Below are 115,343 nucleotides of genomic sequence, written 5' to 3' on the forward strand. Positions count from 1 at the left end.
TTCGTGTTCGAGACTCTGCCGAGGCTTGGCGAAGATGACGACCTCGACACGCTGCTGCCGTGGCACTGGAAAGACACTCTACCGGGCTGACTCACATCGCAACAGGTGGGGTTACTGGATCGTTTACGGCTATTACGATATACATACGGAACGTTCAGCTCTAGCTCTAGTCTATCCGTGACGCCATAACGAGTACTGATATCAAAGGTAGTAGTATGGCTCTCCACGGTATCTATGCTAATATCGCCAAGAAATATTGCTTCAAAGACAAGAAAACCATCCAACAATAACTGGCTCCTGTCTGAGTAAGAATAGCTGATCCCCGGCTCGATGGTCAGACGGTCGGAGAACAGCGCATGCTCCTCGCGAAGCACGTCGCGAACGCTCTGGCTGGGCTGCGCTTCACGAACGACGCCGTCGTCATTCGATTGTGCCATAACAGCGCTAGAAACACCCATGGCGACTGGCAATAGCAGCCAAGAGGCAATTGGAATGGTGCAAGCGTGTACCTGGTTTTTCAACTTGTTGTCCAGCATCTTGAACTCCCCTGAACGTATGGGCTCTCTACGAGCATTTCGCCCTCCCCCCCAACGGACGAAAAGGCCAAATTTTGGGCTACGCCTAGCTAGACTAGCAGGCCCTAGCGTTGGCAACACGATCCAATAAAAAAGGCCGATCACGGTCGGCCCGAGAATGAAACTCACTGAAACTCTTAGCGCAAACGATCCAGTGCCCGAGTCGCATCGAGCATCTGCTTCATGTCCAGGCCATTACCATTCATCTGGCCGATCTTCACGCGCAGCCGGGTAACGTTCTGAATATTTTGGTGGTCGCTGCCCAGCTGTACGCTCTGGCGAAGACCGTACTTGGACAGAATCTCCTGCTTCACCTGGTCTCCACCCGGCATGGACATCGACATCCCCAGACCTGACGCATTCCGGGAAATATCGATCTTGCTTCCGCCGTCCGTGGTCAGTTGACTGACACCATTGCCGGTGGCGACGTTACGGTCCACATCGTGGCCGACATCGATCCAGAATTCATTGTTGGCACTGTTGAAATCCCCTCCTGCCTGAACCACCTGCACGATGCCCCGTGCATTGCCGCTGCCGGCATCGTTCACCGGCATCGAACCAGCGCCGGCAGCCTGCTGAGCGGCATAGGCTTGCTGGGTCGTCGCCGTGATATTGGTCGAGAACTGGGTGACCGGCCGCGCACCATCCAGATCGATACCCAGATCCGCCTGGGCATGCAGCGTTTCTCCGGCCGCCGTCATCCATTTCGTGGACATCTCGACGCCGAAGAAGAGTACCTCGCGGCTATTCACGAACTTGCCACGCACTCCCGCCAACTCTTCGTCCGGCAGCATTCGCGCATCATGATAGACCGGATCTTCGAAATCGGTAGCCTCCACCGCTGCAAGACCCATCGATGGTACCGTCATCGTCAGCGATGCCGAGGCAAGCGCGACGCTCAGCACACCAAGCCGTTGATGCCTTCCAGCAAAGCCTTTCATGATTGCACCCTCATGATTTTCGACTGCTATGGTTGTCAAAATACCTCGGCATGGCGAAAGCCGAAGTCGAGAAGTTGCTGCTTGGGTACCGGAGAGAAGACATCCGTCAGACGGCGCGCCGTCAGCGGCTGAGCCGGGTCCAGCAACACGGTATGCGTATCGAAGTTTTCGCCGATCACCGCGAAGATGATGTTGTTCCACGCCTCGACGAACTTCGAACGCTCCATGACCTTGTTGCCCAGTGCAGGATCGCCGATGTAGACCCTGTCACCCGAAACCTTCTTCAGCACCACGAAGTGCTGATAGCCGGCAAGATCCAGCAGCACGATGACGGGAATCGATACGGCATCCAGGGCATCCTGCTCGATCTCGTAGCCGCGGGCCCGCAGGCCGATCGAATCGACGTAGTTGCGCAAGTCGAGCAGAGAGAAGCCCATTCGCTCGGCCACTTCCTGATCGGCCACTTCGAACATCCCTTCGAGAACCTCCACCTCGGTGATATCCGACCGCCCGTACGCATACTTGAGAATGGTAGCCAGGGAAGCCGCACCGCAGGAAAAGTCCGTCTCCTGGGGAATGAGGTTCTCGAAGCGACGCTCGCGAATCGACTGCACCTCCTTGGTGACGGAGGTGCCGGGCACCACATTGCCCAGACGTATCGGTGCCGCCTCTGCAGGATTGGCTCCCACCAGAAAACTCACGGCCAGGCTCATCATTCCCAGCATTGAAACCGCCAAGGTCTTCATGCTTGCCTCCGCCACGGCTTGGAAATTCGAAAACCCGGCCCGCTAGGCGGGCCGGGACGAATCACCCGATGCCACTCACTGAGCGCGAGCGATGGACAGGGTGTTGCTCTGCATGTTGCCGTTGCCGGAAGCCACGTTGGCCCCGATGTTGCCGGTAGCGCCGGCCAGCGCACCGCCGGTCAGGTTGGCTTCGTTCTTGTTGTTCTGAACGAAGATAGTGAACGGCCCTACACTAGCCTCATAGAGGTCATTGTCGGCGAGGTTATCGTAGGACACCTGCACACCGCCGCTGGTGGCGTCGGCGGAGCTGTTGCTGCCCACGGCCAGTGCCAGGCCATTGCTCTGGCTGTTGCCGGCGCCGGCCGCCACGTTCACGCCGATATTGCCAGAAGCGCCTTGCAGCGAATTATCCAGCACTGCCTTGTTCTGGGTGCCATCGTTGTAGTAACGGTTGTCGGAAGACGACTGCACCGAGAAGGTCGCTGCCTTGGCAAAGACCATGGCGGCATCATTTTCATCATCGTTTCCACCCCAATCACCACCGCCAAAGAAACTGGCAGTCGACATATCATCATCGCCATTCGATGAACCGCTGTCGGTTCCCTTGGCAATGGAGGTATCGTTGGCCTGCTTGTTGAGATCCCCGGCTGCCACGTTGATACCAATATTGCCGCTGGCACCGTTGCCGGAATCGCCACCCACCACGGCATCGTTGTCATTCTTCTCAGCCTTGACGACGTTGTCATGGTCGAGCTGCTTGCGATCCACGGTGGCGGCCGCATAGTTGTCCGGATCCTTGATGCCGAACTCGTCCTCGATCTCGATCTTGGCTTCGAATTCGACCTCATGCTCGATCTCGACCTCGATTTCGTTCTCCCACTTGGAGTCGACGTAGCTATCGGTATCGAAGACGTTGTTGTCGGTGGCCATCGCATAGGAAGATGCGAACAGGGCAGCGATAGCCAGAGCGAGCGGGGCTTTTGCGAACGTTTTCATGATCTTTCTCCTGAATGAACCTGAGAGTTCTGCTCTTGATGTTGTAAGGCACGACTACCGCTATCTACGAGCACCGGATGTCATGCGGACACCGACATGGTTCCCGGTAGCGTTGCCCTTTCCTGCCGACTGATTCACCTGGATGACGCCGCGCGACCCGGCAAAGGCCGAATCCTCGATGGCGACTCGCCGTGACGACGTGCCGTCATCCGACTCCTCGGTCGACTCCTGCGTACGGGACAGCACCTGACTCAGCGACTCGCTGTTCAACGAACTGCCCCGAATGCCCAGAGCCACACTCAAGGTGTTGCTCTGCACATTCTCCTGTCCCGCGGCCTGGTTGACCGAAATCCAGCCAACCGACTGGCTCAGCGCCTGATCCTTGATCACGGCGGTGGCCTGCTCTGGCGCGAGACGATTGTTCGATGTCACCACCTGCACCACGATGTTGTTGGCCAAGGCGTTTTCGCCCATGGCAATGACACCGGAGTTGCTCTGCAGATTGGTATGACCGGCCGCCATGTTGACGTTGATGGCCCCCTGCACGCCCCTCAGGGAGTGGCCGTCGATGACGGAAGCAGCGCGGTAAGTGGTGAAGACTCGGTAGTAGCTATCATCGGAAAGGCTCTCCTGCCCCCAGGCTTCACCGATGGAACCCACCATGACGAGCGCCGACACTCCTGCAGCCAGCAAGGCGGAAGCCGCCCAGCGGCTTTGTTGCCAGCCGGCCAGACGTGGACAGGCAACCCTTGTGTGTTGCCCTGCGGGGCCGCTTTGCTGGCACTGTCCGGTTGTCATGCGGTCTTCGATCGTCATTGGATTCACCTGCGGCTGCTCGTCGTCACCGTCTGGCTTTGATGGTTGTCGTATCCCTTGGCCTGATGGCGGCTTCCGCCGCTGCCCCTGCTCTTGCCCACCGAACGGCTTTCATCCCACAAAATGACGCCGAGCCCTTCATCGATGGCGATAGCCTGACTCTGCGCATATCTCCCGCGGACTTCATCGAGGCGTTCATGGGAGAGCGCTTCACCGTCGAATGCCCGACTTGCCAGCGTGCCAAGTGCTTCAACTTCAGATCCTTGAGCCCAGGCAGCAGAAGACAGACTGGCGAGCCCGGCCCCCACCAACATGACCGCGATACACCGGCTGGCAGACAGCAACCTTCTATGGCGCTGAACGTCGATCTGTAACCTTTGCGTGACTCGCGATCTGGTTGGCATCACCGCGGCTCCATTTGTTTCAATATGTATATAGCAATAGCCGTGCCAACTATTTAAACCATTGATTATCTTATGTTTTATGAAGAATTGGAAACGAGACAAGTGTTAGCTTAATGTAACGTTGCTTCGCTTTCGTGACTCTCGATCCGCTTCGGGGGCCTACCCAAGGCCCACACGACAGCGCCGAAAGGCCCCTATCCAGTCACTGCAACGCTGATGAAACAACGCCGTACGAAACTTCTCGGTCAGCATCGACAAGCCATTGTTTCAATGGGAAAAATACACCTTTTCCAGACATGACCACCGCTACGTTTCCTTGCGGTAAGCCTCTAAAGTCAGCCGACTCGGTTATCATTAACTAGCTGATTTAGTGAACAAAACGAAACGACCCAATCGCAGGTTCATATCACTAGTAAAGCCTGGCATGAGTTTTCTAGCTCGCTAATTAGCCAACCCGATAGCACCGTATTAAGAGTTTATTTCGTACCATTTCTACAAAAAAACATAACTTTACAAAAATATGAACCGAGCCCTACCTTATAGGTCACCAGGGAAAAATCGATACGCTTCTGCACATGGCGTCAACCGACAAGGCAATAACAATCTGAATAAAAAATCATGCCTTGCATGTTGTACCGGGAGCCAGCCGATGGACGTGATACCGAACCTGTTACTGGTATACCGTTCCGATAGCCTAAAAATGGAAATCAAAAACAACTTGTCCGAATATCAGAACCATTTGAAAATTACCGATGACATGAATTCAGCCATCGACATGGCTCAACAATATTCATTTTCCGTTGCCATCTTGGATCTGGACCTGATCTATAAAAACAGCTCTTTATTCAATCAGTTACTCGAGCCTCTGCAAGAGACCCATTTAATTGCGATAATCGACGAAAAGCAGAAAAACAATCTCATGATAGGAAAGTTAATACAGGACCATTTCTTTACGTATTTCTCAAAACCATTACCCAACCGGGGCCTTCTGGAAGTCATCGAAGCTATACAATGGATGAGACGTTTCGACGGCAGGGATAACTTTGATCAAAGCATTGTCGTCAACGGGCGAAAACTGGAAAGTAATAACCCCCGAGTCAAGACTCTAATCAATGCCATCCAAAAAACCGCCAAAGTAGATGCTCCCGTTCTCATTCATGGTGAAACGGGTGCGGGGAAGGAGCTGGTTGCAAGGGCGATTCATCACTATTCGCGCCGGGCCAAGGGTCCCTTCATCACCGTCAACTGCGGTGCCATTCCCCGTGAACTGATGCAATCCGCTTTTTTCGGTTATGAAAAAGGGGCATTCACGGACGCCTACCAACGTCACATCGGTCATATCGAGTCAGCATCGAGTGGAACGCTTTTCCTAGACGAAATCGGTGATCTTCCGTTCGACATGCAGGTTTGTCTACTGCGGTTTCTCGAAAATCATCGTATCCAGCGCCTAGGTAGTCATGAGGATATCGAAGTCGATGTACGTATCGTATCGGCAACCCATGTGGACATGGGAAAAGCCATTTCCGAAGGCGAATTCCGTGAGGACCTATACTATCGGATCAATGTATTGAGTCTTTTCGTGCCCCCTCTTCGCGAGCGTCTCGAGGACATAGAAAGTCTCGCCCAGTCAATTCTCTTGACCCATAGCGATGACCGACCAGCCAATTTCCATGGCATCAGCGAAGCGGCCATGGCCTGCATGAAGCAATACCACTGGCCTGGTAATATCCGGGAGCTTTCCAATCGACTTCGCCGTGCCATGATCATGTGCCGCTCCGGATGGATCGAGCCCGAAGATTTGGCCCTACCACTCTTGGCTGAGTCACTACCGACGGTGCACATCGATAAAGTGCGGGAGCAGGCAGAAAAGCGAACCATTCAATCTGCGCTGGTTCGCTGCTATAACAATATTTCTTCCGCAGCCAAGGAATTGAACGTCTCCCGCGTCACGCTCTACCGGCTCATGGAAAAACACGGTATCGATCGTGACATTTCCCACTGGCACCGCGGGCGAGGCCCGCCCCCTCGTAGCCGCAAGAAAACCGAGCCCGACATAGGAGAGAACGACGAGACAAGCCATGACGATAACAGCACGGATCACTGAAACGACGCATACACCCAAGTCAATACCAAGGGATCAAGGCCATGAAACCGATAAAGTCACTCTACATCTTGGCTGCCGGCACCCTGTGCCTATCGCTGTCCAATAGTCTTCTCGCCCAAGCGACGAGCGATACGGCAAACGTTCCCGATAGCGGCTCGCCGGTCGGTCAGGCCCCTGTACGACAGGAAGCGCAGCCCGAAGTGCAGGCCATTTCCGATATCGGGGGCGTGCTAACGCCGCGCGGCAAGTTGGTTCTGGAGCCTTCGCTGCAGTACTCCCATGCCAGCGTGAACCGCTTGACTTTTCGTGGCATAGAGATACTCAGTACCCTGCTGATCGGCGTGTTCGAAGCCGAGGATGCCGACCGCGACACCTGGACCGCCGCCATGACCGGCCGCCTCGGCGTCACCGACCGGCTGGAGCTGGAGCTGAAGGTGCCTTACGTCTATCGTGACGACGCGTTGTTTGCCACGGTCGCTACCACGGAAGGGCAGCAGGAATTCGATATATCGCGTGACATCAGCAGTAATGGACTCGGTGATATCGAAGCTGCAATACACTATCAGCTGAATAGCGGGCAAAACGGCTGGCCCTACTTCGTGGGAAATCTGCGCTACAAATCGACGACTGGCGAGGGACCCTTCGACATTCGCCGCGACTCCGATGGCATCGAAAGAGAGCTCGCCACCGGCTCGGGTTTTCATTCCGTAGAGCCTAGCATCACCATGCTATTCCCGTCGGATCCTGCCGTCTACTTTGCCAATCTTGGCTATCTGTACAATATCAAGGATGACGTGAACAAGCAGATAACCGACGAAATCCGCATTGGTGAAGTCGACCCAGGGGATGCTATACGACTGAGTTTCGGAATGGCCTATGCCATCAATGAACGCTCTTCCTTCACATTGGGCTTCAAGAACGATTTCATCGACGATACCAAGACCGAGTTCATCGGAAGTAACGGAAACTCAACGACGCAAAGCTCCCGTTCATTGAACATTGCCTCTCTACTGCTGGGTTGGTCCTACCAGCTCAGCCCCAAGACGTCCGTCAACCTTGGCCTGGAACTGGGCATTTCCGATGATGCGCCGGATACCGTGCTGACACTGAGAGTGCCCTTTGGCGTCAATTGACGATCATGAACGAGAGCGCCCCGCATGGGTTGCCATGCGGGGCGGAAGCGCACGGAGTGACATTCAACGCAACAGCGAGTTGATGACACGAGTATGCGCACTCAGACTGCGCAGTGCTTCCATATTATTGATGGCGATATCGACATCGATCTGGTTGCTGATACTTCTGTCACTGGCATTGCTAACTACGCTACCGATGATGGCCTGATTGGTAATCTGATGCAATACTGCCGTGAAACCTTTCGCATCATTCAGTGCCATACCGGAGAAATTGCTCATACCCGGCAACGAGATGCCATCGGGACTCACATTGACCAAACTGTTCGTGGAGGGATTGATATCATGAGCATTGCCGGTCGGGTCGGTCAGTGTCTGTGAGATGACACGTGGCCCCGTATTGCGAAACTCGACCATGGTCTGCTGCATCACGTCATCGATCATCGACCGTACTCTGGCGCCAAAGGCGATATCGAGTCCATTGATCGAGAAGCCGCCTCTCAACTCGGCCATTTCCGCGGTATCGATGACTTCCAGAACCGGGCTTGCAAATCCATTGGAATCGTTTGGTTGCCCATACGCACGACTCTCCAATTCATCGAGGAAACCGGCTGCCTGCACCCCAGCGGCCATTCCCGGTCCCATGGTCATCATCAGCATGGTTCCTAGCAAACGCCGATAACCATTCATCACATGCCTCCTGGCAGTTCGCGATTTCATTTCCCCAGTTCATTGGGCCCCGGCATCAACAACATCGCCGTGCCGATGTCAGCACGCCGACGTCCCTGATCGATAGGAGAACTCGGGCGAATGGCCCAGTCTCGCTCATGGTTGAAGTTCTGCTTGGCAACGGCCATTTCCGCTCTGGCCCCGAGCACCGTTCCCTCCCAGAGGGTTTTGAAATGCTCCTTGGATACGACCACACTGCCTACTGCCGGATCACCGATCAGCACCCGATCCTCGTCCATTCCCTTGATGACAACGAAGTGCTTGTAACCGCCGGTATCGATCAAGGTGATGGAAGGTGCACCAATGCTGAGATAGTCATCCAGATCGACCTTGAACCCATCGGAATCGAGCCCCTGGCTATCGAGATAGTTCTTCATGTCGAGCATCGAGAATCCCTCGGTTTCGATCTGTTCTCGATCTCCGACGGATATCATGCTCTCGAATACCTCGGCTTCGGTCGTTTCGCGTCCGTAGTGATAGGTCAGCAGTGTCGCCACGGCCGCAGCGCCGCAACTGTAGTCGTACTGCTGCGGTACTACCTGGTCCCAACGCATTTCGTTGAGGCTGCGCGCCTGGACGGTGAAGGAGCCGAAAGCGCCGGCGACCGTAACGGGACCGGCCACGGCAGGTAAGGCAACCAGCGACCACGCAGTCACGACCAACGCAGTCTTTTTCATGGCCATTCTCCCGTTCAGGGATTCTGCACTGGCGCGTAGATGCTGATGGTGACGCCGGTATTCACGGCGTTTCCATTGCCCGTCAGCATGTTGAACTGGCCAATGCCCGAGAAGCGTTCCATCGCTCCCGCTTCGACACGAATGCCGCCGGTGACAATGGTTCCCGCGGTAAAAGAGGCATCGCTGACGGCCGCTTCCATGTTCTGAACGCTCTGTACCGACACGAGATCCCTGAAACCTTCACGACCGCGCAGTCGTTCCAATTCGCCGCCTTCCACTTCCTGAAGCGCTGCAAATCCCTCGCCGACGCTCGCAGGCACTCTCTCCTCGGCCAGGCTGATCCCCGAAAGGCTCAGGAAGCACACCAATCCAGTGGCCACTGCCGGATATCGCATCCAACCCATCTTCAGTGCACGGTTCATGACATCGACTCCCCAGAGTGACGTGACGACGACTCGGTATCGGCCGAAGGCGAGCTGGCGATCTACGCCGACCCGCCCCCGACTCGTCACCTCGATCGTCGATCAGTTACCGATATTCACGTTGCTGTGCGCGGCCACGTTGGTCGCTGCCAGCTGGGAGTTGTAGATACCGGTGGACAGGTTCATGTTGGCAATCCCGCCGAAGGTACCGGCACCGGCTGCCATGGTGGCCGCTCCAGTGGCCAGGGTGGCATTCCCTCCGGCACCACCATTGCCACCGTTGCCGCCATTGCCGGCCTGAGCGAGGGTGTCGCCGTTGGTGGCCGTACCGCCGCCGCCGCCGCCGCCGTTACCGGCGCCGCCATTGCCACCCGCTGCCGTGGCTGCACCGCCGTCGCCGCCTGCGCCGCCGGTGCCCGTGCCGGTACCCGTACCCGTGGAGGTCGCCGTGCCGGAGCCTGCACCGCCCGTACCACCGGACGAAGTCTGGTTGGAGGTGGCGGCGCCGCTGGTAGCAGCTCCGCTGCTGGCGGCATTGGTGTTGGCGTTGTTGTCGTCGTTCTTGAAGTCGTCGACCTTGGCGTAAGCCTTGCCACTGTCGGAGTAGCTGCCGGCATAACCGTCGTCGTTCTCGGAATCGGCATCGCCGCCGTCGCCCGCCCCTACGCTGTGGCCGAAGCCCATGCCCTTGCCGACGCCTTTGCCGCCGTCGTCACCGTCACCGGCCTTGGCATAACCCTTGCCGCCTTCACCACCGTCGCCTTCTCCACCGTTGCCGCCGATGCCAATAGAGACGGGAACGGCAGCTGCGTCACCACCTCGACCTCCATCGGCCCCTCTGGCACCGTCACCCGCTGAGATGTAGATCTTCGCACCAGAGACTTTGGACTTGAGATCCTGAAGGGCAATCACGCTGGTGGAAGTGTTATAGGATTCGCTCATGGCCCAGGCATCGCCGCCACTGCTCGTACCGCCACCACCGCCTGTGCCAGATGGGCCCGTGCTGCCATTCGCCCAACTGTTGCCGCCATAGGCTTTCGCGGTCGATTCGACCTTTTGCTTGACCTCATCAGCCACACCAGCGCTCGGGTTGGCATGGGCCGTGGAAATGGCCATCACCAATGCCAGGACGGACGTACCCGCTAGGACGTACTTGTTCATGGTCTTTCTCCGTTTCTTCATGCATGAATCGTTTTCCGTAGACGCCAGTCAGAGCGGACTCGACCCGGCCTGAAGACATCGACAACCGCCGCTTCATCGTTCCCGTCGATGGGATGATGGAGGAGTCGAGCGGCGCTGCCGTGCACTTCAGTTACTCTGGCTTACCGTCCATTTACACAAAGCACGATACATGCCACCCATTCGGAAACGGAGGGCAAACAATGAAAATCATAGGGTTGCCAAGCGCAGCCAGGTTAGAGGCAACGACTGAACCGACCGCAATCGCAGTGATTCCGGCCAGCCACCTTTCAGGAAGTTAACACTTCCCTTAGCAGGGTAATCGATTCTCCCGAGAGTGGGAGAGAAGACAAGCGGTTAGCGAGATTTCCCCCGGTTCCGCATTTGAAACAGGCCGGGGTATCCTCGTGACACGACCGCGCCTTTCCGATACACGGAAGACGCGGTCGTCCAGAAGGCGGGCGGTGAGATCGACGCCTTCAGGTTAGAGCGGCAAATGCCTTCTCCGAGGCATCCAGCGTCTTCTGGATGTCTTCCGGCAGGTGAGCGCTGGACATGAAGCCCGCTTCGAAGGCCGAGGGCGCCAGGTAGACGCCTTCGTCGAGCATCGCCGAGAAGAAACGGCGAAAAGCGTCGGCGTCGCAGGCGGTGGCCTGGGCGAAGTTCTCCACACGGCTCTGACCGGTGAAGAAGAGCCCGAACATGCCACCGGCACGCTGAGTGATCATGGCCACCCCGGCAGCATCGGCACGCTCCTGCAAGCCCTGACACAGGGTCTCCACACGCTGAGCCAGAGCGTCGTGGAAGCCGGGTTCGCGCAGCTTGGTTAGCAGGGCGATACCCGCTGCCATGGCCAGCGGATTGCCGGAGAGAGTGCCGGCCTGGTAGACGGGCCCCAGCGGCGAGATGCATTCCATGATCTCGCGCTTGCCGCCAAAGGCGCCCACCGGCATACCGCCACCCACGATCTTGCCTAGGCAGGTCAGATCGGGAAGCACCCCGTAGTGTGCCTGGGCCCCGCCCAGGGCGACGCGGAAGCCGGTCATCACCTCATCGAAGATCAGCACGCTACCGTGTTCGTTGCACACCCGCCGCAGCGTCTCGAGAAAGCCGGGCACTGGGGGGATGCAGTTCATGTTACCCGCAACCGGCTCGACGATGATGCAGGCGATCTCGCTGCCGATCTCCTCGAAGCAGGCTTCCACCGCATCGGCATCGTTGTAGGAGAGCGTTACCGTATGCTCGGCCAGAGAAGCCGGAATACCCGGCGAACTCGGCTCGCCATGGGTGAGCGCTCCGGAGCCCGCCTTGACCAGCAGCGAATCGGTATGGCCGTGGTAGTTGCCCTCGAACTTGACGATCTTGTCGCGTCCGGTATAGCCGCGTGCCAGACGGATGGCCGACATGGTCGCTTCGGTACCCGAATTGACCATGCGCACCATCTCGATGGTGGGGATCATCTCGCAGATGAGATCGGCCATTGTGGTCTCGATCGCCGTGGGCGTGCCAAAGGAGAGGCCGCTGTCGAGACGCTCACGCACCGCGCCCAGCACGTCGGGATCGGCATGGCCGGTGATCATCGGCCCCCAGGAGCCCACGTAGTCGACGTACCGCTTGCCTTCCACGTCGTACAAATAGGCGCCCTGGGCACGCTCCATGAAGAGCGGCGGACGATGCAGCCCCTTGAAGGCACGAACCGGCGAATTGACGCCACCGGGAATGTGCCGGCAGGCCTGTTCGAAGAGCTGTGCGGATGTGGTCATGGCAGCCTCATTGCAGTCACTGGTTGGAAATCGGTAATGGTGTCGCCCGAAACCGTCGGGCTGTGGATAAATTATTGGATAACTTCTGAACCCGTGGTGAAAATCTCGTGAACTCCACGCTCGATGGCGTTCCGTTCCCGATTTTCGACAACGGCCTCGACCATTCTGGTCATACTGGCAGCGCCTGGCCAGACCCCAGCCCGGCAAGCCCTCATCCGCTTGTCGCCGATCAAGGGAACCGGTGGAATACGTCTTCGGGCTCGATCCGCTGCGGCAGCCACTGTGCTGCTCCTGGCTGCCAACCTCGCGACAGGGCATGCCAGGCATGCGATTGAGCCCGTTCGCAGGCCACCGTCAATGCATCCCCTGCTGCCAGACGCGCTGCCAGAGCGGCTGCCAGGGTGCAGCCCGAGCCATGGTAGCGATGCGGTAAGCGCAGCCAACGCCAGCGTCGCTCGCCTTCGCCCGTGAACAATACCTGCTCGACGATATCCGGGGCCGTCTCGGCAGCAGGCGTATCGGTACCGGTTACCAGCACCCCCCGGCAGCCCTTGTCCATCAGCGCCGCCGCTCTTTCGCTATCGTCTTTCCCCTGTCCAGCCAGGTGCATCAGCTCGAGCCGGTTGGGCGTCAAGATATCCACATGCGGCAGCAAGTGATCGCGGCACGCTGCGATCAAACCGTCTGTGGATAACGTGGTTCCCCCCCCGGCTTTCAGCACTGGATCGAACACCACGGGCACGCCTGGAAAACGCTGGATCACATCGACCACCGCCTCGAGCGTGTCGCGGCTCGCCAGCAGACCCACCTTGATGGCTGCGATGGCAAATTCGTCCAGATCCGCCACCATCTCGCCGATCAAGGCGGCCTCGACGGGCACCACGCGATGCACATCGCGGCAGCTCTGCACCGTCAGCGCGGTGGGCACCGTCACGGCCCAGCCGCCGCAGGCAGCCACCGCCTCGCGGTCGGCAATCAACCCCGCTCCGCCGGTGGGATCGTGCCCGGCCAATACCAGTACCACGGGCGGCGTTTGGGAACATGGCATGTCATGCGCCTCAGAACGGCTTGAGCACGGCGAGGAACAGGATAGCCAGCAAGACGAGCACCGGCAGCTCGTTGAACACCCGGAAGAAGACATGTGAACGGGTACAACGCGACTCGGCGAACTGGCGAAGGAATCGCCGACACAGGTGGTGGTAGCCGATCAGCACCACCACCAGCAATAGCTTGACGTGCAGCCAACCCTGGCTCAGCCAGGCCGGCGACAGGAACAGCAGCGCGACGCCCAGAACCACCACCGCGATCATCGAGGGCGTCATGATCCCGCGATAGAGTTTGCGCTCCATCACCGTGAAGTAGTCGATGGCCTGGGTCTCTCCCTTGTCACGCGCCATGGCGTGATAGACGTAGAGGCGTGGCAGATAGAACAGCGCGGCGAACCAGGTCACCACCGCAGCCAGGTGCAACGCCTTGATCCACAAGTACATGGAGACTCCTCGTCGAAAACGATCCATTAATTAGTGCACGATATTTTATTCGGCCAGAAAAAAGCTCCCTATTCACTGGCTCGCAAATCATTCAACCGGTAATGACGCTCGATGGCGCCGCGAGTGATGATACCCGAAATCCGCTTCTGCCTCGGTCGATGCCCATGCTCGACGTAGAGTGCATCCACCGCCTGGTCGTTGAGACGCTCGAACGCCTCGGAGAGCGTTGCCTGCAGATGGATGGGAGCCATTTCCAAGCGCTGCCCGGGTATTTCCAGCAGATCGATCAACTCGCTCTGGGCATCGGCGGCTTCGTGCGTTGCCTCCCCCATCATCGCTCGCGCCAGGTCGGCCGCCTTGAGCGCCAGCGTCGGCTTGTCGTCGGATGAGCGCATGATCAGTATCCACACCGGCCCCCGCTCGAGCAGCGCCCGGGCTTGATCGCGGGTCACCATGCGCGGGGTACGTACGAAATTGCGCTCCATGACCGCCGGCACGGAGACGCGCGACAAGGCCTGCATCAGCGGCTGCTGCAACGGATGCAGACCATGCCGGGTCACGCTGATGAAAAAGCCATCGCAGCGACACAACTGCCGTGCCGTCAGCCCGGCCACCACGACGGCCAACATGCCCGGCATGATGATGGACGGGTTGTGCGTGAGTTCGAGCAGCGCCATCAGCGCGGCCAGCGGTGCTTGCAGCACCGCTCCCATCATCGCCGCCATTCCCAACATGGCATAGAGCGCCGGATCGGACGCCTCCATGGGCAGCAACGCCTGGCCAGCCAGGCCGCACAGGGCGCCGGCCGCCCCACCGATCACCAGGATCGGGCCGATGATGCTCACCGGAATGCCGCACGCCACGGTGCCGGCAGTCAGCAGCAGCTTGCCGATGGCCACGGCCAGCAGCACGTCGACGGTCACCGAACCGCTCAGTGTGGCCTGCAGGGTGTCGTAGCCCATCCCTTGAACCTGGGGATACCACCAGGCAACGGCTGCCACGACACCACCGGCCAGGGCAAAACGCAGCGCCATGGGCACCGACTCGAAGCGCCGGCCCAACCGCGAGACACGCACGAACAAACCGGCCAGCAGGCCGATCGCCAACGCACTCACCAAAATCCACGGCAAATCGAGCAACGAGCGAAGGTGCAGGTCGGGAACCCCGATCGCCGGATCCGGACCATAGACCAGCTGCGCCACCACCGCTCCCATACTGGAGGCCAGGATCACCGGCATGAAGCCCACGATGGTGTACTCCATCATCACCACTTCCATGGCGAAGATGACCCCAGCGATGGGGGTGTTGAACGAGGCCGAAATGCCGGCAGCCGTGCCGCAGGCCACCAGCACGCGCAAGCTGTTGTGAGGCAGGCGCAGGCGCTGACCAAGCCCGCTGGCCGCTGCAGCACCGAGATGGATCGCCGGACCTTCGCGCCCCGCCGATAGGCCGCCGAGCACCGACACCAGCCCCACCCACCACTGGGTGAACCAGTTACGGATGGGAAAGCGTCCCTGTTGATAGGTCAGTCGATCGATCACGTGCAGCACACCGATCTGGCGGCCGGCAGGCGGTATTCGCCACATCCATATGCCGATGAGCAGCACGGCAAGCAACGGCAGCATGGAACGCAACAGCGGCGAGAGCGCTTCGAAGGCCTCGGGATCGTTGCCGGGAAACAGCAGCCAGCCACCCAGAGCCAGCAGGCTCCGGAACACCACCATCAAGGCGCCGGTGACCAGGCCCGATACCACGCCGAGCACGCACAGCTGCGGCAAGGCATCGACGTTGGCGAGCTGGCGACGAAAGCGTTCCAGACTCTGGCTGGCACTGAAGCGCGGTGAACGCGACACGGCAGTTTTCCCGTACGATCCGTGGCAGGGGACAGGGCTATCGCAGTTAGCCAGTTAAATACGGCGACTGCCCTATGGCAGGGGACGGCTGGGTAGTCTCCCTGCCACTTGTGTATCATATTCCTACGCAACGATCCCAGCGCATGGCTACGGGCCCTCGGCAATCCCCGGTTACCACGCATGGGGCCCCGCTTCCCAGGCCAACCAACGAGGAGTGCAACGTGATCAAGGTCGGAATCGTCGGCGGCACCGGTTACACCGGCGTCGAGCTGCTCAGGCTGCTGGCCCAACATCCCGAAGTCGAGATCGAGGCGATCACCTCGCGCTCCGAAACGGGCATTGGCGTCAGCGAACTCTACCCCAACCTGCGCGGCCACTACGACGACCTGGCGTTCAGCGCACCCGACCCGGATCGACTGGGCAAGTGCGACGCGGTGTTCTTCGCCACCCCACACGGCGTGGCCCACGCCCTGGCCGGCGAGTTGCTCGAACGCGGCACGCGGGTGATCGACCTTTCCGCGGATTTTCGTCTGCGCGACGCCGACGAGTGGGCACACTGGTATGGCCAGCCACACGGCGCACCCGCGCTGCTCGAGCAAGCGGTTTACGGCCTTCCCGAAGTCAATCGCGAGCGCATCCGCCAGGCCAGGCTGATCGCCGTGCCCGGCTGCTACCCCACGGCCGTGCAGCTCGGCCTGATGCCACTGCTGGAAAGCGGGCTCATCGACGCCGACCGCATCATCGCCGACTGCAAGTCCGGAGTGACCGGCGCTGGGCGTGGTGCCAAGGTTCCCTCACTGCTCGCCGAGGCGAGCGAATCGATGAAAGCCTACGGCGCTTCGGGGCATCGCCATCTACCGGAAATCCGCCAGGGGTTGAGTGACGCTGCCGATGGCCAGGTTGGACTCACCTTCGTGCCCCACCTCACGCCGATGATCCGCGGCATCCATGCCACCCTCTACGGCCGGCTGACCACCGAACCGGGCGATCTGCAAGCATTGTTCGAGTCACGCTTCGCAGACGAACCCTTCGTCGATGTGATGCCGTCGGGCAGCCACCCCGAGACGCGCAGCGTCAAGGGGGCCAACCTGTGCCGAATCGCCGTGCATCGCCCCGGCGATGGCGATACCGTGGTGGTACTGGCGGTGATCGACAACCTGGTCAAGGGTGCCTCGGGCCAGGCGATTCACAACCTCAACCTGATGTTCGGCTGCGACGAGACGGCCGGGCTCGCCGCGCCGGCACTGATGCCCTGACCCTTGATAGTTGACCCTGCCGCTCGGGATTGCGGATAATTCACTGTTAGCCATTCATTCCGGCGCAGAGGAGTTCGCCCATGAGCGGCGCTGAATCATTCGTGCCCACGCCCTTGATGCTCTCCGATGCCGCCCGTGCACGACTGCGGACGCTGATCGAGGAAGAGGGCAACCCCGCACTGAAGCTGCGCGTCTACGTAACCGGCGGCGGTTGCTCGGGTTTCCAGTACGGCTTCGACTTCGCTGACGAGGTCGGCGAGGACGACGCCGTCATCGAATTCGGTGACGTGGCCATGGTCGTCGACGCCCTATCCTACCAGTATCTCGTCGGCTCCACCGTGGACTTCGAAGAGGGCCTGGCGGGAACCCGTTTTCTGGTCCAGAACCCCAACGCCACCACCACCTGCGGCTGCGGCGCCTCCTTCATGGTATGACGGCCTGCGTTGGCCGCGCGCTGGTAGGCCGGCAGCCCGCCGACTTGACGCTTCCCCGGGAACTCGCCATGGTTTATGGCGTCATTCACAACAATGTCTTCCACGGGGAATACCATGCAACATCACCTGAAATCAGCCGCCCTCGCCTCCAGCGTCGCCATCGCCGTGGGCCTGTCTAGCCTAGCCAGCGCCGACGATCACGTGCTCGAAGTGGTCACCGACCCTAGCTTCGTACCGTTCGAGATGATGGACCAGGACACCGGCGAGATGGTCGGTTTCGACATGGACATCCTGGCCGAAATCGCCGAACGCGCCGGCTTCGAATACAACCTACAGACGATGGACTTCAACGGCATCATCCCCGCCGTGCAGACCGGTAACGTCGACATCGCCATCGCCGGCATCACCATCACCGAAGAGCGCGAGGAGATCGTCGACTTCTCCGACCCCTACTACGACAGCGGCCTCAAGATCCTGATCCGTGCCAACAACGACGATGTCGAGGAGCTCGAGGATCTCAAGGGACTGAAAATCGGTACCAAGGTCGGTTCCACCAGCTACGACTTCCTCGAAGCGAACCTCGGCGATGACGCCGACATCACTCCCTATCCGGGGTCCAGCGACATGTACATGGCGCTGCTCGGCGGCAGCGTCGACGCCGTCTTCTACGATGCGCCCAACGTCGGCTACTTTTCCCAGACCCGCGGCGAAGGCCGCGTGAAAGTCGTCGGCCCGCTCTATGAAGGTCAGCAGTACGGCATTGCCCTCGCCGATGGCAGCGAGTGGGTCGAACCCGTCAACGAGGCACTGGCCGAAATGAAGGAAGACGGCACCTACGACGAGATCCACGCCGAGTGGTTCGGTAGCAGCGACGAATAACGCCTCTGCCGCCTGATCGCGGGGTCGGGTCCAAGGACCCGACCCCGTTGCGTTGAAAACCCACGCAACCGATACCCGCCATTCCACGACGCCTCTTGACGGGAGAACCCTTGTGGACGTCACCTTTCAATTCGACTGGCAGGCCGCCTTCGCCTCAATCCCTCACCTGCTGCCAGGCATTCCCTACACCCTGCTGATTTCCTTCGGTGGCCTGGCCATCGGCTTTCTGATCGGCATCATTTTCGGGCTGCTGCGCATCAGCACTATCGTCTGGCTGCGCGTACCCGCCGTTGCCTACATCGAAGTCTTCCGCGGCACGCCGGTGCTGGTGCAGGTCCTGTTCATATTCTATGGCCTGCCGCAACTGCTCGGCGGCCCCATCAACGCCCTGGTGGCCGGCATTGCCGCCATCGCGGTGAACTCCGGCGCCTACATCTCGGAAATCGTCCGCGGTGGCGTGCAGTCCATCGAACGCGGCCAGCGCGAGGCCGGGCTGTCGCTGGGCCTGTCGCGCCGCCAGACCTTCCGCTACATCATCTGGCCCCAGGCCTTCCGGCGCATGATTCCGCCGCTCGGCAACCAGGGCATCATCAGCATCAAGGACACGTCGCTGTTCTCGGTCATCGGGGTGGGTGAGCTGGTTCGCCAGGGCCAGGTCTACATCGCCACGACCTTCACTGCCCTGGAAGTCTATCTGATGGTCGCCCTACTCTACCTGGCGATCACCCTGAGCCTATCGTTTGCGCTGCGCCAGCTGGAGCGCAAGGGCCTGGTCGGACAATAAGGAACGCGCGACATGAATCACGACAAGTCTCCGTCCACTGCCGCTCCCATGGTGAAGCTGGAGAAGGTGAACAAGCACTTCGGAAGCCTGCACGTGCTCAAGGACATCGATCTCGAGGTCACTGCGGGGGAAGTCGTGGTCGTCATCGGTGCCAGCGGCTCCGGAAAATCGACCCTGATACGCTGCATCAACGGCCTCGAGGAGTTCCAGCAGGGACACATTCAGGTCGACGGCAACGACCTGGTTCCCCACGGCAAGGCCTCCAAGGCGCTACAGAAGATCCGCACCGAGGTGGGCATGGTCTTCCAGCAGTTCAACCTCTTTCCCCACCTCAGCGTGCTGGACAACGTTACCCTGGCCCCCATGAAAGTGCGTGGCTGGACCCGCAAGGACGCGACGGAAACGGCCGAACGTCTCCTCGAACGCGTCGATATCGCCGACCAGTCAGGCAAGTATCCCAACCAGCTATCCGGCGGACAACAGCAGCGCGTCGCTCTGGCGCGAGCGCTGGCCATGGAGCCCCGCTTGATGCTGTTCGACGAACCCACCTCGGCGCTCGACCCCGAGATGATCGGCGAGGTACTGGATGCCATGCGCGAATTGGCCCGCGAAGGCATGACCATGATGATCGTCACCCACGAAATGGGCTTCGCCCGCGAGGTCGCCGATCGCGTCATCTATATCCATCAGGGGGCAATCGCCGAGGAAGGTCCACCGGAGCAGATCTTCGATTCACCGGAGAACGAACCGACCCGCAACTTCCTCGCGCGCGTACTCAAGCACTGATCGGCATCGCTTTCCGCGAACCGCAAGAGGCCCTGTCGGCATCGACAGGGCCTTTTTCCTGTCTGTGGATAAGATTTTTCGCCCTATGGCCATCAACCCCGTCATGGCGGGACCCGATCCGCTTCCATCGAATTGTTCACAGCCACGGTGACAACCGCGGTACCCATCGGTGGAAAACGCTTTGATGCGTCAGGCTGTGGACGACTGACGGTTTCATCCACAGCGTCCACACCGTTCGCACCCAGGGCGTCAGCCGTCTTTCCGCCCTTTTGTCAACAATGTAGTAGTCTGTTTAAAAAGGAAAATGTATAGTTATCCACAGGAAATGTCCACACCAATAATTACAACCATAACAGAACTTCTCTTTATTTCTTATATATTGTTATTGATAGAGACTGATCCTTGCCGACGACTGGCTAGGTGGTGTGGAAAACCCCTGACGATTACCCACAGGCAAGTTATACTGGCGGGCTGATTTCTCCCTGATTCCAGGACAGGCGCAACGGCGCCAGCGAGGTGCACCTTGGATTATCCCGACCGCTTCGACGTCATCGTCATCGGCGGCGGCCATGCGGGAACCGAAGCCGCCCTGGCCGCTGCCCGCACGGGCTGTCGGACCCTGCTGCTGACCCACAACATCGAGACGCTGGGACAGATGTCCTGTAACCCCGCCATCGGCGGTATTGGCAAGAGTCATCTGGTCAAGGAAATCGATGCGCTGGGTGGGGCCATGGCCCTGGCCACGGATCGGGGCGGAATCCAGTTTCGCGTGCTCAATGCCCGCAAGGGGCCAGCCGTGCGTGCCACCCGTGCCCAGGCCGATCGCATCCGCTACAAGGCCGCCATTCGCGGCCTGCTGGAAAACCAACCCAACCTGACGCTCTTCCAGCAGGCTGCCGGAGATCTAGTGGTGGAGAACGACACCGTTCGCGGCGTGGTCACCGAGACCGGCATTCGCTTCCATGCCGAAACGGTAGTGCTGTGCACCGGCACCTTTCTCGGCGGTGTCATGCACATCGGTCTCGACAACAGCCGCGGCGGTCGCGCCGGTGACCCACCGTCGAATCGGCTGGCCGAACGGCTACGTGCCCTGCCCTTCCGCGTGGATCGCCTCAAGACCGGCACACCGCCGCGGCTCGACGCCAAGAGCGTGGATTTCTCGACCCTCGAAGAGCAGCCCGGCGACTCGCCCACTCCGGTGATGTCTTATCTGGGCCATCGCGACATGCATCCGCGCCAGGTCAGCTGCCACATCGCCCACACCAATGCGCGCACCCATGAGCTCATCCTCGCCAACCTCGAGCGCTCACCGATGTACTCCGGAGTGATCGAAGGCGTGGGACCGCGTTACTGCCCCTCCATCGAGGACAAGGTGCACCGTTTCGCCGACAAGGCGAGCCATCAGGTGTTCATCGAGCCCGAAGGTCTCGATACCCACGAGCTTTACCCCAACGGCATTTCCACTTCACTGCCCTTCGACGTGCAGCTCCAGGTGGTACGCTCGATCCAGGGCCTGGAGAATGCCCATATCACCCGGCCCGGCTATGCCATCGAATACGATTTCTTCGATCCGCGCGACCTGAAGCATTCGCTGGAGACGAAATTCGTCCACAACCTGTTCTTCGCCGGGCAGATCAACGGCACCACCGGCTACGAAGAAGCCGCAGCCCAGGGGCTACTGGCCGGCCTCAATGCCGCCCGGCGCGCCCGGGAACTCGAGGCCTGGTGGCCGCGTCGCGACGAGGCCTATCTGGGCGTGCTGGTCGACGACCTGATCACCATGGGCACCCGTGAGCCCTACCGCATGTTCACCTCGCGGGCCGAGTATCGGCTGCTGCTGCGCGAGGACAACGCCGACCTGCGTCTCACCGAGACCGGCCGAGCGCTGGGCCTGATCGACGACTCCCGCTGGGCCACGTTCAATGACAAGCGCGAAGCGATCGAGCGCGAGCATGCCCGGCTCGGGGCCACCTGGGTGCAGCCCGGCACGCCCGCAGCCGACAGCGTGGCGGCCAAGACCGGTAAGCCGCTCGCCCGTGAGTACAGCCTGCTCGACCTGCTCAAGCGGCCCGAGCTCGGCTACGCCGACGTGGCAACGCTTGCCGGCGAGCCGGTGAGCGATCCCGCCGTCGCCGAACAAGTGCAGATCCAGACCAAGTATCAGGGTTACATCGATCGCCAGCAGGATGAGATCGACAAGCTCAAGCGCCACGAAGCCACCGCGCTGCCCCGCGATCTCGATTACGAGCAGGTCGACGGCCTCTCCCACGAGATTCGTCAGAAGCTCGGCGAAGCGCGTCCCGAGACGTTGGCCCAGGCTGCGCGGATTGCCGGCGTCACGCCGGCCGCCGTTTCCATCCTGCTGATTCATCTGAAGAAGCGGCGGCTTCTCGACGACAGTCGAGTGGTCAACGGATGAGCGGGCCTCTCTCCGCAACCGGCCGCCGGCGTCTCGACGAAGGCCTTGCTCAGCTCGATATCGCCGTCGATAGCCGACAGCACGAACGGCTGCTTGCCCTGGTCGGCTTGTTGCACAAGTGGAATCGCGCCTATAACCTCACCGCGATACGCTCACCTGATGAGATGGTGGCCAGGCATCTGCTCGACAGCGCTGCCGTCGCGACCTACGTCACAGACGAACCGTTGCTCGACGTGGGTGCCGGTCCCGGCTTGCCGGGCTTGGTTCTGGCCATTCTGGCCCCGCAGCGGTCGGTGACCCTGCTCGACAGCAATGGCAAGAAAGTGCGTTTTCAGCGGCAGGCCGTGATGGAGCTGGGACTCGACAACGTAACGCCGGTGCAGACGCGGGTCGAAGCGTTCGAGCCTGACGAGGCACGTTATCCACAGGTGATCTCCCGGGCCTTTGCCAGCCTGAGCGACTTCATCCGGTTGACGGCCCCGCTGGTCGCTCCGGGGGGGCGCTGGCTCGCCATGAAGGGGCCGGCAGCCGATGACGAACTGGCCGAACTGCCTGATGGGGTGGCGTTGCGAGATCGCCGAACGCTGTCGGTACCGTTCACCGAGGCAGGCCGCCAGCTGTTGATCGTCGAGCGAATCGACAACCCCGGCCGCCGGTGAGCGCGCCGCCAGACGCAAGGATGTCGCCCGTGACTCGAATCATTGCGCTAACCAACCAGAAAGGGGGCGTGGGCAAGACCACCACGGCCGTCAACCTGGCCGCGAGTCTTGCCGCCCTGGATCGCCGCGTGCTGCTCGTCGACCTCGACCCCCAGGGCCATGCCACCATGGGCAGCGGGATCGACAAGCATGCGCTCGAGGCCAGCGTGCTCGATCTGCTGCTGTCGGAGACGCGTGCCACCGAGGTGATTCTCGACTGTCCGGCTGCCGGCTATGCGCTGATGCCGGGAAACGGTGATCTCACCGCGGCCGAGGTCGAACTGCTCGATCGCTCCGAGGGGCGCGAGCGCTGCCTGGGCGAGGCATTGAATCCGGTGGCCAGCGAATATGACGTCGTGCTGATCGACTGTCCGCCATCGCTCAACATGCTCACCGTCAATGCCCTGACTGCCGCCGACGGCGTGCTGATCCCGCTACAGTGCGAGTTCTACGCACTGGAAGGGCTTTCGGCATTGCTGGATACCGTCGAGCAAATCAAGGACAGTGTGAATCCGGCGCTGGCCATCGACGGCATCCTGCGTACCATGTTCGATTCGCGTAACAGCCTGACGAGGGACGTGAGCAAACAGCTTCGTGACTATTTCGGCGATGCGTTGCTCAAGACCACCATTCCACGCAACGTACGGGTCGCCGAAGCGCCCAGCCATGGTCTGCCGGTCACCCGATACGCGCGCTTTTCGCGCGGCAGCCAGGCCCATCGGGTGCTGGCCAAAGAACTGATCCGTCGCCTGTCGCTGTAACCGCTGTGATGAGGGAAAGTCGATGACGCGCAAACAACGCGGTCTGGGCCGTGGCCTGGATGCCCTGATCGGCGCCGGTGCTCGCCGCCGCGAGAGTCTTGATCTGCCCGATGGCGATCCGGATAGCGTCGACATGGCCACGTCGGCACCCGTAGCCGAGCCGACTGCCGAGGAGCGCTTGGAGCGTTTGCCGCTGGGTCAACTGACCCGCGGTCGCTATCAGCCGCGCCGCGACATCCAGCCCGAGGCGCTGGAGGAACTGGCCGACTCGATTCGCGCACAGGGGGTCATGCAGCCGATCGTGGTGCGTCCGGTCGGCGAGGCGCGCTACGAGATCGTCGCTGGCGAGCGCCGCTGGCGTGCCGCCCAGCTCGCCGAACTCGATACCATCCCGGCGGTGATTCGTGAGGTCAGCGACGAAGTCGCGCTGGCGCTGGCGCTGATCGAGAACATCCAGCGCGAGAACCTCAATCCCGTCGAAGAATCCATGGCGCTGAAGCGGCTGCTGGATGAGTTCGAGCTCACCCAGCAGCAGGTGGCCGATGCGGTGGGCAAGTCGCGTGCCCAGGTGGCCAATCTGCTGCGCCTGCTGTCGCTCGACCCGGAGGTGCTCACGCTACTCGAGCGCGGCGATCTCGACATGGGGCATGCCCGTGCGCTGCTGTCGCTTTCCGGTGCCAAGCAGCGCCAGGCGGCCCACGAAGTGGTCAACCGGGATCTCACCGTTCGCGATACCGAAGCGCTGGTCAAGCGTTTGCTCAACGGCGAGCCCAAGCGGGCCGAATCCCCGGCACCGAGTCCTGACGTGGCGCGTCTCGAGACGCGCCTCGGCGAACTGCTCGGTGCCCCGGTGAAGATCCAGCACGGCCGCAGTGGCAAGGGCCGCGTGACGATCCGCTATTCGAGTCTCGACGAGTTGGACGGCATTCTCGAGCACATTCGCTGAGAGGTAAGGGCTATCTTTCGGCTTGTCGCCAGCGTCCTCATCATGTTCGACTGCCATCGGCCTTGCTGAAACGGGCGGGTTGTTTTTAGCACGCTAATCGATTTTCCCGTCATGAACTCGCCATTTGGTCGTAAGCTTGCGTGATATCGTGGCAAAACGCTGCCGCTCAGGTTGAAGGTGCCAAGGGGCTTCCCTATAATCCGCCGTTGTTTGCCTGAGGGGCACGAGTAGCGTATCGGCCCTGCGCTTCCGCCCAGGCGCGCGACATCGTCGACAGGATGTGCATGCCTAGAACAGCTGTCATGAAGCGCCGGCGACTGGATACCACTCGCTTGCTGCTGGCCCAGTGCATCAGCACGCTATTGGTGACGGGGCTGGGTGGCTTGCTGGCCGCGCGGTCGGGTGCCGCTTCTGCATTGCTCGGCGGGCTCACGTGCCTGATCCCTTCACTGTATTTCGCGTGGCGTGTCGGATCGGTGGGCGGTGGCAGGCAGGCAGGACGCTTCGTCGCGAATGTCTATCGGGCCGAAGCGGGAAAGTTCGGTTTGACGGTGGCACTGTTCGCAGTGGTGTTTGTAGCCGTGCCCCCCTCAAACCCGATTTTCTTTTTTGTCGCATATGTGGCGGTACTCTTCACGCACTGGCTGGCTCCCTGGCTGGTGCGCGGCGGACCGGCTCCCTGAATCGAGGTAACCACGGTATGGCAGCAGGCAGCGAAAACACGGCAGCGTATTACATCCAGCACCACCTTCAGAATCTCACCTTCGGTTACCATCCCGAGAATGGCTGGTCGCTGGCCCACTCCGCCGTGGAGGCCCGCGAGATGGGGTTCTGGGCGCTCCACCTCGACACCATGGGCTGGTCCGTCGCCATGGGCGCGCTGTTCATCTGGCTGTTCCGCAAGGCCGGGCGGCTGGCCACCACCGGGGTTCCCGGCGGCCTGCAGAACGCCATCGAGATGGTCGTCGAGTTCATCGAGAACCTGCTGCGCTCCACCTTCCACGGCAAGAACCCCATCATCGCGCCGTTGGCGCTGACGCTGTTCGTGTGGATCCTGTTCATGAACACGCTCAAGATCATCCCGGTGGATTACTTCCCGCAGCTGTTTTCCCGCCTCGGCGTCGAGTACATGAAGATCGTGCCCACCACCGATCCCAATGCCACGCTGGGCATGGCGCTGGGCGTCTTCTGTCTGATCATCTACTACAGCATCAAGGTCAAGGGAGCCGGTGGCTTCGCCAAGGAGCTCTCGCTGACGCCGTTCAACCACTGGGCGCTGATTCCCTTCAACCTGGTGCTGGAAATCATCGGTCTGCTGGTCAAGCCGCTGGGCCTCGGCCTGCGTCTTTTCGGCAACATGTTCGCCGGTGAGGTGATCTTCATCCTGATCGCCCTGCTGCCGTTCTGGGCCATCTGGCTGCTGGACGTACCGTGGGCGATCTTCCACATTCTGGTGGTGACGCTGCAGGCCTTCATCTTCACGGTGCTGTCCATCGTGTACCTGAGCGCCGCTCACGAGCATCACTGAATCGAGCAACGCTTACCATCCCCTCAACCCTAACCCGCTGAACCTCAACTCAACGTCAGGAGTAACATCATGGAAATGGTCTACATTGCTGCAGCCATCATCATCGGTCTGGGCGCTCTGGCCACCGGTATTGGCTTCGCTCTGCTGGGTGGCAAGCTGCTCGAGTCCACCGCTCGCCAACCCGAGCTGGGCGACCAGCTGCAGACCAAGACCTTCATCATGGCCGGCCTGCTCGACGCCGTGCCGATGATCGGTGTGGGTATCGCGATGTACCTGATCTTCGTTGTCGCCGGTTAACGTCCTTGCCGAGCGCTGAGGCGCTCGGTTTGCTCGTTTCCGGTCGCCACGAACCTGTCAGAGGTACATTCCCGTGAATATCAACATGACGCTAATCGGACAGACGCTCGCGTTCGCGATCTTTGTCTGGTTCTGTATCAAGTACGTGTGGCCGCCGATCAGCACGGCGCTCCATGAGCGCCAGAAGAAGATCGCTGATGGTCTCGATGCGGCCAGCCGGGCGTCACGTGACCTCGAGCTCGCCCAGGAGCAGGCGGCCGAGACGCTGCGCGAGAGCAAGGAGCAGGCGGCTGCGATTCTGGAACAAGCCAACAAGCGCTCTTCCCAGATCGTCGAGGAGGCCCGTGAGCAGGCTCGCGCCGAAGGCGAGCGCCTGGTGGCTGGTGCACGTGCCGAGATCGATCAGGAAATCCAACGTGCCAAGGACGAGCTGCGCGCCCAGGTGTCGCACCTCGCGGTGACCGGTGCCGAACGCGTCCTGGAAGCCTCCGTCGACGAGAAGGCCCATCGCAAGCTGCTCGACAAGCTTGCCGCCGAACTGTGAGGAGGTGACCCATGGCGGAACTGTCTACCGTCGCACGGCCCTACGCCAGGGCAGCGTTCGAGTATGCTCGCGATCACAAGGCGCTGGAACGTTGGTCCGAATGGCTGAATCAGCTGGGCCGGGTGGTCGCCGTCCGTGACGTTCAGAAGCTTCTGTCGAGTCCTAGCCTCACCACTGAACGCAAGGTGGCCCTGGTCGTCGAGCTGGCCGAAGTCAAGGTCGACGACAATGCCCAGCGTTTTTTGGGCACCTTGGGTGAAAAGGGTCGGCTGACCACGCTGACGTCGATCGCCGAGCAGTTCGAACGCCTGCGCGCCGAGCACGATAAGCGCATCGACGTCACCGTCGTTTCGGCCTACGACCTCGACGACAAGCAGCAGCAGAAGCTCGCCGGCGCGCTCAAGAAGCGCCTGAATCGCGAAATCTCCATTACCACTCAGGTGGAACCGAAGCTGATCGGGGGCGTCATCCTGCGCGCCGGCGACACCGTCATCGACGGGTCGGTGCGCGGTCGACTGAACCGCCTCTCCGAAGCTCTCACCGCTTGAGTCTGAGGGACATGGCATGCAGCAACTGAATCCATCAGAGATCAGCGACATCATCAAACAGCGTATCGAAAAGCTGGATGTCGCTTCCGAAGCCCGCAATCAGGGCACCATCGTCAGCGTCTCCGACGGCATCGTGAAGATTCACGGCCTCGAGGATGCGATGTTCGGTGAGATGATCGAATTCCCCGGCGGCATCTACGGCATGGTGCTCAACCTCGAGCGCGACTCCGTGGGTGCCGTGGTGCTGGGCGACTACCTGCAGCTCGAAGAGGGGATGACCGCCCAGTGTACCGGTCGCATCCTCGAGGTGCCGGTGGGCCCCGAACTGATCGGCCGCGTGGTCGATCCGCTGGGCACGCCCATCGACGGCAAGGGCGAGATCGACGCCAAGCTCACCGACGCGGTGGAGAAGGTCGCCCCGGGCGTCATCACCCGCCAGTCGGTGGATCAGCCGATCCAGACCGGCCTCAAGTCCATCGATGCCATGGTGCCGATCGGCCGTGGCCAGCGTGAGCTGATCATCGGCGACCGCCAGATCGGCAAGTCGGCCATCGCCGTCGACACCATCATCAACCAGAAGGGCAAGGACGTCACCTGCGTCTACGTGGCCATCGGCCAGAAGCAGTCGACCATTGCCCAGGTGGTGCGCAAGCTCGAAGAGCACGGTGCCATGGAGCACACCATCGTGGTGGCCGCCGGCGCCGCCGACCCGGCCCCGATGCAGTTCCTGGCGGCCTACTCCGGCTGCACCATGGGGGAGTATTTCCGTGACCGTGGCGAAGATGCGCTGATCGTCTACGATGACCTGTCCAAGCAGGCCGTGGCCTATCGTCAGGTGTCGTTGCTGTTGCGTCGCCCGCCCGGCCGCGAAGCCTACCCGGGTGACGTCTTCTATCTCCACTCGCGTTTGCTCGAGCGTGCCGCGCGGGTCAATGCCGAATACGTCGAGAAGTTCACGGACGGCAAGGTCAAGGGCAAGACCGGCTCGCTGACGGCCCTGCCGATCATCGAGACTCAGGGCGGCGACGTCTCGGCGTTCGTTCCGACCAACGTGATCTCGATCACCGACGGTCAGATCTTCCTCGAGACCAACCTCTTCAACTCGGGCATCCGTCCGGCCATCAACGCCGGCCTTTCGGTGTCGCGCGTGGGGGGGTCGGCGCAGACCAAGATCATCAAGAAGCTCGGCGGCGGCGTGCGTCTGGCCCTTGCCCAGTATCGTGAGCTGGCGGCTTTCTCCCAGTTCGCTTCCGATCTGGACGAAGCCACGCGCAAGCAGCTGGAGCACGGTCAGCGCGTCACCGAGCTGATGAAGCAGAACCAGTACTCGCCGATGTCCGTGGCCGAGATGGCGCTGTCCCTGTATGCCGCCAACGAAGGCTTCCTGGACGACGTCGAGGTCAACAAGGTGCTGGACTTCGAGCGTGCCCTGCGCGACTACATGAAGGCCGAGCACAGCGATCTGTTGGACAAGATCAACCAGACCGGCGACTACGACGACGAGATCCAGAAAGGACTGAAAGAGGGTCTCGAGAAGTTCAAGGCCACTCAGAGCTGGTAATGCCGCCGGCCCGCCCATACGGGCGGGCCCAGGACATTTTCTGAGGGTCACGAACGGAGTAGATCGCTATGGCAGCTGCAAAAGAGATACGCACCCAGATTGGGAGCATCAAGAATACGCAGAAGATCACCAGTGCCATGGAAATGGTCGCTGCGTCAAAGATGCGTAAAGTGCAAGACCTGATGAAGGCCAGCCAGCCTTACGCCAAGCAGATCCGCAACGTGGCAGCCCACATCGCCGACGCCAATCCCGAGTATCGTCACGACTACATGATCGAGCGCGACGAGGTGAAGCGAGTCGGTTTCATCGTGGTGTCCACCGACCGCGGCCTGTGTGGCGGTCTGAACCATAACCTGTTCAAGGCGGTGGTGAAGGATGCCAAGGCGTGGCACGACAAGGGAGCGGAGCTCGACTTCTGCGCCCTGGGCTCCAAGGCCGGTGCCTTCTTCCGCAACTACGGCGGCAATCTTGTCGCGGCGAAAAGCGGCCTGGGCGAAGCCCCCGAGGTCGAGGACCTGATCGGCAGCGTCAAGGTGATGCTCGACGCCTACGATGAAGGTCGTATCGATCGGCTTTACGTGGTGTACAACGAGTTCATCAACACCATGACGCAGAAGCCGGTGGTTCGTCAGCTGTTGCCGCTCACGCCCGGCATGGGCGTGGAGGAGGATCAGGACAATCAGCGTCCCGGTAGCTGGGACTACCTGTATGAGCCGGATGCCAAGGCGCTGCTGGATAGTCTGCTGGTTCGTTTCATCGAATCGCAGGTGTATCAGGCGGTGGTCGAGAACGGGGCCTGCGAACAGGCTGCCCGCATGATCGCCATGAAGAGTGCCACCGACAACGCCGGCGGTCTGATCGACGATCTGGAGATGGTGTACAACAAGGCCCGTCAGGCCGCCATCACCCAGGAAATTTCCGAGATCGTCGGGGGCGCCGCCGCCGTATAGCGCCAGGGGAGGGCTCGGTCCTCCCGGCAGGCAGGTTTCATTTGCAGGTACTTTGAGAGGAACCAAGATGAGCGGACGTATCGTACAAATCATCGGCGCGGTGATTGACGTAGAGTTTCCGCGGGACAATGTGCCCAAGGTCTACGACGCGTTGAAGGTCTCGACTGTCGAGACCATTCTCGAGACTCAGCAGCAGCTGGGTGACGGCGTGGTGCGTACCATCGCCATGGGCTCCACCGAGGGCCTCAAGCGGGGGATGGAGGTCGCCAACACCGGCGCTGCCATCTCCGTGCCGGTGGGCAAGGAGACCCTGGGCCGCATCATGAACGTGCTCGGCGAGCCCATCGACGAGGCCGGCGAGATCGGTGAAGCCGAGCGCATGCCGATCCACCGCAAGGCGCCGAGCTATGCCGATCAGGCGGCATCCAACGAACTGCTCGAGACCGGCATCAAGGTCATCGACCTGGTCTGCCCATTCGCCAAGGGCGGCAAGGTCGGCCTGTTCGGCGGCGCCGGCGTGGGCAAGACCGTCAACATGATGGAACTGATCCGCAACATCGCCACCGAGCACAGCGGTTATTCCGTGTTCGCCGGGGTCGGCGAGCGGACCCGTGAAGGTAACGACTTCTATCATGAGATGACCGAGTCCAACGTCATCGACAAAGTGTCGCTGGTCTACGGTCAGATGAACGAGCCGCCTGGCAACCGCCTGCGCGTGGCGCTGACGGGCCTGACCATCGCCGAGAAGTTCCGCGATGAAGGCCGTGACGTGCTGCTGTTCGTCGACAACATCTACCGCTACACACTGGCCGGGACCGAGGTATCGGCACTGCTGGGCCGGATGCCCTCGGCGGTGGGTTATCAGCCGACGCTGGCGGAAGAGATGGGCGTGCTTCAGGAGCGTATCACCTCGACCAAGACCGGCTCGATCACCTCCGTGCAGGCCGTCTACGTGCCCGCGGACGACCTGACCGACCCCTCGCCGGCCACGACGTTCTCGCACCTGGATGCCACCGTGGTACTGGCGCGCTCCATTGCGGAGCTGGGTATCTACCCGGCCATCGACCCGCTGGATTCCACGTCGCGCCAGCTCGATCCGCTGGTGGTCGGCGAAGAGCACTACAACACCGCACGCGGTGTGCAGAACGTGCTGCAGCGTTACAAGGAGCTCAAGGACATCATCGCCATCCTGGGCATGGACGAGCTGTCCGACGAGGACAAGCAGGCCGTGGCTCGGGCGCGCAAGATCCAGCGCTTCCTGTCGCAGCCGTTCTTCGTGGCGGAAGTCTTCACCGGCGCACCCGGCAAGTACGTGTCGCTGAAGGACACTATCCGCGGTTTCCAGGGTATTCTCGACGGCGAGTACGACGAGCTGCCCGAGCAGGCCTTCTACATGGTCGGCACCATCGACGAGGCCGTCGAGAAAGCCAACCAGATGAAGTAATCCCGTCCATCAGGGGGACTTCGCCATGGCGAACAGCTTCAAGTGCGAAATCGTCAGCGCCGAAGCGTCGATCTACTCGGGAGAAATCGAGCAGCTCATCGCTTCCGGGGTCATGGGCGATCTCGGCATCCTGCCCGGTCACGCCCCGCTGTTGACCCAGCTGCAGCCGGGACCGATCCGAGTGATCCACGATGACGGCAAAGAAGAGAACTACTACGTTTCGGGAGGCTTTCTGGAAGTCCAGCCCGACGTGGTGACCGTGCTCGCCGATTCGGCGGCGCGTGCCAATGATCTCGACGAGGCGTCGGCCGAAGAAGCGCGTCAGCATGCGCTGAAGGCATTCAACGACAAGTCGGCCGAGCTGGACTACAGCCGTGCCGCAGCCGAACTCGCCGAGGCGGTGGCTCAACTGCGCACCATTCAGCAGCTGCGCAAGAAGGCTGGCAAAGGCTAGACGCCAGATCGTCGCGAGCGCGCGGCCGGTCCGTGATGGCGCCCTCCGAACACTGTTCGGGGGGCGTTTTCTCGTCTGCTATGATGGCGGAACTGGACCGGACGTTCCCGGCTCCCAGCCGTCTTACCGCCTGGATGCGGTGCACCCCGCGGTGGCAGGAGGAAGCCCATGTCGTTGAGCGAAACGCTTCAGGAACACCGGGAGGCTCTGCTTTCCGCCCTGGAAGAAGGGCGTCATGAGTCTCTCGACGAGCAGCTGCCGGAGCTGCGCGCCGCGGACCTGGCCGAAATCCTCGAGGAACTGCTCGAAGAGGATGAGGGCCTGGGGAGGGTGCTCGCGCTGTTCGATTGCCTGCCTATCGAGCGGCGAGCCAACGTGCTCGGCTATCTGCCGGGGGACGAGCAGTTGGTCATTGCCGAGGCGATGTCCGACGAAACGCTGCTCAAGGTACTCGAAGAGATGGGCTCGGACGAGCGAGCCGACCTTTTCAATCTGCTCGACGAGGATCGACGCGAGGGATTGTTGCGACGCATGGCGCGTCAGGAGCGCGAGGATCTCAAGCGTCTGGCCAGCTACGAGGAAGGCACTGCCGGGGCCATCATGACCTCGGATTACGTGGCGATTCCCTGCGGCATGACGGTTTCCCAGGCGATGATGCGGGTACGCCAGACCGCACCGGATGCGGAAACGGTCTATCAGCTTTACATCGTCGATGCGGATGGGCGACTGGCCGGCACGCTGTCGTTGCGTCAGTTGATGGTGGCACGCCCCGGAGCCCAGGTCGACGATCTGATGATCAAGGACGTGATCAGCGTGCCGGTGGATGAAGCCCAGGAAGAGGTGGCGCGTCTGGTCGCCCGCTACGATCTGCTGGCGGTACCGGTGGTCGATGCCGACGAGCGGCTAATCGGCATCGTCACCCATGACGATGCCATGGACGTGGCCGAGTCGGAGGCCACCGAAGACATCCACAAGGGGATGTCGATCGGCCAGCTCGAGGATGGCGTGAGCCGGGTCCCGTTATGGAGCCTCTATCGTAAGCGGGTGACCTGGCTGGTTCTGCTGGTGTTCGCCAACCTCTTTTCCGGGGCCGGGATTGCCTATTTCGAAGAGACCATCGCTGCCCAGGTCGCACTGGTGTTCTTCCTGCCGCTGTTGATCGGTAGCGGCGGCAACGCTGGCGCCCAGGCGGCCACCCTGATGGTGCGCGGCATGGCCACCGGCGACGTGGGTGTTAAGGATTGGGGCAAGCTGCTCGGGCGCGAGCTGCTGGTGGCGGGGTCGCTGGGGCTGACCATGGCGTTGGCGGTAGCTCCCATCGGTGTCATGCGGGGCGGTGAGGCCGTGGCGATGATCGTGGCCTTGAGCATGGTGGTCATCGTGCTGTTCGGCAGCCTGATCGGCATGTGTCTACCCTTCGTGCTCGATCGCTTGGGCTGGGATCCGGCTACCGCCTCGGCGCCGCTGGTGACGACGCTGATTGATGCTACTGGCGTGCTGATCTATTTCACCATCGCGACCGCTTTGCTCACCTAGCACGCCATGAGTGAGGCGTCGTCGGGTCACTGGCGGCGCGGGTGACGAACAGCACCTCGACGTTGCCCAGCCACTCGATGTCGCTGGCTAGCGCCTTGAGTTGACTGGCCAGGCATTGCGGCGGCTGATGGATATCATCGCCGACCACCAGCGAGACGGAGACCTTGCCGTTCAGGTAGTGCAGCTGCAGATCGGTCAGGGTGCGCCAGACCGGATGTTTGTACCAGCGTTCGTCCAGGGCGGCCTCGACCTCCGGACGCAGCGGTAGGCCGGGGAAGCGGCTGGGATCGCCTTCGCCAGCGTCGTCCTCAGGGTCGATGTGGAAGATCACGTCGGTCAGAGCGGGAAAGGCGCGGCGAAGCCGCCGGCTCACCTCGTTGCCGATCTCGTGGGCTTCGGAGACGCTCACCTTGGGGCCGACGACGATATGCAGATCGACCATCACCCAGCCCGCGGACTGGCGGGTACGCAGATCGTGGACGCTGTCGACGCCCGGTACGCTGCAGGCTACCTCGTGCATGCGCTGCTGGGCGTCCTCCGGCAGAGCGGTGTCGACCAGCTCGCGGGCCGATTCCCAGAGCAGATCCCAACCCACCTTGCCCACCAGCAGGCCCACCACCACCGCGGCGATGGCGTCGAGCCAGCCGGCGCCAAGCTGGGCGCCGATCAAGGCGACTAACACCACGGCGGTGGAAAGCGCATCGGAACGCGAGTGCCAAGCATTGGCCTCGAGCAGTCGCGAGCTGACACGCTTGGCCACCCGCAGGGTATATTGGAAAATCCACTCCTTGGCGAGCAGTGCCGCGACGGCCAGCAGCATTGCCCAAATGCCCGGTGCGGGAATGCTGGTGCCGACGAGAAGGCGCTGCAGGCTGGACCAGGCGATGGCCCCGGCCACGAAGATCAGCACGCTGCCCAGCAGCAGCGTGGCCAGCGTCTCGATGCGCCCATGGCCGTAGTGATGGTCCTGGTCGGGATCCTGGCGACCGTAGTGGGTGGCCGCCAGGACGAAACCGTCGGTGACCAGGTCGGAGAAGGAGTGAATGCCGTCGGCGATCAGAGCCGCCGACCCGACCAGCAAGCCGACGATGACCTTGGCCAGCCCCAGGGTGCCATCGATCCAGGCGCCGATTAGGGTGACACGCTTGGCATCGCGAATCTGCTCGTTTCGGTCGGTCAAGGAGTGATCGCTCGCACTCATGGTGGCTACCGGTGGGTCGCGTCCTGGTCGATAGGGCGGACAATGTGGACTCATTTGGTCGGAATTTTCGCATTACCGCAAGCTGAATTGAAGGGGAAAGGGCTCCGCCACGCTGCATGGCGGACAGCGTGGCGCCGGACGTGTATCCTCTTGCGCGTCACATGGGTCTGCGCTCACACGGGTAGGGAAGTGCCACATGGATTGGCTACAGGTCGTCATTCTCGCTGTCTTTCAAGGGCTGACCGAGTTCCTCCCGATCTCCAGTTCCGCCCATCTGATTCTGGTGCCCAGGCTGACCGGCTGGGAAGATCAGGGACTGGCCTTCGACGTGGCTCTGCACCTGGGCAGCCTGGCTGCGGTGGTGGCTTACTTTCGCGAGGAGCTCATGCGCATGGCCCGCGCCTGGTGGGCTTCGTTTTCCGCTGCCGACGTCGATCGGGATGCCCGGCTGGCCTGGTGGGTGGTGCTGGCCACCGTGCCGGTATGCATCGTTGGCCTGCTGTTTCGCGATGACATCGCTCTAGGCATGCGCTCTCCGCTGCTGATCGCTGCCACGCTGATCGGTTTCGGTCTATTGCTGGCCTATGCGGACTGGGGGCATCGCGGCGAGCGCAGCGAATACCAGCTTTCCCTGAGGGATGCTCTGTTCATCGGTTTTGCCCAGGCGCTGGCGTTGATTCCCGGGACCTCTCGCTCGGGCATCACTATCACTGCAGCGCTGCTGCTCGGGCTGAGCCGCGAAGCGTCGGCGCGCTTCTCCTTTCTGCTGTCGATTCCGGTGATCCTGCTGGCCGGCGGCTTGGAAACCGTGGGCCTGATCCAGCAACCCCAGTACATCGACTGGCTGTCGTTGACGCTTGGCACGCTGCTCTCCGGCATCAGCGCTTACCTGTGCATTCACTATTTTCTGGCTTTCATTCGGCGTATCGGCATGCAGCCCTTCGTGGTCTATCGCCTGGCGCTTGGTGGTTGGCTACTGTGGCTCTATTGGGTCTGATACTCGTCTCCTGTCCATTCGTGAGGAATCGTCATGCTTGCGTTCAATCGTTTCGCTCTGATGGTGGGAATGCTGGCATTGCTGGCCGGCTGTTCGGAAAGCGACCGGCCATTGGAGTCGCCGGTGCGCCTGGAGGGTGCCATCTTCGGGACGTTCTACCAGGTAACCATGGCCGATTCGCTGACGGTGGGTGAGGTACGGGACCTGGAAGAGGGCATCGAAGCGGTGTTGAAAGACGTCGATGCCAGCATGTCCACTTATCGTGACGATTCCGAGCTTTCTGACTTCAACTCGGCTCCGGTCGGCGAGTGGCAACCGCTGTCCAGCGAATTGATTGAGGTGCTCGCCATCAGTGAGTCGGTGGCCGAGGCCAGCGGCGGCGCTTTCGACGTCACCATCGGCGGACTGGTCAACCTGTGGAGCTTCGGGCCCGAGGCGCGTCCCCGCGAAGTGCCGGACGAGACGACATTGCGCGAACGCTTGGCCGAGATCGGGCCCGACAGCCTGGAAGTCGAGCCCGAACGGCAGCGTGCCAGGCGAGTGCGCGACGTCTTCGTCGATCTCTCCGCGGTCGCCAAGGGGCATGCCACCGACCGGGTGGCGGAGTATCTGGCCAGCGAGGGCATCGAGCACTACCTGGTCAATCTGGGCGGCGATCTTAGGGTGGCCGGATGGCGCGACGGCGAGGCCGAACCCTGGCGCATCGGCATCGAGGCGCCCCTCGACGACCGCCAGGAGGCGACCCATGTCGTTCCGCTGCACGATATCTCGGTGGCGACCTCGGGCGACTATCGCAACTTCTTCGAAGAAGAGGGGCAGCGCTACTCGCATACCCTCGATCCTCGCAACGGCCGTCCCATCGCCCATGGTCTGGCTTCCGTCACCGTGGCGCATCCCTCCAATGCCTGGGCGGATGCCTGGGCCACGGCATTGAGCGTGCTCGGCGAAGAGGAAGGCATGGCGCTGGCCCGCCGGGAAGGGCTGGCGGTACTGATGCTGGTGCGCCGTAGCGACGCCTGGGAGAGCTGGGTGAGCCCGGCCTTCGTCGAGACGTTCGGCGAGGAACGGGTCGATGAACTGGGTGTGGAGGTGCGGCGCTGATGGGCGGGTGTAAACTGACAGCCGATGAACGCGATCCGATCAATGAACCGACGAGGAGTCCCGATGAGCCTTGACGTGGTGATTCTGGCGGCCGGACAGGGCACACGCATGCGCTCCAGCCGGCCCAAGGTGCTGCACCGCCTGGCCGGCAAGCCGATGGTGCGCCATGTGCTCGATACCGCAGGCCAGCTGGCTGCCGACCGACTGCACGTGGTGGTGGGGCATGGCGCCGAGGCCGTGCGCGAGGCGCTGGCCGACACGCCCGTGCACTTCGCGCTGCAGGCCGAACAGAAGGGCACCGGGCATGCCGTGGCCCAGACGCTGGAGGCGCTGGGGCAGGGCAAGGTGCTGGTGCTGTATGGCGATGTACCGTTGATTCGCCGTGACACCCTGGCCGCGTTGCTCGCCGAGGTCAGCGACTCGCGCCTGGCGCTGTTGACCGTGACGCTGGACGATCCGACGGGGTATGGACGCGTGCTGCGCAATGCGGACGGTGAGGCGGTGGCTATCGTCGAGCACAAGGACGCCAGCGAACGCGAACGTGCCGTGCGCGAGTGCAATACTGGCATCATGGCCATGACCGCTGCCCAGCTGCGTCGCTGGCTGCCGCGACTCTCCGCCGACAACGCCCAGGGCGAGTACTACCTCACCGACATCATCGCCATGGCGGCGGCCGAAGGGGTGGGCATCGCCACCGCTCGGCCCAGCGATGCGCTGGAGGTGGAGGGCGTCAACGACCGACTGCAGATGGCGCGTCTCGAGCGTGCCCACCAGGCGCGGCTCGCCGAGGGGCTGATGCGCGACGGGGTGGCCCTGGCCGATCCGGCACGGCTCGATGTGCGCGGGCAGCTGCGCTGCGGCCATGATGTGGAGATCGACGTGGGCTGCATCTTCGAAGGCGAAGTCGAGCTCGGCGAGGGGGTGCGCATCGGTGCCCACTGCGTGATCCGCGATAGCCACATCGGTGCCGAGACGCAGATCGAGCCGCATAGCGTCATCGACGGAGCGGTGATTGCCGGCCATGCGCGCATCGGCCCCTTCGCCCGGCTGCGGCCCGGCTCGCGCCTGGCGGTGGGCGCCAAGGTGGGCAACTTCGTCGAAACCAAGAACGTTGAGGTGGGCGAGGGCAGCAAGATCAATCACCTGAGCTATGTGGGCGACGCCCGCCTGGGGCGCGGGGTCAACGTGGGCGCCGGCACCATCACCTGCAACTACGACGGTGCCCACAAGCACCGTACCGTGATCGGCGACGACGCCTTCATCGGTTCCAACACCGCCTTGGTGGCGCCGGTCAGCGTCGGTCAGGGAGCCACCGTGGGCGCCGGGTCGACGATCAGCAAGGACGTCGCGGACAATGCCCTGGCCGTCTCTAGGGCCCGCCAGGTGAGCAAGGCCGACTGGCCGCGACCCAGCAACGCCAAACAGCAATAGGAGAGGCACCATGTGTGGCATCGTCGGGGCAGTGGCCCAGCGCAACGTGGAAGGCATTCTGCTCGAGGGGCTCAAGCGACTGGAGTATCGTGGCTACGATTCGGCCGGCATGGCAGTGCTGTCCGGCGAGGGCCGACTGCAGCGCAGCCGGGCGGTGGGCAAGGTAGCGGCTCTGGAAGCGTGCCTCGATAGCGAGCCCATGGCGGGGCGCTGCGGTATCGCACACACGCGCTGGGCGACCCATGGTAGGCCCACCGAGGATAACGCCCATCCGCACCTCTCGGGCGAGCGGCTCGCCGTGGTGCACAACGGCATCATCGAGAACCACGAGACCCTGCGTGAAGAACTCCTCGCGGCGGGGTATCGCTTCACCTCGCAGACCGATACCGAAGTGGTGGCCCACCTGATCGACCGCGATTACTGCCAGACCCATGATCTGCTGACCGCGGTGCAGCGCAGCCTGGCGCGCCTCGAAGGTGCCTACGCACTGGCGGTCATGCATGCCGACGAACCCGGCGTGGTGATCGGCGCTCGTCAGGGCAGCCCGCTAGTCGTCGGGGTGGGCATCGACGAGGCCTTTCTCGGCTCCGATCCGCTGGCGCTGCTGCAGGTCACCGATCGCTTCGTTTATCTGCAAGAGGGCGATGTGGTGCGCCTCGCCGATGGCGGCCACATCGACGTCTACGATACGGCCGGCCACGCGGTCGAACGCGAGGTGGATACCTTCGAGCATGGCGACGGTGCCGCCAGCAAGGGCGAGTATCGTCATTTCATGCTCAAGGAGATTCACGAGCAGCCGGCGGTGATTGCCTCGGCCCTGGAAGGGCGTCTGGGCGACCGCGCCGTACTGGTGGAAAGCTTCGGGCCCGAAGCGCGGGCACTGTTCGAGCGCGTCAAGCAGATCCATATCGTCGCCTGCGGTACCAGCTATCATGCCGGTCTGGTGGCGCGTTACTGGCTGGAGCGCTATGCCGGCCTGCCGGTGCAGGTGGAGGTCGCCTCCGAGTATCGCTATCGGCAGGTGGTCGTTCCCGAAGACACCCTGTTCGTGACGCTATCCCAGTCCGGCGAAACCGCCGACACCTTGGCAGCGTTGCGCTTCGCCCGCGAGAAGGGCTATCTGGCCAGTCTGGCGATCTGCAACGTGCCGGGCAGTTCCCTGGTGCGAGAATCCGACCTGACGCTGATGACCCAGGCGGGACCGGAGATCGGCGTGGCCTCCACCAAGGCGTTCACCACCCAGTTGGCGGCCTTGATGCTGCTGACTCTGGCGCTGGGCCGCAGTCATGGGCTCGACGAGGGGATCCAAAGCGAACTGGTCAATGCCCTGCGCGGCTTGCCTCGACTGGTGGAGCGGGTTCTGGCGCTCGACGAACGCATCGAGGCGCTGTCGACGGCCTTCGCCGAAAAGCACCATGCGCTTTTCCTGGGACGTGGAGCGCACTTCCCGATCGCCCTGGAAGGGGCGCTGAAGCTCAAGGAAATCTCCTACATCCACGCCGAAGCCTATCCTGCCGGGGAGCTCAAGCACGGCCCTCTGGCCCTGGTCGACAGCGAGATGCCGGTGATCGCGGTGGCGCCCAACGATGAGCTGCTCGACAAGCTCAAGTCCAACCTTCAGGAAGTGCGGGCGCGTGGCGGTGAGCTGTACGTGTTCGCCGACGAGCAGGTGAGCCTGGCCGAGGAACCGGGCATTCGCGTGCTCCATCTGCCCCACGTGCACGAGGCGCTGGCACCGCTGCTCTACACCTTGCCGCTGCAGCTGCTCAGCTATCATGTGGCGGTGCTCAAGGGCACCGACGTCGATCAGCCGCGAAACCTGGCCAAATCCGTCACCGTGGAGTGACGCGTGGCCACCTGCCAGCCCCAAGCGTGTCTCCGACTGGGGCTGCCCATGTGGGCCAATGCCGACTGGCGAGGCACGCTCTACCCGCCCCACGCAGGCAGCGACGGCCACCTGGCGGATTATGCCCGGGTCTTTTCCGCCGTGGAGGGCAATACCACCTTCTATAGCGGAGCTCCGCGACCGGAGACGGTCGCGGCCTGGGCCCGCCAGACGCCGCCGCACTTCCGCTTCTGCTTCAAATTGCCGGCGTTGCTGACCCATCGGCGGCGTCTGGTCGGTGTCGGCAGCGCGGTCGACGCTTTCCTGGAGGCCCTCGCTCCCCTGCACGATCGATTGGGTCCGGTGATGGTGCAGCTGCCGAGGGATTTCGGCGCCGACGAACTGCCGCAGCTGGAATCGCTGCTCTCCCGCTGGCCTGCGGCCATTCCCTGTGGCGTGGAAGGGCGTCACCGGGATTTTTTCCACAAGGGGATGGCCGAGCAGGCATTCAACCGATTGTTGATAACTCATGGCGTCAACCGCGTGATGCTTGACGTTCGCCCGCTCTTCGCGCCACCGCATGAAGATCGTTCAGGGTTGGCCAAGGCCCGACAAGAGAAGCCAAAATGCCCATTACACGTGCTTTCCACGGCAACTGAGCCGGTGGTGCGCTTCATCGGGCATAGTGAAGAGGCAACCAATCTGGCGCGATTCCAGCCGTGGATCGACCAGTTCGCCCTGTGGATAAAACAGGGGAAAACCCCTTTTCTCTTTGTGCACACCCCGGATAACCGTCAGGCCCCGCAGCTTGCCAGAGCGCTGTACTCCCAGCTGTCCGGCGCTCTCGACCTGCCAGCGTTGGCGGACTTCGCTGGCGAAAAACAGCCCCCGCTTTTCTAAGCGACTGTCGGACCCGACACGGGCGGCCGCGAAATCCGAACGACTCATCACGATCGGCTAAATCCGGCAGTCCCTGGGTTTTCCTCAATCCCGAATCGGGAGACCCCCTTTTGGTGGAATGCCTCGATCCAATGCCTGGCCATCGAGCGTATGATCGGATAGATTTGCCGTCATTCGGGCGATATTCCATCGAATCTTGCTGTAATCATCGCCTTGAGACACATCAACGACCATATTCACAACAATAGGTGATTCATGTCGAAGCTCGCTCATGCGCAGTGGTCATCGAAGATGGCTTTCATTCTGGCTGCCACCGGTTCGGCGGTGGGGCTAGGCAATATCTGGCGCTTTTCCTATATGGTGGGTGACAGCGGGGGCGCGGCCTTCGTATTGGTCTACCTTGCTTGCGTGGCACTGGTGGGCCTGCCGGTATTGGTTGCGGAATGGCTGATCGGTCGCCGTGGACAGGAGAACCCGATCAATGCCATGGCGGATCTCGCCAAGCGGGGCGGCCATTTCCCGGCCTGGGTGCTGGTGGGCATCAGCGGCGTGCTGGCGGCCTTCCTGATTCTCTCTTTCTATAGCGTGATTGGCGGCTGGTCGCTTTCTTATACGCTCAATACCGTGCTGGGTACCTTCGACGGGCAGGATGCCGATAGCGTTGGCGAGTACTTTGGCGCGCTACTGGGTAACCCCGGTATCTTGTTGATGTGGCACTCCGCTTTCATGGTGCTGGTGATCGGCATCGTGGCCCGCGGTGTCACCAAGGGGTTGGAAGGGGCCGTGCGCACTTTGATGCCGGCGCTGGTCGTGCTGTTGCTGATCCTGGTGGGCTATGGCATCACTACCGGTCACTTCGGCGAGGCCATGGCGTTCATGTTCCAGCCCGACTGGAGCGCGCTCTCCGGTGATGTCGTTCTCGCTGCCATGGGGCAGGCCTTCTTCACCCTGTCGCTGGGCATGGGCATCATGATGGCCTATGGCTCCTACCTGGGCGAGGAGGTCAACCTGCTGGGCACGGCGCGCACGGTCATCATCCTGGATACCGTCATCGCGCTGCTGGCCGGCCTGGCGATCTTTCCTATCGTTTTTGCCAACGGCCTGAGCCCGGGCGAAGGGCCGGGGCTGATCTTCGTCACTCTGCCGCTAGCCTTCGGTAGCATGACTGGTGGCACCATTCTGGGCTTGATGTTCTTCCTGCTGCTGACCTTCGCCGCACTCACCTCGGCCATCTCGCTGCTTGAGCCGGTGGTCGAGTTCGTGGAAGAGCGCACGCCGCTGTCGCGTCTGACTGCGACGCTGGCCAGTGGGGTGGCCGTCTGGGTACTGGGTATCGCTGCGCTGATGTCGTTCAACGTCTGGGACGATTTCCTGATCCTGGGGCTGAACGTCTTCGACCTACTCGACACCTTCACCAGCAAGATCCTGCTGCCGCTGACCGGTCTTGGCGCCATCGTGTTCGCCGCCTGGTGCCTGGATCGTCAGGGCGTGGCGCAGGAGCTCGAGCTTTCCGGCGGCACCGAGTCGCTGTGGGTCGTGGTGGCCCGCTACGTGGCCCCGCTGGGAGTGATCGCGGTGTTCGTCAACTCGCTGCTGGGGTGAGCCGCCCCTCCCGCTCCGTTGTACGGAGCGGGTACGCTTCACCGAGCCCGGCCGCCCCAGGGCGGCCGGCTCAGTGTTTTTCGTCGTCCACCAGGTCGGCGATATCGCGCTCGAGTCGTTTGAATTCGCGGTGCAATTCGATGCCGCGACGGGCGCGCAGGTTGCGCTGGGCAGCGCTGCGCGACCGCTGCTCGTGTGCCGCGACTTCCATGCTCATGTAGATGTCGAGAAGTTGGCTCTTGACGGAGGTGACGCGTTCGGCATTGTGCATGTTTGACTCTCCCTACTTTGTTGCGCTTCTCGTGGCGAGTTGAGGTCGCCTGCAAAGGTGCGGTGCAACACGCCAATTCTTACTATACCCTACTTGACAGAATGATGACGCTCTGGGCCATTCCACGTTCGGAGGACCCGGTTCCCCGGTCGGCGCTTGGATGGGGCATACTGTGAACACATCGGCATCGCGGCCGACCCATCCACTGTCATTACCAGTAAGGAGTTTCGCGTGAGCCGCGCCCTCTTCGATGACATGCGACGCCGTATGGAGCATTTTCGCCGCTCCGAACAGAAAGTGGCGCGCTATGTGCTGCGCAATCCCGAGGAAGTCATCCACATGCGCATCGTCGACCTGGCGACCGAAGCCAAGGTCAGCGAGCCTACGGTGGTGCGCTTCTGTCGGGCGTTGGGCTGCAATGGCTTTCAGGATTTCAAGCTCAAACTGGCTCAGATGCTGGCCTCGGGCAGCCAGTTCGCCCAGTTCTCGATGAACGACGACGACTCGGTGGCGGAGTTCTCCCAGAGCATCTTCGACTCCACTGTGGGTACCTTGCTGTCGGTGCGTGATCGCCTCGACAACGAGGCGCTGAGTCGGGCGATCCAGGCGTTGGCCATGGCCAACCGGGTGGAGTTCTACGGTTTCGGTGCCTCCGGAGCGGTGGCCTTCGATGCCCAGCACAAGTTCTTCCGCCTGCAGATATCCACCGCCGCCTATGCCGACCCGCACATGCAGAACATGTCGGCAGTGACTCTCAAGGAGGGCGACGTGGTGGTGGCCATCTCGCAGACCGGCCGTACCCGCGCGCTGGTGGCCAGCGTGCGTCTGGCGCGTGAGGCCGGGGCCACGGTGATCGGCCTGTGCCCCAGCGGTTCGCCGCTCGCCGAGGAAGTGACTCTGCCGCTCTACATCGACGTCCACGAAGACACCGAGATCTACACGCCGATGAGTTCGCGCATCGCCCACCTGGTGCTGGTCGACGTGCTCGCCGTGGGCGTGGCCAAGACCCGTGGCCCCAAGCTCGCCGAGCAGCTCAAGGCGGTGAAGAAGAGCCTGACGCCGCTGCGCTTTCCGGAACAGGAAGGCAAACCGTAGCCACCTGAAGACGCGGCTTACCCGGCGACAGGTCTACGCGGAGGCGCTGTGAACCCATCCTTGGGCGCTACATTCGTCATCCCTGACGAATGACCTTCGCTTCGACCTGTCCCCGGCGCCGCTCGCCTCGATGATTGGGCTGGCCGATATGCTAAGCTGAGCGTCCATTTTTCTACCCGCAGTAGCCCCCGATATGGACGACGTCACGGCGATCCTCGACCACCTGAATGCCGCCCAGCGCGAGGCGGTGAGCGCCCCTCAGGGCAATTTGCTGGTGCTGGCCGGCGCCGGCTCCGGCAAGACCCGTGTGCTGGTGCACCGCATCGCCTGGTTGATGCAGGCCGAAGGGCTCTCGCCCTATGCCGTGCTCGCCGTGACCTTCACCAACAAGGCGGCGCGCGAGATGCGCACCCGCCTGGAGGCGCTGCTGGGCCTCTCGCTGCGTAACGTGTGGGTCGGCACCTTTCACGCCATCGCTCATCGCCTGTTGCGTACCCACTGGCAGGATGCCCGCCTGCCGCAGCACTTCCAGATCATCGATACCGACGACCAGCTGCGCCTGATCAAGCGCCTGCTCAAGGAGCACCGGATCGACGACGAGCGTTTTCCGCCGCGTCAGGTGCAATCCTTCATCAGCGGCTGCAAGGAGGAGGGGTTGCGCCCGCATCAGGTCGACGCCCATGGGGATGCCTACCTCGGACAGATGGTCGAGCTCTACGAGCGCTATCAGCTCACCTGCGAACGCGGCGGGCTGGTCGATTTCGGTGAACTGCTGCTCAGGAGCCTGGAACTGTTGCGCGACAACCCGGCGCTGCTCGCCCACTACCGCGAGCGTTTCGCCCATGTGCTGGTCGACGAGTTTCAGGACACCAATACCCTGCAGTACGCCTGGCTGAAGCTGCTCACCGGCATGACCACGCCCATGACCGTGGTCGGCGATGACGACCAGTCGATCTATGGGTGGCGTGGGGCGCGGGTCGAGAACCTGCGTCGCTTCGAGCAGGAGTTCCCGCAGACTCATACGGTTCGCCTGGAGCAGAACTACCGCTCCACCAGCGTCATCCTCGATGCCGCCAATGCGTTGATTCGCCACAACGCCGACCGCCTGGGCAAGGCGTTGTGGACCGAAGGCGCCCATGGCGAGCCGATTTCCGTGTATTCGGGGTTCAATGATCTCGATGAGGCGCGTTTCATCGTCGATACCATCAAGGAGAAGGTCGACGCCGGTTTCAATCGCCGTGAAGTGGCCATCCTCTACCGCTCCAACGCTCAGTCGCGAGTCATCGAGGAGACGCTGATCCGCCAGGGCATGCCCTATCGGATCTACGGCGGCCAGCGCTTCTACGAGCGCCTCGAGATCAAGAACGCCCTGGCCTACCTGCGCCTGCTGCTCAACCGCGACGACGATGCTTCGCTCGAGCGCATCGTCAATGTGCCGGCTCGCGGTATCGGCACGCGCACCGTGGAGCAGGTGCGCAGCCTCGCCCGCGAGAGCGGCATCTCGCTGTGGCAGGCATTGCACGATGGCCTTGTCCAAGGAACCTTCAAGGGCCGCGCCGGTTCGGCGCTCACCGCCTTCGCCGACCTCATCGAAGGGCTCGACAACGAGACCGCCGGCATGGCCTTGAGCGAGATCGTTTCTCACGTCGTCGAGCGCAGCGGACTGATCGCCCATCATCAGAGCGAAAAGGGCGAAAAGGGCCAGGCCCGCGTCGAGAACCTCGAGGAACTGGTCAATGCCGCACGCGCTTTCACCCAGGGTGAAGCGCTCGATCCGCCCGAGGTGGGCGAGGGCAGCGTGGCGTTGGAGAGCTTCCTGGCCGAAGCCGCCCTCAACGCCGGCGACCACGAGGCCGATGATTTCGAGGATGGCGTGCAATTGATGACCCTGCACTCGGCCAAGGGACTGGAATTTCCGGTGGTGTTCATCGCCGGGGTCGAGGAGGGGCTCTTCCCGCATCGCATGTCGCTGGAGGAGGCGGGGCGCCTCGAGGAAGAGCGCCGGCTCTGTTACGTGGGCCTGACCCGTGCCATGCGTAAACTCTATCTCACCCATGCCGAGATTCGTCGCCTTCACGGCAAGGAAACCTACCAGCGCCCGTCGCGCTTCTTGCGCGAGATTCCCGAGGAATTCCTCGAAGAAGTGCGTCTGCGCGGCCAGGTCTCCCGGCCGGTGACCGCCACCCGCCCGGCCGTGGGGTTGTCGCGTCAGACCTCGGTGGATGGCGGCGACGATCTGCCTAGCCTGAGCCTGGGGCAGCGCGTCAGTCACCCGGTGTTCGGTGAGGGCGTGATCCTCAATGCCGAGGGCGAGGGACAGCGTGCCCGGGTGCAGGTGAGCTTCGAGGGCGAGGGGGACAAGTGGCTGGTGCTAGGCTTCGCCAAGCTGACACCTCTGTAGGGAAGCGTCGAGTCATGGCTGCGCTCCATATCCTGGCCGCCCACGGTACCGAAGCGCCGCACCGTCGAAGCGTCGGGCCGCACAAGCTTCAGCGAGCGTGGCCAGTCTCCGTTCGCTCGCGACATGAGACGGCGCTTTCCCGGGGGATAAAGCGGTGCGTTAATTGCCCGGTCAATTGGTCGGCTTGCCGGTTAAATTGACCTTGCCGCATACTCTGGTGTGGACACGCCGCGTGATAGCACGCGGGACAGAATAATTCACCCCGGAGTCATGCCTGCCATGCAACGCCGTCACTTTCTCAAGAACACGCTCAAGACCGCTGGCTTGGGTGCCGCCGGTATCGCTGCCGCGCCTTTCGTTTCGACCGCCAAGGCCCAGGAAACCATCACCTGGGACATGGTCACGTCGTGGCCGAAGAACTTCCCTGCGCTGGGCACTGGCGCCAACGATTTCGCTGCGCGCATCGAGCGGCTCTCGGCCGGACGCATGCGAGTCCGCGTGCACGGCGCTGGCGAGATGGTGCCGCCGCTGGAGGTTTTCGATGCCGTGGCCGCCGGCACTGCCGAGATGGGCCACTCCGCCTCCTACTATTGGCGCGGCAAGCTGGCTGCCTCCCAGTTCTTCACCGCCGTGCCCTTCGGCATGAACACCACCGAAACCAACGCCTGGCTCTATCATGGCGGCGGTCAGGAGCTGTGGGACGAAGTTTACGCCAAGCACAACCTCAAGCCGTTCCCGGTAGGCAATACCGGCACCCAGATGGCCGGTTGGTTCAAGAAGGAGATCAACTCACTGGAAGACATGCAGGGCCTCAAGCTGCGCTTGCCCGGGCTGGCCGGCGAGGCGATGAATCGCATCGGCGTCACCACCGTCAACATGCCGGGCTCGGAGATATTCACCTCCCTGCAGACCGGCGTGCTGGATGCTGCCGACTGGGTGGGGCCCTACAACGACCTGGCGTTCGGTCTGCACGAAGTCGCCGACTACTACTACACGTCGGCCTGGAACGAGCCATCGGCGATCCTCGAGGGTACCGTCAATCTGGATGCCTGGAACGAACTGCCCGATGACCTCAAGGCGGTGGTCACCGAAGCGGCGCGTGCCTCCAATCTGGCGATGATCAGCGAGTTCGCCTTCCGCAATGCCCAGGCACTGGATACGCTGGTCGACGAGCATGGCGTACAGTTGAGGAGTTTCCCCGAGGACGTCATGGCGGCACTCCATGAGGCTTCGAAGGAGGTCATCCAAGAGCAGGTGGACGACGATGCCGACTCGGCCAAGGTCTACGAGTCCTACATCGCCTTCCAGAAGCTGGTGCGCCGCTTCAGTGATGTCGGCGAATTTGCTTACCTCAAGGCCCGCGAACAGGTCGGTGCCTGAAGGGAGCCGTCAGCGGCCACGTGATCAGGGGGCGCCGTAAGGCGCCCCTGTCATTGGTGGGCGTTGCGGTGCACGGAGCGGATGCGGCCGTTGTCGTCGAGGGCAACCATCACGAAGTGTGCCTCGGTGACCTTGTTCAGTTCGTCCGGATCGCGTTCGTGGGGCGAGCGAATCCAGACTTCCACGTCGATCTTGATCGAGCTGTGGCCGATATCGCGGACGCGGGTGAAAATGTTGACCGTGGATCCGACCTTGACCGGACATAGAAAGTCCATGCCCTCGATGGCCACGGTCGCCGTGCGGCCCATGGCTTCTCGACCAGCGGCCAGTTCGGCGGCCTGGTCCATGTGGCGCACCAGCCAGCCACCGGGTATGTCGCCATAGAGGTTGGTGTCCTGGCGGCTGGCCAGCAGTTTCAGTGTCAGTTGCCCCTGTGGGGCGGGTATATCATCGAGGTCTGTCATGAGGTGTCGCAAGCTCGGCTTGTTGTTGTGGATGACGGCGCTATGTCGCGACGGTGTTGCGATGCAGCGCCGACGCCTGGTGCGCCATCTTATACGTCTTGGGCGTTCGAGCTCCAGCCTGGCAGGGCTGCTGGTCGTCGGTCTGCTGCTGGCCGCACCGCTGCGTGCCGAGCCGGTAGGTACGCTGGGGACCATGGGCTCCGATACCCTGGCGGGACTGATGCTGCGCTGGGGCGAGCAGCTCACCGCGCGCCATCCTGGCATTCGCCTGCAGCTGCAGGCCAGCGGCTCGGCCAGTGCGCCCCCGGCCCTCACCGCGGGCACCACTCGGCTGGGGCCCATGTCGAGGCCCATGCGTGAGGTCGAACGGGAGGCGTTCATCGCCCGCCACGGCTATCCGCCGGTAGACATCGAGATCGCTCGCGACGCCCTGGCGGTAGTGGTGCATCGCCACCATCCCTTGGCGGCGCTCGACCGGCAAACCCTGGATGCCATCTTCTCGCGCACGCGCCACTGCGGCGGCGAGCGAGCCATCACCCGCTGGTCTCAGCTGGGGCTGGAGGCACCCCCGGGGCGTATCGAACTGCATGGCCGCAACCTGGCTTCCGGCACTTACGGGCTGTTTCGCGAGCGGGCCTTGTGCGGCGGTGAGTATCGCCATGGGCTGAGCGAGCATCCCGGCTCGGCGGCCGTGGTGGCAGCCGTGGGCGAAACGCGCAGCGCCATCGGCTATGCTGGCCTCAACCATCTCACGGCGTCGGTCAAGGCCCTGGCGCTCGTGGACGATAAGGGCGTTCACCACCGGCCCACCGTCGAGGCGGTACGCCGTGGCGACTATCCGTTGAGCCGTTCGCTCTATCTCTATCTCAACCTGCCGCCGGACGGTGCCTTGCCTGCCGTGGAGCGAGCCTTCCTGGATCTGGTGCTGTCGCCGGCAGGCCAGGCCAGCGTGAGGTCACTGGGCTTCGTGGCGCTGCCCGAGGCGCAGCTGGCCAGCCAACGTCGTCGTCTGGGATTGGCTCCGCTGGGCGACGACTGAGCCTGTCACTCATCTGTCATCAAGGTGTCTTACGCTGCAGCGCATGATCGACCGCTTACCCCTCTCGTTGCCACGTACCCGTCGGCGTCACCTGCGTGACCGCCTCGCCACCGGCTTGATTGCCGCCGGTGGTATCGGCGTGATCCTGGCCGTGCTGGCCATCGGGCTTTTCCTGGCAGTGGAGGCCGTGCCGGCCGTGCTGGGGGGAGGGCTGGAAATCGACAGAATTCGGACGACCTTGACGCCGATCGCCTGGGGCACCCTCAAAGCGGCATTCTGGGCACTGCTCTTCGCCATACCGCTGGCGCTGGGCGCGGCGATGCATTCGGCGCTGTTCATGTCGCCCCGACTGCGGGCCCGGCTCAAGCCGACCCTGGAGCTGATGGAGGCGCTGCCGGGCGTGGTCATCGGCTTCGTCGCCGGCCTGGTGCTGGCGCCCTGGGTGGAGCGCCATCTGGCCGAAACCCTGGCCCTGCTGCTGATGGTGTTGCCGGCCGTACTTCTGGCGGGTGCGCTATGGCGTTGGTTGCCGGCTGGCGTGCGTCGCGGCTTGCCATTGAGCTGGGCGGGGCTGTGGTTGGCGCCATGGCTCATTGCACTGGGCTGGGCAGCGGTGGCTGTTGCACCGGTGATGGAATCCCTGCTTTTCGGTGGCGACCTGCGCGGCTGGCTGGATGCCGAGCTGGGGCTGCACTATGCGGCACGCAATGCGCTGATCGTCGGGTTCGCCATGGGGTTCGCCGTGCTGCCCAGCGTCTATGCCCTGGCGGAAGAGGCGCTAGCTGGCGTGCCGGGCAACCTCGCCGAAGGCGCCCAGGCGCTGGGTGCGACACGCTGGCAGGCGCTGTGGCGAGTGGTATTGCCGGCGGCGTTGCCGGGGATCTTCGCGGCGGTGATGATCGGCGCCGGCCGCGCCGTGGGCGAGACCATGATCGTGCTGCTGGCCAGCGGCAATAGCGCTCTGATGAGCGCCAGCCCCCTGGAAGGCATGCGGACCATGGCGGCGAGCATCGCCATCGAGCTGCCAGAAGCCACCCCGGGCAGCGCTGACTATCGTCTGCTGCTGCTGGCCGCGCTGGCGCTGTTCGTTTTCACCTTTCTCGTCAATACGCTGGCCGAGGTGGTTCGCACGCGGCTGGATCGTCGCTATCGTCGTTTGGGTGGATCGGCATGAGTCTGGTTGAACGGCTCCGCCGCCGTCGGCCGGTCAACGAAGGCGCTGGCGCCTGGCTGGCTGCCGGCAGCGTGGCGCTGTCGCTGCTGCTGCTCGGCGGTTTGTTGCTGCTGATCGCCGTACGTGGCCTGGGGCACTTCTGGCCGGCTTCCGTGGCGCTGGTGGAGCTCGACGACGGCCGCCAACTGGCCGGTCGAGCCGTGCGTGAGCTACCGCTGCCCGAGAGTGGTGGGCGCGAACGCCTTTATTTTACTGGCAACCGCGATCTGGATGGTGGAGTCTGGGAGTGGCTGCCGGTGGCGGAGATCGCCGCGCAGCGCTACCCCGGCGACCTGGTGGTACTCGAGCGGCAGCGCTGGGGCGATTTCATCGGCCGACTGGTGGCCGTCGAGCCGCGCGAAGCCGAGGAGACGCCCAGGCAGTCCGATCCGGAGGCCGCATGGGTGCAGTTGCAGGCACGGCTGGCGGAGCTGGAAACGCTACGGGAAGCGCGAGAGGCTCTGGAGCGCGAAACGATCCGTCCCTTGGCACGCCGCCTCGAGGCCGACCCCGATGACGGTGAAGCACGCGCGGCCCTGGCCGCCGCGACGGCAAGCATCGCCCGCCAGACTGCGGCGATGAGCAAGACCACGCTGGTGCTGGAAAGCGTTTCCGGCGATCGGTTTCGCCAGCCGCTCGATGCGGTGCTGGGGGCTTCCCGACCCAACGCCATGTCGCCGGGCGAGAAGCTGGTCGCCTGGACGCAGGGAGTGTGGCGCTTTCTTTCCGAAGGCCCGCGTGCTGCCAACAGCGCCGGCGGCGTGTGGCCGGCGATCTTCGGCACCGTGCTGATGGTGATGTTGATGTCGCTGCTGGTGACGCCCTTCGGGGTGCTGGCGGCTTTCTACCTCAACGAGGTGGCCCATCAGGGGCGCTTGACGCGGCTGGTGCGCATCGCTGTGCGCAACCTCGCTGGCGTACCGTCCATCGTCTATGGGGTATTCGGGCTCGGGGTGTTCGTCTACGGCATAGGCGGCACACTGGATGAATGGTTCTTCGGCGATAGCCTGCCTTCTCCCACCTTCGGTACCGGCGGTCTGCTGTGGGCCTCGCTGACGCTGGCCCTGCTCACCCTGCCGGTGGTGATCGTGGCCACCGAGGAAGGGCTGGCGCGCATTCCCGACCACCAGCGGGAAGGTGCCCTGGCACTGGGCGCCACGCGCCTGGAGATGCTCACCCGTGTGGTACTGCCCATGGCAGTGCCGGCCATGCTCACCGGGGTGATCCTCGCCGTCGCTCGGGCCGCCGGCGAAGTGGCGCCGCTGATGCTGGTCGGCGTGGCCAAGCTGGCCCCACAGATACCGGTGGACGGCGACTTCCCCTTCCTGCATCTTGACCGCAAGTTCATGCACCTCGGCTATCACGTCTACGACACCGCCTTCCACGGCGATGACGTCCAGGCGGCGATGCCGCTGGTGTTCGCTACGGCATTGCTACTGGTGCTGGTGATCCTGGTGCTTAACCTGACTGCAATATTTCTGCGCCATCATGTTGGATCGCGCCATGCCAAAACGGCGCATTGATGGGAAAGGGGGGATGGTGAATCCGCCAGTCATCGACTTTCCGCTCGAAGCGAGTTGCTTCGACATTGCGGGACTGAGCCTCGCCTACGGTGATACGCAGGCGCTCGAGGCATTGACCTTGCGCGTTCCGCGGCACCGCGTGACCGCTTTCATCGGGCCGTCCGGTTGCGGCAAGTCGACGCTGTTGCGTGCGCTCAACCGTCTGCACGATCTCGACGAGACGGTGACGCAACGTGGCACGATTCGCTTCGAGGGGCAGGACATTCATGCCCGCGCGGTGGCGGTGAATGAGTTGCGACGCCAGGTCGGCATGGTCTTCCAGGCGCCCAATCCCTTTCCGATGTCGATCTACGACAACGTGGCCTTCGGGTTGCGGTTGCAGGGAGGGCTCACTCGGCGGCAACGCGACGATGTCGTCGAATGGGCGCTGGGCGCCGCGGCTCTGTGGGATGAAGTGAAGGATCGCCTGAGCGATTCGGCTTGGTCGCTCTCCGGCGGTCAGCAGCAGCGTCTGGTGATCGCCCGTACCCTGGCCGTGAAGCCATCGGTGCTGCTGCTCGACGAACCGGCTTCGGCGCTCGATCCGATCTCGACGCTGAAGATCGAAGATCTGATCCGTAGCCTCAAGGGCCAGCTCACCCTGGTGCTGGTCACCCACAACATGCAGCAGGCGGCGCGGGTTTCCGACTATACCGCCTTCCTGCAGCAGGGCCGGCTGGTGGAGTATGCGCCCACCGACACCCTGTTCACCAACCCGCGCCTGGCGCGCACCGAGAACTACATCACCGGCCGCATTGCCTGACGTTCTACAGAATCGGTCGACGGCACCCCGAGGAGGTTCCGATGGACATCACCAGTGAAACCCATAGCCAGCACATCTCTCGCCAGTTCAACCAGGAGCTGGAGGAGCTCAAGACCCACCTGATGACCATGGGAGGCCTGGTCGAACAGCAGGTCCAGCAGGCCATCCAGGCGCTGCTCGACGGCGATAGTCGCCTGGCCGAGGAGGTCAGCGAGGGCGATCATCAGGTCAATGAGATGCAGCTCAAGATCGATGACGAGTGCACCCGCGTGCTGGCCCGGCGTCAGCCGGCGGCTTCCGACCTGCGCCTGGTGCTGGCGGTGATCCGCGCCACCGCCGACCTGGAGCGCATCGGCGACGAGGCGAGCAAGATCGCCCGCAATGCCTTGACCCTGATCGAGAGCGGCAACGGCGTGCGCGGTCTGGTGGAAGTTCGCCACATCAGCGAACACGTGCGCAAGATGTTGCGCGATGCGCTGACCGCCTTCGCCCGCTTCGATACCGAACTGGCATTGCAGGTGGTGCACGAGGACGATGCCGTGGACGACGAGTACGGCAGCGCCATGCGCTCGCTGATGACCTTCATGATGGAGGACAGTCGCGCCATCGGCCCGGTGCTCAGCGTGATGTGGATCCTGCGGGCCCTGGAGCGGGTGGGCGACCATGCCGACAACCTGGCCGAGTATGTCATCTATCTGGTCAAGGGCCTGGACATTCGCCACATGGACCCGGAACAGCTCGACGAGAGCGCGCTGAAGCGCAAAGGTTGAAACGGCGCTCGACTTAGTGGTCAATACGGACCGTTGCCGAGTGCGACGGTTCGTTCCCTGACCTCGAGGAAGCGCCATGCTCGACGCCTTCACGGCCCTGACCCGCGGGACGCGGCTGGTCTACACCCGCGGCCTGCGGCGCTATGTCTTCGCGCCGATACTGGTCAATCTGCTGGTCTACTCCACCATGCTCGGCTACGTGGTGACGAATTTCGGCGGTTGGCTGGATGCCTGGATGGCCATGGTGCCCGGCTGGCTGGGCTGGCTCGAGTGGTTGATCTGGCCGCTGTTCGTGATCAGCCTGCTGGTGATCGTCTTGTTCACCTTCACCCTGGTGACCCACCTCATCGCCGCCCCCTTCTACGGCTTTCTGGCGGCCAAGGTGGAGATCGTCGCCACCGGACGGCCGCCCCTCGATGACCGTGGCCTGGCCAGGGCCGCCGTGGACGCCCTGGGCCGCGAGTTGGTCAAGCTCGCCTACATCCTGCCGCGGGCGCTGCTGCTGTTCATCGTCAGTTGGATCCCCGGCCTCAACCTGGTGGCACCGCTGCTGTGGGCGCTGTTCTCCGCCTGGGTGATGGCCATCACCTACCTCGACTACCCCATGGACAACAACCAGGTGAGTTTCGCCGACATGCGCCGCCGCCTTGCCCGTCGCTGGTGGCCGACGCTCACCTATGGTGGCTGGGTGACCTTGATCACCTGGGTTCCGCTGGCCAATCTCTTTCTGTTGCCCGGTGCCGTGGCGGCGGCCGTGCTGATGTGGGAGCGACACTACGCCTGCGACATCGCGACGCCGTGAAGGCGGTTGGCGGCTGCTATCATGGCTCGAGCCCGGAAGCGTTATCCAAGGTCGGCACGGCTTGTCGACCGCGTACCATCATGAGGAGAGTCCATGCGTTCCATCCTGCCCCTATTGCTGGCCAGCGCGCTGCTGGCAACCCTGCCCGCCCAGGCCCACGAAAGCCATCTGGACGACGTACGCATCGCCCATCCGTTCGCCACTCCGGCACCGCCGGGCGTCCCCCATGGTGCGGCCTACCTGGACATCGGCGTGGAGGGCGACTCACCGGCATTGCTGGTGGGGGCGAGTTCACCAGCCAGCGAGAGCGTGGAAATTCACGACATGGCCATGGACGATGGGGTGATGCGCATGCGCCGTGTCCCGCAACTCGAGATCGAGCCCGGCACCACGCAACGCATGCGTCCTGGCGGCGGCTACCATCTGATGCTGATGAACCTCGTGGCCCCGCTCAGCGAAGGCGACCGCTTTCCGCTGACCCTGGAGTTCGCCGAACGTGGCGACGTTCAGGTGGAGGTGTGGGTGGAGAGCGCCCAGGAGGGCAGCGAGGCCGCCGACGGGCATCATGAGCACTGAGGCGCCAGGGCCGCCGGCGAGTGACAGGCTTAGGCGGCTTGGATTGACCGCAGGTGCGGCTGCGGTCAATCCCCTCTCCCTGTACCTGTAGCATTAACCGGCATTAATGTTTCTTTAAGTAATTGAAAGTATTAAAAAGTATCAGACGATTTGATCGTCATCATATGTGAGTGTCATTCCATTCATCCTAATGTCCTAGTGTTACTTAGTGAGGTAGACTTGGCCGCCCAGGCTAGGATTGCCACGTCTCACCGCTAGGGCTATCGTCATGAAACCCACGACCCACGACCCACGCAAGCTGATTGAACCCTCGCTCGTCTTTCCGCTCTTCGTCGTCATTCCAGGCTTTTCCCTGCTGTATCTGAAGAAGTGGAAGGCTGCCTTCGCCTTCTTGTTCACCTGCACCATCATCGTCGCTGCCATTTTCTGGCTGTCACTGGAAGAACGAACGGTGGTCGCTGCCACCGTCATCGTCGCTCTTCATGGCGTGGTCAATTCGGCTCTCCTCGTCATCCAAGGGGAGAAGACATGAATGCCCGTGTCGAATATACGGATGCGTCTACCGACGAAATCGACCTGCGGGACATCGCCGTTGCCCTCGTGGAGGGTTGGCGCTGGATAGTCGGTGCCGTCGTGGCTGCAGTGGCCCTGGCCCTGGTCCATTTGTTCATGACGACGCCGGTTTACAATAGCGAACTGGAAACCTCCCCTTTCCCCGATGGACTCAGGGAAATCAATGCCATCGAGGGCTACAGCTATTCCGAGGAGAGGGCTTTCAAGGAGTTCGTGCAGCGGACCTCTTCCTACCAGCTCTTTCAGCGGTTCATCGAAGATTCCGACAGGCCGGCATCCGAGTGGGGCATCCCCGCAGCTGGAGAGCCCGGTGACGCGAGTTTCGACACTGCGCTGCGCCGTTTTTTCAATGACCGCTTCTCCGTCAGCCGGCCCGACGACGGGGGCGCCGTGCTGCAGCTCTCCTACCCTCAAGGCGTGCAGGGCCACGAATTGCTGAACGCCTATGTCTCCTGGGCGAGCTCCGATTTTTCCGGCGTTCTCGTCAACCGTGCGCAGCGGGCCGTCGACTCGTCGATCTCCCGCAATGAAGCGAGAATGGAAGCGCATTTGACAGCGTATGAAGACGAAGTGAGCGCTCGCATCGACAGGCTATCCGAGGATGACCAGATTCGCTTGGAACGGCTTCGCGATCGGCTGGAGGCCGAGAAGCGGGCAGTGGTCGCGGCGCGTGAAGAGCGAATCAGGCTTCTGACCCAAGCCGAGCACATTGCCGAGCAGTTGGGCATCGAGAGGCCCACCACACCGCGCGACCTCGGCCGGCAAAGCGGCGAGCGCGATATCGTCTATGCCGAAATCAACTCCCAGGATGGCCTCCCCTTGTATTTCATGGGAACGCGCGCCCTGCAGGCCGAGCGCCGGGTGATCGAGGAGAACCTGAATCAGGAGGCCAAAACGTCGGCGATTCGCGAGATCGAAAAGGAAATCGCCCAGTTGGAGACCAACCACGAGATACAGGCCATGCTGGCCCGGCAGAGTCATTCGCCCTTCATCGATGCGTACAACTCCCTCAAGCAGGACAATGCCCTGCTGCGTGCCAATGTGGTTCGCTTGGAGGACGTTCAGGTGACGGACGTGACGCAGTGGGCTTACGAGCCTGAAGCTCCAGACTCGCCCAGGGCGAAGCTGGTGGTCGCCTTGGCGCTGGTGCTGGGTGGCATGGGTGGCATCTTGCTGGTGTTCATCGCCAATTTCGTCAAGAGTCTTCGCGCCTATCGGCGACAGCGGGCAGCGATCTGACGGGTGGTGCAGCCTGGGCGCTATCATTACGCAACCGCGACGGCGGGAAATGGCAACGAAAGCGTGCTCCCTGGCCGGGGTGGGAATCGATTTCCAGATGGGCGTCGTGGCGCAGCAGCACGTGCTTGACGATGGCCAGCCCCAGGCCGGTGCCGCCGGTGGCGGTGCTGCGCCCCTTGTCGACGCGATAGAAGCGCTCGGTGAGGCGGGGAATGTGCACCGGGTCGATGCCTTCGCCGTCGTCTTCAACGGCGACGCAGGCGCCGTCACCGCAGGGCATCCAGCGCAGCACGATATGGCAACCGTTGCCGGCATAGCGCACGGCATTGAAGGCCAGGTTGGAAATGGCGCTGCGGACCTCGGATTCGCTGCCGATCAGGCGCCGCGACTCGTCGATCGCCACTTCCACCGTCTGGCTCTCGCCGGCCAGCGCCTGGACGTCGCGACGCACGCTCTCCAGCACGGCGGCGACATCCAGCGGGCCATGGTCATGCCCGCCGCGATCGATCTCCAGCCGCGATAGCAGCAGCAGGTCATCGACCAGGTTCTGCATGCGTGTGGTCTGGCTCTGCATCTGCGAGACTCCCTTGGCCAGTCGTGCGGGTAGGGTATCGGCGAGGTCGCCGAAGGTCTCGAGGTAGCCGGCGAGCACGGTCAGGGGCGTTCTCAGCTCGTGGGAGACGTTGGCCACGAAGTCGCGGCGCATCTCCTCCAGGCGATGCAGGCGGGTGATGTCGCGGGCCATCAGCAGGCGTTCGTCGTCGCCATAAAGCGTGAGCTGGAATTGCAGTACCTGGCGTTCGTCGATGGGCGAGGGCAGGGTCAGCGGTTCACGGTAGTCGCGGGCGTTGAAGTAGGCGACGAAACGTGGGTCGCGAATCAAGTTGGTGATGTGTTGGCCGCGATCATGGGCAGGTTGTAGCCCCAGCATGCGTTCGGCGGCGCTGTTCCACCACTCGAGGTCGCCGTGAGAGTCGAGCATGACCACACTGTCGCGCATCGCCTCGGAGGATTCCTGGATGCGGCGCAGAGTGGACCTTAGCCGCTGCTGGGTGTGGCGCTGCCCTTTCTGGTAGCGATAGAGCCGGTCGAAGAGCTCGCCCCACAGGCCGTTGGCCGCCGGCGGTTCGGCCTGTGGGTTGCGGGTCAGCCAGCGGTGCAGGGCGCGCAGCTGGCGCAGATGATAGGCCAGACACACGGCCAGCCCGATGGCCAGTCCCAGAGCGGGTGATGAGAGAGGCCAGCCGATCAGCGCGCCGACGCCGGCCAGCCACGTCAGGCGCCATAGCTCACGGCTCCAGGGGCGTCTCACGTCAAGCCTTGGCGGAGAACCGGTAGCCGGTACCGCGTACGGTCTGGACGAGGTGCTGGTGGCGCTCGCCGAGCACCTTGCGCAGGCGGCGAATGTGTACGTCCACGGTGCGTTCCTCCACATAGACGTTGCCGCCCCACACCTGGTCGAGCAGCTGGCCTCGGGTATAGGCGCGCTCCTGGTGCGTCATGAAGAACTGCAACAGGCGATACTCGGTGGGGCCGATCTCCAGGGGTTTGCCATTGGCGCTGACCCGGTGGCTGACGGGGTCGAGCAACAGGCCGTCGATCTCGACCGGGTCTTCCACGCCTCGCGGCGTGGCACGGCGCAGCACGGCCTTGAGCCGGGCCACCAGCTCACGCGGCGAAAACGGCTTGGTGATGTAATCGTCGGCGCCCGCTTCGAGACCCTGGATCTTGTTGTCCTCCTCGGTCTTGGCGGTGAGCATGATGATCGGCAGCTCGGCGGTGGTTTCCTCGCGCTTGAGGCGCCTGGCCAACTCGATGCCGCTGGTGCCGGGCATCATCCAGTCGAGCAGCAGCAGGTCGGGCTGGTGATCGACCACCATGGCGTGGGCATCCTGGGCGTTGTCGGCCTCCAGCACGCGGTAGTCGGCCATCTCCAGCGCCACGGCGATCATCTCGCGGATCGATGCCTCGTCATCGACGATCAGAACGGTCTTGGCAGTCATCCCGGGCCCTCGCAGTCAGTGGCGGCTCGATGACGATTTCACCACCACATCATGACAGTTGCGTGACAAGGTAGCCATGCCGCTCTCAGCTCGCGTTGGGCCACAGGGCGAGCGCGATCCCGGCGAACACCAGCAGCCCCGACCAGTGGTTGTTGAGGAATGCCTGGAAGCAGCGCTCCCGCTCGCGATGGCGAATCAGTACCTGCTGGTGAACGAAGGTGGCCGCCATGGCGGCGAGCCCCAGCCAGAAGAAGCCGCCCAGCGCCAGGCGCAGGCCGACCCAGGCCAGCAGCGCCAGCGTCAGACCTTGCAGCAGGGCGATCATCAGCCGGTCGGCGCGGCCGAAGAGCACGGCGGTGGACTTGATGCCGATCTTGAGGTCGTCGTCGCGATCGACCATGGCGTATTCGGTGTCGTAGGCCACCGTCCAGGCCACGTTGGCGGTGAACAGCAGCCATGCCTCGGGGGGGATCTCGCCCAGCACGGCACCGAAGGCCATGGGAATCGCCCACGAGAACGCAGCACCCAGGAACAGCTGCGGAAGGTGGGTGTAGCGCTTCATGAACGGGTAGATGAAGGCCAGTACGACGCCGACCAGCGAGAGCATCACGGTGAAGAGGTTGGTGAACCACACCAGTACGAAGGCCGCGATCACCAGGGTGGCGAACACCACCTGGGCTTCGCCCTCGGTGATGCGGCCGGTGGCCAACGGACGGTTCTTGGTGCGCTTGACGTGCCCATCGAAGTGGCGGTCGGCATAGTCGTTGACCACGCAGCCGGCGGCGCGCATCAAGTAGACGCCGGCAACGAAGATCAGCAGCACGTGCCGTTCGGGAATGCCGACAGCGGCCACCCACAGCGCCCAAAGGGTTGGCCACATGAGCAGCCAGGTACCGATGGGCCGATCCAGACGCGTCAGGTGCAGGAAGTCGGGAAGTCGCGAAAGCCCCGTGGGGCGCAGCAGCGTGCGGTCCATCTCAGCCTCGTGAGCGGGTATGGCGGGGGTGAGAGACAGCGTCCGGGCGACTCGGGGCGCGGCATGCTGTCGAGCCTTGGCCAAGCCTAGCGTGGCGGCAGCGCCAAGTCATCCGCCATGGTATCCAGAAAGAACTCCTGGACCAGTACCGCAAAGCGGCCATGACGAAACACCGAGCGGCGCCCCCAGGGGCCGGGGGCGTCATGGAAAGGGGCGGCAACGGCCGTGACCTCGATGGGGCTTCGCTCGAGATCCGGCTGACGAAACAGCCAGCTGCCCAGCGACCGCTCGCCAAGCTGGCCCAGCCGGTAACCCCGCAGGCGCGTGAGCGGGGCCACGGAGCGCGCGACGACCCAGGGTCGCTCCTCCAGACACAGCGCCACCTCACGCAGCCAGGTGTAGCGGTTGGCCGGCAGCCCCAGTGCCCGAGCTTCGTCGGGGCGAGGCCGGCCCAGGCGTTGGCTGAGCAGGCGAACGCGGAAGCGGCGTCCCTCGCCGGCGGCGATCAGCCGGGCAGTGAGCGAGTCCCGCGAGGCCACCCAGCGCCACCAGGCCGGGGCCATGGCCGGACGAGCGGCGGTCAGGGGGCGCCAGGGAAGGGCGCTGGCGGCAGGACAAGCAGGGGCGTTTCTCACCCTACGGCTGCAGGTCACCGGGTCTCTCCACGTCATGCGAGGGGCGGATAGTGTACCATGCGCCGCAATACCGATTCCCGATGCGCACCATGGTTCGGCATCGGGTCGCAAGCCAGAGAGACGCTCATGACCGTTCCGTTGACCATCGTTGGTTCCGGCATGGCCGGCCTGGGCCTGGTACGCCAGCTTCGCGCCCTGAAGGATGACCGGCCGATCACCGTGATCACCGCCGACAGCGGCGACGACTATTCCAAGCCGCTGCTCTCCACCGGCTTTGCCAAGGGGCTGCCGCCCGAGTGTCTGGCCATGCAGTCGGCGCTGGGCGTTGCCGAGCGGCTGAACGTGGCGCTGCGCTCACACACCCGGGTCGATGCGATCGACCTTGAGGCGCGCACGCTGCGCATCGGTGCCGAGCGCTTGCCGTGGAGCGAACTGGTGCTCGCCACCGGTGCCAGTCCGGCCATGCCGTTTTGCGTGCCTCCGGCGCTCGGCGACCGGGTGTTCCAAGTCAACGACCTCGACGACTATCGCGCCTTCCATGGGGCCCTCGAGGCGCTGAACCATCCGGCTCGGGTGGTGATCGTGGGCTTCGGTCTGGTGGGCTGCGAGTTCGCCAACGACCTGGCGGCGGGAGGGCATCGGGTGGCGCTGGTGGCGCCTGAGGCGGCACCGTTGCCGCGGCTGCTGCCGGAGCCGCTGGGTCGGGCGCTGGGTGAGGCGTTTGGCGAGGCCGGCATGAGCCTGCACACGCGGTGCAGTGTGGCAGGGTTCTCGCGGCAGGGTGCTGACGTGGGCGTCGCGCTCGATGACGGCAGTCAGCTCGATGCCGATCTGGTGCTGGTGGCCACCGGTCTTCGGCCGCGCACGGCGTTGGCCGAAGCGGCAGGACTGCCGGCAGGGCCGGCGGGCATTCACGTCGACCGGAGGCTCAATGCGGCTCCCGGCGTTCATGCCTTGGGCGACGTGGCCTGTGTGGATGGGGTCAATGCCATGTATGTACAGCCGCTGCAGGCCAGTGCCAAGGCGCTGGCCCGGACGCTGACCGGCACGCCCACCGAGGTGGGCTTCGGTGCCTGGCCGGTCATGGTCAAGACGCCGCTGCTGCCGGTGGTGGCATTGCCGCCGGCTGTGGCGCCGGCACGTTGGCGGCTCGATGGCGAAGGTAAAGATTGGGTGGCGCTTGCCGAAGGCGAAGACGAACGTTTGATCGGATTTGCGTTGACAGGACGCTGCGTGCGGCGGAAAGTTGAGCTGGCGCGGGCCGCACCGGCGTTGCTAGGCTAGGTTCGGTATCGTCGCTACGGGCAACCGCCGTGGCGGCGCATCCGGCCAGTATCATGCGCTATTCGATAACAAGGTCGCCGGTGATGCACATCGCCGGGCAACATAGCCAACATTCAGGAGGGCTTTATGCGTAAACCAGAACTCGCCGCGGCGATTGCCGAACGTGCCGATCTCTCCAAGGACAAAGCGAGCCAAGTGCTCAACGTCATTCTTGACGAGATCACCGGCAGCGTGGCTCAGGGGCAGGACGTCTCGCTGATCGGTTTCGGCACCTTCACCGTGCGCGAGCGTGCTGCTCGCACGGGCAAGAATCCCCAGACCGGCCAGCCGTTGGCCATTCCGGCCAGCAAGACGGTGGCTTTCAAGCCCGGCAAGGGCCTCAAGGATGCCGTCGGCAAGGGCTGACGGGCTCCCATGGCGCGGTCTGCTCGATGGCAGGCCGCGGCGCTCCCCCCCCCTCCCCGTTCGAAGCGGACTCGACATGAAGCTTCAACTGACGCTGTGGCTGTTGGGATGGATGCTCAAGCGCGCGCTGAAGCGCAAGCCGCGTTTCCGTGACAGTCTGAGCGAGATGCGCGGCCTCGATTGGGGCATCGCCACCGAAGATCTCGCCATTGCCCGCCACTACCGCATGTCGCCGCGAGGCATCGAGACGGGCCGCGGTCTGCCGGTGGATCTCGATCTGGAATTGCGTTTCGTTGACGCCGCCACGGCGCTCGAGATCCTGCGCAAACCCACTCAGCAGGCTTTTCTCGACGGCATGATGGCGGGCCGGGTACGCCTGGTCGGCGACTCCAGCGATCTGCAAAAGCTGCAAAAGCTTCTGAAAGCGCTTTAAGAGCGCTGTTGGCGAGTTGCGAGATACGAGCCACGAGCTTCGAGCCACGGGTTTCGATGGGCGAGTTAGACTATGGCCCGTAGCCCGTAGCCCGTAGCCCGTAGCCCGTAGCCCGCAGCCCAGCGTCACACTTGCCCATAACGCCCGGCCTCTGCGCCGAGCCAGCGGCGGATCAGCGGCTGGCTGGCCTCGGGGCGGCTGGCGAGCAAGGCGTCGGCCAGCGGGGCGACCCGTTCGAGGAGGTCGGCATCGCGCTCCAGGTCGGCGATCTTCATCTGTGCCAGACCCGTCTGGCGGGTGCCCAGGACCTCGCCGGGGCCGCGCAATTCCAGATCTTTCTCGGCGATGCGGAAGCCGTCGGTGGTCTCGCGCATCACCGCCAGGCGCTCCTTGGAGTGGGCCGACAGCGGCGGATGGTAGAGCAGCACGCAGTAGCTCTCGGTACTGCCGCGCCCCACCCGGCCGCGCAGCTGGTGGAGCTGGGAGAGCCCCAGCCGCTCGGGGTTCTCGATGATCATCAGGCTGGCGTTGGGTACGTCGACGCCCACCTCGATCACCGTGGTGGCGACCAGCAGATCCAGTTCACCGGTCTTGAAGGCCTCCATCACCGCGGCTTTCTCGGCGGCCTTCATGCGCCCGTGGACCAGGCCGATGGCCAGCTCGGGCAGCGCCTCGGTGAGTTCGTCGCGAGTCGCCTCGGCGGCCTGGCACTCCAGCGCTTCCGACTCTTCGATCAGAGTACATACCCAGTAGGCCTGGCGACCATCGGCGCAGGCGTGGCGAATGCGTGCCACCACCTCGGGACGGCGTTCGTCGGGCACCACGACCGTTTTTACCGGGGTACGGCCGGGGGGCAGCTCGTCGATCACCGAAACGTCCAGATCGGCGTAGGCGCTCATGGCCAGAGTGCGCGGAATCGGCGTGGCGGTCATCACCAGTTGGTGGGGCGTCAGGCCTCCGGCCTCGCCCTTCTCGCGCAGAGCCAGACGCTGGTGCACGCCGAAGCGGTGCTGTTCGTCGACGATGGCCAGACCCAGACGCTGGAAGTGCACGTCCTCCTGGAAGATGGCGTGGGTGCCTACCACCAGGCGCACGCGGCCGTCGAGGATGGCCGACTTGGTGTCGAGGCGCGCCTTGCCCTTGAGTTTGCCGGAGAGCCAGGCCACCTCGATGCCCAGCGGGGCGAACCAGGCCTGGAAGGTGCGGTAGTGCTGTTCGGCGAGAATCTCGGTGGGTGCCATCATTGCTGCCTGGCAGTCGCCGGCGATGGCGGCGAGCGCGGCCATGGCGGCGACCACCGTCTTGCCGGACCCCACGTCGCCCTGTACCAGTCGCAGCATGGGCACTTCCCGGGCCAGGTCGGCGGCGATCTCGTCGAGCACGCGGCGCTGGGCGCCGGTCAGCGAGAAGGGTAGCTGGGTAAGAAAACGTGCCTGCAGGCCGCGCCCGCTGGGCAGTGCCGGTGCGCCATCCCGCTGAATTTTCAGGCGCACCTCGCGCAGGCTGAGGTGGTGGGCGAGCAGTTCCTCCAGCGCCAGACGGCGGCTGGCCGGGTGGCGTCCGCTGGCCAGGGTTTCGGAATCGATGTCCGGCGGCGGGCGGTGCAGCACTTGCAGGCAATGGTGCAGCTCGGGCAGGTCGAAGCGTGCGCGCAAGGGGTCGGGCAGCCAGTCGGGCAGCGCTTCCGGAGTATCGTCGAGTTGGGCAAGTGCCTGTTCGACCAGAGCCCGCAGGCGGCTTTGATGCAGCCCCTCGGTGGTCGGGTAGATCGGTGTCAAGTGATCTTCCACCGGGGCAACGCCACTACCCAGCAGCCGATACTCCGGGTGGTAGAGTTCGAGCCCCGTGGCGCCGGCTCGGGCCTCGCCGAAGGCGCGCACACGGGAGCCTGGGCGAAACTGTTGCTGCTGGGCCGGCGAGAAGTGGAAGAAGCGCAGGCTGAGGATGCCGGAGCCGTCGCGCAGGCGCACCAGCAGGCTGCGTCGGCGCCCCCTCACCACCTCGCTCGCTGCCACCTCGCCCTCCACTACCGCCTCCATGCCCGCCCTGAGAGTGGCAATGGGGGTGATGCGGGTGCGGTCCTGGTAGCGCAGCGGCAGGTGGAAGAGCAGGTCGGCCACGCTGGATACGCCCAGGCGGGCGAGCTTCACTGAGAGCGCGTCACCCACTCCCTTGAGGTCGGTGACGGGAGCGTCGAGGGTGCTCATGCCGTCTCGGGGAGCGCTTCATGGCAGCGCAGAATGGCGCTGGTGACGGCGTCGATGGCCTTGGGCCGCGGAAAGCTGGCACGCCAGGCGACGGCCACGGTGCGTGACGGCGCCGGCTCGCGGAAGGGGCGACTGATGAGCAGCCCGCTCTCGTAGCGGCCGGTGCCGATGGCCGATTGGGGCAGCACGGTGATACCGAGCCGGGAGGCCACCATGTGGCGTATCGTTTCCAGCGAGCCGCCCTCGGCGGTGAGGGTGTTGTTGGGGCTCGCAAGCTTGTGGCTGATGGCCGGACAGGCCTCGAGGATCTGGTCGCGGAAGCAGTGGCCTTCGCCGAGCAGCAGCAGCCGCTCCTGGAGCAGGTCTTCCTTGTCGATGTGGTCGCGCTCCGCCCAGAAGTGATCGGCCGGCATCAGCACCTCGAAGGCTTCTTCGTAGAGCGGTTTGGTGACCACGTCGGTTTCGGTGAAGGGCAGGGCGATGATGATGGCGTCGAGCTCGCCGCTGCGCAGCTTGCGGCGCAGGTTGCCGGTGAATCCCTCCTCGATGTAGAGCGGCATCTGCGGCGCGCTTTGGGCCAGCGCCGGCACCAGCTGGGGAAAAAGGTAGGGCCCGATGGTGTAGATGGCGCCGATGCGCAGAGGGCTGGCCAGCTGATCGCGGCCCGCCGAGGCCAGCTCCTTGATGACGCTGCTCTGCTCCAGCACGCGCTGGGCCTGTTCGACGATCTTCTCCCCCATCGGGGTAACCTGTACGGTGGACTTGGAGCGTTCGAAGAGGGCGACGCCAAGCTCCTCCTCGAGCTTCTTGACGGCCACCGACAGCGTCGGCTGGGACACGAAGCAGCGCTCGGCGGCGCGCCCGAAGTGGCGCTCCTGGGCCAGTGTCACGATGTAACGAAGTTCTGTTAGAGTCATGATGGTGCCCGCTGGGCATCCTCTCGGACGATGGATGGGTGGCTTTCCGATAGGGACTTTTTATCAGGGGGCGAGAGAAAGGTGAAGAAGACGACGCTGATTCTGGGCTGTGGCGATATCGGCCAGGCATTGGGCCGCGAGTTGATCGATGCGGGACACCGGGTGATCGGGGCGCGACGCCATGTCGCGGCACTGGACGGCAGCGGTATCGAGCCGCTGGCGCTGGATCTCGGCGACCCGGCTTCGCTCGACGCCTTGCCGGATGCCGACTACGTGGTCTACGTACTGAGTGCGGACCGCTTCGAGGAAGCCGCGTACCGGGCCGCCTATCCCGATGGCCTCAAGGCGGTACTGCGCACCTACGAAAATCGCGAACGGGCCCCGCAGCGCCTGCTCTTCGTGTCGTCCACCAGTGTCTACGGTCAGAAAGAGGGCGAGCGGGTCGACGAAGAGAGTCCGGCCGAATCCGCCGGTTTCTCTGGCGTGTTGATGCGAGAAGCCGAGCAGGCGCTGCACGATAGCCCCATTCCCGGCACCGTGGTGCGCTTTTCGGGCATCTATGGCCCGGGCCGCGATCGCCTGATCCATCAGGTGCTGGAAGGCCGCATCGCTCCCACGGCACCTCCCATGTACTCCAACCGCATTCACCGTGACGATTGTGCCGGGGTGCTGGCTCATCTGCTTGGGCTCGGCGAGGCCGGAGAGCCGGTGGAGCCGCTGTATCTGGCCAGCGACTGCGAGCCGGCGCCACTCTATGAGGTGATGCGCTGGATGGCCCAGCAGCTCAAGGTCGAACCCACCGAGGTGATACAGGCGCCACTGCGCAAGCGTGCCAGCAAGCGCTGCGACAATACGCGCCTGCGCCAATCCGGTTATGAGTTTCGTTACCCCGATTACCGGGCGGGCTATGCCCAGGTGATGAAAACGGGTGGATTTCTGACACAGCCAGTCTGAGTCAGTTGGTGCACCAGCATTTGGTCAGCCATATGCAGCCGAGCTGAATGCTGGCGCTATGCATCGGAGGCTGGCGGTGACTGTGCCAGGGTTCGGTAGCAAGCCCCGCGGTGGTCGGTCACCGACTGCATCAGAGCGATACGGTCGTAGAGCCAGCGCCAAGCTGGCGGTGGGGGAAGGGCTTGGCTGTCCTGCTTCGTTGCCTGCCGCAACAGGGTGACGTGGGGCAGGAAGCGCCCGCTGCGACCGGTGATTCCCTGACCTTCGAGAGTTTTCCAGAGGCGGTGGTGCAGCGCCGTGAGTACGGGGTCGGGGCGCTGCCCGCCTATCCAGACGATGCCCGGGCGGCGAAAATGACCCCAGGCATCCAGCCGCCATTCGCCAGGGGCCACGGTCAGGCCACGCACCCAGTTGGCCAGTGCCTCGGCACGGGTCTCTTCCACTTCGCCGAGGAAGGCCAGCGTTAGGTGCAGGTTGGCCGTCGGCACCCGCCGCCCGCCGCAATGGGCATGGGCGATATCCGCCAGCTCGCCGAGGCGCAGGCGCAGCTCGGGCGGCGGGTTCAGCGCCAGGAAGAGCCGCATGCGCGGCTCAATCCCCTATCACCATGATCGCTTCCGCCTCGACCTGCGCGCCCTTGGGCAGCGCTTTCACGCCTACGGCGGCACGGGCCGGGAAAGGCGCGTCGAAGAACGCCTCCATGACCTCGTTGACGATGGCGAAGTTGTCCAGGTCCACCAGATAGAGGTTGAGCTTGACGATGTCCTGCAGCGAGCCGGCGGCTTCTTCGCAGACCGCCTGGAGGTTGGTGAAGACCTGGCGCGCCTGGGCCTCGAAGTCGTCGGAGACCAGCGACATGGTGGCTGGGTCCAGCGGGATCTGGCCGGAGAGGTAGACGGTATTGCCGGCCTTGACGGCCTGGGAATAGGGACCGATGGCAGCGGGTGCATTGTCGGTATTGATGACGGCTTTGTTGCTCATGGGAGCCTCCTGGTTGGGTATGCGAGTCGTAACGAAGGGTGTGCCGGCCCGCAACGACGCGGGCCGACGGGAAACGGGATCAGTTTCCGACGCGCGAGATCTTGCCGACGTGGGAGAGGTTGCGCAGGCGCTTGATGATGCGGGCCAGATGGACGCGGTCGTGAACCGCCAGGGTCAGGTGGACGATGGATAGCCGGGCGTCACGCTCTTCGATGCCGATGCGCTCGATGTTGGCATCGGCGTCGGTGACCAGGCTGGCCAGTTCGGCGACCAAGCCTCGACGACTTTCGATCTCGATGCGCAGCGCCACGGCGAAATCTTCATGGTGGTCTTGGGACCACTCCAGGGCGAACAGCTTGTCGGGATCGCTCTTGAGTTCATCGAGGTTGCGGCACTCGGCACGGTGCACCACGATGCCCTTGCCCACCGAGAGGTGGCCGACCACTGGATCGCCGGGTAGCGGATGGCAACAGCGGGCGAATTTGATCACCATGCCTTCGGCGCCGCTGATCACGATGGGGCCCTGGGGTCTGGTCGGAGTTTCGTCGCCGGCCGTGTCGTCGCCCTGGCGAATGTCGATCAGACGGCCAGCCACGGCGTGGGCGACGCGATTTCCCAGGCCGATGGATTCCAGCAGGGCCTCTTCGTTCTTCACGCCGAGCTCGGCGAGCAGAGTCGGCAACACGTCGTTCGGCAGTTCTTCGAGGCTGGTCTCGTAAGGCCCGAGGGCCTTGTTGAGAAGCCGGCGGCCGAGCTGCACCGCTTCGGTGTGCTGCTGATGCTTGAGGGCGTGGCGGATCGCCGAGCGTGCCTTGGCGGTGATTACGAAATTTAGCCAGGCGAGATTGGGCTTGGCCCCGGGCGCGGTGATGATCTCCAGCGTCTGGCCGCTCTCCAGGCGGGTGGAGAGCGGGGCCAGGTGACGATCGATGCGGCAGGCGATGCAGCCGTTGCCGATGTCGGTATGCACCGCGTACGCGAAGTCGATCACCGTGGCGCCCTGGGGCAGCTCCATGATGTCGCCGCGGGGCGTGAAGACGTAGATGTCGTCGGGGAAGAGGTCGTTCTTGACATGCTCGATGAACTCCAGCGAATCCCCGGCGTGGCGCTGCATTTCGAGCAGGCCCTTGACCCATTCGCGGGCGCGGGCATGGCTGCCCTCGGCGATGGGGTGATCCGTCTGGCCGGCCTTGTAGAGCCAGTGGGCGGCGATGCCGTTGTTGGCCATGGCTTCCATCTCGCGGGTGCGGATCTGCACTTCGATGGGCATGCCGCCGCGGCCGAACAGGGTGGTGTGCAGGCTCTGGTAGCCGTTGGCCTTGGGGATCGCGATGTAGTCCTTGAAGCGCCCGGGCACGGGCTTGTAGAGGTTGTGTACCACGCCCAGGATGCGATAGCAGCTGTCGACGTCGTCGGTGAGAATGCGAAAGCCGAACACGTCCATGATCTCGGCGAACGACTTGCGTTGGTCGCGCATCTTCTTGTAGATCGACAGCAGATGCTTCTGACGGCCCACCACGGTGCCGGACAGGCCTTCGTCGTCGAGGCTCTTCTGCAAGGCGTTCTGCACCTGGCGGATCGCCGAGCGGCGGTGGCCGCGAGCGCTGGATACGGCGCGTTTGATGCGCTCGGCGCGCATCGGGTGCAGGGCCTGGAAGGAGAGATCTTCGAGTTCCACGCGGATGGTATTGATGCCCAGGCGGCTGGCGATGCGAGCGTAGATCTCCAGCGTCTCGCGGGCGATGCGGCGTTTCTTCTCCGGGCGTAGGGCGCCCAGTGTGCGCATGTTGTGCAGGCGGTCGGCGAGCTTGACGATGATCACGCGGATGTCCCGGGACATCGCCAGCACCATCTTCTGGAAGTTTTCGGCCTGGGCGACCGCCTTGTCTTCGAAGGTGATCTGAGTGAGCTTGGAAACGCCGTCGACCAGCTCTGCCACCGGCTTGCCGAACTGCTCGCCCAGCGCTTCCTTGCCGACGCCGGTATCCTCGATGACGTCATGCAGCATGGCGGCCATCAGGCTCTGATGGTCCATGTGCATGTTGGCCAGTATGTTGGCCACGGCGAGGGGGTGGGTCACATAGGGCTCGCCGGAGCGGCGTTGCTGGCCGTCATGGGCCTGTTCGGCATAGTAGAAGGCGCGCTTGACCTGCTGGATTTCGTCAGCGGGCAGATAGCCGCCGAGTCGGTCGGCCAGGTCGTCGATGGTGAACATGGGCGCGCCTTGAGCTGGGGGTTACTCCTCGATGGCGATGCCCGGCTCGCCCTCGGGGCGAATTCTGACCGGTGCTTCGATGGGTTCATCGAGCACGCTGGCGTCGACCAGCCCTTCGGCGATCTCGCGCAGGGCCATGACGGTGGGCTTGTCGTTTTCCCAGGGCAGCTGGGCATCGCGTGAGCCGCGGGCGAGCTGGCGCGCGCGCTGGGTAGAAATCATCACCAGCTGAAAGCGGTTCTCGACGTTTTCCAGACAATCTTCGACGGTGACTCGCGCCATTTGGACCTTCCTGAACTGTGAAGCGCCGGCCATGGCCGGGCGGGAGTGACAACAACGGGACAGATTAGCTTACTCGACCGCTGGCGGCTGTGACAAGAGCGCCTGGAGCAGCGGGCCGTGGCGCTCACGGATGCGTGCCACGCTGAGCCGGCGGCTGATCACCAGCGACTGCAACTCGCGCAGTGCCGTGGTGAAGTCGTCGTTGATCACCAGATAGTCGTATTCGTCATAGTGCGACATCTCGCTCACTGCATCGCGCATGCGTCGGTCGATGGTGGCGTGCTCATCGGTGCCACGGCTGGCCAGGCGGCGCTCCAGCTCCTCGCGTGATGGCGGCAGGATGAACACCGACACGGCCTCGGACATTTGGCGGCGCACTTGACGGGCGCCCTGCCAGTCGATCTCCAGGATCACGTCCTGGCCGGCGTCGAGCATCGCTTTCACGGCGGGGCGGGCGGTGCCGTAGTAGTTGTCGAATACCCGAGCGTGCTCGAAGAACTCGCCGCGCGCGATCATGGCTTCGAAGGTTTGCGTGTCGACGAAGTGGTAGTTCACTCCGTCCACTTCGCCGCGCCGCTGCGGTCGGGTGGTATGCGATACCGACACCTGAATGCCGTCGAGGCTCTCGATGAGCTCACGGACCAGGGTGGTCTTGCCGGCGCCGGAGGGAGCGGAAACGATGAACAGCGTACCTTGAGACATGGGCGTGTCCGTAGTCAGCGGCCTGGGGCGATGGCTTGGGGTCGAGAAGGGGCGCAGTATCGCATACCCGCCCGACTGCTGCACGCCGGCTCCATCGCTCAAGGCTGCAGTATTCAAGGGGGCTCGCTTGGCCGGAGGGCCTTATTCGGCTGATTGGTCAGTCGAAACGTTAGGCATGCCGGAACATCTGCTCGGTCCAGCCCGGTGCGAGGCGGTGCAGCATCCTTAGCAGTTTCGCCCTGCCGACGTAGACCTCCCGTCGGCTCCCCTCCAGCCCGCGTACGCTGCTCGCGGCAGCGGTAGCGGTAGCTGGGCTGATTGTTCCGGTGCCGCGCCCTTCGGTCATGGGCGTGTCCACCAGGGGAAGGAGGGCATCGAGGGCCCGGATATCTGCACCGCCGCGCTCGCGTTCAACCTCGGCCTGGAAGCGGAAGGCGCGGGTAAATAAAGGTGCTTAGGCCCGCCTTGGCGGCGCAATGGATGGGGGCGCTCTGTTTGGGTGCCAGAGCCAGGCCGGTGCTGAGATTGACCACGGTGCCTGCTACAAATCTAAGGCATTCCACTGCTTGTGCCGGCGCCTGCGACTAAGGCATAAGCGTTATACCCCACGCACCAATGGCAAGGGACAGCGGTTCATTCAAACTGCCCTGCGCGAGTGGGCTATGCGCGGTCTTACGAGAGTTCGGAGCAGCGAGACCAGCAACTGCCAGCCTGGCTGCACCAATACTACTGGCATCGGTTGCATGCCAGCCTGGATTACCACTCTCCGGTTAGCCGGCTGGGCCTTTCCGTGAACAACCTGGTGGGTTTACACAGCTAGTACGGCAGCCGCGCCCCGGCTGAGTGATAAAGGTTACTGAGGGGTTGAGCGGCAGGCTTCGCGCACAGAGCGAGACATAGCCCCCTGCAGAGAGTCGACCAGCCCCCCCGGCGGCAGTGCCGAGGTGGCGGGCGGTCTCGAGGTTGATGATGCGCCGCGAGGCGCAGCGCACGCAGGGTGGGGGCATATCGGGTCTCCTGTGCAGGTGAAACGAGCCAAGGGATGGCTCGACTCACAGGAGTGATATAGGTCTTAAAGTTTCTGTAATCGCAGCTTGTTGTTGCGACTGCCCCGTCTTTATCGGCGCTGCTGGAGGCGACGTCCTCAAGCGCGGCCATCAGATCCAGCTGATCGGCCGAAAAGGTGAATTCAACGCCAAGATTGACTACCCTCGTTTTTTGAGGGCCGAGCTGTCATCGACACCATCGAGTGGTCAGAAGTGGAAACGCTGCTCTCAGCAGTGTCTGCACGCTACTTCTGAGACGGCCAATTTTGGATCTGAATGCATGCAAATCACAATCCGATCACCTAAAGTTGAAACCTAAGGAAGAAGAACATGACAGAGCAGGTAAAAAAGAAGGGTGGGAATACGGCAAGTATGCAGATTATAGGAGCCCTCATGGCCTTGTTTGGCCTTGTCCTCACCTTGGCTGTTGCTCCAGTCATTGGGTTGCCGATTCTCATTATCGGGCTGATCCTGAACGCGATCGGCCTCGCGAAAAAACCTAAGCCGGTCAAGGAGGCAACGCCAAAAAAGTGACCCAGCACTCGGGGTTTTTCTTTGGCATTATCTCCCTTGTTTACCGTTCGCAACTCTCGCCACCTTCATAGTCCGCGGCCCAAAGGCTACGTCGGTGGAATATGGACAACAAATGCCAGCGGGTGTCCGGGTAATGGTGAGAAATACAATCAGATTAGTCTGCGCGGCAGCCTTACTGAGTGTCCTTTTGGCAGGGGGGCCTGCGGTAGCGGAGCAGGGCGAGCGGTCAGCAGTCATCGCCGAAGGTGAACTTGCCAGTCGCGTAGGCAGCGGCAGCTTCAGCTACCGTCCCGGCGTGCAGGGCACTTTCCACGCGATGGCGGGGGAGCCGTTGATCCGGCTTCGCTACCGGCTGTGGACTTTGGTGGGCGAGCCCGTGTGGGCTTTCACCGGCCGGGCACCGCGTCTCGCCCGCATCCATCTGCAAACCGAAAACAACATGCCCCTGTTGACCATCGAACGGCGACCCAACCTGCCCGGCGGCACTGTGCGCTGGAACGCCGCCGCCGGTCTAATTCAGGTTTCCGATGATCTGATGGACCTGGCACGCATCTACGACTTCGCTTTCCTTGCAGGGCTGAACGCCCGCTCGCTTGATCAGCAGCTACCTCCGGCACTCCGGCAGGCTAGCCCGGAGGTTGTTGGCCTTTTGGATCCGATCTCTATCTACGAGCAGTGGCAGGGCATTTCCATCTACCGGGCCTATCAGGGGATTTTGGGACAGCCCGGTGAATGGGGCTGGAGCGTGCCCGGCAGTCCGGATTGGGGCGAGACTTTCACCCGCAGGAAGGTGAGTTCTGGGTATTCGGTTCCTTTTACCCGCGACTCCTTCAAGGAACAGCTGCTTGAGCCTGAACCGGCCAAGGAAGCTATGAGACGGCTTCTGCACGGCTACCAAAGCGAAGGGCGAGCTCCTTTAGAAGGGCTGATGGTTGGCGGTTTTCAAGTCGATATCAACGACTTGATCCGGTCCATACGCAAGGCCGAGCCCGAGGCCTTGCATCGGCTCAACGGCGTGCACAGCAAATACGACGAGCAACTGTCCGCCATCGTCGAAGACTACGCCGACGAGCTGCGCCGAAAGGGATTGATCCCTGCACTGGAACGGGAAGGCGAAGAAATCGACGCCGTCGTCAGCCGGCATGAACAGCGACTCTCCGACACCCTGATCGCATCCTGGAAGGCAATTCGCGCCGAGGCGCCCATCGATGCGGCCAACAGCCGAGCTGAGGCACAGCTGCGCGAATTGGGCCCGGCCGTCTCAGAGCATCTCAGCGAGGGACGCCTGGAGTTCTCACCGGATTTGCAGCAACGCCTGGACCAGGCACGCGCCTTCTTCGCCGCCGAGCCGAACCTTGGCAAGGCTATGAAGGCTCGCTGGCGCACGTTGGAATCGGCTCTGGAACCGGACGCCGGCAAGAATCTATTTGCTGGGCGCCTTCGTGACAACGGTGACGGAACCGTAACTGATGTCGTGTCGGGTCTCCAGTGGACGCGCTTTATGGAAGGTCAAGAATGGCGCGATGGTAGGGTAATCGGTGAGCCTAACCAGCACAAAGCTATTACAACAAGTGAAGAGCCGGCTCGTTCAGAGTTTCCTCTTGACCATGCTGGGCATCAGGATTGGCGTTTACCTAGCCTTGAGGATTTAAGCACGCTAATATACTGTCCCAATTCGAATTCAACCGATATACATTTTTCGGAGCTCCTTTCGGCTGCAAAGTACGCGCGTTTGGATAACTGCCAATTTTACATTGATGAGCTTCGGAATGAGGGGCGGGCAGATCGGCTCCAAAGCGAGAAGCATTCGGATTATCTGGCTAAAGCTATTCCGGCATTCTCGATGCGGCATGCCAGGCTGAGAATGCGAGATTTCTTTGATATCAAAGATATTTCTGAGCATTTTGACTCCGTTACGTATGGGCCAAGCATAAGGGGCTATGTAGCTAAACGCGGATGTTGGTCTTTTTCGCTGCATCCAGCAGGAATTGATTATGAAGCAGCATTTACTGGGGGAAGAGTGGACACATTAGATGGTTACTGTTCTGGTAGCGGCTACGTGTTGTGGGTTAGAGATAGCTTTTAAAAGAAGGGAGTAGAAAGCGGGTATTGACAAATTCTTCCGCTCTTTCGTGTACAAAGATGAGCGGGTGTTGAGCCGAGCGAGGCAAGCTGGCTGTTGGAGCGTTGATCTGCGCTTCGGCATGGTAAGGCATGAGCTGAAAAATGAATCCGGTAGCTGCGATAGGGGCGATAGCATTATCTGGTTGCGAGACGATCGATAATCCAATTTCCAGAGAATCGAGGTAAGGGACAGTGTTGAGAGTAGAGGCTTCGAAAATCTGTCACGCCATGGGTACAATTTTCTTGGCTTCGATGCTGCTTGTTCCCTTGGATACAGCACAGGCTGACAGCGCAGGACGACTGGACGCGCTGCGCGCCCTGGATGCCGCTCTGGAGACGGCCCCTGACCAGGATGAAATACGCACCACCCTGAAACTCGCCCACGGCTATATCACCGGCCGAGACCGTGACGAACGCAACGTCGCAACCGGCATCAGCCTGGCGGAGGACCTGGCCGAGCAGGGCGTCGCCGAGGCACAGTTCCTGCTGGGGATGGTCTACACCAGCCCGGAACTAGGGTACCTGGACCGCGGCAAAGCTTTCGCCATGCTGCGGCGGGCCGCGTCACAGGAATTTCCCCCGGCCTATGTCGCCCTCGCCGACCTTTATCTGAACGGGTGGGGTACCGAAGGCGACCCGGCCGAGGCGTGGCGCTTGTTCCAGCAAGCAGCCGGGGAATCCGGTCAAGCCGCCGCTGCGGGCGAACTGGGCATGGGTCTGATGCTGCTGGAAGGCTTGCATGTGGAGCGGGACGAGGCCCTGGGCCTGTCGCTGCTCAGGCAGTCGGCAGAGGCCGGCTATCCCCATGCGCAACTGGTCATGGGGGAAATGTCTGCGCGGGACGATATCGGCGGCCCGGCCGATTACGACCAGGCCACCCGCTGGTTCGAGCAGGCCCTGGAGCAGGGGTATGTGCATGCAGCCACCGCCCTCGGACAGCTACACGAACAAGGCTTGGGCCGGCCCAAGGATGCCGGCAAGGCAGCTGAGTACTACCGCCAGGCGGCCGAAGCCGGCGAGCCAGGCGCGCTAGCCGGGCTCGCCCGACTCCACGAGACGGGCCGCGGTGTGCCCCGGGATCAGGCCAAGGCCCGGGAATTGTACGCCCGCGCCGAAGCCCTGGGCGGCCCCGCCGCGCCTTCTATGCAGAGCGAACCGCCCCCGGCGGCGGCATCCCCCCTGCAGGGTTTCTGGTATCGCGCGAGGCCGAGTGAGCGGGTTACCCCGCATGACGCGCGCCAGTTCGAGATCATCGCCGCCGACGGCCGCATGGGTATCCTGGAAAAGCTCAGCGAGCGCCAGTATCGGGTCGGCACCAAAACGCGGGTAGCACTGGCGGGTGACACCGCCAGGTACTTCATCAGCGGTGAGGATGAACCTCGGCAGTACCGGATGCGCATCGAAGACGCAGACACCATTTTCCTCACCCATCCAGATGAGCCCGGCTTCGTCATGCATCGCCTCCCCGAGGATAGGCACATGCTCCGGGCCATGTTGCGGCTGACCCTGACCGGCGAGGCAGTGGGATTCTCTGCCCGAGACATCGTGCATAGCTCAGAGCCCCAGTCCAGCGAACAAATGCTCGAAGATCTATTCGGGTCTTCCGGTGAGCGAGAGGCGTTGGCCTCCCGGGACAAGACCCCCCTGTTCGATGGATCGCGGAGCTTCGTGGCGTCAATGTGGGGCCACGCCGATATCATACTGGCGCAAATGCCGGGCCCGCCGTTCAGCGGCGTTTTGTATCGGGACGGTGAACCTTGGATGGCGGCCCTTAGCGGATCAGTGGTCGCCATTGGTGACGCCGGAGCCAAGGGCTGGTCCTACATGGGCGAGGTGCTCCGTGAAGCCGCCCGGCCGCTGAGCGCCGACAACTAAAAGGATATTCCCATGACCGTGCGTACACAGCTTACGCAGTTCGGCGTAGGGCTCATCTGTGGCCTGGCGGCCCTGCTAGCGCTGACCTCGAGCGGCGTTAGCGCAGACGATCGCCTACACGGCACTTGGTACCTCGTGCCCGAAGGCGCCGAAGCTAAGGTGCAGAACGCCAGGGTTATTGAAATCCACCCCGCTAGTGGGCCTATGCTGAACCTTTACCCTGATGCGGACGGGTCGATGAAGGTTGTCCAAGGGCCCCGTTTCGAGGTGGAGGGAGGCGTTTTCATCCTCTATGACGACGCCGGAGAGCCCAGCCGTTTTCCCTATCGTTTCGACGGTGAGGACACCGTGATCTACGCCGAAGAGTACGTCTACCATCGGCTGCGGGACCAGGACAGCCTGCTTGCCACTGTCCTGCGGCTGGTGAAAACCGGCAAGGTGGAGTCGGTGAAAAAACGCTACGATGCTCGACGCTTCGGCGGCAATGGAGCCTACAGCGTCTATTTAAAGGATGCCGGGGTCTCGATCTTGTTAATGCAGTTCGAGGGAGCGGAATTCAGCGGCAGCATACACCGAGAAGATGGAGACTGGGCGGTCCCGGTCGCCGCGGACACCGTGGCGATCGCCACGGACGACAGTCGCTCCCTGGACAGCTTTCACGCGTTGCTAGGCGAGGCATTCCCGCACTTGCGGCGCTAACTCGTCCGTAGCGGTTTCAATGATCAAGTGCAATACCAGCATCTTTGCAGCTTCGACATTACACGCTCGTCAGCGAGACATCTGCGATCCTGCAATCCATCCTCGAGGCAGGCAATGGGGATTATGTCGATCAAACCCAAGATGACTCGATCCTGCTCGTGGTTCTTAGCGACAGCAACAGACGATCCGATGAACCCCTTCCACAACTTTGTCACGGCCAAATTGATGTCATTAACCCCAAATTACACGATAAGACCAAAATCAGCTGTGTTAAACCTACGCCCAGGCACGAGCGGGACTGGGTGACGATGGCCAACTGGTTGTCGGAACCATCACGTTTCAGGTCCATGTGCTGGAATGATTGGGTCACATGAGGGTTCGCCTGCGTTATCCGTTTAGGGCCGGCATGAATGACGTGCTGGTAATACCTGGCGGTTAGTGCTATTGCCCAGGCAAGAATGGCCTTAGCGACAAGGTTCCTTGGCCGCGCAGCTTCTGAATGAGAGTGAGCCCACATGCATCGATACCGTAACGCCCTGTTTTCCCTCGGCCTGATACTCACCAGTACGGCGGCGATCGGCGACAATGATGAGTTCCGCCCCCACCCCGCGTGTTTCGAGCCATTCGTTCCGTCCACCAATAATACCGACCATCCTGCCTCACTTAACCTCGATGCATGCAGTGATCGGCATGCGCACCGGACGGTTTCGCAGTTCCTCAGCCTGACCCGATACGAGCGATCACGCGGCGAAGCTGGTGTTTCACGCGGCTCGCTGGCCTACGAACGTATCACCGGGCGTGACGACAGTGTCATGTATCGCCTCGTGGACAATGTTGGTGGCTCTGGCATATTCACCATGCTGGTAACTGGTCGTGAGACCGACACGGCAAGCGGGCGCGTACTGCAAGACATCGAGACGCACGGATTGGGTGATCGTTGTCACCTTGGCAGTGCTTGGGTAGGCCAGGACGAGGACAACGACATCGTAGTGGGCGTGGCACTGACCCCAGCAAACGTGCCTCATTTGCTTGCAGCACCGGGATTCGACATGCCCAACCCCGAACGTGACCGCTACCGGGTTCGACACGCGTTCGGCGGGCATTTCGAAACTGCCCAGACAGCCTGCCCGACTTGCTGTATCGGCGAGGCCACCTACGCCCTGGCAAAGGATGGCAATTGCTGGGATCTGCTGGATATCCGCCTCGATTCACTCCAGCCCTTCGAGGATTCCGGAACGGACACATTGGCGAGCTTGTTGCATGAAACCGCCCGGGAGACGCCGGAAGGGTACGTCATCAAGGCGGAGTCGGTCGCATCCATCCAGCGCGATCTGATCGCCGCACATCCAAACCCCACCGACACGGCACGCGCGCAATTCTGGTTAAAGCGGCTCGGTTTTTACTGGCTGGCTTCGGTCGACGGCGTTGCTGGACCGCAAACCGAGGCGGCAATTGCTGCGTGGCGTGAGTGGCGGGGTGAGCCCATGGTCTATGGGTCACCAATGCTCACTCCGGAAGAGGCGAATGCCCTGGCGAGAGAGGGTTTGCGTTATGACGGAACGCGTCTGCAGCCAATGGACGAGGCGTGGCGGGACCCGACATTCGCCGCCTTCCGCGATCGACTGCGGCGCGTTGTCCTCACGCGGGACAGCGAGTCGCTCATTGCGATGACCGAACCGGACATCATGCTGGGCTTTGGCGGCAGTGGTGGACATGACGATATGCGAGAGTGGCTTGAGCACCCGGAGAGCGGGGAAGATGTCTGGCGGCAACTGGAGACCATTCTGCCACTCGGCGCGGTACGCTGGGGGCCGGATGTCTACTGCCTGCCCTATACTGGCTGTCTGCCCACACGCTTACTCGCCGGACATGACCCTTTCACTACCGTAATCGTCACCGCAACCGATGCCATCATGCGGAGTGCACCGGACGGCGACGCGACCATTGTCCGTCCACTGGATCACGACATCCTAACCCTGATCGGCGATTCGTCGGCACACAGCAAAAGTTATTATCCAGTACGGGATAGCGAAGGCAATGAAGGCTTTGTCTCAGGCCAGGCAATCGCATTCGTGATCGGCCCGAGAATGGAAATCCACCGTAGTGAATCGGGTTGGCGCATTCAAAGTCTGGTCAGTGGTGACTGAGCAGCCCCAACCACCCTATGGAGTGCCGTCTCACCAGGCGATCAGGCCCGGCAATCAACGCACGTGGCCAACCTGCTTTGCCAAGTACGTAAATCTGGTAATGTCGGTTATACGTGGACTGGTTGTCGTTCATCGTGCAACGTCAGTTTTGGCCGGTTAAGGTTTGGCCGATCAGGGCGCCACAAAGAGCGCACACGTTACCACCCAGCCGAACCAGGCCGGCCAGAGAAATGCAGTCTAGTTGCCAAGTTTATCGAATAGGCTGAAACTTACTCCAAAGGTCACGTTTTGATCGAATACAAACGAATGGTTCGCACGATGCGCCGCCGATGTCTTTTGGGCATGCTTTTTCTGGTAGCCGGCATTGTCATCTGGCGATCATGGCCAATTCAGACCGATCAGTTGGTAAGGTTGATAACCCCGGAACAATCAAGAAATTTCTACAGACAGGAAGGTGTTGCGCAGGCCTTGTCAGCGGAAACCAAAACTCTCCAACGTCGCCTGGAACGCAACCTTAAGCGACTCGAGAAACTCAGAGAGCTTCAGAGTCAGCCAATAACACCGGATTCCGGTGCACGCCTGACGAGGGACCTTGCTGAAATACCGACTGAAGGGAACGACCAGGAGGTCATTAACAATCTGATTGGCAACGCAAAAAGGATGCTTGACGATAGACGCCCAGAAGGAGCGATACTCCAGTTCGACAGAGCTCGCGTCGCCCTGCTCAAGCAGTTGGACAATGCCCTTGCCGTCAACCAATTAATGGAGGCTACACAGCTGATGAACAGCCTGGAGCCGAACATCATGAACGAGCCGGAAGGTTCTCAGTTGATCGATGATTACAACGCGGCTAGAAAGATGGCGGCCAGATATCTTGAACAAGGAAGAATGGCAAACGCTGCTGATACCCTGACCGAATTCCTGGCCGAACAGTAACGTTGGGAGAAAAAGACACGAACGGCGACTTCGACCCATCGCCAATGGGGTGGAAGCCGCCGAGGTCTATGCATACAAAGCGCGCTCAGGCAGCGTGACCCCCATCGGATCCTTTGGCGTCAGTTTCTTCCAGTTTTTGACGGATAAGCTCATGTTTTTCTTAGGCCGGTTCTGGACAAAATTATTAGTTTCTTCGATAAGAAACGTCAGCCATATCCATAATCGTCGCTTTCCGCCTACCGAGATTCAGGTTTTGACTTGATCGTTGGGACCAACTGATTCATGGTAAGAGTTCTCTCAAATTTTTTATAAGTTCTGGTTTCCCTACACTGAACAACAGTACTTGGGAATTGAGTGGTTGAACGATTATATTATTGTTAGTCTGTATCTGACCTTTTAAGTCCCCCTCCCAGAATTCAAACAATCTAGCAGTCCCCTCGCGATCTATAGTCTCAGCCTTGGCAGCATTATTGGCATGAAATGCGAAATAATCATCGGTGCCTTCATCACCAATATATTCAATCATGGTAAACATTCCGGTTTCGGCGAGTATGATGGAGCCAGATAGTAAACTATCATCATGAGCAAATCGCATATACTCTTCTGTCCAGTTTTTACCTGTCAATTTTAGCCGGTTCTCACCGACAGAAAATTCCAGAACTTCCGATTCGCCATCTCCGTAATCAATATGTAAGTTATTTTCTTCGATAGTGTAATTGCCGGCTGGAAAAATATCCAACGCACTTTCTTGGGCATAGATATCAATCAATGTTCCATCTTTTTTTACGATAAGATAAAGTGTTGAGTCATTATCCGTTTGAGAGATCTCTTTCCAGATACCATGCATCCGTATATCTGACAGAACAGGCTGCGAAAATAAGACAATAGCCAGCGTCAACAAAGTTATACTGATAGATCTATTCATTTTTGGTTCACTCCCTTAACGTATTTTTAGATAATTTTGCGGCGTTTAGCACCCGTTTTATTTGATCGGTGTCGCTTGCACGAAAACTCAGTGCCAGCACGCTTGGGTCAATTGATAAAGCTAGATGCTCACCATTATTTTGAATCATGCCGACCATGTTTTCTTCAGCCTGATGTATCAGCATCAGTTGATTTTTTGAGTCAATTAGATCAACAATCGTTGCGTTTTTAATACCTAGCAGACCTTCGGCATTGACAGTATCAAACGATTCGACTTCACCTGTCGCCACCAAACGAAGCAGTGCCTTGAGAAGGCTGGTGTCTGACGGTAACCGTCTATAATAAAAACCCCCGTCATCATTGGAATAATAGACTAAATTATCATCTCTCATCTCGTAAGAGTATTCATAATCCTGAGGTATATGGGATGCCCGAAAAACAACGGTGTCGCAATCGAAAGTCGCTTGCATTGGCATGAGATCATCACGCTTGGCATCACCACCTGTGGGTATGGTGACGACATTGCCGTTTGGGGATAACCATTCAACATATTCCACGCTTTCAAATGGTGTTGTGTCTTCTTCGTCACTGAGATACCAGTAACCAAATACACGCTTATCAACGCATTCGGGAATATGATTTTTATCATATTCACGGTGAACCATATTGTCAGGTCTTTCTGGAGGTTGCATCGAAGCGGTATCAGCATTGTGTTGGGGAGGCTGGTCCGGTTTGATATCATCTGCGTGAGTCGTTTGGTTTACGCCAAAAACGAGCGCGAGTAAAATTGTTAGCATGTTCATGAAAGCCTTTTTAAGATATAGGAAATCCAACCGTCGTTACGGCAATATCCCTTCGCCAAATGGTGCTGTCAAGGTACTGACAATCCCCAAGCCCCCCTGTTGAGCGCCCGAGTCACTCGACTGCCCGAAATCGGCCTGAGGGACGATATTGGAGATGGCTTTTGGGGTTGTCAGTGGCCTTCTTACGGAAACTGGCAACGGCGGGGCTAGCTGACTTTCGGGTGGGCCGCTCTACTAGGATACAGTTCGATCATACTCGTTCTCCGGCGCAGGATGAGCGCAGGGATCGCCAGATTTCCTCGGGTGTATCCTCCACTGCCGTTACCACGGCAGGATTCCAACCTGGGACTTTCCACTTAGGAGGGGGGCTCATGCAGTCGCTACCTCGGCATCTCTTTTTAAACGTGCCTTTGGTGCACCGTTGATGGCCGGCTCCACCAGTTCTGCCACCTTGGTCAGGGCCTCGTTCCGCTCTTCGAAGTAGTCGTGGTGATCATAGACGCCTTCGGTGCCCTTGGGCTTGTGGTTCAGGCAGCGCTCTACGATACGGTCTAGCACCCCAGCGGCAGTCAGCAGGCTGCGGCAGGTGCGGCGAAGGCCGTGTACGGTGAACTCGGGAATATCGCCCCCCAGGATGATCTGTGGGTTTTAGTGGAGGCCCATGAACATCACTCGATATTCTGGATCTGCTCCCTCATCTGCTCGATCAGCACCTTCAGCTCTACCGCGCAGCGCGTGGTGTCGGCGACCACTGATTTGGAAGAGAGGGTGTTGGCTTCGCGGTTGAGCTCCTGCATCAAAAAGTCCAGGCGGCGCCCCTTGGGACCGGGCTGGCCGAGCTGGCGCTCGACTTCGCTGACGTGGGCGACCAGGCGGTCGAGCTCCTCGTCGACGTCGGCCTTCTGGGCCAGGAGGGTCAGTTCGGCCTCGAGGCGCTGGGGGTCGAGTTCCGCCTTGACCGTCTCGAGGCGCTCCAGCAGTTGGGTGCGCTGACGATCGAGAATCTGCGGCATCAGGCGGCGCACCTCGGCGACCTGCTCGCGCACCCCGGCCAGGCGCTCGTGAATCAGCGCGGCGAGCTTCTCGCCCTCGCGGGCGCGGGCGGCAAGCAGTTCGGCGAGGGCGGCATCGAACAGCGTTTTGGCTTCGGCCTTGACCGTGTCGAGGTCGGTGCTGCGGGATTCGAGCACACCGGGGTGGTCGAGCAGTGCCAGGGCATCGGGCATGGCTGCTTGGGGCAGGGCGGTGCGCACTTCGCCGAGGGCGGCGGCCAGGGCGGCGAGGCGTTCTGAATTGACCGTGAGGGTGTCATTGGCGCTTTCTGCTTCGAAGCGCAGGGTGCATTCCACCTTACCGCGGGCCAGGCGGCTACGCAGGGCCTCGCGAAAGCCGGGTTCCAGGTCGCGCAGCGTTTCGGGCAGGCGGAAATGGGGCTCCAGGTAGCGCTGGTTCACTGAGCGCAGTTCGAGCTGCAGGCTGCCCCAGCTCGTTTCGCGGCTCAGGCGGGCGAAGGCGGTCATGCTGTGAACGCGGTTGCCGGTGTCGGCCATTGGCCTACTCCTCAACAGGCGATGCGGGCCGCCGTCGGCGGCCCAGGGTCGGGTCCGAGGCGGCAGTGTAACCGATTCCTGCCGCCAACCGTGTAGAATGGCGCCCTCATTCCGAGCGAATAACGAGCAGAGAGGAACTATGGCAGCCGACGTCAAGCGTCCCAGTGGGCGAGCGCCCAACCAGCCCCGCGAGATTCGCCTGACCCGCGACTACACGCGCCACGCCGAAGGCTCCGTACTGGTGGAATTCGGCGATACCAAGGTGCTGTGCAATGCCAGCGTGGAAGCCGGCGTACCACGTTGGTTGCGCGGTAAGGGTCGGGGTTGGGTGACCGCCGAGTACGGTATGCTGCCCCGTGCCACCCATACCCGCGGTGGCCGCGAAGCGACCCGCGGCAAGCAGGGCGGTCGCACGCTGGAGATCCAGCGTTTGATCGGCCGGTCGCTGCGGGCCGCGGTGAATCTCAAGAAGCTCGGTGAGTACACTATCACCGTGGATTGCGACGTCATCCAGGCCGACGGCGGTACCCGCACCGCCTCGATCACCGGTGGCTGCGTGGCGCTGGTCGACGCCATTCGCTACCTGCAGCGCGAGAAGTTGATCAAGGGCGACCCTTTCGTGCAACTGATCAGCTCGGTGTCGGTGGGGCTCTTCAAGGGTGTTCCGGTGGTCGACCTGGACTACCCCGAGGACTCGAGCGCCGATACCGACATGAACGTGGTCATGGCCGAGTCGGGCGGCCTGATCGAGGTGCAGGGCACCGCCGAGGCGGGAACCTTCTCCCGCGAGGCGCTTAACGCCATGCTCGATCTGGCGGAAAAGGCGGGCGGCGAACTCTTCGACCATCAGCGCGAGGCGCTGGGAATCCGCCGCTGAGAGCGCATTTCCAACCGTTGGGTGAGATGAGCGCCGGGAAAGCTCATCTCTCTGCCTGGTTGTGAATGAAGCGTTGACTCTCCCTTCCCTTAACGCATCGCGCCGGCACTTTGTGCCGGCGCGATGCGTTCCGGCGGGGCCGGAACGGCGACGAAGGGAGGTCGTTACAGCTCCAGGTCGTACTCCACGATCAGCGGCGCGAACTCCGAGAAGGTGGCATCGGTGTCGATCCAGGCGTCCACCACGTGGCGGCGGAAGTTGGGCCCGACGATCTGGTAGTCGATGCGCCAGCCCTCCTGGCGGGAACGCGGCACCTCCTGGTCGAGTTTGGGCCACCAAGTGTACTCGCCGGCATCGCGGTTGACTTCGCGGAAGGTGTCGATGAAGCCGGTGGGGCCGAACACCTGGTCCATCCAGGCGCGCTCCTCCGGCGTGAAGCCGGGCGTGGTCTGGTTGTCGGCCCAGTTGGCCAGGTCGATGGTCTTGTGGGCGATGTGCCAGGTACCGCAGATGATGTATTCGCGCCGCTTGCGCGCCATCTTGCTCAGGTACTCCTGGTACTGCGTCATGAAGGCCTGCTTGGCGGCATAGTCGCTGCCGTCGGGCATCAGGAAGCTGGCAATGCTGAAGCGGTCGTAATCGGCCTGCAGGAAGCGTGCCTCGTGATCGCACTGCGGAAAGCCCAGTCCGTACATGATGGCCTTGGGAATCTTTCGGCAGTAGAGGCCGACCCCGGAGAAACCGTCCTCCTCGGCATCCAGGAAGTAGCCCTCGTAGCCTTCGGGGTAGAGGATGTCGTCGTCGAGTTCGAAGCTCTTGGCCTTGAGATTCTGCACGCAGACGACATCGGCGTCCTGGCCGGCCAGCCAGTCGAGGAAGCCGCGGTCGACCGCCTCGCGGATGCCGTTGACATTGATGGTGGCAATTTTCATACATGGTCCCTTTGACGTCGCGCGTGTATGATACCCGACGTTTGGGTAAATGGCCCGTCGCGATAGACATGATATAGGGCTTGGGACGCGCTGTCGGTCCCTGGCCGAACCCGGTTGAGGCATCAGGAGAGGAACCTTGGCGGCGAGCATGCAGGCATACCAGCGCGAGTTCATCGAGTTCGCCATCGAGCAAGGGGTGCTGCGCTTCGGTGAATTCACCCTCAAGTCGGGCCGCGCCAGCCCCTACTTCTTCAATGCCGGACTGTTCAAGACCGGTGCGGCCCTGGCGCGGCTGGGGCGCTTCTACGCCCAGGCGCTCGCCGAGCGCGCTCCCGATTTCGACGTGCTCTTCGGCCCCGCCTACAAAGGCATTCCCCTGGCGGCGACCACCGCCGTGGCGTTGGCCGATCACCACGGCCGCGACCTGCCCTACGCCTTCAACCGCAAGGAAGCCAAGGATCACGGCGAAGGCGGCAACATCGTCGGCGCCCCGCTTGCCGGGCGCATCCTGATCATCGACGACGTCATCACCGCCGGCACCGCCATCCGCGAGGTGATGGAATTGATCGAGGCCGCCGGCGCCGAGGCTGCCGGGGTGGTGATCGCCCTGGATCGCCAGGAGCGTGGCCAGGCTGACAGTGAAGCACAAGGCCTGAGCGCCATCCAGGAGGTCGAGGCGCGCTACGGCATGCCGGTGGTCAGCATCGTCACCCTGGACATGGTGCTCGCCTATCTCGAGGAGCGGGGCGGCGACGCCTTTCTGGCTCACGCCCAGGCGATCCGCGACTACCGCGCGCGCTACGGGGTGGCGGCAACCGGATGAGCGGTCGTCATGCTCGATGTCGTTCTCTACCAGCCCGAGATTCCACCCAACACCGGTAACCTGATCCGGCTGTGCGCCAACACCGGTTTTCGCCTGCACTTGATCGAGCCGCTGGGCTTCGTGCTCGACGACAAGCGCCTGCGTCGTGCCGGGCTCGACTACCATGAGTGGGCGGCCGTGCGCGTGCATCGCGACTGGACGGGGTATCTCGAGGCGGTGGCGCCCGAGCGGGTCTTCGTGGTATCGACTCGTGGTCGTGCTGGCTATCACGAACCGAGCTATCGTCCCGGAGACGCCCTGGTGCTCGGCCCCGAGACCCGCGGCCTGCCTCAGGCGATGCTCGATGCGCTACCCGAAGCGCAGCGCCTGCGCATCCCCATGCGTCCCGAGAGCCGTAGCCTCAACCTCTCCAATGCCGCAGCGGTGCTGGTCTATGAAGCCTGGCGTCAGCTCGGCTTTCCTGGGGCAGGCCAACCTGGCGCCAATCTGCCCGACGGTGCCAAGGAGTAAGCGATGTCGATCCAAAAGCGCCTGACCCAGCTCAACCCTCGCCAGCAGGAAGCGGTGCGCTACATCGACGGCCCCTGCCTGGTGCTGGCCGGCGCCGGTTCCGGCAAGACCAGCGTGATCACCACCAAGATCGCCTACCTGGTACAGGCGTGCGGGATGAGCGCCCGACGCATCGCCGCGGTGACCTTCACCAACAAGGCCGCCCGCGAAATGAAGGAACGGGTGGGACAGATGCTCAAAGGCAAGGAGGGGCACGGGCTGACCGTCTCCACCTTCCACACCCTGGGGCTCAACATCATCCGCCGTGAGCTTCAGGCGCTGGGCTATCGTCCCGGCTTCTCGCTGTTCGACCCCGAGGACGCCAAGGCGCTGCTGCGCGACCTGATGCACAAGGACGCCCAGGTGGATGCCGAGGTGATCAACCGGGTGCAGCACCGCATATCGGCCTGGAAGAACGATCTCGTGCTGCCCGGCGAGGCGCTCTCCCACGCCGCCGACCAAGACGAGTTGTTCGCCGCCCGCGCCTACGAGGCCTACGTGCGCCACCTCAAGGCGTACAACGCCGTGGACTTCGATGACCTGATCCTGCTGCCCGTGGTGCTGCTACGCGACGATCCCGATGCCCTGGCGCGCTGGCGCAAGCGGATCCACTACATGCTGGTGGACGAGTACCAGGACACCAACGTCAGCCAGTACCAACTGGTCAAGCTGCTGATGGGCGAGCGAGCCACTTTCACGGTGGTGGGCGACGACGACCAGTCGATCTACGCCTGGCGCGGAGCTCGCCCCGAGAACCTGGTGACCCTGGGCGAGGACTTCCCGCGCCTCAACGTCATCAAGCTGGAGCAGAACTATCGTTCGACGCAACTGATACTACGCGCCGCCAATACGCTGATCGCCAACAACCCCCACGTCTACGACAAGACCCTGTGGTCGGAGATGGGGGAGGGCGCGGCGATCCGCGTGGTGGTCAATCGTCACGAGGAAGCCGAGGCCGAGCGGGTGGCCAGCGAGATATTGACCCGGCGCATCAAGGAGCGGGCCGAGTGGCGCGACTTCGCGGTTCTCTACCGCGGCAACTTCCAGGCCCGGTTGCTGGAGCTCAAGCTGCAGCACTACCAGATTCCCTACAAGCTCTCCGGCGGCACCTCCTTCTTCTCGCGGGGCGAGATCAAGGACGCCATGGCCTACCTGCGCTTGCTGATCAACCCCGCCGATGACAACGCTTTCCTGCGCATCGTCAACGTGCCGCGCCGTGAGATCGGTCCCGGCACGCTCGAGAAACTCGCCAACTACGCCACCGAGCGGGGCGGCTCGCTATTCGCCGCCTGTCACGAACTGGGGCTCGAACAGGTTCTGCCCACTCGCGCCGTGGAGCGCCTGGGGCGGTTCACCCACTTCATCGACGGGGTGCGCCGGCGCATGGATGGTGGCGATGCCCTAGCGGCGATCCGTGACATGCTGCGCGACATGGACTACGAGGCGTGGCTCTACCAGAACGCCAGTGCGCCGACCATCGCCGAACGGCGCATGGCCAACGTCTGGACGCTGATCGACCAGCTCGAGAAGTCGATGCAGGCGGCCCCTGAAGACGCGAGCCACGATGATGCCTCGGCCTCCGATGAGACCGAGACCGACAGCGTGGAGGCGGCCATCTCGCGGCTGGTGCTGCGCGACATCCTCGAGCAACAAGCCGAGGAGGATGACTCCGATCGCGTGCAACTGCTCACCATGCACGCCGCCAAGGGGTTGGAGTTTCCCCATGTCTACGTGATGGGCCTCGAGGAGGAGTTGCTGCCGCACCGTAACGCCGTCGAGGCGGGTACCGTGGAGGAGGAGCGCCGCCTGGCCTACGTGGGCATCACCCGCGCGCGGCGCACCCTGACCCTGACCCTGGCCCGCCAGCGCAAGGCCTACGGTGAGCTGATGGATTGCGTGCCGAGCCGTTTCCTCGACGAGCTGCCGGAGGCGGATCTGGAGTGGGAGGGTCGCGCCGACAAGGAAGACCCGGACAAGAAGCAGGCGCGTGGCCAGGATGCCATTGCCGGGCTGCGTTCGTTGTTGGGATAACCCCGGCTGCGGGCTGCGGGCTGCGGGCTGCGGGCTGCGGGCTGCGGGCTGCGGGCTGCGCGGAAACGCGAAGGGGCGCCGGATGGCGCCCCTTGCTCATGCTGAGTGGCTTGGTTTGAACCCAGGCTTCATTGCACCGGTTCGACCAGGTAGTCGGTAGCGGCCTTCACCTCGTCGTCGGAGAGGCTGGCGTTGCCGCCCTTGGCCGGCATGGCATTGAAGCCGTTGATGGAGTGGTCATAGAGGGTCTCGATGCCCTTCTCCATGCGGTCGGCCCACTGGTCGGCGTTGCCGCGAATCGGTGCGTTGGCAGCACCGGTCATGTGGCAGGCCATGCACACCTGGTTGTAGATCGCCTCGCCGTCGAGGCCGGCGTGGGACGGGGCATCACCTTCCTCGGAAGCCGCTTCTTCTTCGTCGGCGGCAGCGTCCTCCTCGCTAGACGCGGCGTCTTGCTCGTCGGAGGGGGCAGCATCCTCCTCGCTGGACGCGGCGCCTTGCTCGTCGGAGCCGGCCGTTTCCTCATCGGAGGTGCTCTCTTCCCCATCGGAAGCGGCGTCTTCTTCGTCGGAGGCAGCGTCTTCCCCTTCGGAGGCGGCAGCATCGCCGCCTGTCTCGGGAACGTCCATCACCGGTTCGACCAGATGAGCGGTGGCGGCCTCGACTTCCGCATCGGAGAGGCTGGCGTTGCCACCACGGGCAGGCATGGCGTTGAAGCCGTTGATGGAGTGGTCCAGCAGTGTCGCGAAGCCTTTCTCGACGCGCTCGGCCCAGGCATCTTCGCTACCGCGCGTGGGTGCGCCAGCGGCGCCGGTGTCGTGACAGGCGGCACAGACGCTGCTGTAAATGTTGGCGCCGTCGATATCGCCGCCATTGCCTTCGGCCTCTCCGCTGCCGCTCGCGTCGGATTGAGCCGCCTGGGTTCCGCAGTCCTCGCCCTGCAGGCAAAGCTCGCCCACCGGTTTCAGGCGTTCGGCAATGGCATCGCGGTCCACGTCGGCCTGCACGGTTGCGGCGCCTGCGGACAGGCCCAGGGCGGCCAGGCACCCCATGATCAGCTTGCTGGATTTCACTCTCACCACCTCTTGACGGTCCGGTAATCGTTATCGACTCGTGACGACATCCATTATCGATCGAAATTACGCTTCGGGACGCCACGACGCGCACAGTGCGGCCTAGTATACCGACATCGCAAACCGCTGGAAAACGGCACCGTCCAAGCCTTTGGGATGAAAGCGCAGGCGCGACTAGCCGCCGCACCCGGTGAACCGCTATCTTGAAGCCAACTCTTCGAACGACCGACAGACGCACGAGGCGCGCGTGTACGACATCATCATCATCGGCGGCGGTATCCTCGGTCTCTCCACGGCCATGCAACTGGCCGAGCGGTTTCCCGACAAGAAGCTGCTGTTGCTGGAAAAAGAGGCGGGGCCGGCACGCCATCAGAGCGGCCATAACAGCGGCGTGATCCATGCCGGGGTCTACTACGCCCCGGGCAGTCTCAAGGCACGCTTCTGTCGCGAGGGCAACCGCGCCACCCGCGAGTTCTGCGATCGCCATGCCATTCCCTACGAGATCTGCGGCAAGCTGCTGGTTGCCACCAGCGAGCAGGAAGTCCAGCGCATGCAGTCGCTTTATGAGCGCACTGCCGCCAACGGCCTGGAGCGCGAGTGGCTCTCCGCCGAGGCACTGAAGGAGCGCGAGCCCAACATCTCGGGGCTGGCCGGCCTGCACGTGCCTTCCAGCGGTATCGTCGACTACGCGCGGGTGGCGGCCGCCATGGCCGAGGAGTTCGAGCGGCGCGGCGGGCAGATCCGCTATTCACACGAGGTAAACGGCCTGGCCGAGCGGACTGGCGAAGTGCTGGTGACGACCTCCCATGGCGAGTTCAGCAGCCGCTATCTGGTGAGCTGCTCCGGGCTGATGGCCGATCGAGTGGTGCGTCTGCTGGGGCGCGATCCCGGCTTCACCATCTGCCCCTTCCGCGGTGAGTATTACCGGCTGGCCGATCATCACAGCGACATCGTACGCCATCTGATCTATCCCATTCCCGACCCTTCGATGCCATTCCTCGGCGTGCACCTGACGCGGATGATCGATGGGTCGGTCACCGTAGGTCCCAACGCCGTATTGGCCTTCAAGCGGGAAGGCTACCGCAAGAGCGATGTCTCGCTGCCCGATATGGCCCGTCTTTTCACCGACCCGGGCGTGCTGCGCGTGCTCGGCCGCTACCTGGGGCCAGGTCTGCACGAGATGAAAAACTCTCTCTATCGCAGTGGCTATCTCGAGGAGGTTCGCAAGTACTGCCCGAGCCTCACTCTGGACGATCTACAGCCGTGGCCCGCCGGCGTGCGCGCGCAGGCCGTCTCCCGCGATGGGCGACTGGTCGACGACTTCCTGTTCGTCAACACTCGGCGCACGGTGAACGTCTGCAACGCCCCGTCGCCCGCTGCCACCTCGGCCATTCCCATCGGCCGGCACATTCTCGACAAGGTCAGCGAGATGCTGCACGGTGGTTGAGGTGCTCATGGCCGCAGCGGTGGACAGGCCCAGCGCTGCCGGTTACGATACGGGCCGCTTCTCACAAGCGTCAGCGCCCGTAGCTCAGTTGGATAGAGTATCGGCCTCCGAAGCCGAGGGTCGCAGGTTCGAATCCTGCCGGGCGCACCAGATTCGAGGGCCTACGGTATTGCCGTAGGCCCTTTTCGATGCATGCCTCCAAATGGAGGATGCTGGCTTTGTCAGCTGCAGTTGCCCTTCACCGCCATGTCGAGTTTGCTGATTGCCTCCTTCCCGGCGGCCTCGTCGACTTGGCGAAGATTGGCGCCGCCGACGAAAACGCCCATCTTGAGGTACTGCTCGATGAAGTAGTTCTCGTTGGCATGGGTCATGAGGCTCAGGGTGTTGGGCGAGAATTCGGATTCGGTAGCGATCTCATGCTCTTTGTCGCCTTCCACCTGATGGTAGAAGAAGACGCCTTTGGCGCTTTCGCCGATGCATTCGCCGTCGATCCAGAGGTCCTTCTTCAGCGCGCCACCGACCGGCGAATCCTTGCGGAAGACATAGATGCCGGCCTGCCCTTCCTCGGGGGACTCGAACCGTTTGGCGGCTGACGACGCTTCTTGCGATGCCATGTCCACCGAGGCGCAGCCGGTCAGGATGGCCAGCGCACCGATCGCAGCAGCGACTTTCACGTTCTTCATTCTTCGTGGTTCCTTGCGTTCCATTGGGCAGCATGCCTGCTGCATTTCAGCGCCTGCCGACGCCGTTCCATCATCGCGTCGTTACACTCTTCCCCTGCCGGTCACAGAGGGTCTGTTGGCAAGCCATGAGTGCAAGCCGCTGGCTTCATATCGGCGTTGGCTAAATTTTCTTGAGAGGGTGGTGTCGGGCAGGGCCGAGATGCGGCAAGACTCGCCGTTTGGCGGCTCTTTCGCAGGCGCTAGGCTAGGGAGTTGGCATCGCGCCGTAAGCGAAGGATCGTGATCAGATTGGTCACGAATATCAGCGTTTCCGCTAGCGTGCCGCCGATGGAGCCGGCCAGCATGTTGCTGACGATCCAGCAGAAGGCGGCGGCGGCCAGTACCAGGCGCATGGCGATGCCGCGCAGCATGAACATGCCGTAGGTGCCGAGCAGGCCGGCGGCCAGGGCGGGGATGTCTCGGGGTCCGCTCCACATCAGCACGGCGATCACCACGGTGGCGGTCAGCATCAGGACCATGAGGCGGCGGTTGGCGTGGAAGCGGCGCGCCAGGGCGATGCGCAGAACGATCAGCGCCGAGATGCCGGCCGCCACCCAGCTTTCGAACAGGGCGAACTGGGTGGCGAAGGCCACGTTGGCAAACAGCAGCAGCACGAACAGGCGGTCGTCGCGCTTGCTGGCGAAGGCCACGACGCACAGGGCCAGGGCCGTCAGGCTGACGCCCTGGCCGATGAGCCATCGAAGGCTGAGTTCTTCCATGTTGGGCCGGCGTGATGGGGGAAGTGAAAAGGCATGCTAGCATGTCACGCTGATTCGTTCAGGCCGGTGCACCGGCCTGGGTCCCATCCACTGCCGTCGAGAGACCCTGCCTTGGATCAGTCCGACACGACCTCCGCTCAGATTACCGCCCATGAGTTGCTCTACGATTTGGTGCCCAAGCTCAAGTCGACCGAGGAACTCGTCTACGACGTCCTGACCGTGCGCATGCAGACGACCAGCGACCCAGAGGTGCATCGTCTGTTGAAGGGGTTCAAGACCGAATTCGAGCTGGAAGGCACGATGATTCGCATGAACCTGAAGAACCTGCTGAGGCGCTACGCCGATGTGCTGGAAGCGGTGAAGAGCGGACGTGCCGGTCGTGACGAACATCCACTGATGCTCGATGAATACGAAGCCGCTGCGGTGGCGCGGGTGCGCCAGCTGTATCGCAAGGCTCAGCAGCTCACCGGCTAGGCTGGGACGCGTCAGCCCACGATGCGGCGATAGGTCTCCGTCTCATACGGCTTGCCACCAGGCCTGGTTCCGGCCCTTCTCCTTGGCGGCGTAGAGGCCACGATCGGCGCGTTTGATGGCGGATTTCAGGTTGGTTTCCTGTGCCATGACCAGGGTGACGCCCAGCGAGGCGGTATAGTGCAGCAGCCCGTCTTCGGAGACATCCTGGCCAACCGGCACCGGGGTGGTTTCGATGGCCTGCCGCAGGCGCTCGGCCACGCGCATGGCCTGAGCCTTGGCGGTGCTTGGTAGTAGAATGGCAAACTCCTCTCCGCCCATGCGGCACAGCACGTCGCCCTCGCGCAGGCGTGACTTGGCGGTTTCGGCGAACGTCTGCAGCACCAGGTCACCCACATCGTGGCCGTATTCGTCGTTGATGCGCTTGAAGCGGTCGAGATCCACGGCGATCAGGCTGAGGGCCTCGCCGCTGCGCTGTGCCCGCGCGATTTCCTTGGCGGCTTGATCCTCCAGATAGCGACGGTTGCCCAGCCCCGTCAGCGGATCGGTCATGGCCTGGCGTGCCAGCGTCTCCTCGAGCCGTTTGCGCTCGGTCAGGTCGAAGACCATGGCGCGCGAGTGAACGAAACCGAGGCGGTTGGTGTAGGCGGTGCCCTGTATGACCACGGGAAGTGCCTGGCCGGAACGCGTAATCAGTTCGCACTCGGCCATGCCCTCCCGGCTGGGTCCAAGGACATTGCGAAAACCGGCGTCGAACGCCGCGCGAGTGGCGGGCGAGACGAAGTCGCGGTAGTGGCGCTTGCCGATCACTTCTTCGGCGCGGTAACCGAGCCATTCGAGTTCCGTATGGTTCATCTTCACCACCCGGCCGCTGCTGTCCAGCGAGTGATAACCGCACGGGGCGTTCTCGTAGAGGTCGCGAACCTCGCGAGCACGTTGCTGCGCTTCCCACTTGAGTCTGAGCTGGCGGTGGCTGCTGAGTACCCAGAAGATGCCGAAGGCCACGGAAAGCCCATAGAGCAGTGTCAGGATCATCAGGGGCGCGATATCGTCGGCGAGCAGCGTGGCGAGGTCGGGCTTGGGCATTGCCACTCCCAGCCACCAGGGATGGTAGTCCGACAGGCTGTGCGTCATGCCGGCCAGGCCGCGGTGTTCCAAGTGGCGAATGTCGACGGTTCGAAACTGTATGCGGTGATCGTCGAACTCCGCCTGGCCGCGCTCGGCGGTGGCAAGGGACTCCCGAAATGCCGTGGGGATCGGATCGCCGTAGTCGATGTCGAATGGCGGTTCGGTCGTCATGCTCAACAGCCAGTTCCCTTGGGCATCGATCATGACGGGCTGGGCGTTGGTGTCGATGGACAGTGAATGTCGCAGTCCGGCCGTCAGGTAGTGCCAGTCCAGGCTGAACAGCAGCACGCCCAGGCGCTGTCCGTCGGCACCGAATACGGGAGTGGCGATATCGATGACGGGGACCACCTCCTTGCCGGTGTGGCCAGAGTGGCGGCCTCGACCGGGCGGAGAGACGTAGAGATCGCGCGGGAACAGCTTCATGGCCTCCCGGAAGTAGTCGGCCTCGGCGTGATCGACCGCCAGCGGTGGTCGGGCTGGTGAGGTGTGACGGGTAACGCGGAGGCGCTCGCGACCCTGAGTATCGATCAGCACGACTTTGGTATAGCGTGCATAGTGACGCAGCAGCGTGTCGAACTGTGCTTCGACACGCTCGTCGGCGAGCCCAGCCGAAGCCAAGTCGCCATGGGAAGCCGCTGCTTCGGGCGGTGTCAGGTGATGCTGTAACAGGGGCGTTTCGGCGGTGGCCAGCACAAGGCTGACGCTCTCCCCCATGCCGCGCTGCAACGACTCATGACCGGCCTCGAGCATGGCTTCGGCGCTGGCTTGAGCGCCATCCAGCTTGGCTGCCAGGTGCGAGCGAAAGATGGGGTACAGGCTGGCCGTCACCAGGATGATCGGGATGACGACCGCCAGTACGAGTCGCGCCTGCAGGGTTCGGTGTGCCACCGAGAAGGCCTCCTGTTGGCTAGGCGTTGAATGGAGCAGCAGGGTGCCAATAGTGTAAAGCATGTCGTACGTCGCTGCGGTTGGCCATGTGGCGGAGGCGATGTGAAAGCCCGTATCCACTGCGAGCACTTGGCTACGGACGTTGAATGCCGTCCTGGCGTGTGACGCCACTGGCAGGGAGAATGCAGCGATGCATGCCACGATCTTGCGCCGCCGGGCTGCCCTCGATGCCATGCGATGGTGTCTGGGACCACTGCTGATGGTCGCTTTGATGCTGTTGGCCACGACAGCACAGGCGCGCCAGCCCGAGCGCGATGCCATTCAGGTGCTGGCCTCCTATCATCGTGGCAGCCCCTGGTCGGACGAACTGGTCGACCGTATCACCGAAGCCGCCGATTGGCTGGAATGGCAAGGCGGGGTCAACGTCGACTATCTCGACGCACGGCGCCTCGATGAATCTGCCGCCTTCGAGCTCCATCGGCGACGGCTGGCGGGGCGCGAGGCCGTACGGCCGGCGTCCCGCTTGCTGCTGATCGACGATGCTGCACTGCGCTTTTACCTGACCCATACTGAATTACTGGGCAACCCCGAACGTGTCGTTGCGATTGGCATCAACGATCCCGCTCTGCATGAGCGCGCTACGGCGCGGGGTATCAAGCTCATTCTCACCCACGCGGTAGCCGAGCAATCGCTGGATTTTCTCACCGAGCTGTTCGGTGCGCCGCTGCCATTGCTGGTGTTGGGCGACGGCACCGACAGCGGTGAGCACCTGACCCGCGAATTCCTGGCCAGCCTGGAGGCGGCGCCAGACGCTCATCTCGCGCAGGTGTTATGGGACTGGAAACCCACCGACGTGGTGTCGGCACTGCCCGCACTGCCTGCCGGGACGCGCGTGTACCTGGTGGAAGGCCAGACCACTGGAGCTGCCGATCTGCGTCCCGAGGCACGGCAATGGTTGGATGACCTCTCTGGCCAGGGAGTGAAGGCATTCTGTCACTTGCCGTATCAGGTGCGGCTCGGCTGTGCCGGTGGTGCCATCCTCGACACTCGCCGCCTTGCCCGGTTGGCGGTCGAAACGCTCATCAGTCCGGCCTTCGAGGGGCTGCCGGCCGTGCGAGACGTGAGCGCCGTGCGTCGCATGCTGCATGCGAGTTTCTATTCCCAGGTACCCGATGCCCTTCGTGAGGAGCTGGAGTGGCTCGAGGTGGAAGGTGTGATGGCCAGCGCCGACAGCCAGATGTCACGGCTGACCTGGGGGGGTGTGGCGCTCACTGCCGTGTTGTTGGTGCTGCTGTTGGCAGCGGGCATGTCGCGTCGACGGGCTCGGCGTGCCCATCACCGTCTGGCCGTCGACCTGGCCACCGGCTTGCCTACGCGTCAGGTGCTGGAAGCCGAGTTCGATGAGCTGCGATGCGAGGGTGATGGCTGGCTGTTTGCGCTGATGTCGCCCGGCCTGCGCGATTATCGCCAGCATGTCGGCCTGCCGGGTGCCCAGGCGCTGTTTCGCGAGCAGCTGCCCGCGTTGCGTGAGAGCCTGAGGGAGTGCCGGCTCTACGTGAATGCCGACCTGGGCGTGATTGGCTTTCTCTCAGCGGATCAGGGCGACAGCGGTGAGGTAATGATGGACCGTTGCATGGCTCGCCTCTCCCAGGCGCCGGCCGGCCACCGGATTGGTTGGTATGCCAGCCTGTTGCGTTTGTCGGGCCGCGTGGCCGATTTCGCCCAGTGCCGGGCCGCCTTGGATGACGGTCTGTTCAGGCTGGAGCGGCAGGGCTGGCGTCAGCCGGTGATTCGTGTGGCCCCCATGGAGCGCGAGGAAGCCACGCGCTTCCGCCAGCTGTCGGAAGCGTTGGAGACGCTGATCGACCGGCCCGATGCGCAGTGGCGGCTGGTGGTTCAGCCCAAGGTATCGCCGCTCACGGGAGAGCTGCGTGGCGCCGAGGTGCTGTTGCGCTGGCGGCATCCCGAGCTGGGCGATATCGCTCCGCTGGAGTTCCTGCCCATCGTCGAGATCCTGGGTATGGCGTCACGCCTCGACCATTGGGTGATGTCTCGCAGTCTGGACTGGTTGGCTCACCACCGAGAACGACTGCCGAAGCTCACGCATCTGGCCATTAACGTCAATTTGGCCACCCTTTCCGAGGTGGCCTTCCAAGATCGGCTGATGGAGCGGCTGTCGGCCCTTTCCTTGCCGCCGGAGGTGATCGAACTGGAGATCACCGAGCATGCCGACTTCCACGATCTGGATGCCATCGAGGGAGTGATGACCCCGTTGCGCGACCAGGGGGTGCGCCTGGCCCTGGATGATTTCGGCACCGGGCATACGGCTTTTCGGCTACTGCAGCGTCTACCCTTCATGGCCGTCAAGATGGACCGCTCTCTGCTACTGGCAGCGGGCGAGCGCACCCAGGCGCAGGAGGCTTACGCCGCCATGGTCCACTTCGCCGAGCAATTGGGACTGTCCGTCGTGGCGGAGGGAGTCGAAAGCGATGATCAGGCCGAGTGGCTTGCCGAGCTGGGAATCGGCGAAGTCCAGGGCTTTCGCTATGCGCGCCCCATGGAGCTGGATGATTTCCTGGCCGTTTATGGCGCTGCCGATGCGTCGGTCCCTTGCCGGTAGTACTTGCGCGTCCATCCGGCGTTGTTCCTCCAGCAGCCGCAGAAAGAGGGTCAGCGGGCCGCTCGGCGCATGGCATGGCCCCAGGCCGCGGTGAAGTCAGCGGCCCGCAGCGGCCGATCGAAGTGGTAGCCCTGGGCATGATCGCAACCCATCTCGGCCAGAGCGATGGCTTGTTCCTGGCCTTCCACCCCTTCGGCCACCGTCTGCATGCCCAGGGCCTGCGCCATGGCGATGATGGTTTCCACGATAGTTCGGGCATGGTGGCTGTCGAGCATCTCGTGCACGAATGAAATGTCGACCTTGAGGGCGTCGGCCGCGAAGCGGCGCAGGTAGGAGAGCGACGAGTAGCCGGTCCCGAAGTCGTCGATGGAGAGAGCGTAGCCGGCATTGCGCAAGGCTTGCGTGATGGCGACGGCTTGCTCGGGGTCGCGCATGAAGTCGCTTTCGGTCAGTTCCAGGGCAATGGCCGCGGCGGGCACCCCATCGGTCAGTGAGGCGATGTGGCTGGCCAGTTGCGGATCGGTAAACTGCTGCGCGGAGACATTGACCGACAGCCGCCCGGGGAGGGGGGTGCCGGCGTGCTGCCACTCCACCAGTTGCCGCGCGGCGGCTGCGAGAACCCAGTCGCCCAGGGCGCGAATCAGTCCGCGTTCTTCGGCCAGGGGGATGAATTCGCCAGGGCTCACCCACCCCCATTCATCGTCGTACCAGCGGCACAGGGCCTCAGCTCCTACCAGCAGTCCGCTCTGCAGGTCCACCTGGGGTTGGAAATGCAGGGTGAGACGGTGGTGCCGAAGGGCCTCGCTAAGCCGCTCGGTCATCTCCTGGCGTCGCTTCAGGTCATGGGTCATCGAGACGTCGAACGGGCATACGCCGCTGTCCTGCTGCTTGGCGTGATAGAGTGCGATGCTGGCCGATTTGAAGAGCTCGCTGGTGGTGGTCGCATCGGCTGGATAGCGGGCCACGCCGATGCTGACCTCGAGTGAGAAGCGGCGGTGACCCAGTTGGACGGGGTAGCGAATGGCCTCGTGCACGCGAGCCAGACTGGCGTCCAGTGCGGTGTCGCCGGCGTGGGGTACCAGGAGCGCGAATTCGTCGCCGGAGAGACGCGCCAACGACTCGTGGCCGACTGCCGCACGCTGCAGTCGTCCGGCCAGCGTCGCCAGCAGTTGGTCACCCACCTGGTGTCCGTGAAGGTCGTTGATCTCCTTGAAACGACGGATGTCCAGCAGCAGCAGCCCGAGTGGGTACTGGCCCTGCTCCGCCTCCTGGCGCAGACGGGCCAGTTCCTCCATGAAGCGCACGCGGTTGGGCAGGCCGGTGGTGCCGTCGGTGTAGGCCAGTTGATGCATGCGCCGGTGATCCCGTCGGCGTTCCAGTTCGGCCGCCGCGCCCGTGGATAGAATGCGCAGCACCGAGGTGGCGAAAGCGTTGGCTTCCAGTGGCTGACGATACAGCACCGTGATCACGCCGATGGGTTCGCCACGGGCGTTGTCCAGGCGGCGCCCGATCCACGAGCGAGCCGGAAGGGCGTTGCCGGGCAGATTGATACTGGCGTGATTCAGCGCCATGGCCTCCTGCTCGTCGAAGACTCTCTCGCAGGGCGTGCTGGGGAGAGGGAAAGCGTCGGCCTCGAGCAGCGAGTCATCGACCACGGCGGAAACCAAGCTCATGGCGGTGGCGCGCCGCTGAAAAACGCCCGACTTGCCGTCGGGAGGCGAGTCCATCAGGGCGATGAAACCGGCATCCGCGTCAAGAATCTCGACCAGAGTGCGGATCAGCTGGTGGAAGTAGTCGTCACCCAGGCGCGGAGTGATGGTCGAGGCGACCTGCATCACGGCGTCCTGAACGCGTTGAGCCTCGTGCTGCTCGGTAATGTCGGTGATGAAACCTTCCAGGCATGACACCTCGTTGGCACCGTCGAATACGGCCTGCCCCTGCTCCCACATCCAGCGCAGGCTGCCATCGGCTCGGCGCAGGCGATAGGTCACCCGGAAGGGGCTACGCTTGGCAATCGCTGACTGCACCTCGTCGAAGAGCCGCTGGCGATCCTGCGGGTGGATCAGGTCGGCGTAACTGACGTGGCGGTTGTCGATCAGCGACTCGATGGCATAGCCGGTCAGGGTTTCGGCACCGTGGCTGACGATGGTCATGGTCCAGGCGGGGTCGTTCAGGCAGCGATAGGCCATGCCGGGAAGGTGATTGAGCAAGGTGTCGAGCCGCCTTTCGCTCTCTCGAGCATGTCCTTCGCTGGCCTGCAGGGCGGCCTGCGCCTGCCGACGCTCGAGTTCGGCGCCGGCTTGGGCGGCGGCGATACGCAGTATCTCGCTTTCCAGCCGGGTGGTTGTCATGGGCCGGTCGTTGAGAACGGCCAGCAGCCCCAGGGGCGTATCATCCATGGCGAACAGTGGCAGGCCAAAGTAGCTCTCAGCACCCAACTGCCGCAGTAGGACGTCGTCGGGAAAGCGGGCCTGCAGAGCGTGCGAATACAGGCAGGGTGATCGTCCGACCACCGTTGCGCAGGGGGTGCCCGCCAGGGGGTATTGCCGGTTGGTACGGTGGGCCCCGTGAGACCATACGGACAGGGTCTGCACCTGGCCGTCATCATGGAGGCGGGCGATCAGCACATGGTCGGCGCCAAGCAGGCTGGCGAGCTTGGCCACCAGGGCATCGAAAAAATCGGCGGCACCCCGCTCGCTCAACCCTTCGGCGAGCTGACGGAAAGCCTCTTCAGCGCTGCATCGGGCTTGCATTGACGCTCCTTTCCATCGCACTGCCTTGCCGTTGGCGCACTCACCCAGCGCGTAACCCCTTCAAACTGACAGGAATGCGTGCCCGGGACAATAGCTCGTGCCTGTCCGTGCCGGCGGCGCCCGAGGCGACGTTGAGCCTCGATGGCCAGTAGTGGCGCCAGGGGTGGCGTGGTAGGCTCGTCGGCGTGAGTCGCCCGCGGAGGTTGCATGCCGTCTCTCGTATCCCGCGCCGCCTGGCTGGTGGCGCTGTGTCTCATTGCCAGTGCTCCCGTGCTGGCTGATGTCTGCCCAGCCACCGGCGAGTGGCAGCGGCCCGCTGACGGGAGTCGCCCGACGGCACCGGAACTGTTCGACGAGCTGGCAAGCCAGGACGTGGTGATGCTCGGGGAGCAGCACGACAACGCCGATCACCACCGCTGGCAGTTGCATACCCTGGCCGCTTTGCAGGCTCGCCGCGCCGAGCTGGTGATCGGCCTGGAGATGCTGCCCCGCGAGGCCCAGCCGGTGCTGGATGCCTGGGTGGCTGGCGAGCTCGACGAGGCCGAGTTCCTGGCCCGCAGCGAGTGGTACAGCGCCTGGGGCTACGATCCGGACCTGTACTGGCCGATTCTGCATTTCGCACGCCTGCACCGCATTCCCGTCAAGGCGATCAACATCACGCCCGAGCTGCGCCGTCGGCTGGTGGAGGAAACCTGGAGCGCCATTCCCCTGGATGAGCGGCATCGCATTACCGTACCCGCACCGCCGGACGAAAAGTACCGCGAGACCTTGGCCCGGTTCTACGCTCAGCATCCCGCAGGCGACGGCGATGACGGCTTGGCGCGCTTCGTCACCGCCCAGCTCGCCTGGGACCGCGCCATGGCTACGGGTCTGGCGGAGGCTGGTGAGAATGGGGCCCTGGTGGTTGGACTGATGGGCGAGGGGCATTTGCGTTTCGGGCATGGCGTGCCGCACCAGTTGCGCGACCTGGGGGTCGAGGCCCAGCAGGTTTTGCTGCCGTGGTCGGTCCGCGAAGGTGGCTGCGAGGCACCGCCCGAGGGCCTGGCCCAGGCAGTGTTCGCCATTTCCGAAACGCCGGAACGGGCGTCGCCTCACATGCTCGGCGTCGCGCTGGTGCCCCACGACGATGGCGTCGAGATCCATCGCATCGTCGAAGACTCGGTGGCCGAGGCGGCAGGGCTGGTCGCAGGAGACGTCATCCTGCGAGTGGCGGGTGAGCCGGTCAGCCGGCCGGCCGATGTCAGCCGTCACGTGCGTCGACAGCCACCCGGCACCTTGCTGCCTCTCGAAGTGCGACGCCAGGGTAGGACGCAGGAGATACTCACGCGGTTTCCGCCACCCTCAGGGTGATGGCCGCGTGCACCGCGCTCGCTTTCCCTCTCGTCGGATCAGTGAATTCGTCACGCCATCCATTGCTGGCGTGACGGTCGGTCGAACTTCAGGAGTGATACCTTGACCATTTCCCGTTTCAGCGACCTTCTCGAAGAGGCACGTCGCCAGCCTGAACCGCAGCGCCTGCTGTTCGTTTTCACCCGTGCCGAACTGCCCGACCACCCCACCGAAGCACAGCGACGCCGCTTCGAGCGGGGCGAAGGCGGGGTGCTGACCCCAGTGCTGTGCGTCGACAAGACGCCCGAGGAGCTCAGCGACATGGCGGGGCTGTTGACCGAGTCCCGCCGGACCGGCGTCGACTGGGACATCGTCTTCGTGGGGGCCTTGGCCGGACACGGCCGTGAGGCGCCCAGCGACGAACAGGTGGAGGCGCAGCTCGAACGCATGGTGGAATCGCTGAAGATGGGCAGCGTCGAAGCGTTCCTGGCGCTGGACCGGCAGGGCGAGGCCGTGCGTCTCGGCTGATGCCCGATCGTCGTCCATAGGGTTGAATTATCAAGCCGATGACACCATTCAATTTACGCTATCAGAGCGTACGGGATACCATGCGCTTGAATTTCCGACACCTTCATACCAAAGTCGTAAGGAGCAGCATCGAATGTCCCTGCTGAACACCGAAGTCAAACCGTTCAAGGCCACTGCCTACTACAACGGCGAATTCGTCGAAGTGACCGAGGAGAACCTGAAGGGCCAGTGGAGCATCTTCTTCTTCTACCCGGCCGACTTCACCTTCGTTTGCCCCACCGAGCTGGGTGACCTGCAGGACAACTATGAGGAATTCAAGAAGCTGGGCGTCGAGATCTACAGCGTCTCCACCGATACCCACTTCACCCACAAGGCCTGGCATGACAGCTCCGAAACCATCGGCAAGCTGACCTACCCGATGCTGGCCGACCCGACCCACGCCATCTCGCGCAATTTCGAGGTGCTGATCGAAGAAGACGGCATTGCCGAGCGTGGCACCTTCGTGGTCGACCCGGACGGCAAGATCCAGATCGTCGAACTGAACGCCGGCAACATCGGTCGCAACGCCGAGGAGCTGCTGCGCAAGGTCAAGGCCGCCCAGTACGTGCGTGCCAACCCGAACGAAGTCTGCCCGGCCAAGTGGGAAGAAGGCGAAGAGACTCTGTCCCCGTCTCTGGACCTGGTCGGCAAGATCTGATCGGCCCCTCTCTCTCGCGAGGGATCCCCTGACCTCGAGGGAGTCGCGCCCGGGCGTATCGCGCCCGGGCGTTTTTCGACACGGCGTCACTCGCTTCGCACGGCATAGCAACCGTGAGTCTGTGATCAGTTGCGCCTTTTTATATTAGCCATATGTGAAGGATCGCTGTCATGTTGGACGACAATCTGAAAGCACAGCTCAAAGCTTACCTGCAGAAGGTCACTCAGCCGTTCGAGATCGTCGCGTCCCTCGATGACGGCGACAAGTCGCAGGAACTCTTCAAACTGCTCACCGAGATCACCGAGCTCTGTGACAAGATCGCTCTCAAGACCGACGGTGACGATGCACGCACACCGTCGTTCGCTCTCAACCGCCCGGGCGAGGATACCGGCTTGACCTTCGCCGGCATTCCCATGGGCCACGAATTCACCTCGCTGGTGCTGGCGTTGCTGCAGGTGGGCGGCCATCCGCCCAAGGCCAGCGACGAGGTCATCGAGCAGATCAAGGCGCTGGATGCCGATCTGCATTTCGAGACCTACTTCTCGCTTTCCTGCCAGAACTGCCCCGATGTGGTGCAGGCACTCAACCTGATGGCGATCCTCAATCCACGGATTCGCCACGTGGCCATCGATGGCGCGCTCTTCCAGGCTGAAGTGGAGCAGCGCGAGATCATGTCGGTGCCCAGCGTCTACCTCAACGGCGAGCCCTTCGATCAGGGCCGCATGAGCCTCGAGCAGATCCTGGCCAAGGTGGACACCGGCGCCGCCGAGCGCGAGGCCGCCAAGCTCAGCGAGAAGCCGGCCTTCGACACCCTGATGATCGGTGGCGGTCCGGCTGGCGCCGCGGCGGCGGTCTATGCGGCGCGCAAGGGTATTCGCACCGGCGTGGCGGCCGAGCGGTTCGGCGGTCAGGTGCTCGATACCCTGGCCATCGAAAATCTCGTCTCTGTGCCCCACACCGAGGGGCCCAAGCTGGCCGCGGCACTGGAGGAGCACGTCAAGGAGTACGAGGTCGACATCATGAACCTGCAGCGTGCGGTGGAGCTGGTACCGGCCAGCCAGCCGGGCGGCGAGCACGAGGTGCGCTTCGAGTCCGGCGCCACGCTGAAGAGTCGTACCCTGGTGCTGGCCACCGGCGCCCGCTGGCGCGAAATGAACGTGCCCGGCGAGGCCGAGTACCGCAACAAGGGCGTGGCCTACTGCCCGCACTGCGACGGCCCGCTGTTCAAGGGCAAGCGCGTGGCGGTGATCGGCGGCGGCAACTCCGGCGTCGAGGCGGCCATCGACCTGGCAGGCCTGGTGGCCGAGGTGACCTTGATCGAGTTCATGGACGAGCTGCGGGCCGACGACGTGTTGCAGAAGAAGCTCGCCAGCCTGCCCAACGTGGAGATCATCAAGGGCGCCCGGACCACCGAGGTGAACGGCGACGGCACCCGCGTCAACGGCTTGACCTTTGAAGAGCGGGCCAGCGGCGAGCTGCGCCACCTGGAGCTGGAAGGCGTCTTCGTGCAGATCGGTCTGGTGCCCAACACCGAGTGGCTGAAGAACTTGCCCATCGAGCTCTCCGAGCGCGGCGAGATCGTCACCGATGAACGCGGCATGACCAGCGTGCCGGGCATCTTCGCCGCCGGCGACGTGACCACCGTGCCCTACAAGCAGATCGTCATCGCCATGGGCGAGGGCTCGCGGGCCGCATTGGGTGCCTTCGATTACCTGATCCGCAGCTGAGTGCTAAGCCCCCGCTCGGGGAGGATACGTCAATTACCGAACGCCCCGCCGGCAGAGCCGGCGGGGCGTTCGGCTTTGTGGGGCGCGTGCCCCTTTCGCGTGCCTATTCAGCCAGATGCCGGCAGATATTGCTCTAGCGTCGTGCAGCGATGCTGGGATTTTTATGCCATCGTCAGCGTTGAATCACGGTTTTTCTGGGGATATCACGCTTGTGGAACGGACCTTGCTAAGGTCTGCGGACATGCCGGAACGGCATGCATGCATTGGATTCAGTCCCAACAACGATATCAACGCAACGAGGAACATCATCATGCGATACAACAACAACAAGCTTGTCTTGCTGACATCGGCGGCCGCGCTGACCCTGGGAGCGACCGGTCTGGTCTCGGCCGCCACCCTGGAGGATACACGCGAGAACGGCGCCGTGCAGTGCGGTGTCAGTGATGGCCTGCCGGGCTTTTCCGCGCCGGACGACGAGGGCAACTGGCAGGGGATCGACGTCGACGTGTGCCGGGCCGTGGCGGCCGCCGTGCTGGGCGATGCCGATGCGGTGCGCTATGTCTCGCTCAACGCCGTCGAGCGTTTCACCGCGCTACAGTCCGGCGAGGTGGACATGCTGTCGCGCAATACCACCTGGACCACCACCCGTGACACCACCCTGGGCCTCAACTTCACCGGGACCAACTTCTATGACGGCCAGGGTTTCCTGGTGTCCCGCGACCTGGGCATCTCGAATGCCAGCGAGCTGGACGGCGCCGCTGTCTGCGTACAGTCCGGCACGACCACCGAGCTCAACCTGGCCGACTACTTCCGTGCCAATGACATGGAATTCCAGCCCATCGTCTTCGATACCTCCGAGCAGACGGTGGGCGGCTTCGAGGCCGGCCGCTGTGACGTGCTGACCTCCGACACCTCCCAGCTGGCCGCCCTGCGCATCCAGCTCTCCGATCCGGAGGGGGCGGTCATCCTGCCCGAGGTGATCTCCAAGGAACCGCTGGGACCCGTGGTTCGCCAAGGAGACGACCAGTGGTTCAACATCGTGAAGTGGTCGCTGTTCGCCATGCTCAATGCCGAGGAGATGGGGATTTCCAGCGACAACGTCGACGACATGCTCGATTCCGAGAACCCCAACGTGGCACGTCTGCTGGGCCAGGATGGCAACTACGGCGAAAGCATGGGCCTCGAGGCCGACTGGGCCTATGACATCATCAGCCAGGTAGGTAACTACGGCGAGATCTATGATCGCAACGTGGGCATGGATTCGCCGCTGCAGATCGAGCGTGGGGTCAACCGTCTATGGACCGAGGGTGGCCTGCAATACGCACCGCCCGTCCGCTGAACCGCTAGCGATGTCGGCCTGATCGACACCCAGTGGTTCATTCGTGCCTGCCGGCCCGGCTATCCCGGGCCGGCAGTCTCATGTCCTGCTTGACGGATCCAGGCGGAGAATTCTTCATGTCCGTTCGACCCCAGGCCCGACCCGCGGGCCCCAAGCCGCCCTTCTGGCGCGATCGCGCCAAACGGGCGCTGCTCTTCCAGGCCGTATTGATTGCCGCCGTCGCGGCCTTTCTGCTCTACATCATCGGCAACACCCAGGCCAACCTCGCGGCTCGTGGCATCACCACCGGCTTCGGCTTTCTGACCAACACCTCGGGCTTCGGTATCGTCCAGAGCCTCATCGACTACTCCTCGCAGAGCACCTACGGGCGCACCTTCATCGTGGGCTTGCTCAACACCCTGCTGGTCTCGGCGCTGGGGGTACTGGCGGCGACGATCATCGGCTTCACCGTGGGCATTGCCCGCCTTTCGCCCAACTGGCTGATCGCTCGCCTTGCCAGCGGGTATATCGAGATCTTCCGCAACATTCCGCTGCTGCTGCAGATATTCTTCTGGTATTTCGCCGTGCTGCAGGCCTTGCCAAGCCCGCGGCAGAGCCTCTCTCTCGGGGAGACGGCCTTTCTCAACGTGCGCGGTCTGTTTCTGCCCGAGCCACAATTTCTGTCCGGCTTCGGCCTGATTCCCGTTGCCTTCGTCGCGGCCATTGCGGCCAGCGTGGCACTGGTGGTCTGGAACAGGCGTCGCCACGAGGCCACGGGCCAACGGGTACCGGCCGGCTGGCTCTCGCTGGGCCTGATCATTGGCCTGCCCCTGCTGGTACTGGTAGTGACCGGCGTACCGGTGACCTGGGAGGTACCGGAGCTGCGCGGCTTCAATTTCGGTGGCGGCATCACGATCATTCCCGAGTTTCTGGCGCTGTGGCTGGCGCTCTCCATCTACACGGCATCGTTCATAGCCGAGATCGTGCGCTCGGGGATTCAGGCGATTCCCCACGGTCAGACCGAGGCGGCCCAGGCGCTGAGCCTGCCCCAGGGGCTGGTGCTGCGTCTGGTGATCATTCCCCAGGCATTGCGAGTGATCATTCCACCGCTCACCAGCCAATACCTCAACCTGATCAAGAACTCCTCGCTGGCCACGGCCATCGGCTATCCCGACCTGGTGTCGGTGTTTGCCGGCACCACGCTCAATCAGACGGGGCAGGCCATCGAGGTGATCGCCATGACCATGGCGGTATACCTCACCATCAGCCTGCTGGTGTCGCTGTTCATGAACTGGTTCAACGCCCGCGTGGCGCTGGTGGAACGCTAGGAGAGCGCCATGACCCACAACGACGAGATGATTCCCGAACGCCCGGCGCCGCGCCTGACGGTGGGGCCGCTGGCCTGGCTGCGGGCCAACCTGTTCAGCGGTCCGGTGAACAGTCTCTTCACCCTGCTCGGGCTCTACCTGCTCTACGTGCTGCTCACCCCGGCGATCCAGTGGGCGCTCATCGACGCCGACTGGATCGGCACCAGCCGCGACGATTGCTCGCGGGAGGGGGCCTGCTGGGTGTTCGTCAATGCGCGCCTCGGCCAGTTCATCTACGGCCTCTACCCGGGCGACGAGATCTGGCGTATCAATGTGATGTTCGCCACCTTTGCGGCACTGCTGGCTTGGTTGGCCATTCCACGGCTGCCGTTCAAGCGCTGGGTGGCGCAGGTCACCCTGTTGGTCTTCCCGGTGTTCGCCTACGTACTGCTCTATGGCGGGCACTTCGGGCTGCCCGTGGTGGAGACGCACCGCTGGGGCGGGCTATCGCTGACCCTGATCCTGGCTACGGTGGGCATGGTGGCAGCCCTGCCCATAGGGATCGTGCTGGCACTGGGGCGGCGCTCGCAGATGCCCATCGTGCGCAGCGTCTGCGTGGTGTTCATCGAATTCTGGCGCGGCGTGCCGCTGATCACCATTCTGTTCATGGCCTCGGTGATGCTGCCGCTGTTCCTGCCCACCGGCATGAGCATCGACCGTCTGGTGCGGGCGCTGATCGGCATCACCCTGTTCCAGAGCGCCTACATGGCCGAAGTGGTGCGCGGAGGCCTGCAGGCCATTCCCAGAGGACAGGAGGAGGCTGCAGCGGCCCTGGGCATGGGCTACTGGCATCGCATGGGCCTGATCGTGCTGCCCCAGGCGCTGAAGATGATGATCCCGGGAATCGTGAATACGTTCATCTCGCTGTTCAAGGACACCACCCTGGTGATGATCATCGGCCTGTTCGACCTGCTGGGCATCGTGCAGGCGGCACTATCCGATTCACGCTGGCTGGGCTTCGCCGTCGAGGGCTATGTCTTCGCGGCGCTGATGTTCTGGATCTTCTGTTTCAGCATGTCGCGCTACAGCCAGTATCTGGAGCGCAAGCTGCACACGGGGCATAAGCGATAACGCCGCGCCAAGCGCTACCCAAACGAGGAATGACAACGATGAGTGAACAGGCAATCGATTCTCAGGCCGGCGCGGCGACCTCCATGGTCGAGATGCGCGGCGTCAACAAGTGGTTCGGCGACTTTCATGTGCTGCGCGACATCGACCTGGAGGTGAGTCGTGGCGAGCGCATCGTCATCTGCGGGCCTTCGGGGTCCGGCAAATCGACGCTGATCCGTTGCATCAATCACCTGGAGGAGCACCAGCAGGGCGAGATCGTAGTGGGTGGTGTGCCGTTGACCCAGGACGTCAAGCGCATCGAGCAGATACGGCGCAGCGTCGGCATGGTTTTCCAGCACTTCAATCTGTTTCCCCACCTCACGGTGCTGGAGAACTGCTGCCTGTCGCCCATGTGGGTGCAGAAGAAGCCACGTCGCGAGGCGGAAGCCCAGGCCATGCAGTACCTGGAGCGCGTGCAGATCGCCGAGCAGGCCAGGAAGTATCCGGGGCAGCTATCCGGCGGCCAGCAGCAGCGCGTGGCCATTGCCCGCTCGCTGTGCATGCATCCCGAGGTGATGCTCTTCGATGAGCCCACCTCGGCGTTGGATCCGGAAATGATCAAGGAGGTGCTCGATGTGATGGTCGAGCTGGCCCACGATGGCATGACCATGCTCTGCGTGACCCACGAGATGGGGTTTGCCAAGACCGTGGCGGATCGGGTGATCTTCATGGATCAGGGCCAGATCATCGAGGAGAACGCGCCCGACCCCTTCTTCAACGATCCGCAGTCGGAGCGTACGCAGTTGTTCCTCAGTCAGATTCTCGGTCACTGAGGCGGATTAGTCGGCGGTGGGCTCCATTCTGGCGTCGCCGCCGGCCAGGTCGGATAGCTGCCAGTAGCCCACCGCGCGGTTGCGGCCGGCGTGCTTGGCGGCGTAGAGCGCCTGGTCGGCCTGGGCAATGGCCAGCGTATGGCCGTGGCGCCGTGTCGAAGCGTTGGGCAGGCTGGCAATGCCCAGGCTGACGGTAATGGGAATCGTCAGGGCGGTCTCGGCCTCGAGCTGAAAGGGAGCGTCGGCGATGCACGTGCGCAGACGTTCGGCGATCTGCAACACTTCCGGCTGCGCCAGTCCGCTCACCACGATGACGAACTCTTCGCCGCCCAGCCGGGCCAGGCCGTCATGGGCGCGTAGCTCACCGCCGAGTCGCTGGGCCAGCAGGCGCAGCAGCGCATCGCCGGCGGGATGGCCGTGGCGGTCGTTGACCGGCTTGAAGTGGTCGATGTCGAGCAGCAGCAGGTGGTGGGGCGCATGGTCGTCGACCAGGGTCTCGTCGAGGTGTCGCCACAGCCCACGGCGGTTCAGCGTACCGGTGAGCTCGTCGTATTCGGCGGCCACCAGGGCACGTTCCTCGCCCTGCTTGCGCTGGCTGACGTCGATGATCAGTCCCGCCAGGCTCTGTGCGTTCTGACTGGGGCCCCTGACCACCTCGGCAACGATCTCGTGCCAGCGCGTTTCGCCTCGTTCGGTGATCAGGCGCACATCGAGACGCCAGCTACAGGAAGTGCTGCACAGGCAGCGTCGCAGCCGTTGCCAGAGACGCTGACGATCTTCGCGGGCGATGTGGGCCAGCAGGCGGCGTATGGGCAACCGGGCGTAATCGTCCGGGTAGCCCAGGGTGCGCAGCAGCGCGCGGGAGCACCAGGTGGCACCGCTGCGCGGGTCGACCTCCCAGATGCCGCAGTCGGTGACGCGCTGGAAGAGCTCGATCTGGCGGCGCCGGCTGGTGAGCTGCTGCCGGTAGATGGCCGAGGCGATCAGCTCGGTGGCCACGCGCAGCGCCTGCAGGCCGGTACCCTGCCAGTCGAGGGGGCGTTCGCAGTCGTCGATGCCCAGGGTGCCCCACCATCGACCGTTGACCATGATCGGTACGGTGACCATGGAGCGGATGGCCTGGCTCTCGAGATTCTGGCGCAACGGACCTGCTGGCATGGCTTCGACGACGAAGCCGTGTGCCTCGCCGCGCTGTCGAGCGGCCACCATTTCCCGGTAGATCGGATCGTCGAAGAAAGTCGTGAAGAAGCGAAAGCGCTTCTGAGTGAGTTGGCGGTAACGCGGCTGGGACGCCCATTCGAAGACGTAGTCCTGTACCACGGCGTCGTCCTGCAGCTCGATGGTCTGGAATATCCATATCCGGCTGGCGCCGCAGGCCTCACCCAGGTAGGCAAGCAGGCGGTCGACGCCGTCGCCCCAGAAGCGCGGCTCCATCACGGCCTGACTGCCGCTGGCCAGAGCAGCGAGCAGGCGGGGCGCATCCGGGGCGATGGGGTCCGGCATGAGGGGGCTCGTCCTTGGGCATTGCCTCGATGATACTCATCGGCTACGCCAAGGCAATGACGTTTGCCGGCATCAGCGGTCGACGATCACGGTGCTGCGTCAACGGTCGCTGCTCGATCGCGGTAAGCAGGATCTGCAACGGATCCCCGTGGCTGACCAGCAGTACGGTTTCCTGGCGATACTCGCGCTCCAGGGCATCGATCACGGCGACCATGCGTTCCGCCACGCTCGTCACGCTTTCGACGCCGAAATCGCAGTGATCGGGGTCTCGGGCATCGTGCTCCCAAATCGTGGGGTAGCGGTCGTCGGGTTCGCCTTCCAGGTTGCCGAAGTCACGCTCTCGCAGGCGGAGATCCGGGTGCGCAGTGAGGCCGAAGCGGGCGGCGATCCGCGCCGCGGTCTCGGTGGTGCGCAGGAAATCCGAATGCCAGAGACGGGTGGGAGCGGGCCAACGCCAGTCGTCGACCAGTCGTGCGAGCTGTGCATGCCCCTCCGGTGACAGGCCGTAGGCTTCCAGCCCATGCTGCGGACGGCTGACGATCACCCCCTGCGCATTGGCTTCGCTATGGCCATGGCGCATGAGAAGGTAGCGGTTGCGGCGTCGGATCACAGCGTGAAATCTCCCGTTTGACATGGAATTGTCATGTTACCTAGATTGAAACAAGGCTTTCGCATGCGAGCATGGCATGCGGTTTCGTGTTCGATTTCGCACAGACGGTCGGCCGCTGCATCCGGCGCCTATCGGCTAATGTAACGAAGTGAGTTCAACAACAACAGATAGAGAGGCACGCCATGACTTCCCATCCGGTTTTTCTCAAGCGCATACCGGGCGCGCTGTCTTACGTATCGCTGTGCTCCCTGACCCTTCTGCTGTCATCGGCGGCAATGGCTCAGGAGGACTGCCCGCGAGGCGATCTGGACGACATCTACTGCGATCGGGATGGCGACCTGGTTGCCGACCAGCCAGCGGATGAATCGCAGTGGGTCGATCCCGACACGCTGATCTTCGCCTATACGCCGGTGGAGGATCCGGCCATCTATGCCGATATCTGGCAGCCCTTCATCGATCACCTCGAGGAGGTCACCGAGCGTGACGTGCGCTTCTTCGCCGTGCAGTCCAACTCGGCGCAGGTAGAGGCGATGCGCAGCGGGCGTCTGCACATCGCCGGCTTCTCCACTGGGCCGACGCCCTTTGCGGTCAACCTGGCCGGCGCCGTGCCCTTCGCGCTGATGGGCTCCGACGACGGCCAGTTCGGCTACACCTTGCAGCTCTACACTCACGTGGACTCCGACATCCACGAGATCGAAGATCTCAAGGGCAAGCGCGTGGCGCACACCTCACCCACGTCCAATTCCGGCAATCAGGCGCCCCGGGCCTTGTTCCCCGAAGAGGGGATCGTGCCCGACGAGGACTACGAAGTGATCTACTCCGGCAGCCACGATCAATCGATGCTCGGGGTGGTGGCGCGCGACTACGACGCCGCGCCGGTGGCCTCCGAGGTGGTCGAGCGCATGGCCGATCGCGATCTCTACGATCCGGATGACGTACGGCTTCTCTATGAGTCCGATCGTTTCCCGACCACTTCTTACACCTACGCCCACGACCTGCATCCGGACCTGGTCGACAAGATCGAAGAGGCCTTCTTCTCCTTCGAGTTCGCCGGTACCGAGCTGGGCGAGGAGTTCGATGGTGTCGAGAAGTTCATCCCCATCAACTACCAGGAGCACTGGAAGGTCATCCGCACCATCCAGGAAGCCAACGGGGTCGAGTACACGCCCGACAACCTCGAGTGAGGCGTTCCTTCGATGCCGGCAGCCGCCCGATGGCGGCTGCCGGCGAGCTTTCGTCTGCGTATCAGTCCGGATACTTTCATGCTAGAAATTTCCAACCTGACCAAGCGCTACGGTCGTGATGCTCCGGTACTCGAAGGGCTCGACCTGACGGTTGAAGGCAATAGCGTGGTGGCCATCGTTGGCGCCTCGGGTGCCGGCAAGAGCACGATGCTGCGCTGCATAAACCGCCTGGTCGAGCCCACGTCCGGCTCGATCAAGCTCAACGGCAGCGAGCTCGTCACCCTCAAGGGTGCCGCCCTGCGCCAGGCCCGGCGCAAAATCGGCATGGTCTTTCAGGGCTTCAATCTCATCGATCGGTTAACGGTGATGGAGAACGTGCTGGCCGGCCGGCTCGGCTACGTCAATCTCTACCAGGCGGTCACGCGGCGCTATCCTCAGGCTGACATCGACCGCGCTTTTTCTCTGCTCGAGCGGGTGGAGATCGCCCATTATGCCAACAAGCGGGCAGACGCTCTGTCCGGTGGCGAACGCCAGCGCGTCGGCGTGGTACGCGCACTGATGCAGGAGCCGGAGATCCTGCTCGCTGACGAGCCGACGGCATCGCTCGACCCGCGCACCTCCGAACAGATCATGCGGCTCTTGCAGAGCCTGGCCAGTGAGCTGTCGTTGCCGGTACTCATCAACATCCACAACGTCGCTCAGGCCAAGGCGTATACCGAACGCATCGTCGGGCTGCGCCACGGGAAGATGATCTTCGACGGCGCGCCCGAGGATTTCACCAAGGAGGCGCTGGACGCCATCTATGGCGGCATCGAAGCGCCCGACGACGAGCTGATCGAGACGTCGACAGCGGTCCCGCGCCACGGCGCTCGGGGGGTGGCGCATGACTCGTTCTAGTCCTGCCTCCTCGACGGCCGAGCGACGAACGTGGCGCAAGCCGCCCTTCATCGCCAACTCCTGGTTGCGCTACGGCCTGTGGATAGTGGTGGTGGCCTATCTCGTCTGGGCGCTGGGCTCGCTGCCGTTCAACTGGGAGCGCATTGCCGAAGGCCTGCCGCGCGCTGCGCGGATCTTCGGTGGCGGTTTCCCGCCCAGCTTCGAGCGTGCCGACCTGCTCTTCACCGGCTTCAAGGAGAGCCTGCAGATCGCCATTCTGGCGACGCTGCTCGGGGTCATGCTCTCGATTCCCTTCGCGGTGATGGCCGCGCGCAACCTGGCTCCACGCCCCGTTTATCTGCTGGGGCGTGGGGTGATCATCGTCTCGCGCAGCTTCCATCCGGTGATCGTGGCAATCCTGTTCGTGGCGGCGGTGGGTTTCGGCCCACTGGCCGGCATCCTGACGCTGACTCTCTACTCCATCGGGTTCGTCGGTAAGCTGCTTGCTGAGGAAATCGAGGAGATCGACTGGGGGCAGGTCGAGGCGATGAAGGCTACGGGGGCGGGTTACTTCGCGACCCTGGTCTATGCGGTCTTTCCGCAGATCCTGCCGCGCCAGGTCGGGCTCTCCATGTACCAGCTGGACAGCAACCTGCGCGCCTCGGCGGTAGTGGGCATCGTCGGTGCCGGCGGCATCGGCGGCACCCTGATGAACGCCTTCGGACGCTATGACTACGACTTCGCTTTCGCCATCCTGCTGGTGATCATCGCGGTGATCCTGGTCAGCGAAGGCGTCAGCGGCTGGGTAAGGAAGCAGATATGGTAGACAAGTCGTCCACCGTGGAAGGACGCGTCTGGCAGCGCTACGCTGGCCGCCAGCGCCTGATTCGCTACGTCGTGCTGCTGCTGTCGATGATGGTGCTCTACTGGGCGGTCAGCGACATCGACATCTTCTGGCCCTGGGTGTGGGATGCGCCCAATCAGATCGGCAGTCTCGGTGCACGCATGTGGCCGCCCGATCCGAGCGGTCTCGGCGAGATCGTGGCGGCGCTGCTCGAGACGGTGCACATCGCCACTCTGGCCACGGCAATGACCCTTTTCGTGGCCCTGCCGGTCTCTTACATCGCGGCTCAGAACACCACTCCCAATCGGGCCTGCCTGTGGTTGGGCCGCTTCATTCTGGTGGCCAGTCGTTCGGTGAACACCATCATCTGGGCGCTGCTGTTCGTGGCGATTTTCGGCCCGGGCGTGCTCGCCGGGATACTCGCCATCATGTTCCGTTCCATCGGCTTCGTCGGCAAGCTGATGGGCGAGGCCATCGAGGAGATCGACCGTCGGCCGGTGGAGGCCATGCAAGCCACCGGGGCCAGCAAGGCCAAGGTGATCGCCTATGCCGTGGTGCCCCAGGTGATGCCGGCGTTCTTTGCCATCATCATCCTGCGCTGGGACATCAACATCCGTGAATCCACGGTACTGGGGCTGGTCGGTGCCGGCGGCATCGGGGTGATCCTGCAGGGCGCCATCGATACCTTCGCCTGGCCGACGGTCGCCACCATCCTGATTGCCATCATTACCCTGGTGTTGCTGGGCGAGGCCGTCACCAGCGTGCTGCGCCGCAAGGTGATATGACGGTTGACCGCCCGATGCCCCCTTGCCAATGTTGAAGAGGATGAAGCCGGTCGCCGGGCCTGGCCGGTTTCCCCATCAACCCGCATGAGGAGTGGCTATGACAACGTACATCGTGGTGGCCGACCAAGCCCGGGCGCGCGTATTCACGCGCGATGCCCTCAAGCTGGAAGAG

General features: G+C 62.9%; 108 protein-coding genes, 1 tRNA gene and 2 pseudogenes (1 of these 111 running past the window's edge). 71 read left to right on the top strand and 40 right to left on the bottom strand.

From position 1 onward, the window contains the following. The 6 genes and pseudogenes from GFD32_RS19860 to GFD32_RS18015 all read right to left on the bottom strand — a co-directional run. A pseudogene (locus GFD32_RS19860) lies at positions 1-536 on the bottom strand (hypothetical protein); the annotation flags it as partial. 176 nt (positions 537-712) lie between these two features. Continuing rightward, positions 713-1,516 carry a hypothetical protein gene (locus GFD32_RS17995; protein WP_163577958.1) on the bottom strand — a complete coding sequence of 268 codons (804 nt, stop codon included), beginning with the start codon at positions 1,514-1,516 and terminating at the stop codon, positions 713-715. Between the two features lie 35 nt (positions 1,517-1,551). Then, on the bottom strand, positions 1,552-2,262 hold the full coding sequence (locus GFD32_RS18000; protein ID WP_163577959.1) for a C39 family peptidase: 711 nt from the start codon (positions 2,260-2,262) through the stop codon (positions 1,552-1,554). Positions 2,263-2,337: 75 nt separating this feature from the next. Next, complete coding sequence (locus GFD32_RS18005; RefSeq protein WP_163577960.1) at positions 2,338-3,258, bottom strand: hypothetical protein; 921 nt, start codon at positions 3,256-3,258, stop codon at positions 2,338-2,340. A gap of 60 nt (positions 3,259-3,318) precedes the next feature. Then, entirely contained in the window at positions 3,319-4,074 is a 756-nt protein-coding gene (locus GFD32_RS18010; RefSeq protein WP_163577961.1) for a hypothetical protein, read from the bottom strand. 5 nt (positions 4,075-4,079) lie between these two features. After that, the gene (locus GFD32_RS18015; RefSeq protein ID WP_163577962.1) at positions 4,080-4,580 is read right to left on the bottom strand and encodes a hypothetical protein; all 501 of its coding nucleotides are present in this window, start codon (positions 4,578-4,580) and stop codon (positions 4,080-4,082) included. 547 nt (positions 4,581-5,127) lie between these two features. Between GFD32_RS18015 and GFD32_RS18020 the strand changes: the two genes are divergently transcribed. Together GFD32_RS18020 and GFD32_RS18025 are read left to right on the top strand one after the other, a co-directional pair. Then, positions 5,128-6,582 carry a sigma-54 dependent transcriptional regulator gene (locus tag GFD32_RS18020; protein ID WP_163577963.1) on the top strand — a complete coding sequence of 485 codons (1,455 nt, stop codon included), beginning with the start codon at positions 5,128-5,130 and terminating at the stop codon, positions 6,580-6,582. A 41-nt stretch (positions 6,583-6,623) separates the two neighbouring features. Continuing rightward, entirely contained in the window at positions 6,624-7,715 is a 1,092-nt protein-coding gene (locus tag GFD32_RS18025) for a transporter (protein ID WP_163577964.1), read from the top strand. 63 nt (positions 7,716-7,778) lie between these two features. On the opposite strand, the gene GFD32_RS18030 is transcribed toward GFD32_RS18025, so the two are convergent. From GFD32_RS18030 to GFD32_RS18065, 8 genes are all read right to left on the bottom strand, one after another. After that, positions 7,779-8,402 (bottom strand): hypothetical protein, encoded by a 624-nt coding sequence (locus GFD32_RS18030; RefSeq protein WP_163577965.1) that lies wholly within the window; start codon positions 8,400-8,402, stop codon positions 7,779-7,781. Between the two features lie 26 nt (positions 8,403-8,428). After that, complete coding sequence (locus GFD32_RS18035; protein ID WP_240455701.1) at positions 8,429-9,118, bottom strand: C39 family peptidase; 690 nt, start codon at positions 9,116-9,118, stop codon at positions 8,429-8,431. A gap of 14 nt (positions 9,119-9,132) precedes the next feature. After that, the gene (locus GFD32_RS18040; RefSeq protein WP_163577967.1) at positions 9,133-9,540 is read right to left on the bottom strand and encodes a hypothetical protein; all 408 of its coding nucleotides are present in this window, start codon (positions 9,538-9,540) and stop codon (positions 9,133-9,135) included. Positions 9,541-9,642: 102 nt separating this feature from the next. Next, the gene (locus GFD32_RS18045) at positions 9,643-10,701 is read right to left on the bottom strand and encodes a hypothetical protein (protein WP_163577968.1); all 1,059 of its coding nucleotides are present in this window, start codon (positions 10,699-10,701) and stop codon (positions 9,643-9,645) included. 497 nt (positions 10,702-11,198) lie between these two features. Next, a complete protein-coding gene (hemL, locus tag GFD32_RS18050) occupies positions 11,199-12,482 on the bottom strand; it encodes a glutamate-1-semialdehyde 2,1-aminomutase (protein ID WP_163577969.1) in 1,284 nt (427 codons plus the stop codon). A 229-nt stretch (positions 12,483-12,711) separates the two neighbouring features. Then, entirely contained in the window at positions 12,712-13,530 is an 819-nt protein-coding gene (gene thiD / locus GFD32_RS18055; RefSeq protein ID WP_163577970.1) for a bifunctional hydroxymethylpyrimidine kinase/phosphomethylpyrimidine kinase, read from the bottom strand. A 10-nt stretch (positions 13,531-13,540) separates the two neighbouring features. After that, positions 13,541-13,972 carry a protoporphyrinogen oxidase HemJ gene (gene hemJ / locus GFD32_RS18060; RefSeq protein ID WP_163577971.1) on the bottom strand — a complete coding sequence of 144 codons (432 nt, stop codon included), beginning with the start codon at positions 13,970-13,972 and terminating at the stop codon, positions 13,541-13,543. 68 nt (positions 13,973-14,040) lie between these two features. Next, positions 14,041-15,825 (bottom strand): chloride channel protein, encoded by a 1,785-nt coding sequence (locus GFD32_RS18065; RefSeq protein WP_163577972.1) that lies wholly within the window; start codon positions 15,823-15,825, stop codon positions 14,041-14,043. 221 nt (positions 15,826-16,046) lie between these two features. On the opposite strand from GFD32_RS18065, the gene argC reads away from it, so the two are divergent. From argC to mgtE, 19 genes are all read left to right on the top strand, one after another. Then, entirely contained in the window at positions 16,047-17,081 is a 1,035-nt protein-coding gene (gene argC / locus GFD32_RS18070) for an N-acetyl-gamma-glutamyl-phosphate reductase (protein WP_163577973.1), read from the top strand. Positions 17,082-17,161: 80 nt separating this feature from the next. Then, complete coding sequence (gene erpA / locus GFD32_RS18075) at positions 17,162-17,515, top strand: iron-sulfur cluster insertion protein ErpA (RefSeq protein ID WP_163577974.1); 354 nt, start codon at positions 17,162-17,164, stop codon at positions 17,513-17,515. 114 nt (positions 17,516-17,629) lie between these two features. Then, positions 17,630-18,394: a transporter substrate-binding domain-containing protein gene (locus GFD32_RS18080; protein WP_163577975.1), complete on the top strand. Its 765-nt coding sequence runs from the start codon at positions 17,630-17,632 to the stop codon at positions 18,392-18,394. 112 nt (positions 18,395-18,506) lie between these two features. Continuing rightward, positions 18,507-19,178, top strand: coding sequence for an amino acid ABC transporter permease (locus tag GFD32_RS18085; protein ID WP_163577976.1), 672 nt, complete (start codon positions 18,507-18,509; stop codon positions 19,176-19,178). Between the two features lie 12 nt (positions 19,179-19,190). Further along, positions 19,191-19,964, top strand: a complete 774-nt coding sequence (locus tag GFD32_RS18090) for an amino acid ABC transporter ATP-binding protein (protein WP_276208820.1) — start codon at positions 19,191-19,193, stop codon at positions 19,962-19,964. A gap of 523 nt (positions 19,965-20,487) precedes the next feature. Then, complete coding sequence (gene mnmG, locus GFD32_RS18095) at positions 20,488-22,383, top strand: tRNA uridine-5-carboxymethylaminomethyl(34) synthesis enzyme MnmG (protein ID WP_163577977.1); 1,896 nt, start codon at positions 20,488-20,490, stop codon at positions 22,381-22,383. Then, entirely contained in the window at positions 22,380-23,042 is a 663-nt protein-coding gene (rsmG, locus tag GFD32_RS18100) for a 16S rRNA (guanine(527)-N(7))-methyltransferase RsmG (protein WP_163577978.1), read from the top strand. Before mnmG ends, rsmG begins: the two co-directional genes overlap by 4 nt. Before the next feature lie 29 nt (positions 23,043-23,071). Continuing rightward, positions 23,072-23,842 carry a ParA family protein gene (locus tag GFD32_RS18105; RefSeq protein WP_163577979.1) on the top strand — a complete coding sequence of 257 codons (771 nt, stop codon included), beginning with the start codon at positions 23,072-23,074 and terminating at the stop codon, positions 23,840-23,842. A gap of 22 nt (positions 23,843-23,864) precedes the next feature. Beyond that, positions 23,865-24,788 (top strand): ParB/RepB/Spo0J family partition protein, encoded by a 924-nt coding sequence (locus GFD32_RS18110; RefSeq protein WP_163577980.1) that lies wholly within the window; start codon positions 23,865-23,867, stop codon positions 24,786-24,788. 332 nt (positions 24,789-25,120) lie between these two features. Further along, complete coding sequence (locus tag GFD32_RS18115; RefSeq protein ID WP_240455702.1) at positions 25,121-25,471, top strand: ATP synthase subunit I; 351 nt, start codon at positions 25,121-25,123, stop codon at positions 25,469-25,471. Positions 25,472-25,488: 17 nt separating this feature from the next. Beyond that, entirely contained in the window at positions 25,489-26,316 is an 828-nt protein-coding gene (gene atpB, locus GFD32_RS18120; RefSeq protein WP_163577982.1) for a F0F1 ATP synthase subunit A, read from the top strand. Positions 26,317-26,385: 69 nt separating this feature from the next. After that, positions 26,386-26,613, top strand: a complete 228-nt coding sequence (atpE, locus tag GFD32_RS18125) for a F0F1 ATP synthase subunit C (protein ID WP_089682691.1) — start codon at positions 26,386-26,388, stop codon at positions 26,611-26,613. A gap of 73 nt (positions 26,614-26,686) precedes the next feature. Further along, on the top strand, positions 26,687-27,157 hold the full coding sequence (locus GFD32_RS18130; RefSeq protein WP_163577983.1) for a F0F1 ATP synthase subunit B: 471 nt from the start codon (positions 26,687-26,689) through the stop codon (positions 27,155-27,157). A gap of 11 nt (positions 27,158-27,168) precedes the next feature. Next, positions 27,169-27,705, top strand: coding sequence for a F0F1 ATP synthase subunit delta (locus GFD32_RS18135; protein WP_163577984.1), 537 nt, complete (start codon positions 27,169-27,171; stop codon positions 27,703-27,705). A gap of 16 nt (positions 27,706-27,721) precedes the next feature. Beyond that, the gene (atpA, locus tag GFD32_RS18140; protein WP_163577985.1) at positions 27,722-29,266 is read left to right on the top strand and encodes a F0F1 ATP synthase subunit alpha; all 1,545 of its coding nucleotides are present in this window, start codon (positions 27,722-27,724) and stop codon (positions 29,264-29,266) included. Between the two features lie 68 nt (positions 29,267-29,334). Then, a complete protein-coding gene (gene atpG, locus GFD32_RS18145; protein ID WP_163577986.1) occupies positions 29,335-30,216 on the top strand; it encodes a F0F1 ATP synthase subunit gamma in 882 nt (293 codons plus the stop codon). Between the two features lie 67 nt (positions 30,217-30,283). After that, a complete protein-coding gene (atpD, locus tag GFD32_RS18150) occupies positions 30,284-31,660 on the top strand; it encodes a F0F1 ATP synthase subunit beta (RefSeq protein ID WP_163577987.1) in 1,377 nt (458 codons plus the stop codon). Between the two features lie 25 nt (positions 31,661-31,685). Next, the gene (locus GFD32_RS18155; RefSeq protein ID WP_163577988.1) at positions 31,686-32,114 is read left to right on the top strand and encodes a F0F1 ATP synthase subunit epsilon; all 429 of its coding nucleotides are present in this window, start codon (positions 31,686-31,688) and stop codon (positions 32,112-32,114) included. Positions 32,115-32,282: 168 nt separating this feature from the next. After that, on the top strand, positions 32,283-33,650 hold the full coding sequence (gene mgtE, locus GFD32_RS18160) for a magnesium transporter (RefSeq protein ID WP_163577989.1): 1,368 nt from the start codon (positions 32,283-32,285) through the stop codon (positions 33,648-33,650). Here mgtE and GFD32_RS18165 read toward each other — a convergent pair. Beyond that, complete coding sequence (locus tag GFD32_RS18165; RefSeq protein ID WP_163577990.1) at positions 33,643-34,851, bottom strand: cation diffusion facilitator family transporter; 1,209 nt, start codon at positions 34,849-34,851, stop codon at positions 33,643-33,645. The genes mgtE and GFD32_RS18165 overlap by 8 nt on opposite strands. 196 nt (positions 34,852-35,047) lie before the next feature. Here GFD32_RS18165 and GFD32_RS18170 point away from each other — a divergent pair, with 196 nt between their 5' ends. The 6 genes from GFD32_RS18170 to GFD32_RS18195 all read left to right on the top strand — a co-directional run bounded on the left by GFD32_RS18170 (position 35,048) and on the right by GFD32_RS18195 (position 42,707). Then, positions 35,048-35,848: an undecaprenyl-diphosphate phosphatase gene (locus GFD32_RS18170; RefSeq protein WP_163577991.1), complete on the top strand. Its 801-nt coding sequence runs from the start codon at positions 35,048-35,050 to the stop codon at positions 35,846-35,848. Between the two features lie 33 nt (positions 35,849-35,881). Next, positions 35,882-36,949, top strand: a complete 1,068-nt coding sequence (locus GFD32_RS18175; protein ID WP_163577992.1) for an FAD:protein FMN transferase — start codon at positions 35,882-35,884, stop codon at positions 36,947-36,949. A 63-nt stretch (positions 36,950-37,012) separates the two neighbouring features. Continuing rightward, the gene (gene glmU / locus GFD32_RS18180) at positions 37,013-38,380 is read left to right on the top strand and encodes a bifunctional UDP-N-acetylglucosamine diphosphorylase/glucosamine-1-phosphate N-acetyltransferase GlmU (RefSeq protein ID WP_163577993.1); all 1,368 of its coding nucleotides are present in this window, start codon (positions 37,013-37,015) and stop codon (positions 38,378-38,380) included. A 10-nt stretch (positions 38,381-38,390) separates the two neighbouring features. Beyond that, on the top strand, positions 38,391-40,226 hold the full coding sequence (gene glmS / locus GFD32_RS18185; protein WP_163577994.1) for a glutamine--fructose-6-phosphate transaminase (isomerizing): 1,836 nt from the start codon (positions 38,391-38,393) through the stop codon (positions 40,224-40,226). Positions 40,227-40,274: 48 nt separating this feature from the next. Then, positions 40,275-41,105 (top strand): DUF72 domain-containing protein, encoded by an 831-nt coding sequence (locus GFD32_RS18190; protein ID WP_163577995.1) that lies wholly within the window; start codon positions 40,275-40,277, stop codon positions 41,103-41,105. A gap of 255 nt (positions 41,106-41,360) precedes the next feature. Then, a complete protein-coding gene (locus tag GFD32_RS18195; RefSeq protein WP_163577996.1) occupies positions 41,361-42,707 on the top strand; it encodes a sodium-dependent transporter in 1,347 nt (448 codons plus the stop codon). A gap of 70 nt (positions 42,708-42,777) precedes the next feature. Here GFD32_RS18195 and GFD32_RS18200 read toward each other — a convergent pair whose 3' ends face one another. Beyond that, a complete protein-coding gene (locus tag GFD32_RS18200) occupies positions 42,778-42,978 on the bottom strand; it encodes a PA3496 family putative envelope integrity protein (RefSeq protein ID WP_163577997.1) in 201 nt (66 codons plus the stop codon). A gap of 231 nt (positions 42,979-43,209) precedes the next feature. Here GFD32_RS18200 and hexR point away from each other — a divergent pair, with 231 nt between their 5' ends. The 3 genes from hexR (at position 43,210) to GFD32_RS18215 (ending at position 47,854) form a co-directional block, all read left to right on the top strand. Continuing rightward, complete coding sequence (gene hexR / locus GFD32_RS18205; RefSeq protein ID WP_163577998.1) at positions 43,210-44,073, top strand: transcriptional regulator HexR; 864 nt, start codon at positions 43,210-43,212, stop codon at positions 44,071-44,073. Positions 44,074-44,266: 193 nt separating this feature from the next. Continuing rightward, on the top strand, positions 44,267-46,474 hold the full coding sequence (uvrD, locus tag GFD32_RS18210; RefSeq protein ID WP_163577999.1) for a DNA helicase II: 2,208 nt from the start codon (positions 44,267-44,269) through the stop codon (positions 46,472-46,474). Between the two features lie 279 nt (positions 46,475-46,753). Further along, positions 46,754-47,854, top strand: a complete 1,101-nt coding sequence (locus GFD32_RS18215; protein WP_163578000.1) for a TRAP transporter substrate-binding protein — start codon at positions 46,754-46,756, stop codon at positions 47,852-47,854. A 50-nt stretch (positions 47,855-47,904) separates the two neighbouring features. Here GFD32_RS18215 and GFD32_RS18220 read toward each other — a convergent pair whose 3' ends face one another. After that, positions 47,905-48,318, bottom strand: coding sequence for an acyl-CoA thioesterase (locus GFD32_RS18220; RefSeq protein ID WP_205599164.1), 414 nt, complete (start codon positions 48,316-48,318; stop codon positions 47,905-47,907). Between GFD32_RS18220 and GFD32_RS18225 the strand changes: the two genes are divergently transcribed. The 9 genes from GFD32_RS18225 (at position 48,317) to GFD32_RS18265 (ending at position 56,855) form a co-directional block, all read left to right on the top strand. After that, positions 48,317-49,357 carry a PstS family phosphate ABC transporter substrate-binding protein gene (locus tag GFD32_RS18225; protein WP_240455703.1) on the top strand — a complete coding sequence of 347 codons (1,041 nt, stop codon included), beginning with the start codon at positions 48,317-48,319 and terminating at the stop codon, positions 49,355-49,357. The two genes, GFD32_RS18220 and GFD32_RS18225, sit on opposite strands and share 2 nt — an antisense overlap. Positions 49,358-49,400: 43 nt before the next feature. Then, positions 49,401-50,531: an ABC transporter permease subunit gene (locus GFD32_RS18230; RefSeq protein WP_163578002.1), complete on the top strand. Its 1,131-nt coding sequence runs from the start codon at positions 49,401-49,403 to the stop codon at positions 50,529-50,531. Then, positions 50,528-52,093: a phosphate ABC transporter permease PstA gene (gene pstA, locus GFD32_RS18235; RefSeq protein WP_163578003.1), complete on the top strand. Its 1,566-nt coding sequence runs from the start codon at positions 50,528-50,530 to the stop codon at positions 52,091-52,093. The genes GFD32_RS18230 and pstA overlap by 4 nt, the downstream gene beginning before the upstream one ends. Before the next feature lie 13 nt (positions 52,094-52,106). Beyond that, a complete protein-coding gene (gene pstB / locus GFD32_RS18240) occupies positions 52,107-52,895 on the top strand; it encodes a phosphate ABC transporter ATP-binding protein PstB (protein WP_163578004.1) in 789 nt (262 codons plus the stop codon). Between the two features lie 41 nt (positions 52,896-52,936). Continuing rightward, entirely contained in the window at positions 52,937-53,665 is a 729-nt protein-coding gene (phoU, locus tag GFD32_RS18245) for a phosphate signaling complex protein PhoU (protein ID WP_163578005.1), read from the top strand. A 76-nt stretch (positions 53,666-53,741) separates the two neighbouring features. Then, positions 53,742-54,467 (top strand): sulfate transporter CysZ, encoded by a 726-nt coding sequence (gene cysZ / locus GFD32_RS18250; RefSeq protein ID WP_163578006.1) that lies wholly within the window; start codon positions 53,742-53,744, stop codon positions 54,465-54,467. Positions 54,468-54,560: 93 nt separating this feature from the next. Then, a complete protein-coding gene (locus GFD32_RS18255; protein ID WP_163578007.1) occupies positions 54,561-55,043 on the top strand; it encodes a copper chaperone PCu(A)C in 483 nt (160 codons plus the stop codon). A gap of 268 nt (positions 55,044-55,311) precedes the next feature. Beyond that, entirely contained in the window at positions 55,312-55,575 is a 264-nt protein-coding gene (locus GFD32_RS18260) for a hypothetical protein (protein ID WP_163578008.1), read from the top strand. Then, positions 55,572-56,855: a Wzz/FepE/Etk N-terminal domain-containing protein gene (locus GFD32_RS18265; protein ID WP_163578009.1), complete on the top strand. Its 1,284-nt coding sequence runs from the start codon at positions 55,572-55,574 to the stop codon at positions 56,853-56,855. Before GFD32_RS18260 ends, GFD32_RS18265 begins: the two co-directional genes overlap by 4 nt. On the opposite strand, the gene phoR is transcribed toward GFD32_RS18265, so the two are convergent. The 4 genes from phoR to GFD32_RS18285 all read right to left on the bottom strand — a co-directional run bounded on the left by phoR (position 56,812) and on the right by GFD32_RS18285 (position 60,487). Beyond that, positions 56,812-58,167, bottom strand: coding sequence for a phosphate regulon sensor histidine kinase PhoR (gene phoR / locus GFD32_RS18270; RefSeq protein ID WP_205599167.1), 1,356 nt, complete (start codon positions 58,165-58,167; stop codon positions 56,812-56,814). The genes GFD32_RS18265 and phoR overlap by 44 nt on opposite strands. A gap of 1 nt (position 58,168) precedes the next feature. Beyond that, complete coding sequence (phoB, locus tag GFD32_RS18275) at positions 58,169-58,858, bottom strand: phosphate regulon transcriptional regulator PhoB (RefSeq protein ID WP_163578011.1); 690 nt, start codon at positions 58,856-58,858, stop codon at positions 58,169-58,171. Between the two features lie 85 nt (positions 58,859-58,943). Beyond that, positions 58,944-59,834, bottom strand: a complete 891-nt coding sequence (ubiA, locus tag GFD32_RS18280) for a 4-hydroxybenzoate octaprenyltransferase (protein WP_163578012.1) — start codon at positions 59,832-59,834, stop codon at positions 58,944-58,946. An 86-nt stretch (positions 59,835-59,920) separates the two neighbouring features. Beyond that, the gene (locus tag GFD32_RS18285; RefSeq protein WP_240455704.1) at positions 59,921-60,487 is read right to left on the bottom strand and encodes a chorismate--pyruvate lyase family protein; all 567 of its coding nucleotides are present in this window, start codon (positions 60,485-60,487) and stop codon (positions 59,921-59,923) included. Positions 60,488-60,595: 108 nt separating this feature from the next. Here GFD32_RS18285 and GFD32_RS18290 point away from each other — a divergent pair, with 108 nt between their 5' ends. The 3 genes from GFD32_RS18290 to GFD32_RS18300 all read left to right on the top strand — a co-directional run bounded on the left by GFD32_RS18290 (position 60,596) and on the right by GFD32_RS18300 (position 62,591). Further along, entirely contained in the window at positions 60,596-61,753 is a 1,158-nt protein-coding gene (locus GFD32_RS18290; protein WP_163578013.1) for an FAD-dependent oxidoreductase, read from the top strand. 126 nt (positions 61,754-61,879) lie between these two features. After that, on the top strand, positions 61,880-62,158 hold the full coding sequence (locus tag GFD32_RS18295; protein ID WP_089682620.1) for an HU family DNA-binding protein: 279 nt from the start codon (positions 61,880-61,882) through the stop codon (positions 62,156-62,158). Between the two features lie 76 nt (positions 62,159-62,234). Further along, a complete protein-coding gene (locus GFD32_RS18300) occupies positions 62,235-62,591 on the top strand; it encodes a hypothetical protein (protein ID WP_163578014.1) in 357 nt (118 codons plus the stop codon). Between the two features lie 125 nt (positions 62,592-62,716). Here GFD32_RS18300 and recG read toward each other — a convergent pair whose 3' ends face one another. Continuing rightward, positions 62,717-64,798 carry an ATP-dependent DNA helicase RecG gene (gene recG / locus GFD32_RS18305; RefSeq protein ID WP_163578015.1) on the bottom strand — a complete coding sequence of 694 codons (2,082 nt, stop codon included), beginning with the start codon at positions 64,796-64,798 and terminating at the stop codon, positions 62,717-62,719. Then, positions 64,795-65,715, bottom strand: a complete 921-nt coding sequence (locus GFD32_RS18310) for a hydrogen peroxide-inducible genes activator (protein WP_163578016.1) — start codon at positions 65,713-65,715, stop codon at positions 64,795-64,797. Before GFD32_RS18310 ends, recG begins: the two co-directional genes overlap by 4 nt. Positions 65,716-65,796: 81 nt before the next feature. Here GFD32_RS18310 and GFD32_RS18315 point away from each other — a divergent pair, with 81 nt between their 5' ends. Next, positions 65,797-66,669 (top strand): SDR family oxidoreductase, encoded by an 873-nt coding sequence (locus GFD32_RS18315; protein WP_163578017.1) that lies wholly within the window; start codon positions 65,797-65,799, stop codon positions 66,667-66,669. A gap of 56 nt (positions 66,670-66,725) precedes the next feature. Here GFD32_RS18315 and thpR read toward each other — a convergent pair whose 3' ends face one another. The 5 genes from thpR to gmk all read right to left on the bottom strand — a co-directional run bounded on the left by thpR (position 66,726) and on the right by gmk (position 70,849). Then, on the bottom strand, positions 66,726-67,253 hold the full coding sequence (thpR, locus tag GFD32_RS18320; protein WP_163578018.1) for an RNA 2',3'-cyclic phosphodiesterase: 528 nt from the start codon (positions 67,251-67,253) through the stop codon (positions 66,726-66,728). Between the two features lie 7 nt (positions 67,254-67,260). Then, positions 67,261-67,650, bottom strand: coding sequence for a RidA family protein (locus GFD32_RS18325; protein ID WP_163578019.1), 390 nt, complete (start codon positions 67,648-67,650; stop codon positions 67,261-67,263). 79 nt (positions 67,651-67,729) lie between these two features. Further along, the gene (locus tag GFD32_RS18330) at positions 67,730-69,865 is read right to left on the bottom strand and encodes a RelA/SpoT family protein (protein WP_163578020.1); all 2,136 of its coding nucleotides are present in this window, start codon (positions 69,863-69,865) and stop codon (positions 67,730-67,732) included. 21 nt (positions 69,866-69,886) lie between these two features. Then, positions 69,887-70,147 carry a DNA-directed RNA polymerase subunit omega gene (gene rpoZ / locus GFD32_RS18335; RefSeq protein ID WP_163578021.1) on the bottom strand — a complete coding sequence of 87 codons (261 nt, stop codon included), beginning with the start codon at positions 70,145-70,147 and terminating at the stop codon, positions 69,887-69,889. Between the two features lie 69 nt (positions 70,148-70,216). Further along, positions 70,217-70,849, bottom strand: a complete 633-nt coding sequence (gene gmk, locus GFD32_RS18340) for a guanylate kinase (protein ID WP_163578022.1) — start codon at positions 70,847-70,849, stop codon at positions 70,217-70,219. 527 nt (positions 70,850-71,376) lie between these two features. On the opposite strand from gmk, the pseudogene GFD32_RS18345 reads away from it, so the two are divergent. The 7 genes and pseudogenes from GFD32_RS18345 to GFD32_RS18375 all read left to right on the top strand — a co-directional run. Next, positions 71,377-71,669, top strand: a pseudogene (locus GFD32_RS18345) (integrase core domain-containing protein); the annotation flags it as partial. Between the two features lie 556 nt (positions 71,670-72,225). After that, positions 72,226-72,429, top strand: a complete 204-nt coding sequence (locus GFD32_RS18350; protein WP_163578023.1) for a hypothetical protein — start codon at positions 72,226-72,228, stop codon at positions 72,427-72,429. A gap of 94 nt (positions 72,430-72,523) precedes the next feature. Next, positions 72,524-74,515 carry a DUF1566 domain-containing protein gene (locus GFD32_RS18355; RefSeq protein ID WP_163578024.1) on the top strand — a complete coding sequence of 664 codons (1,992 nt, stop codon included), beginning with the start codon at positions 72,524-72,526 and terminating at the stop codon, positions 74,513-74,515. Between the two features lie 290 nt (positions 74,516-74,805). Beyond that, a complete protein-coding gene (locus GFD32_RS18360; RefSeq protein ID WP_240455709.1) occupies positions 74,806-76,428 on the top strand; it encodes a tetratricopeptide repeat protein in 1,623 nt (540 codons plus the stop codon). A 12-nt stretch (positions 76,429-76,440) separates the two neighbouring features. Continuing rightward, on the top strand, positions 76,441-77,127 hold the full coding sequence (locus GFD32_RS18365; protein WP_163578026.1) for a hypothetical protein: 687 nt from the start codon (positions 76,441-76,443) through the stop codon (positions 77,125-77,127). Between the two features lie 515 nt (positions 77,128-77,642). Beyond that, positions 77,643-79,274 carry a peptidoglycan-binding protein gene (locus GFD32_RS18370; RefSeq protein ID WP_163578027.1) on the top strand — a complete coding sequence of 544 codons (1,632 nt, stop codon included), beginning with the start codon at positions 77,643-77,645 and terminating at the stop codon, positions 79,272-79,274. A gap of 288 nt (positions 79,275-79,562) precedes the next feature. Next, positions 79,563-80,210 (top strand): hypothetical protein, encoded by a 648-nt coding sequence (locus GFD32_RS18375; protein ID WP_163578028.1) that lies wholly within the window; start codon positions 79,563-79,565, stop codon positions 80,208-80,210. 280 nt (positions 80,211-80,490) lie between these two features. Here the strand turns inward: GFD32_RS18375 and GFD32_RS18380 are convergent, their stop codons facing one another. From GFD32_RS18380 to GFD32_RS18395, 4 genes are all read right to left on the bottom strand, one after another. Further along, entirely contained in the window at positions 80,491-81,135 is a 645-nt protein-coding gene (locus tag GFD32_RS18380; protein ID WP_163578029.1) for a hypothetical protein, read from the bottom strand. A 7-nt stretch (positions 81,136-81,142) separates the two neighbouring features. After that, positions 81,143-81,937 (bottom strand): hypothetical protein, encoded by a 795-nt coding sequence (locus GFD32_RS18385; protein ID WP_163578030.1) that lies wholly within the window; start codon positions 81,935-81,937, stop codon positions 81,143-81,145. A gap of 369 nt (positions 81,938-82,306) precedes the next feature. After that, positions 82,307-82,495 (bottom strand): site-specific integrase, encoded by a 189-nt coding sequence (locus GFD32_RS18390; RefSeq protein WP_163578031.1) that lies wholly within the window; start codon positions 82,493-82,495, stop codon positions 82,307-82,309. 110 nt (positions 82,496-82,605) lie between these two features. After that, positions 82,606-83,487, bottom strand: a complete 882-nt coding sequence (locus tag GFD32_RS18395; RefSeq protein WP_163578032.1) for a YicC/YloC family endoribonuclease — start codon at positions 83,485-83,487, stop codon at positions 82,606-82,608. 139 nt (positions 83,488-83,626) lie between these two features. On the opposite strand from GFD32_RS18395, the gene rph reads away from it, so the two are divergent. After that, the gene (gene rph, locus GFD32_RS18400; protein WP_163578033.1) at positions 83,627-84,364 is read left to right on the top strand and encodes a ribonuclease PH; all 738 of its coding nucleotides are present in this window, start codon (positions 83,627-83,629) and stop codon (positions 84,362-84,364) included. Positions 84,365-84,528: 164 nt separating this feature from the next. Here rph and GFD32_RS18405 read toward each other — a convergent pair whose 3' ends face one another. Further along, positions 84,529-85,296, bottom strand: coding sequence for an exodeoxyribonuclease III (locus GFD32_RS18405; protein WP_163578034.1), 768 nt, complete (start codon positions 85,294-85,296; stop codon positions 84,529-84,531). Positions 85,297-85,444: 148 nt separating this feature from the next. Between GFD32_RS18405 and pyrE the strand changes: the two genes are divergently transcribed. From pyrE to rep, 3 genes are read left to right on the top strand one after another with little or no spacing between them, the layout of a single operon-like run. Then, complete coding sequence (gene pyrE / locus GFD32_RS18410) at positions 85,445-86,119, top strand: orotate phosphoribosyltransferase (RefSeq protein ID WP_163578035.1); 675 nt, start codon at positions 85,445-85,447, stop codon at positions 86,117-86,119. Positions 86,120-86,128: 9 nt separating this feature from the next. Next, positions 86,129-86,629, top strand: coding sequence for a tRNA (uridine(34)/cytosine(34)/5-carboxymethylaminomethyluridine(34)-2'-O)-methyltransferase TrmL (gene trmL, locus GFD32_RS18415; RefSeq protein ID WP_163578036.1), 501 nt, complete (start codon positions 86,129-86,131; stop codon positions 86,627-86,629). 3 nt (positions 86,630-86,632) lie between these two features. Continuing rightward, positions 86,633-88,699 carry a DNA helicase Rep gene (rep, locus tag GFD32_RS18420; RefSeq protein ID WP_163578037.1) on the top strand — a complete coding sequence of 689 codons (2,067 nt, stop codon included), beginning with the start codon at positions 86,633-86,635 and terminating at the stop codon, positions 88,697-88,699. Between the two features lie 128 nt (positions 88,700-88,827). On the opposite strand, the gene GFD32_RS18425 is transcribed toward rep, so the two are convergent. Beyond that, positions 88,828-89,772, bottom strand: a complete 945-nt coding sequence (locus tag GFD32_RS18425; protein ID WP_240455705.1) for a c-type cytochrome — start codon at positions 89,770-89,772, stop codon at positions 88,828-88,830. Positions 89,773-90,019: 247 nt separating this feature from the next. Here GFD32_RS18425 and lhgO point away from each other — a divergent pair, with 247 nt between their 5' ends. Then, a complete protein-coding gene (gene lhgO, locus GFD32_RS18430; RefSeq protein ID WP_163578038.1) occupies positions 90,020-91,219 on the top strand; it encodes an L-2-hydroxyglutarate oxidase in 1,200 nt (399 codons plus the stop codon). Positions 91,220-91,292: 73 nt separating this feature from the next. Next, positions 91,293-91,369: transfer RNA gene (locus GFD32_RS18435), tRNA-Arg, on the top strand. Between the two features lie 71 nt (positions 91,370-91,440). On the opposite strand, the gene GFD32_RS18440 is transcribed toward GFD32_RS18435, so the two are convergent. Next, a complete protein-coding gene (locus GFD32_RS18440; RefSeq protein WP_205599165.1) occupies positions 91,441-91,926 on the bottom strand; it encodes a DUF2846 domain-containing protein in 486 nt (161 codons plus the stop codon). Positions 91,927-92,141: 215 nt separating this feature from the next. Further along, a complete protein-coding gene (locus tag GFD32_RS18445; RefSeq protein WP_163578039.1) occupies positions 92,142-92,660 on the bottom strand; it encodes a YgjV family protein in 519 nt (172 codons plus the stop codon). Between the two features lie 111 nt (positions 92,661-92,771). Here GFD32_RS18445 and GFD32_RS18450 point away from each other — a divergent pair, with 111 nt between their 5' ends. Then, positions 92,772-93,134 carry a hypothetical protein gene (locus GFD32_RS18450; protein WP_089686690.1) on the top strand — a complete coding sequence of 121 codons (363 nt, stop codon included), beginning with the start codon at positions 92,772-92,774 and terminating at the stop codon, positions 93,132-93,134. A gap of 42 nt (positions 93,135-93,176) precedes the next feature. On the opposite strand, the gene GFD32_RS18455 is transcribed toward GFD32_RS18450, so the two are convergent. Next, the gene (locus GFD32_RS18455; RefSeq protein WP_163578040.1) at positions 93,177-95,210 is read right to left on the bottom strand and encodes a diguanylate cyclase; all 2,034 of its coding nucleotides are present in this window, start codon (positions 95,208-95,210) and stop codon (positions 93,177-93,179) included. A gap of 127 nt (positions 95,211-95,337) precedes the next feature. On the opposite strand from GFD32_RS18455, the gene GFD32_RS18460 reads away from it, so the two are divergent. Beyond that, positions 95,338-97,767 carry an EAL domain-containing protein gene (locus GFD32_RS18460; RefSeq protein WP_163578041.1) on the top strand — a complete coding sequence of 810 codons (2,430 nt, stop codon included), beginning with the start codon at positions 95,338-95,340 and terminating at the stop codon, positions 97,765-97,767. A gap of 50 nt (positions 97,768-97,817) precedes the next feature. Here the strand turns inward: GFD32_RS18460 and GFD32_RS18465 are convergent, their stop codons facing one another. After that, positions 97,818-100,520, bottom strand: coding sequence for an EAL domain-containing protein (locus GFD32_RS18465; RefSeq protein WP_163578042.1), 2,703 nt, complete (start codon positions 100,518-100,520; stop codon positions 97,818-97,820). Positions 100,521-100,727: 207 nt separating this feature from the next. Between GFD32_RS18465 and GFD32_RS18470 the strand changes: the two genes are divergently transcribed. From GFD32_RS18470 to GFD32_RS18505, 8 genes are all read left to right on the top strand, one after another. Beyond that, positions 100,728-101,870: a ChaN family lipoprotein gene (locus tag GFD32_RS18470; RefSeq protein WP_163578043.1), complete on the top strand. Its 1,143-nt coding sequence runs from the start codon at positions 100,728-100,730 to the stop codon at positions 101,868-101,870. A 102-nt stretch (positions 101,871-101,972) separates the two neighbouring features. After that, positions 101,973-102,377 (top strand): ribonucleotide reductase subunit alpha, encoded by a 405-nt coding sequence (locus GFD32_RS18475; RefSeq protein WP_163578044.1) that lies wholly within the window; start codon positions 101,973-101,975, stop codon positions 102,375-102,377. 133 nt (positions 102,378-102,510) lie between these two features. Continuing rightward, complete coding sequence (ahpC, locus tag GFD32_RS18480) at positions 102,511-103,074, top strand: alkyl hydroperoxide reductase subunit C (protein ID WP_089686702.1); 564 nt, start codon at positions 102,511-102,513, stop codon at positions 103,072-103,074. A 170-nt stretch (positions 103,075-103,244) separates the two neighbouring features. Continuing rightward, positions 103,245-104,801 carry an alkyl hydroperoxide reductase subunit F gene (gene ahpF / locus GFD32_RS18485; RefSeq protein ID WP_163578045.1) on the top strand — a complete coding sequence of 519 codons (1,557 nt, stop codon included), beginning with the start codon at positions 103,245-103,247 and terminating at the stop codon, positions 104,799-104,801. Positions 104,802-105,111: 310 nt separating this feature from the next. Further along, positions 105,112-106,140 (top strand): amino acid ABC transporter substrate-binding protein, encoded by a 1,029-nt coding sequence (locus GFD32_RS18490; RefSeq protein ID WP_163578046.1) that lies wholly within the window; start codon positions 105,112-105,114, stop codon positions 106,138-106,140. A gap of 116 nt (positions 106,141-106,256) precedes the next feature. Next, complete coding sequence (locus GFD32_RS18495) at positions 106,257-107,447, top strand: amino acid ABC transporter permease (protein WP_163578047.1); 1,191 nt, start codon at positions 106,257-106,259, stop codon at positions 107,445-107,447. 9 nt (positions 107,448-107,456) lie between these two features. Then, on the top strand, positions 107,457-108,557 hold the full coding sequence (locus GFD32_RS18500; RefSeq protein WP_163578048.1) for an amino acid ABC transporter permease: 1,101 nt from the start codon (positions 107,457-107,459) through the stop codon (positions 108,555-108,557). A gap of 83 nt (positions 108,558-108,640) precedes the next feature. Further along, positions 108,641-109,369, top strand: coding sequence for an amino acid ABC transporter ATP-binding protein (locus tag GFD32_RS18505; protein WP_163578138.1), 729 nt, complete (start codon positions 108,641-108,643; stop codon positions 109,367-109,369). Between the two features lie 6 nt (positions 109,370-109,375). Here GFD32_RS18505 and GFD32_RS18510 read toward each other — a convergent pair whose 3' ends face one another. Next, complete coding sequence (locus GFD32_RS18510; RefSeq protein WP_163578049.1) at positions 109,376-110,872, bottom strand: sensor domain-containing diguanylate cyclase; 1,497 nt, start codon at positions 110,870-110,872, stop codon at positions 109,376-109,378. A 43-nt stretch (positions 110,873-110,915) separates the two neighbouring features. Next, positions 110,916-111,482: a histidine phosphatase family protein gene (locus GFD32_RS18515; RefSeq protein WP_320416223.1), complete on the bottom strand. Its 567-nt coding sequence runs from the start codon at positions 111,480-111,482 to the stop codon at positions 110,916-110,918. Between the two features lie 182 nt (positions 111,483-111,664). Between GFD32_RS18515 and phnD the strand changes: the two genes are divergently transcribed. From phnD to GFD32_RS18540, 5 genes are all read left to right on the top strand, one after another. After that, positions 111,665-112,666: a phosphate/phosphite/phosphonate ABC transporter substrate-binding protein gene (gene phnD, locus GFD32_RS18520; protein WP_163578050.1), complete on the top strand. Its 1,002-nt coding sequence runs from the start codon at positions 111,665-111,667 to the stop codon at positions 112,664-112,666. A gap of 78 nt (positions 112,667-112,744) precedes the next feature. After that, positions 112,745-113,563, top strand: coding sequence for a phosphonate ABC transporter ATP-binding protein (gene phnC / locus GFD32_RS18525; RefSeq protein ID WP_163578051.1), 819 nt, complete (start codon positions 112,745-112,747; stop codon positions 113,561-113,563). Then, entirely contained in the window at positions 113,550-114,368 is an 819-nt protein-coding gene (gene phnE, locus GFD32_RS18530) for a phosphonate ABC transporter, permease protein PhnE (protein WP_163578052.1), read from the top strand. The genes phnC and phnE (GFD32_RS18530) overlap by 14 nt, the downstream gene beginning before the upstream one ends. After that, positions 114,362-115,171: a phosphonate ABC transporter, permease protein PhnE gene (gene phnE / locus GFD32_RS18535; protein ID WP_163578053.1), complete on the top strand. Its 810-nt coding sequence runs from the start codon at positions 114,362-114,364 to the stop codon at positions 115,169-115,171. Before phnE (GFD32_RS18530) ends, phnE (GFD32_RS18535) begins: the two co-directional genes overlap by 7 nt. Before the next feature lie 97 nt (positions 115,172-115,268). Beyond that, a protein-coding gene (locus tag GFD32_RS18540) for a host attachment protein (protein ID WP_163578054.1) crosses the window boundary here: on the top strand, positions 115,269-115,343 show its start. 354 nt of this gene lie beyond the right edge of the window; the window shows 75 of its 429 coding nt (coding positions 1-75); it begins with the start codon at positions 115,269-115,271; its stop codon lies beyond the right edge, outside the window.

This window comes from Halomonas faecis, assembly GCF_010993975.1.
Taxonomy (GTDB): Bacteria; Pseudomonadota; Gammaproteobacteria; order Pseudomonadales; family Halomonadaceae; genus Halomonas; species Halomonas faecis.

Coding starts and splice junctions, on each gene's coding strand:
- GFD32_RS17995 (WP_163577958.1), bottom strand. CDS start 1,516: ATGAAAGGCTTTGCTGGAAGGCATCAACGGCTTGGTGTGCTGAGCGTC.
- GFD32_RS18000 (WP_163577959.1), bottom strand. CDS start 2,262: ATGAAGACCTTGGCGGTTTCAATGCTGGGAATGATGAGCCTGGCCGTG.
- GFD32_RS18005 (WP_163577960.1), bottom strand. CDS start 3,258: ATGAAAACGTTCGCAAAAGCCCCGCTCGCTCTGGCTATCGCTGCCCTG.
- GFD32_RS18010 (WP_163577961.1), bottom strand. CDS start 4,074: ATGACGATCGAAGACCGCATGACAACCGGACAGTGCCAGCAAAGCGGC.
- GFD32_RS18020 (WP_163577963.1), top strand. CDS start 5,128: ATGGACGTGATACCGAACCTGTTACTGGTATACCGTTCCGATAGCCTA.
- GFD32_RS18025 (WP_163577964.1), top strand. CDS start 6,624: ATGAAACCGATAAAGTCACTCTACATCTTGGCTGCCGGCACCCTGTGC.
- GFD32_RS18030 (WP_163577965.1), bottom strand. CDS start 8,402: ATGAATGGTTATCGGCGTTTGCTAGGAACCATGCTGATGATGACCATG.
- GFD32_RS18035 (WP_240455701.1), bottom strand. CDS start 9,118: ATGAAAAAGACTGCGTTGGTCGTGACTGCGTGGTCGCTGGTTGCCTTA.
- GFD32_RS18040 (WP_163577967.1), bottom strand. CDS start 9,540: ATGAACCGTGCACTGAAGATGGGTTGGATGCGATATCCGGCAGTGGCC.
- GFD32_RS18045 (WP_163577968.1), bottom strand. CDS start 10,701: ATGAACAAGTACGTCCTAGCGGGTACGTCCGTCCTGGCATTGGTGATG.
- hemL (WP_163577969.1), bottom strand. CDS start 12,482: ATGACCACATCCGCACAGCTCTTCGAACAGGCCTGCCGGCACATTCCC.
- thiD (WP_163577970.1), bottom strand. CDS start 13,530: ATGCCATGTTCCCAAACGCCGCCCGTGGTACTGGTATTGGCCGGGCAC.
- hemJ (WP_163577971.1), bottom strand. CDS start 13,972: ATGTACTTGTGGATCAAGGCGTTGCACCTGGCTGCGGTGGTGACCTGG.
- erpA (WP_163577974.1), top strand. CDS start 17,162: ATGAGCGGCGCTGAATCATTCGTGCCCACGCCCTTGATGCTCTCCGAT.
- GFD32_RS18080 (WP_163577975.1), top strand. CDS start 17,630: ATGCAACATCACCTGAAATCAGCCGCCCTCGCCTCCAGCGTCGCCATC.
- GFD32_RS18090 (WP_276208820.1), top strand. CDS start 19,191: ATGAATCACGACAAGTCTCCGTCCACTGCCGCTCCCATGGTGAAGCTG.
- rsmG (WP_163577978.1), top strand. CDS start 22,380: ATGAGCGGGCCTCTCTCCGCAACCGGCCGCCGGCGTCTCGACGAAGGC.
- GFD32_RS18110 (WP_163577980.1), top strand. CDS start 23,865: ATGACGCGCAAACAACGCGGTCTGGGCCGTGGCCTGGATGCCCTGATC.
- atpB (WP_163577982.1), top strand. CDS start 25,489: ATGGCAGCAGGCAGCGAAAACACGGCAGCGTATTACATCCAGCACCAC.
- atpE (WP_089682691.1), top strand. CDS start 26,386: ATGGAAATGGTCTACATTGCTGCAGCCATCATCATCGGTCTGGGCGCT.
- GFD32_RS18135 (WP_163577984.1), top strand. CDS start 27,169: ATGGCGGAACTGTCTACCGTCGCACGGCCCTACGCCAGGGCAGCGTTC.
- atpA (WP_163577985.1), top strand. CDS start 27,722: ATGCAGCAACTGAATCCATCAGAGATCAGCGACATCATCAAACAGCGT.
- atpG (WP_163577986.1), top strand. CDS start 29,335: ATGGCAGCTGCAAAAGAGATACGCACCCAGATTGGGAGCATCAAGAAT.
- atpD (WP_163577987.1), top strand. CDS start 30,284: ATGAGCGGACGTATCGTACAAATCATCGGCGCGGTGATTGACGTAGAG.
- GFD32_RS18155 (WP_163577988.1), top strand. CDS start 31,686: ATGGCGAACAGCTTCAAGTGCGAAATCGTCAGCGCCGAAGCGTCGATC.
- mgtE (WP_163577989.1), top strand. CDS start 32,283: ATGTCGTTGAGCGAAACGCTTCAGGAACACCGGGAGGCTCTGCTTTCC.
- GFD32_RS18165 (WP_163577990.1), bottom strand. CDS start 34,851: ATGAGTGCGAGCGATCACTCCTTGACCGACCGAAACGAGCAGATTCGC.
- GFD32_RS18170 (WP_163577991.1), top strand. CDS start 35,048: ATGGATTGGCTACAGGTCGTCATTCTCGCTGTCTTTCAAGGGCTGACC.
- GFD32_RS18175 (WP_163577992.1), top strand. CDS start 35,882: ATGCTTGCGTTCAATCGTTTCGCTCTGATGGTGGGAATGCTGGCATTG.
- glmU (WP_163577993.1), top strand. CDS start 37,013: ATGAGCCTTGACGTGGTGATTCTGGCGGCCGGACAGGGCACACGCATG.
- glmS (WP_163577994.1), top strand. CDS start 38,391: ATGTGTGGCATCGTCGGGGCAGTGGCCCAGCGCAACGTGGAAGGCATT.
- GFD32_RS18190 (WP_163577995.1), top strand. CDS start 40,275: ATGTGGGCCAATGCCGACTGGCGAGGCACGCTCTACCCGCCCCACGCA.
- GFD32_RS18195 (WP_163577996.1), top strand. CDS start 41,361: ATGTCGAAGCTCGCTCATGCGCAGTGGTCATCGAAGATGGCTTTCATT.
- GFD32_RS18200 (WP_163577997.1), bottom strand. CDS start 42,978: ATGCACAATGCCGAACGCGTCACCTCCGTCAAGAGCCAACTTCTCGAC.
- uvrD (WP_163577999.1), top strand. CDS start 44,267: ATGGACGACGTCACGGCGATCCTCGACCACCTGAATGCCGCCCAGCGC.
- GFD32_RS18215 (WP_163578000.1), top strand. CDS start 46,754: ATGCAACGCCGTCACTTTCTCAAGAACACGCTCAAGACCGCTGGCTTG.
- GFD32_RS18225 (WP_240455703.1), top strand. CDS start 48,317: ATGAGGTGTCGCAAGCTCGGCTTGTTGTTGTGGATGACGGCGCTATGT.
- GFD32_RS18220 (WP_205599164.1), bottom strand. CDS start 48,318: ATGACAGACCTCGATGATATACCCGCCCCACAGGGGCAACTGACACTG.
- GFD32_RS18230 (WP_163578002.1), top strand. CDS start 49,401: ATGATCGACCGCTTACCCCTCTCGTTGCCACGTACCCGTCGGCGTCAC.
- pstA (WP_163578003.1), top strand. CDS start 50,528: ATGAGTCTGGTTGAACGGCTCCGCCGCCGTCGGCCGGTCAACGAAGGC.
- pstB (WP_163578004.1), top strand. CDS start 52,107: ATGGTGAATCCGCCAGTCATCGACTTTCCGCTCGAAGCGAGTTGCTTC.
- phoU (WP_163578005.1), top strand. CDS start 52,937: ATGGACATCACCAGTGAAACCCATAGCCAGCACATCTCTCGCCAGTTC.
- cysZ (WP_163578006.1), top strand. CDS start 53,742: ATGCTCGACGCCTTCACGGCCCTGACCCGCGGGACGCGGCTGGTCTAC.
- GFD32_RS18255 (WP_163578007.1), top strand. CDS start 54,561: ATGCGTTCCATCCTGCCCCTATTGCTGGCCAGCGCGCTGCTGGCAACC.
- GFD32_RS18260 (WP_163578008.1), top strand. CDS start 55,312: ATGAAACCCACGACCCACGACCCACGCAAGCTGATTGAACCCTCGCTC.
- GFD32_RS18265 (WP_163578009.1), top strand. CDS start 55,572: ATGAATGCCCGTGTCGAATATACGGATGCGTCTACCGACGAAATCGAC.
- phoB (WP_163578011.1), bottom strand. CDS start 58,858: ATGACTGCCAAGACCGTTCTGATCGTCGATGACGAGGCATCGATCCGC.
- ubiA (WP_163578012.1), bottom strand. CDS start 59,834: ATGGACCGCACGCTGCTGCGCCCCACGGGGCTTTCGCGACTTCCCGAC.
- GFD32_RS18290 (WP_163578013.1), top strand. CDS start 60,596: ATGACCGTTCCGTTGACCATCGTTGGTTCCGGCATGGCCGGCCTGGGC.
- GFD32_RS18295 (WP_089682620.1), top strand. CDS start 61,880: ATGCGTAAACCAGAACTCGCCGCGGCGATTGCCGAACGTGCCGATCTC.
- GFD32_RS18300 (WP_163578014.1), top strand. CDS start 62,235: ATGAAGCTTCAACTGACGCTGTGGCTGTTGGGATGGATGCTCAAGCGC.
- recG (WP_163578015.1), bottom strand. CDS start 64,798: ATGAGCACCCTCGACGCTCCCGTCACCGACCTCAAGGGAGTGGGTGAC.
- GFD32_RS18310 (WP_163578016.1), bottom strand. CDS start 65,715: ATGACTCTAACAGAACTTCGTTACATCGTGACACTGGCCCAGGAGCGC.
- thpR (WP_163578018.1), bottom strand. CDS start 67,253: ATGCGGCTCTTCCTGGCGCTGAACCCGCCGCCCGAGCTGCGCCTGCGC.
- GFD32_RS18325 (WP_163578019.1), bottom strand. CDS start 67,650: ATGAGCAACAAAGCCGTCATCAATACCGACAATGCACCCGCTGCCATC.
- GFD32_RS18330 (WP_163578020.1), bottom strand. CDS start 69,865: ATGTTCACCATCGACGACCTGGCCGACCGACTCGGCGGCTATCTGCCC.
- rpoZ (WP_163578021.1), bottom strand. CDS start 70,147: ATGGCGCGAGTCACCGTCGAAGATTGTCTGGAAAACGTCGAGAACCGC.
- gmk (WP_163578022.1), bottom strand. CDS start 70,849: ATGTCTCAAGGTACGCTGTTCATCGTTTCCGCTCCCTCCGGCGCCGGC.
- GFD32_RS18350 (WP_163578023.1), top strand. CDS start 72,226: ATGACAGAGCAGGTAAAAAAGAAGGGTGGGAATACGGCAAGTATGCAG.
- GFD32_RS18360 (WP_240455709.1), top strand. CDS start 74,806: ATGCTGCTTGTTCCCTTGGATACAGCACAGGCTGACAGCGCAGGACGA.
- GFD32_RS18365 (WP_163578026.1), top strand. CDS start 76,441: ATGACCGTGCGTACACAGCTTACGCAGTTCGGCGTAGGGCTCATCTGT.
- GFD32_RS18370 (WP_163578027.1), top strand. CDS start 77,643: ATGCATCGATACCGTAACGCCCTGTTTTCCCTCGGCCTGATACTCACC.
- GFD32_RS18380 (WP_163578029.1), bottom strand. CDS start 81,135: ATGAATAGATCTATCAGTATAACTTTGTTGACGCTGGCTATTGTCTTA.
- GFD32_RS18385 (WP_163578030.1), bottom strand. CDS start 81,937: ATGAACATGCTAACAATTTTACTCGCGCTCGTTTTTGGCGTAAACCAA.
- GFD32_RS18395 (WP_163578032.1), bottom strand. CDS start 83,487: ATGGCCGACACCGGCAACCGCGTTCACAGCATGACCGCCTTCGCCCGC.
- rph (WP_163578033.1), top strand. CDS start 83,627: ATGGCAGCCGACGTCAAGCGTCCCAGTGGGCGAGCGCCCAACCAGCCC.
- GFD32_RS18405 (WP_163578034.1), bottom strand. CDS start 85,296: ATGAAAATTGCCACCATCAATGTCAACGGCATCCGCGAGGCGGTCGAC.
- pyrE (WP_163578035.1), top strand. CDS start 85,445: ATGCAGGCATACCAGCGCGAGTTCATCGAGTTCGCCATCGAGCAAGGG.
- trmL (WP_163578036.1), top strand. CDS start 86,129: ATGCTCGATGTCGTTCTCTACCAGCCCGAGATTCCACCCAACACCGGT.
- rep (WP_163578037.1), top strand. CDS start 86,633: ATGTCGATCCAAAAGCGCCTGACCCAGCTCAACCCTCGCCAGCAGGAA.
- GFD32_RS18440 (WP_205599165.1), bottom strand. CDS start 91,926: ATGGAACGCAAGGAACCACGAAGAATGAAGAACGTGAAAGTCGCTGCT.
- GFD32_RS18445 (WP_163578039.1), bottom strand. CDS start 92,660: ATGGAAGAACTCAGCCTTCGATGGCTCATCGGCCAGGGCGTCAGCCTG.
- GFD32_RS18455 (WP_163578040.1), bottom strand. CDS start 95,210: ATGCTTTACACTATTGGCACCCTGCTGCTCCATTCAACGCCTAGCCAA.
- GFD32_RS18460 (WP_163578041.1), top strand. CDS start 95,338: ATGCATGCCACGATCTTGCGCCGCCGGGCTGCCCTCGATGCCATGCGA.
- GFD32_RS18465 (WP_163578042.1), bottom strand. CDS start 100,520: ATGCAAGCCCGATGCAGCGCTGAAGAGGCTTTCCGTCAGCTCGCCGAA.
- GFD32_RS18470 (WP_163578043.1), top strand. CDS start 100,728: ATGCCGTCTCTCGTATCCCGCGCCGCCTGGCTGGTGGCGCTGTGTCTC.
- ahpC (WP_089686702.1), top strand. CDS start 102,511: ATGTCCCTGCTGAACACCGAAGTCAAACCGTTCAAGGCCACTGCCTAC.
- ahpF (WP_163578045.1), top strand. CDS start 103,245: ATGTTGGACGACAATCTGAAAGCACAGCTCAAAGCTTACCTGCAGAAG.
- GFD32_RS18490 (WP_163578046.1), top strand. CDS start 105,112: ATGCGATACAACAACAACAAGCTTGTCTTGCTGACATCGGCGGCCGCG.
- GFD32_RS18495 (WP_163578047.1), top strand. CDS start 106,257: ATGTCCGTTCGACCCCAGGCCCGACCCGCGGGCCCCAAGCCGCCCTTC.
- GFD32_RS18500 (WP_163578048.1), top strand. CDS start 107,457: ATGACCCACAACGACGAGATGATTCCCGAACGCCCGGCGCCGCGCCTG.
- GFD32_RS18505 (WP_163578138.1), top strand. CDS start 108,641: ATGGTCGAGATGCGCGGCGTCAACAAGTGGTTCGGCGACTTTCATGTG.
- GFD32_RS18510 (WP_163578049.1), bottom strand. CDS start 110,872: ATGCCGGACCCCATCGCCCCGGATGCGCCCCGCCTGCTCGCTGCTCTG.
- phnD (WP_163578050.1), top strand. CDS start 111,665: ATGACTTCCCATCCGGTTTTTCTCAAGCGCATACCGGGCGCGCTGTCT.
- phnC (WP_163578051.1), top strand. CDS start 112,745: ATGCTAGAAATTTCCAACCTGACCAAGCGCTACGGTCGTGATGCTCCG.
- phnE (WP_163578052.1), top strand. CDS start 113,550: ATGACTCGTTCTAGTCCTGCCTCCTCGACGGCCGAGCGACGAACGTGG.
- phnE (WP_163578053.1), top strand. CDS start 114,362: ATGGTAGACAAGTCGTCCACCGTGGAAGGACGCGTCTGGCAGCGCTAC.